This window comes from Halomonas sp. MCCC 1A11062 (genome assembly GCF_021404355.1).
Lineage (GTDB): Bacteria > Pseudomonadota > Gammaproteobacteria > Pseudomonadales > Halomonadaceae > Halomonas > Halomonas aerodenitrificans.
The window spans coordinates 1-114337 of record NZ_JABFTW010000011.1; the positions used below are offsets into that span (position 1 = coordinate 1).

106 protein-coding genes (1 of these 106 cut by a window edge) are annotated in these 114337 nt (G+C 64.8%); 83 read left to right on the forward strand and 23 right to left on the reverse strand.

The window, feature by feature from the left end; translation table 11 throughout:
- Positions 1 to 360 precede the first annotated feature (360 nt).
- Positions 361 to 1746, forward strand: coding sequence for an oxygen-independent coproporphyrinogen III oxidase (gene hemN, locus HOP58_RS13265; protein ID WP_234253292.1), 1386 nt, complete (start codon positions 361 to 363; stop codon positions 1744 to 1746).
- Positions 1747 to 1796: 50 nt separating this feature from the next.
- On the opposite strand, the gene ytfE is transcribed toward hemN, so the two are convergent.
- The gene (gene ytfE, locus HOP58_RS13270; RefSeq protein WP_234260546.1) at positions 1797 to 2453 is read right to left on the reverse strand and encodes an iron-sulfur cluster repair protein YtfE; all 657 of its coding nucleotides are present in this window, start codon (positions 2451 to 2453) and stop codon (positions 1797 to 1799) included.
- 152 nt (positions 2454 to 2605) lie between these two features.
- On the opposite strand from ytfE, the gene norR reads away from it, so the two are divergent.
- The 4 genes from norR (at position 2606) to HOP58_RS13290 (ending at position 7945) form a co-directional block, all read left to right on the forward strand.
- A complete protein-coding gene (norR, locus tag HOP58_RS13275) occupies positions 2606 to 4150 on the forward strand; it encodes a nitric oxide reductase transcriptional regulator NorR (RefSeq protein WP_234260547.1) in 1545 nt (514 codons plus the stop codon).
- A gap of 224 nt (positions 4151 to 4374) precedes the next feature.
- On the forward strand, positions 4375 to 4857 hold the full coding sequence (locus HOP58_RS13280; protein ID WP_010626214.1) for an SCP2 sterol-binding domain-containing protein: 483 nt from the start codon (positions 4375 to 4377) through the stop codon (positions 4855 to 4857).
- Between the two features lie 37 nt (positions 4858 to 4894).
- Entirely contained in the window at positions 4895 to 7006 is a 2112-nt protein-coding gene (locus HOP58_RS13285; RefSeq protein WP_026037837.1) for an adenosylcobalamin-dependent ribonucleoside-diphosphate reductase, read from the forward strand.
- A gap of 183 nt (positions 7007 to 7189) precedes the next feature.
- Positions 7190 to 7945, forward strand: coding sequence for a hypothetical protein (locus HOP58_RS13290; RefSeq protein WP_010626216.1), 756 nt, complete (start codon positions 7190 to 7192; stop codon positions 7943 to 7945).
- Between the two features lie 225 nt (positions 7946 to 8170).
- Here the strand turns inward: HOP58_RS13290 and HOP58_RS13295 are convergent, their stop codons facing one another.
- Positions 8171 to 8920 carry a DeoR/GlpR family DNA-binding transcription regulator gene (locus HOP58_RS13295; RefSeq protein WP_234260548.1) on the reverse strand — a complete coding sequence of 250 codons (750 nt, stop codon included), beginning with the start codon at positions 8918 to 8920 and terminating at the stop codon, positions 8171 to 8173.
- A 151-nt stretch (positions 8921 to 9071) separates the two neighbouring features.
- On the opposite strand from HOP58_RS13295, the gene HOP58_RS13300 reads away from it, so the two are divergent.
- The 20 genes from HOP58_RS13300 to cdd all read left to right on the forward strand — a co-directional run bounded on the left by HOP58_RS13300 (position 9072) and on the right by cdd (position 32772).
- Positions 9072 to 9509 carry a low molecular weight protein-tyrosine-phosphatase gene (locus HOP58_RS13300; RefSeq protein WP_234260549.1) on the forward strand — a complete coding sequence of 146 codons (438 nt, stop codon included), beginning with the start codon at positions 9072 to 9074 and terminating at the stop codon, positions 9507 to 9509.
- Positions 9510 to 10014: 505 nt separating this feature from the next.
- Positions 10015 to 11082, forward strand: a complete 1068-nt coding sequence (locus HOP58_RS13305; RefSeq protein WP_234260624.1) for a polysaccharide export protein — start codon at positions 10015 to 10017, stop codon at positions 11080 to 11082.
- A 42-nt stretch (positions 11083 to 11124) separates the two neighbouring features.
- Positions 11125 to 13380 carry a polysaccharide biosynthesis tyrosine autokinase gene (locus HOP58_RS13310; protein ID WP_234260550.1) on the forward strand — a complete coding sequence of 752 codons (2256 nt, stop codon included), beginning with the start codon at positions 11125 to 11127 and terminating at the stop codon, positions 13378 to 13380.
- Positions 13381 to 13386: 6 nt separating this feature from the next.
- Positions 13387 to 15189 carry an ABC transporter ATP-binding protein gene (locus HOP58_RS13315; RefSeq protein ID WP_234260551.1) on the forward strand — a complete coding sequence of 601 codons (1803 nt, stop codon included), beginning with the start codon at positions 13387 to 13389 and terminating at the stop codon, positions 15187 to 15189.
- 17 nt (positions 15190 to 15206) lie between these two features.
- On the forward strand, positions 15207 to 16379 hold the full coding sequence (locus tag HOP58_RS13320; protein ID WP_234260552.1) for a hypothetical protein: 1173 nt from the start codon (positions 15207 to 15209) through the stop codon (positions 16377 to 16379).
- Positions 16380 to 16409: 30 nt separating this feature from the next.
- Positions 16410 to 17489 carry a phytase gene (locus HOP58_RS13325; protein WP_234260553.1) on the forward strand — a complete coding sequence of 360 codons (1080 nt, stop codon included), beginning with the start codon at positions 16410 to 16412 and terminating at the stop codon, positions 17487 to 17489.
- 29 nt (positions 17490 to 17518) lie between these two features.
- Complete coding sequence (locus HOP58_RS13330) at positions 17519 to 19507, forward strand: nucleoside-diphosphate sugar epimerase/dehydratase (protein WP_234260554.1); 1989 nt, start codon at positions 17519 to 17521, stop codon at positions 19505 to 19507.
- 1 nt (position 19508) lies between these two features.
- Positions 19509 to 20492, forward strand: coding sequence for a hypothetical protein (locus tag HOP58_RS13335; protein ID WP_234260555.1), 984 nt, complete (start codon positions 19509 to 19511; stop codon positions 20490 to 20492).
- Complete coding sequence (locus HOP58_RS13340) at positions 20443 to 22347, forward strand: hypothetical protein (protein ID WP_234260556.1); 1905 nt, start codon at positions 20443 to 20445, stop codon at positions 22345 to 22347. The genes HOP58_RS13335 and HOP58_RS13340 overlap by 50 nt, the downstream gene beginning before the upstream one ends.
- Positions 22348 to 22426: 79 nt before the next feature.
- Entirely contained in the window at positions 22427 to 23128 is a 702-nt protein-coding gene (locus HOP58_RS13345) for a hypothetical protein (protein WP_234260557.1), read from the forward strand.
- Positions 23129 to 23169: 41 nt separating this feature from the next.
- Entirely contained in the window at positions 23170 to 24099 is a 930-nt protein-coding gene (locus HOP58_RS13350) for a hypothetical protein (protein ID WP_234260558.1), read from the forward strand.
- Position 24100: 1 nt separating this feature from the next.
- Complete coding sequence (locus HOP58_RS13355) at positions 24101 to 25009, forward strand: glycosyltransferase family 2 protein (RefSeq protein ID WP_234260559.1); 909 nt, start codon at positions 24101 to 24103, stop codon at positions 25007 to 25009.
- A 114-nt stretch (positions 25010 to 25123) separates the two neighbouring features.
- Entirely contained in the window at positions 25124 to 25585 is a 462-nt protein-coding gene (locus HOP58_RS13360) for an adenylyltransferase/cytidyltransferase family protein (RefSeq protein ID WP_346657461.1), read from the forward strand.
- 78 nt (positions 25586 to 25663) lie between these two features.
- On the forward strand, positions 25664 to 26623 hold the full coding sequence (locus HOP58_RS13365) for a hypothetical protein (protein ID WP_234260560.1): 960 nt from the start codon (positions 25664 to 25666) through the stop codon (positions 26621 to 26623).
- Positions 26624 to 26820: 197 nt separating this feature from the next.
- Positions 26821 to 28092, forward strand: a complete 1272-nt coding sequence (locus tag HOP58_RS13370) for a NupC/NupG family nucleoside CNT transporter (protein ID WP_234260561.1) — start codon at positions 26821 to 26823, stop codon at positions 28090 to 28092.
- Between the two features lie 39 nt (positions 28093 to 28131).
- Entirely contained in the window at positions 28132 to 28905 is a 774-nt protein-coding gene (gene deoC, locus HOP58_RS13375; RefSeq protein ID WP_234260562.1) for a deoxyribose-phosphate aldolase, read from the forward strand.
- Positions 28905 to 30302 carry a thymidine phosphorylase gene (gene deoA / locus HOP58_RS13380; RefSeq protein ID WP_234260563.1) on the forward strand — a complete coding sequence of 466 codons (1398 nt, stop codon included), beginning with the start codon at positions 28905 to 28907 and terminating at the stop codon, positions 30300 to 30302. Before deoC ends, deoA begins: the two co-directional genes overlap by 1 nt.
- Positions 30299 to 31618 carry a phosphopentomutase gene (locus HOP58_RS13385; protein ID WP_234260564.1) on the forward strand — a complete coding sequence of 440 codons (1320 nt, stop codon included), beginning with the start codon at positions 30299 to 30301 and terminating at the stop codon, positions 31616 to 31618. Before deoA ends, HOP58_RS13385 begins: the two co-directional genes overlap by 4 nt.
- Positions 31619 to 31627: 9 nt before the next feature.
- Positions 31628 to 32356: a purine-nucleoside phosphorylase gene (gene deoD / locus HOP58_RS13390; protein ID WP_234260565.1), complete on the forward strand. Its 729-nt coding sequence runs from the start codon at positions 31628 to 31630 to the stop codon at positions 32354 to 32356.
- Positions 32357 to 32364: 8 nt separating this feature from the next.
- The gene (gene cdd / locus HOP58_RS13395) at positions 32365 to 32772 is read left to right on the forward strand and encodes a cytidine deaminase (RefSeq protein WP_234260566.1); all 408 of its coding nucleotides are present in this window, start codon (positions 32365 to 32367) and stop codon (positions 32770 to 32772) included.
- A 3-nt stretch (positions 32773 to 32775) separates the two neighbouring features.
- Here cdd and HOP58_RS13400 read toward each other — a convergent pair whose 3' ends face one another.
- From HOP58_RS13400 to HOP58_RS13430, 7 genes are all read right to left on the reverse strand, one after another.
- Entirely contained in the window at positions 32776 to 33525 is a 750-nt protein-coding gene (locus HOP58_RS13400; RefSeq protein ID WP_234260567.1) for an anaerobic ribonucleoside-triphosphate reductase activating protein, read from the reverse strand.
- Between the two features lie 64 nt (positions 33526 to 33589).
- A complete protein-coding gene (gene nrdD, locus HOP58_RS13405) occupies positions 33590 to 33754 on the reverse strand; it encodes an anaerobic ribonucleoside-triphosphate reductase (RefSeq protein ID WP_066447604.1) in 165 nt (54 codons plus the stop codon).
- A 44-nt stretch (positions 33755 to 33798) separates the two neighbouring features.
- Positions 33799 to 35529 carry a ribonucleoside triphosphate reductase gene (locus HOP58_RS13410; RefSeq protein WP_234260568.1) on the reverse strand — a complete coding sequence of 577 codons (1731 nt, stop codon included), beginning with the start codon at positions 35527 to 35529 and terminating at the stop codon, positions 33799 to 33801.
- Positions 35530 to 35720: 191 nt separating this feature from the next.
- On the reverse strand, positions 35721 to 36635 hold the full coding sequence (locus HOP58_RS13415) for a U32 family peptidase (RefSeq protein WP_010626227.1): 915 nt from the start codon (positions 36633 to 36635) through the stop codon (positions 35721 to 35723).
- A 9-nt stretch (positions 36636 to 36644) separates the two neighbouring features.
- On the reverse strand, positions 36645 to 37640 hold the full coding sequence (locus tag HOP58_RS13420) for a peptidase U32 family protein (RefSeq protein WP_010626228.1): 996 nt from the start codon (positions 37638 to 37640) through the stop codon (positions 36645 to 36647).
- A gap of 109 nt (positions 37641 to 37749) precedes the next feature.
- Complete coding sequence (locus HOP58_RS13425; RefSeq protein ID WP_276574763.1) at positions 37750 to 38964, reverse strand: cytochrome D1 domain-containing protein; 1215 nt, start codon at positions 38962 to 38964, stop codon at positions 37750 to 37752.
- Between the two features lie 15 nt (positions 38965 to 38979).
- Positions 38980 to 39330, reverse strand: a complete 351-nt coding sequence (locus HOP58_RS13430) for a cytochrome c (RefSeq protein WP_010626230.1) — start codon at positions 39328 to 39330, stop codon at positions 38980 to 38982.
- A gap of 269 nt (positions 39331 to 39599) precedes the next feature.
- Between HOP58_RS13430 and HOP58_RS13435 the strand changes: the two genes are divergently transcribed.
- From HOP58_RS13435 to HOP58_RS13505, 15 genes are all read left to right on the forward strand, one after another.
- On the forward strand, positions 39600 to 40073 hold the full coding sequence (locus HOP58_RS13435; RefSeq protein WP_234260569.1) for an Lrp/AsnC family transcriptional regulator: 474 nt from the start codon (positions 39600 to 39602) through the stop codon (positions 40071 to 40073).
- Positions 40070 to 40609 carry an AsnC family protein gene (locus HOP58_RS13440; RefSeq protein WP_234260570.1) on the forward strand — a complete coding sequence of 180 codons (540 nt, stop codon included), beginning with the start codon at positions 40070 to 40072 and terminating at the stop codon, positions 40607 to 40609. Before HOP58_RS13435 ends, HOP58_RS13440 begins: the two co-directional genes overlap by 4 nt.
- Complete coding sequence (locus tag HOP58_RS13445; RefSeq protein WP_010626234.1) at positions 40606 to 41085, forward strand: AsnC family transcriptional regulator; 480 nt, start codon at positions 40606 to 40608, stop codon at positions 41083 to 41085. Before HOP58_RS13440 ends, HOP58_RS13445 begins: the two co-directional genes overlap by 4 nt.
- Entirely contained in the window at positions 41060 to 41608 is a 549-nt protein-coding gene (locus HOP58_RS13450) for an Lrp/AsnC family transcriptional regulator (RefSeq protein WP_234260571.1), read from the forward strand. The genes HOP58_RS13445 and HOP58_RS13450 overlap by 26 nt, the downstream gene beginning before the upstream one ends.
- Positions 41609 to 41636: 28 nt before the next feature.
- Complete coding sequence (nirJ, locus tag HOP58_RS13455) at positions 41637 to 42851, forward strand: heme d1 biosynthesis radical SAM protein NirJ (RefSeq protein ID WP_234260572.1); 1215 nt, start codon at positions 41637 to 41639, stop codon at positions 42849 to 42851.
- Positions 42852 to 42916: 65 nt separating this feature from the next.
- Complete coding sequence (gene cobA, locus HOP58_RS13460; RefSeq protein WP_010626237.1) at positions 42917 to 43771, forward strand: uroporphyrinogen-III C-methyltransferase; 855 nt, start codon at positions 42917 to 42919, stop codon at positions 43769 to 43771.
- Positions 43768 to 45294 (forward strand): nitrite reductase, encoded by a 1527-nt coding sequence (locus HOP58_RS13465; RefSeq protein WP_234260573.1) that lies wholly within the window; start codon positions 43768 to 43770, stop codon positions 45292 to 45294. The genes cobA and HOP58_RS13465 overlap by 4 nt, the downstream gene beginning before the upstream one ends.
- Before the next feature lie 115 nt (positions 45295 to 45409).
- Positions 45410 to 46612, forward strand: a complete 1203-nt coding sequence (locus tag HOP58_RS13470) for an NnrS family protein (RefSeq protein WP_234260574.1) — start codon at positions 45410 to 45412, stop codon at positions 46610 to 46612.
- A 58-nt stretch (positions 46613 to 46670) separates the two neighbouring features.
- Positions 46671 to 47063, forward strand: a complete 393-nt coding sequence (locus tag HOP58_RS13475; protein ID WP_010626240.1) for a SirB2 family protein — start codon at positions 46671 to 46673, stop codon at positions 47061 to 47063.
- Between the two features lie 76 nt (positions 47064 to 47139).
- On the forward strand, positions 47140 to 47457 hold the full coding sequence (locus HOP58_RS13480) for a carboxymuconolactone decarboxylase family protein (protein ID WP_234260575.1): 318 nt from the start codon (positions 47140 to 47142) through the stop codon (positions 47455 to 47457).
- Positions 47458 to 47694: 237 nt separating this feature from the next.
- Complete coding sequence (locus tag HOP58_RS13485; RefSeq protein WP_010626242.1) at positions 47695 to 48141, forward strand: cytochrome c; 447 nt, start codon at positions 47695 to 47697, stop codon at positions 48139 to 48141.
- Positions 48142 to 48171: 30 nt separating this feature from the next.
- Complete coding sequence (locus HOP58_RS13490; protein ID WP_234260576.1) at positions 48172 to 49524, forward strand: cbb3-type cytochrome c oxidase subunit I; 1353 nt, start codon at positions 48172 to 48174, stop codon at positions 49522 to 49524.
- Positions 49525 to 49592: 68 nt separating this feature from the next.
- Complete coding sequence (locus tag HOP58_RS13495; protein ID WP_234260577.1) at positions 49593 to 50411, forward strand: CbbQ/NirQ/NorQ/GpvN family protein; 819 nt, start codon at positions 49593 to 49595, stop codon at positions 50409 to 50411.
- Positions 50412 to 50573: 162 nt separating this feature from the next.
- Positions 50574 to 52514 carry a VWA domain-containing protein gene (locus tag HOP58_RS13500; RefSeq protein WP_234260578.1) on the forward strand — a complete coding sequence of 647 codons (1941 nt, stop codon included), beginning with the start codon at positions 50574 to 50576 and terminating at the stop codon, positions 52512 to 52514.
- Between the two features lie 12 nt (positions 52515 to 52526).
- On the forward strand, positions 52527 to 52733 hold the full coding sequence (locus tag HOP58_RS13505; protein WP_234260579.1) for a hypothetical protein: 207 nt from the start codon (positions 52527 to 52529) through the stop codon (positions 52731 to 52733).
- 60 nt (positions 52734 to 52793) lie between these two features.
- On the opposite strand, the gene HOP58_RS13510 is transcribed toward HOP58_RS13505, so the two are convergent.
- Genes HOP58_RS13510 through HOP58_RS13525 form a run of 4 tightly spaced genes read right to left on the reverse strand, consistent with a single transcriptional unit; the run spans position 52794 to position 54711 of the window.
- Entirely contained in the window at positions 52794 to 53090 is a 297-nt protein-coding gene (locus HOP58_RS13510) for a cytochrome C oxidase subunit IV family protein (protein ID WP_234260580.1), read from the reverse strand.
- 4 nt (positions 53091 to 53094) lie between these two features.
- On the reverse strand, positions 53095 to 53685 hold the full coding sequence (locus HOP58_RS13515) for a cytochrome c oxidase subunit 3 family protein (protein ID WP_234260581.1): 591 nt from the start codon (positions 53683 to 53685) through the stop codon (positions 53095 to 53097).
- Positions 53686 to 54249 carry a hypothetical protein gene (locus HOP58_RS13520; RefSeq protein WP_234260582.1) on the reverse strand — a complete coding sequence of 188 codons (564 nt, stop codon included), beginning with the start codon at positions 54247 to 54249 and terminating at the stop codon, positions 53686 to 53688.
- A gap of 15 nt (positions 54250 to 54264) precedes the next feature.
- Positions 54265 to 54711 carry a hypothetical protein gene (locus HOP58_RS13525; protein ID WP_234260583.1) on the reverse strand — a complete coding sequence of 149 codons (447 nt, stop codon included), beginning with the start codon at positions 54709 to 54711 and terminating at the stop codon, positions 54265 to 54267.
- A gap of 371 nt (positions 54712 to 55082) precedes the next feature.
- Here HOP58_RS13525 and HOP58_RS13530 point away from each other — a divergent pair, with 371 nt between their 5' ends.
- Positions 55083 to 55586, forward strand: coding sequence for an Hsp20/alpha crystallin family protein (locus HOP58_RS13530; RefSeq protein ID WP_010626251.1), 504 nt, complete (start codon positions 55083 to 55085; stop codon positions 55584 to 55586).
- A 69-nt stretch (positions 55587 to 55655) separates the two neighbouring features.
- Positions 55656 to 56096, forward strand: coding sequence for a host attachment protein (locus HOP58_RS13535; RefSeq protein ID WP_234260584.1), 441 nt, complete (start codon positions 55656 to 55658; stop codon positions 56094 to 56096).
- 44 nt (positions 56097 to 56140) lie between these two features.
- Here HOP58_RS13535 and fnr read toward each other — a convergent pair whose 3' ends face one another.
- The 6 genes from fnr to HOP58_RS13565 all read right to left on the reverse strand — a co-directional run bounded on the left by fnr (position 56141) and on the right by HOP58_RS13565 (position 63642).
- A complete protein-coding gene (fnr, locus tag HOP58_RS13540) occupies positions 56141 to 56911 on the reverse strand; it encodes a fumarate/nitrate reduction transcriptional regulator Fnr (protein WP_010626253.1) in 771 nt (256 codons plus the stop codon).
- Between the two features lie 162 nt (positions 56912 to 57073).
- On the reverse strand, positions 57074 to 58579 hold the full coding sequence (locus tag HOP58_RS13545; protein ID WP_234260585.1) for an MFS transporter: 1506 nt from the start codon (positions 58577 to 58579) through the stop codon (positions 57074 to 57076).
- A 54-nt stretch (positions 58580 to 58633) separates the two neighbouring features.
- Entirely contained in the window at positions 58634 to 59092 is a 459-nt protein-coding gene (locus HOP58_RS13550) for a universal stress protein (protein ID WP_234260586.1), read from the reverse strand.
- 68 nt (positions 59093 to 59160) lie between these two features.
- Positions 59161 to 60792, reverse strand: coding sequence for an antiporter (locus HOP58_RS13555; RefSeq protein WP_234260587.1), 1632 nt, complete (start codon positions 60790 to 60792; stop codon positions 59161 to 59163).
- A 286-nt stretch (positions 60793 to 61078) separates the two neighbouring features.
- Positions 61079 to 61744, reverse strand: a complete 666-nt coding sequence (narL, locus tag HOP58_RS13560) for a two-component system response regulator NarL (protein ID WP_010626257.1) — start codon at positions 61742 to 61744, stop codon at positions 61079 to 61081.
- A 5-nt stretch (positions 61745 to 61749) separates the two neighbouring features.
- Positions 61750 to 63642, reverse strand: a complete 1893-nt coding sequence (locus HOP58_RS13565) for a histidine kinase (RefSeq protein ID WP_234260588.1) — start codon at positions 63640 to 63642, stop codon at positions 61750 to 61752.
- A gap of 198 nt (positions 63643 to 63840) precedes the next feature.
- On the opposite strand from HOP58_RS13565, the gene HOP58_RS13570 reads away from it, so the two are divergent.
- From HOP58_RS13570 to HOP58_RS13640, 15 genes are all read left to right on the forward strand, one after another.
- Positions 63841 to 65124 (forward strand): MFS transporter, encoded by a 1284-nt coding sequence (locus tag HOP58_RS13570; RefSeq protein ID WP_234260589.1) that lies wholly within the window; start codon positions 63841 to 63843, stop codon positions 65122 to 65124.
- A 198-nt stretch (positions 65125 to 65322) separates the two neighbouring features.
- Positions 65323 to 69087, forward strand: coding sequence for a nitrate reductase subunit alpha (locus HOP58_RS13575; RefSeq protein WP_234260590.1), 3765 nt, complete (start codon positions 65323 to 65325; stop codon positions 69085 to 69087).
- Positions 69084 to 70646, forward strand: coding sequence for a nitrate reductase subunit beta (gene narH / locus HOP58_RS13580; RefSeq protein ID WP_234260591.1), 1563 nt, complete (start codon positions 69084 to 69086; stop codon positions 70644 to 70646). Before HOP58_RS13575 ends, narH begins: the two co-directional genes overlap by 4 nt.
- Positions 70639 to 71427 (forward strand): nitrate reductase molybdenum cofactor assembly chaperone, encoded by a 789-nt coding sequence (gene narJ / locus HOP58_RS13585; protein WP_010626262.1) that lies wholly within the window; start codon positions 70639 to 70641, stop codon positions 71425 to 71427. The genes narH and narJ overlap by 8 nt, the downstream gene beginning before the upstream one ends.
- A gap of 12 nt (positions 71428 to 71439) precedes the next feature.
- Positions 71440 to 72120 (forward strand): respiratory nitrate reductase subunit gamma, encoded by a 681-nt coding sequence (gene narI / locus HOP58_RS13590; protein WP_234260592.1) that lies wholly within the window; start codon positions 71440 to 71442, stop codon positions 72118 to 72120.
- A 294-nt stretch (positions 72121 to 72414) separates the two neighbouring features.
- Positions 72415 to 73236 (forward strand): peptidylprolyl isomerase, encoded by an 822-nt coding sequence (locus tag HOP58_RS13595; RefSeq protein ID WP_234260593.1) that lies wholly within the window; start codon positions 72415 to 72417, stop codon positions 73234 to 73236.
- A 9-nt stretch (positions 73237 to 73245) separates the two neighbouring features.
- The gene (gene moaB / locus HOP58_RS13600) at positions 73246 to 73830 is read left to right on the forward strand and encodes a molybdenum cofactor biosynthesis protein B (protein ID WP_234260594.1); all 585 of its coding nucleotides are present in this window, start codon (positions 73246 to 73248) and stop codon (positions 73828 to 73830) included.
- On the forward strand, positions 73827 to 75068 hold the full coding sequence (glp, locus tag HOP58_RS13605; protein ID WP_234260595.1) for a gephyrin-like molybdotransferase Glp: 1242 nt from the start codon (positions 73827 to 73829) through the stop codon (positions 75066 to 75068). Before moaB ends, glp begins: the two co-directional genes overlap by 4 nt.
- Complete coding sequence (locus HOP58_RS13610; RefSeq protein WP_010626267.1) at positions 75028 to 75771, forward strand: Crp/Fnr family transcriptional regulator; 744 nt, start codon at positions 75028 to 75030, stop codon at positions 75769 to 75771. Before glp ends, HOP58_RS13610 begins: the two co-directional genes overlap by 41 nt.
- Positions 75772 to 75814: 43 nt before the next feature.
- The gene (locus tag HOP58_RS13615) at positions 75815 to 76234 is read left to right on the forward strand and encodes a putative zinc-binding protein (protein WP_234260596.1); all 420 of its coding nucleotides are present in this window, start codon (positions 75815 to 75817) and stop codon (positions 76232 to 76234) included.
- A complete protein-coding gene (gene moaA / locus HOP58_RS13620) occupies positions 76231 to 77217 on the forward strand; it encodes a GTP 3',8-cyclase MoaA (protein ID WP_234260597.1) in 987 nt (328 codons plus the stop codon). Before HOP58_RS13615 ends, moaA begins: the two co-directional genes overlap by 4 nt.
- Positions 77218 to 77443: 226 nt before the next feature.
- Positions 77444 to 77755, forward strand: a complete 312-nt coding sequence (locus HOP58_RS13625) for a hypothetical protein (RefSeq protein WP_234260598.1) — start codon at positions 77444 to 77446, stop codon at positions 77753 to 77755.
- A 21-nt stretch (positions 77756 to 77776) separates the two neighbouring features.
- Positions 77777 to 78985, forward strand: coding sequence for a M24 family metallopeptidase (locus HOP58_RS13630; RefSeq protein WP_234260599.1), 1209 nt, complete (start codon positions 77777 to 77779; stop codon positions 78983 to 78985).
- A gap of 62 nt (positions 78986 to 79047) precedes the next feature.
- Entirely contained in the window at positions 79048 to 79806 is a 759-nt protein-coding gene (locus HOP58_RS13635; protein WP_234260600.1) for a creatininase, read from the forward strand.
- Positions 79807 to 79881: 75 nt separating this feature from the next.
- Positions 79882 to 81621: a BCCT family transporter gene (locus tag HOP58_RS13640; protein ID WP_234260601.1), complete on the forward strand. Its 1740-nt coding sequence runs from the start codon at positions 79882 to 79884 to the stop codon at positions 81619 to 81621.
- Positions 81622 to 81723: 102 nt separating this feature from the next.
- Here the strand turns inward: HOP58_RS13640 and HOP58_RS13645 are convergent, their stop codons facing one another.
- On the reverse strand, positions 81724 to 82626 hold the full coding sequence (locus tag HOP58_RS13645) for a LysR family transcriptional regulator (protein ID WP_234260602.1): 903 nt from the start codon (positions 82624 to 82626) through the stop codon (positions 81724 to 81726).
- Between the two features lie 229 nt (positions 82627 to 82855).
- On the opposite strand from HOP58_RS13645, the gene HOP58_RS13650 reads away from it, so the two are divergent.
- From HOP58_RS13650 to HOP58_RS13765, 24 genes are all read left to right on the forward strand, one after another.
- On the forward strand, positions 82856 to 84307 hold the full coding sequence (locus HOP58_RS13650) for a sodium:solute symporter family protein (RefSeq protein ID WP_234260603.1): 1452 nt from the start codon (positions 82856 to 82858) through the stop codon (positions 84305 to 84307).
- A gap of 60 nt (positions 84308 to 84367) precedes the next feature.
- On the forward strand, positions 84368 to 85261 hold the full coding sequence (locus tag HOP58_RS13655) for a hypothetical protein (RefSeq protein WP_234260604.1): 894 nt from the start codon (positions 84368 to 84370) through the stop codon (positions 85259 to 85261).
- 71 nt (positions 85262 to 85332) lie between these two features.
- Positions 85333 to 86370: a GlxA family transcriptional regulator gene (locus tag HOP58_RS13660; RefSeq protein WP_234253256.1), complete on the forward strand. Its 1038-nt coding sequence runs from the start codon at positions 85333 to 85335 to the stop codon at positions 86368 to 86370.
- A 268-nt stretch (positions 86371 to 86638) separates the two neighbouring features.
- Positions 86639 to 87937 (forward strand): serine hydroxymethyltransferase, encoded by a 1299-nt coding sequence (gene glyA, locus HOP58_RS13665; RefSeq protein WP_234260605.1) that lies wholly within the window; start codon positions 86639 to 86641, stop codon positions 87935 to 87937.
- 50 nt (positions 87938 to 87987) lie between these two features.
- Positions 87988 to 89238 carry a sarcosine oxidase subunit beta family protein gene (locus HOP58_RS13670; protein WP_086510496.1) on the forward strand — a complete coding sequence of 417 codons (1251 nt, stop codon included), beginning with the start codon at positions 87988 to 87990 and terminating at the stop codon, positions 89236 to 89238.
- A 165-nt stretch (positions 89239 to 89403) separates the two neighbouring features.
- A complete protein-coding gene (locus HOP58_RS13675; RefSeq protein WP_234260606.1) occupies positions 89404 to 89796 on the forward strand; it encodes a sarcosine oxidase subunit delta in 393 nt (130 codons plus the stop codon).
- The gene (locus tag HOP58_RS13680; protein ID WP_234260607.1) at positions 89793 to 92843 is read left to right on the forward strand and encodes a sarcosine oxidase subunit alpha family protein; all 3051 of its coding nucleotides are present in this window, start codon (positions 89793 to 89795) and stop codon (positions 92841 to 92843) included. The genes HOP58_RS13675 and HOP58_RS13680 overlap by 4 nt, the downstream gene beginning before the upstream one ends.
- Positions 92836 to 93486 carry a sarcosine oxidase subunit gamma family protein gene (soxG, locus tag HOP58_RS13685; RefSeq protein WP_234260608.1) on the forward strand — a complete coding sequence of 217 codons (651 nt, stop codon included), beginning with the start codon at positions 92836 to 92838 and terminating at the stop codon, positions 93484 to 93486. The genes HOP58_RS13680 and soxG overlap by 8 nt, the downstream gene beginning before the upstream one ends.
- Before the next feature lie 87 nt (positions 93487 to 93573).
- Positions 93574 to 94440, forward strand: coding sequence for a formyltetrahydrofolate deformylase (gene purU, locus HOP58_RS13690; RefSeq protein WP_234260609.1), 867 nt, complete (start codon positions 93574 to 93576; stop codon positions 94438 to 94440).
- A 213-nt stretch (positions 94441 to 94653) separates the two neighbouring features.
- The gene (locus HOP58_RS13695; protein WP_234260610.1) at positions 94654 to 96717 is read left to right on the forward strand and encodes a prolyl oligopeptidase family serine peptidase; all 2064 of its coding nucleotides are present in this window, start codon (positions 94654 to 94656) and stop codon (positions 96715 to 96717) included.
- A 267-nt stretch (positions 96718 to 96984) separates the two neighbouring features.
- Positions 96985 to 98364 carry an ABC transporter substrate-binding protein gene (locus HOP58_RS13700; RefSeq protein ID WP_234260611.1) on the forward strand — a complete coding sequence of 460 codons (1380 nt, stop codon included), beginning with the start codon at positions 96985 to 96987 and terminating at the stop codon, positions 98362 to 98364.
- Between the two features lie 447 nt (positions 98365 to 98811).
- Positions 98812 to 99735, forward strand: coding sequence for an ABC transporter permease (locus HOP58_RS13705; protein WP_010626280.1), 924 nt, complete (start codon positions 98812 to 98814; stop codon positions 99733 to 99735).
- On the forward strand, positions 99732 to 100598 hold the full coding sequence (locus HOP58_RS13710; RefSeq protein WP_010626281.1) for an ABC transporter ATP-binding protein: 867 nt from the start codon (positions 99732 to 99734) through the stop codon (positions 100596 to 100598). Before HOP58_RS13705 ends, HOP58_RS13710 begins: the two co-directional genes overlap by 4 nt.
- Before the next feature lie 65 nt (positions 100599 to 100663).
- A complete protein-coding gene (locus tag HOP58_RS13715; RefSeq protein WP_010626282.1) occupies positions 100664 to 101422 on the forward strand; it encodes a GntR family transcriptional regulator in 759 nt (252 codons plus the stop codon).
- Complete coding sequence (locus HOP58_RS13720; protein ID WP_010626283.1) at positions 101419 to 103155, forward strand: fumarate reductase/succinate dehydrogenase flavoprotein subunit; 1737 nt, start codon at positions 101419 to 101421, stop codon at positions 103153 to 103155. The genes HOP58_RS13715 and HOP58_RS13720 overlap by 4 nt, the downstream gene beginning before the upstream one ends.
- Positions 103156 to 103196: 41 nt before the next feature.
- On the forward strand, positions 103197 to 103430 hold the full coding sequence (locus tag HOP58_RS13725) for a ferredoxin family protein (RefSeq protein ID WP_010626284.1): 234 nt from the start codon (positions 103197 to 103199) through the stop codon (positions 103428 to 103430).
- A 10-nt stretch (positions 103431 to 103440) separates the two neighbouring features.
- Complete coding sequence (locus tag HOP58_RS13730; protein WP_010626285.1) at positions 103441 to 104400, forward strand: HEAT repeat domain-containing protein; 960 nt, start codon at positions 103441 to 103443, stop codon at positions 104398 to 104400.
- A 99-nt stretch (positions 104401 to 104499) separates the two neighbouring features.
- Complete coding sequence (gene fdxA / locus HOP58_RS13735; protein WP_010626286.1) at positions 104500 to 104823, forward strand: ferredoxin FdxA; 324 nt, start codon at positions 104500 to 104502, stop codon at positions 104821 to 104823.
- Positions 104824 to 104826: 3 nt separating this feature from the next.
- Complete coding sequence (locus tag HOP58_RS13740; RefSeq protein ID WP_158409631.1) at positions 104827 to 105003, forward strand: hypothetical protein; 177 nt, start codon at positions 104827 to 104829, stop codon at positions 105001 to 105003.
- A gap of 16 nt (positions 105004 to 105019) precedes the next feature.
- Positions 105020 to 105355, forward strand: a complete 336-nt coding sequence (locus HOP58_RS13745) for a DUF971 domain-containing protein (protein ID WP_010626287.1) — start codon at positions 105020 to 105022, stop codon at positions 105353 to 105355.
- Positions 105352 to 106362: a putative sulfate exporter family transporter gene (locus tag HOP58_RS13750; protein ID WP_051004588.1), complete on the forward strand. Its 1011-nt coding sequence runs from the start codon at positions 105352 to 105354 to the stop codon at positions 106360 to 106362. The genes HOP58_RS13745 and HOP58_RS13750 overlap by 4 nt, the downstream gene beginning before the upstream one ends.
- Positions 106363 to 106403: 41 nt before the next feature.
- A complete protein-coding gene (locus HOP58_RS13755; RefSeq protein ID WP_010626289.1) occupies positions 106404 to 107180 on the forward strand; it encodes a ferredoxin--NADP reductase in 777 nt (258 codons plus the stop codon).
- A 33-nt stretch (positions 107181 to 107213) separates the two neighbouring features.
- Positions 107214 to 108005: an electron transfer flavoprotein subunit beta/FixA family protein gene (locus tag HOP58_RS13760; protein ID WP_010626290.1), complete on the forward strand. Its 792-nt coding sequence runs from the start codon at positions 107214 to 107216 to the stop codon at positions 108003 to 108005.
- Entirely contained in the window at positions 108002 to 108958 is a 957-nt protein-coding gene (locus HOP58_RS13765; RefSeq protein WP_234260612.1) for an FAD-binding protein, read from the forward strand. Before HOP58_RS13760 ends, HOP58_RS13765 begins: the two co-directional genes overlap by 4 nt.
- A gap of 6 nt (positions 108959 to 108964) precedes the next feature.
- Here the strand turns inward: HOP58_RS13765 and HOP58_RS13770 are convergent, their stop codons facing one another.
- From HOP58_RS13770 to HOP58_RS13780, 3 genes are all read right to left on the reverse strand, one after another.
- Positions 108965 to 109630 carry a TetR/AcrR family transcriptional regulator gene (locus HOP58_RS13770; RefSeq protein ID WP_010626292.1) on the reverse strand — a complete coding sequence of 222 codons (666 nt, stop codon included), beginning with the start codon at positions 109628 to 109630 and terminating at the stop codon, positions 108965 to 108967.
- A gap of 16 nt (positions 109631 to 109646) precedes the next feature.
- Positions 109647 to 111692, reverse strand: a complete 2046-nt coding sequence (locus tag HOP58_RS13775) for an NADH:flavin oxidoreductase (RefSeq protein WP_234260613.1) — start codon at positions 111690 to 111692, stop codon at positions 109647 to 109649.
- Positions 111693 to 111773: 81 nt separating this feature from the next.
- On the reverse strand, positions 111774 to 112229 hold the full coding sequence (locus tag HOP58_RS13780) for a thioesterase family protein (RefSeq protein WP_234260614.1): 456 nt from the start codon (positions 112227 to 112229) through the stop codon (positions 111774 to 111776).
- 226 nt (positions 112230 to 112455) lie between these two features.
- Between HOP58_RS13780 and HOP58_RS13785 the strand changes: the two genes are divergently transcribed.
- On the forward strand, positions 112456 to 114036 hold the full coding sequence (locus tag HOP58_RS13785; protein WP_234260615.1) for an ABC transporter substrate-binding protein: 1581 nt from the start codon (positions 112456 to 112458) through the stop codon (positions 114034 to 114036).
- Between the two features lie 203 nt (positions 114037 to 114239).
- A protein-coding gene (locus HOP58_RS13790; protein ID WP_234260616.1) for an ABC transporter permease crosses the window boundary here: on the forward strand, positions 114240 to 114337 show its 5' portion. It continues 883 nt past the right edge of the window; only the first 98 of its 981 coding nucleotides appear in the window; its start codon is at positions 114240 to 114242; the stop codon falls past the right edge of the window.

The window sequence follows — 114337 nt, forward strand, 5'->3', positions numbered from 1 at the left end:
GCAGTATGTGTGCCATCCCCTTCAAACCTGTTTTTATACAGTGTGTTAGCGATTTCCTGGCCAATCATTGCTAAGCCTAATTAGGCAATAAGTTGCCCGGGTCGGGCAAGAAGTTGCCCGGTGGGCAACTTCTTGCTTGATTACACTTGTGGGGTGCGCCGGGCTGGGTTGGCTTGATGCGCTGGCAGGGAGAGCATCTGAAAGGCGTGTAGGCAGAAAGCGCTCGCTGAGCACAGCGGCAAACTTGACTCGGGACAAGAGAGGGGCGAGCTGCCGAGACGCTGGCGATAGCCGATGTCATACTCACGCCATCGGGTATGGCGCGCACCATGCCAGGGTTTCAAGAGGTCGAAGTCGATCATGCAAGACGAGCTGTTGTTCAATCGCCCCTTGGTGGAGAAGTACGACCGCCCCGGGCCCCGCTACACCTCCTATCCCACGGCGCCGCAGTTCCATGCGGCCTTCGCCGAGGACGACTACCGCGCCGCCGCCGAGCGCAGCAATCGGGTCGCCTCGCCCAAGCCGTTGTCGGTCTACGTGCACATCCCGTTCTGCAAGAGCCTGTGCTACTACTGCGCCTGCAACAAGATCATCACGCACAACACCGAGCGTGCGGCGGAGTATCTGGACTGGCTGAAGCAGGAGATCGGCGTGCAGGGGGCGTTGTTCGACGAAACCCGCCGCATGACCCAGTTGCACCTGGGCGGCGGCACGCCCACCTACCTGAGCAATGCCCAGCTCGGCGAGCTGATGGCGGCCCTCGACGAGGCGTTCCATTTCGCCCCGGTGGAGGAGCGCGAGTTCTCGCTGGAGGTGGATCCGCGAACGGTCACGCCGGCACAGATCCATGAGCTGCACGATCTCGGCTTCAACCGGCTGAGCTTCGGCGTGCAGGACTTCGACGCGGACGTGCAGAAGGCGGTCAACCGCCTGCAGAGCGAGGAGCAGGTGGTCGAGCTGGTGGCCGCCGCCCGCGAGGCCGGCTTCCAGTCGGTCAGCGTGGACCTGATCTACGGCCTGCCGCTGCAGACGGTGGCGAGCTTCGACACTACGCTGGACAAGATCATCGCCCTGCGCCCGGACCGCATCGCCAGCTACAGCTACGCCCACCTGCCCGAGCTGTTCAAGGCCCAGCGCCTGATCCGCCCCGAGGACATGCCGCCGCCGGAGCGCAAGCTGGAACTGCTCGAGCTCACCATTCGCCGCCTCACCGCCGCCGGCTACGTCTACATCGGCATGGACCACTTCGCTCTGCCCGACGACGAGCTGACCCTGGCCAGGGAGAACGGCACCCTGCAGCGCAACTTCCAGGGCTACTCCACCCATGCCGACTGCGACATGATCGGCCTGGGCATCACCTCCATCGGCAAGGTCGGCGACAGCTACAGCCAGAACGTCAAGGAGACCGCCCAGTATCAGGCGCGGCTCGAGGAGGGGCGGCTGCCGGTGATGCGCGGCTATCGCCTCAACGACGACGACCGCCTGCGCCGCGACGTGATCAACGCCCTGATGTGCCACGGGCGCATCGATTTCGCCAACATCGAGGCGTGCCACGACATCGCCTTCCGCGACTATTTTGCCGATGCCCTGGACCAGCTCGAGGAGATGCAGGCCGACGGCCTGCTGGCCATTAATGATGACGCCATCGAAGTGCTACCCGCCGGGCGCCTGATGATGCGCAACATGGCCATGGCCTTCGACGCCTACCTCAAACCCAACGAAGGGCGTTTCTCGCGCACCGTCTAAGACGCCCACCGAAACACAACGGCGCCCCGCGGGGCGCCGTTTGCGTTTCCTCAACCGGCCCGTTCGAACAGCAGGTTGTTCTCCAGATGGATGTGCTCCATCAGGTCCTCGCGGAATTCGCGCAGGCCGGTGTAGAGGGCGCGCCAGGTGGTGCAGGCGCCCTTGGGTGGGGTGATGTCGTTGGTGAGCAGCATCACCTGCTCCAGGTTCTCGCCGTGGTCGTCGTGCTCGTGGCGCATCACCGCGATCGGCCCCTGAGCCTGGGCGCCCATGCCGCTGCGCAGCATGGGGAACAGGATCTGCTCCTCCTTCTGCATGTGGCTCTCCATCTCCTGGTGAATGTCCATCAGCAGGTCGGCCAGCCCGTTGGGGCAGCTTTCGCGCTCGCCGTGGACCTGCTCCACTCGCCGCGCCATGCGGATCAGCTCGGGCAGCTGCTGACGATGCACGTCATGATAGCGGGTCAGGATGTGCTCGATGAGCTCGTCGTTGCTGGCCTCGCGCCAGTCGCGCTGCTCGCTGCTGGCTGCCGGCAGCGCCTCGAGTTCGGCCACGAGCCTGTCGACATGCAGGCCGGCACGCTCGGCGGCCTGGCGCAGGCTGATGCGCCCGCCGCAGCAGAAGTCGATGTTGTGGGTGTGGAAGATGCGGGTCGCACCGGGCAGCGACAGGGCGATACGGCCAACGGTTTGTTCGAGCAGGTCCATGTGTAGTTCCTCTGCAACGGGGATGTCATCCTGTACAGAGCAAGCGCCATGCCAGTTTTTTTACTGCTTTACTTTCAATGATATGAAGTGGTCATGGTTGAAATGACCTTGCCGTGATAGGGTTAAATTTACCCTGATAGGTATTATTAACCATGCTCGACGATTCCCTGCTGGCCGACCTGACGGCCGATCTGCCCAGCGCCGTGCGCCTGCAGCGCCTGGTGCGTACGCTGCGCGAAAGCTTTCGTTGCGGTGCGGTGTGCCTGCTACAGCTTCAGCAGGACGTCCTGGCGCCGGTGGCGGTGGAGGGGCTGGTACGTGAGGCGCTGGGGCGGCGCTTCGAGGTGGCGCGTCACCCGCGTCTGGCCGCCATCCTCACCAGCCGCCGTTCGACCCTGTTCCCGCCGGACTCCAGCCTGCCCGATCCCTACGACGGCCTGGTCGAGCAGCAGCCGGGGGAGCCGCTGCACGTGCATGACTGCATGGGCATCAGCCTGCACGTGGAGGGTGAGCCGTGGGGCGTGCTGACCCTGGACGCCCTGGTGGCGGGCACCTTCGACGAGGCCTCACGCACGGCGCTGGAACGCTACGCGCTGCTGGTGGAGGCCGCAGTGCGCGTCTCGCGTCTGGAGCAGGAGGTGCGCGCGCTGCGCATGGCGGGCCATGGCGGCATCGCCCATGTCGAGCCGGGCGAGGGCGGTGAGATTCTTGGCCACAGCGCCGAACTGCAGCGACTGCTGCACGAACTCGACGTGGTGGCGGAAGCGGACCTGCCGGTGCTGCTGATGGGCGAGACCGGGGTGGGCAAGGAGCTGTTCGCCCGACGCCTGCACCAGCGCTCACCGCGATGGGAGCAGCCGCTGGTGCAGGTCAACTGTGCGGCGCTACCCGAAACCCTGGCCGAGAGCGAGCTGTTCGGTCACGTCAAGGGAGCCTTCTCCGGCGCTACGGCGGATCGGGCGGGGCGCTTCGAGGCAGCCAATGGCGGCACCCTGTTTCTCGACGAGGTGGGCGAACTGCCGCTGCCGATCCAGGCCAAGCTGCTGCGCGCGCTGCAGAACGGCGAGGTGCAGCGCCTGGGCGAGGATACCCCGCGCCGGGTCGACGTGCGTATCATCGCCGCCACCAACCGTCAGCTGGCCGACGGCGTGCGCGACGGCCTGTTCCGCGCCGATCTCTACCATCGGCTGTCGGTCTACCCGGTGGCCATCCCACCGCTGCGCGAGCGTGGTAGCGACGTGCTGGTGCTGGCCGGGCACTTCCTCGAGATCAACCGTACCCGGCTCGGTGTGCGCAGCCTGCGCCTGGCGCCGAGGGCCGAGGCGGCGCTGCTGGGCTATCACTGGCCGGGCAACGTGCGCGAGCTGGAGCACGTGATCAGCCGGGCGGCGATCAAGGCGCTGGGCCACGGCGCCCGGCGCGACGACATCGTCACCCTGGAACCGGAGTGGCTCGACCTGCCTCACGGCAAAACGTCAAAGGACGAACCGTTGAAAGCCGATTCCCGCGCACCCGACATCCGGGAGTTGGCAACGCACGGCGTCGAACCGCTACGCCGTCAGGTCGAGGACGCCCAGCGACGGGCGATTCGCCAGGCCTTGACGGCGTGCGACGGGAGCTGGGCGAACGCCGCCCGCCGCCTCGCCGTGGACCCCAGCAACTTGCACAAGCTGGCCCGCCGCTTGGGGATCAAGTAGTTATCGGAAGGTCTAAAAGTCAAGAAGCAGCGTTAACGAAGGCCATATATATAGTGCTTGATCGGTAGTGGTTGTCTAGATATGGTAGCCAAGGCCCCGGTTGGGGGCAGTGTCACAGGCTTGACGCACATCAGTACGGGCAGGCGGCGTCGAGCTTAGGATGATCGGTTTCATGGCCACCTGGCCGCACCGAATCCATGGGTTCGCTCCACCGGAGAGTCGCTATGCTTCCTCTTTCTCTGTCGCGCTTGCCACGTCCGCCCGCCCCGACCCGCCTGATTCGCGCCATCGACCCCCGCGTGCCGCTTGTCCTGAAGCGCCAGCTGATCGAGCCGCTGCTCAACCGCACCTTCGCCGAGCCTTTGGCCGAGGGCGAGTTCGATGCGCTCGACGGGCGGCGCATCTCGCTGCACATCGAGGACCTGGGCGTAGCGTTGACGCTGACCCTCGAAGCGGAGCGCTTCCGGCTCAGCCCGGAGATGGGCGAGGCCACCATTCGCGGCGGCTGGCGCGAGTTTCTGTGCCTGGCTACCCGGCGCGAGGATCCCGACGCCCTGTTCTTCCAGCGCCGCCTGGTGATCGAGGGCGATACCGAGCTCGGCCTGATGGTCAAGAACCTGCTCGACAGCCGCGAGGAGGGGTTGGCCCAGGGCCGGCTCGGCGATTGGTTGGCGCGCTTCGAGCGCATGGCGCGCCAGGAACGTTGAACGATTCGAATTTTTGACCCTTACTGGAGATTCCTGCATGAGTACTTCCACCAAGGCCGTCAAGACATCCCAAGAGGTGCCTATGCAAGCGCCCTCACGCGATATCTGGGACTCCAAGTATCGACTCAAGGATCGTCATGGCCGCCCCGTCGACAAGGATGTGGCAGCGACCTGGGAGCGCGTCGCGCGCGCCCTCGCCGCGGTGGAAGGCGACAAGGCCGAGGAGTGGCTGCCCAAGTTCCGCTGGGCGCTGGAGAACGGTGCCATCCCCGCCGGGCGCATCATGTCCAACGCCGGTGCCGAGGACTACAAGCCGGCGGTGAGCCTGATCAACTGCACCGTCTCGCGCACCATCCGCGACTCCATGCATGACATCCTCTCCTCGGTGGTGGACGCCGGCATGACCCTCAAGGCGGGCTGCGGCATCGGCTACGAGTTCTCCACCCTGCGCCACAAGGGCGCCTTCGTGTTCGGCGCCGGCGCCGGCACCAACGGCCCGCTGGCGTTCATGGATATCTACGACAAGATGTGCTTCACCGTAGCCTCGGCGGGCGGCCGCCGCGGAGCCCAGATGGGCACCTTCGACGTCGGCCACCCCGACGTGCGTGCCTTCATCGAGGCCAAGCGCGAAGCCGGCCGGCTGCGTCAGTTCAACCTTTCGCTGCTGATCACCGACGAGTTCATGGAGGCGGTGAAGAACGACGCCGACTGGCCGCTGGCCTTCCCGCTGCACGCCGGCGAGAAGGAGGACGTCAAGTCCGAGGACCTGATCTACCGCGACTGGCCGGTGGTCGAAGAGGGCTACACGGTCGACGCCGAAGGCCGCGTGGCCTGCCGCATCGTCGAGGTAATCAAGGCGCGTGAGCTGTGGGACACCATCATGCGTTCCACCTACGACTTCGCCGAGCCGGGCTTCATCCTGATCGACCAGGTCAACCGCATGAACAACAACTGGTTCTGCGAGGAGATCCGTGCCACCAACCCCTGCGGCGAACAGCCCCTGCCGCCGGAAGGCGCCTGCCTGCTGGGCTCGGTCAACCTGACCCGTTTCGTCATCGACCCGTTCGGCAAGAAGCCGCGCTTCGACTGGGAGCGCTACCGCCAGGTGGTGGCGATCTTCACCCGCATGCTCGACAACGTGGTCGAGATCAGCGGCCTGCCGCTGCCCGGCCAGCGCCGCGAGATCGAGGCCAAGCGCCGTCACGGCATGGGTTTCCTCGGCCTCGGTTCGACCCTGACCATGCTCAAGATCCCCTACGGCTCCGCCGAGTCGCTGGCCTTCACCGAAGAGGTGAGCCGCAACCTGGCCATCGAGGGCTGGAAGCAGGCACTGGAACTCTCCCGCGAGAAGGGCATGGCGCCGATACTCGCCGAGGATTTCGAAATCACGCCGAAGATGATGCGCGAGCGTCCGGAGCTGGCGAAGGACGGCTACGAGATCGGCGACAAGGTGCCGGGGCGCATCCTGCACGCCCGCTACAGTCGCTACATGCAGAAGGTCGCCGAGGTGGAACCGGAGCTGGTCGCGGCACTCGCCGAGCACGGCGCGCGCTTCACCCACCACAGCTCCATCGCACCGACCGGCACCATCTCGCTGTCGCTGGGCAACAACGCCTCCAACGGCATCGAGCCATCGTTCTCGCACCGCTACTTCCGCAACGTGATCCAGTCCGGCAAGAAGACCAAGGAGCAGGTGGAAGTGGTCTCCTTCGAGCTGGCCGCCTACCGCCACTTCATCGCCAGCGACGCGGTGGAGAGCGACCTGCCCGACTACTTCATCACCGCCGATGCGGTCACCCCCAAGCAGCACGTGGCGGTGCAGGCGGCGGCTCAGGTGTGGGTCGACTCGGCGATCTCCAAGACGGTCAACGTGCCCACCGAGTTCCCCTTCGAGCAGTTCAAGGACCTCTACCTGGACGCCTACGAGAGCAAGCTCAAGGGTTGCACCACCTTCCGCTTCAACCCCGAGGCCTTCCAGGGCGTGCTGGTGCGCGAGGACGACCTCAAGAACACCACCTACGTGTTCGAGCTGGAGAACGGCGAGACGCTGGAGCTTTCTGGCGACGAGAAGGTGGTCTACGACGGCGAAGAGCACAACGCAGCGAACCTGTACGACGCGCTGAAGGAAGGCACCTATGGCAAGTGGTAAGCCTGTGCTCTCCCAACTGCCGGTAGCGAGGGGCGCCGGGGACAGGCCGAAGAGGAGGTTCTTCGCCATGGATGGCGAAGGTAGCGCCCAGGGATGGGTTTACAGCGCCTCCTCGCAGGCCTGTCGACGGATCAGCCCCGAGCCGCTGTGTGCCGTTCAACCTTTTTCCGCAGGAGCCCCGTGATGGCCGTCGAAATCAAGTCCAAGATCGTTTCCTACAGCGTCAAGAAGGCGGTGCAAGAGGCGCCGCTGGCCGACGAGAACCCGCTCACGGTACGCATTCCCTCGCGCCCGGAAGGGACGCTGGAGGCCGTTTCCGAGAAGATCTCCTACGTCGGCGCCGAAGGCCGCAAGAAGGTCTACCTGCTGGTCTCCTTCATGCCGGTGGAAGGCGTGCTCGACGGCAAGCGTGTGGTGATCGAGCGTCCGGTGGAGTTTTTCTTCCCCTCCGGCCAGCTCTCCAGCGAGCACCAGTGGATCACCGCCACCATGCGCAGCCTGTCGCTGGCCGCCCGCGGCGGCTACGTCACCCAGGCGGTGGCCGACCTGCGCAAGGTGGCCTGGGACAAGGGCCTGGTGCGCTGCGGCATGAACCGCTGGGGCAAGCCGATGTTCCACGACTCCGAAGTGGCCGCCATCGCCTGGTCGATCCAGCAGATCCTCTACCGCCGCGGCTTCCTCGACCAGGACGGCAACCAGGTGCCGGTGGAGGAGTTGGTGCGCCGCTACGCCCACCGTCTGACCCACGGCCACCCCTGGCAGCCGCCCACCCCCGAAGAGGAGGCGCAGGCCGAGAAGCAGGCCAAGGCGGCAGTCGCCGAAGAGAAGGGCGACGGCCCCACGGTGGTGGGCCACTGCCCGGAGTGCCGCGGCGAGCTGATCATGATGGATGGTTGCCCGACCTGCTATGCGGGCTGTGGCTGGTCCAAGTGCGGCTAAGAAAGCACTGTACAGCTGGCTGCGCGAGCGAATCGCTGCGTTGCGCGGTGCCGAAGCGTCGGACCGTCGGAATCCTCACCTATACCCCATAGGCTCCGGTTCCTGCGCTCCGTGCGCCTTGCGCTTCATCTCGCTCGCCAAGCTGACCAGCACTTTCTGAAACTGTCTGCACGGACATGCTATGCCCCCAGAAGCCGGACTTGTTCCGGCTTCGTCGTGTCCGGGTCAGGCGGCGACGATTCTGGGGCCGCCGTTGGCCGGCGGTAGCGCCATGTCGCCGTCGGTGATGACCACGTCGAAGTCGTCGAGGCGGGCGAAGTAGGCCGGGCGCACCTGGCCGATCTTGCTTTCGTCCACCACCAGCAGGCGCTGCTCGGCGCAAGCGATGGCGGCTTGCTTGGGGGCGACTTCGTGGAAGTGAAAGCAGCTCACGCCGCGCTCGGCGTGTACCCCGGCGGCCGAAATGAAGGCGCGATTGATGCCCAGGCGCTTGATTGCCGCGCTCATGTCGTCGCTGCCGAAGGAGTGCGAGGTGGTGTGATAGAGCCCACCCAGCAGTACCAGGCGTACGCCAGGCACCAGGCTCATGGCATTGGCGACGTTGAGCGCGTAGGTCACCACGGTGAGCTGGCGGCGCTCGGCGAGCATGCCCGCCAGGGGTAGCAGGGTGGTGCCGCAGTCGATGAACAGGGTGTCGCCATCTTCGATGAAGCGGGCAGCCTGTTCGCAGAGCCGTCGCTTGGCCAGTGTGTGGCTGTCCTGCTGCTGGTCGAGGTCGTAGACCGGCGCGTAGTGGTTGGCCATGACCAGGCGCCCACCGAGCAGAATCATGGCGCCGTCGCTTGCGGCCACGTCGCGGCGAATGGTCATCTCGGAAACGCCGCACATCTGGGCGGCCTCGCCGAGAGGGAGGGTGCCACCACCGGCCAGCGCCTGCTGCAGACGGGCCAGGCGCATGGCGCTGCGGTCTTTCATTCGCTGCTCTCCAACTTACCCTCCAGAACTTGGCTCGAAGATCGCTTTGGCTGGCCCTATGCTGAGCTAGGCAACGAGTATTTTCCACTCCCGACGTAGCGAGACGCTATAGTCCTGGCATGTTCCCCATTCGTTCACATGCGGTGCCGGCATGATTCGCTCCATCCTGGTGGTGTGTCGCGGCAACGTCTGCCGTAGCCCCGTGGCAGCCGCCATGCTGCAGCGGCGACTACCCCACTGCCGTGTGGCGTCGGCGGGATTGACCGCGCTGGTCGACGAAGGCGTTGCGCTAGAGGCGCTGGTGCTTGCCGAAGCTGACGGGTTCGACGTCACGCGACACCGTGCCCGTCAGCTCAATGCTCAACAGCTGGCCGAGGCCGATCTGGTGCTGGTCATGAGCGAGGCCCAGCGGCGCTTGCTCTCCGAGCGCTGGCCGCAGGCGATGGGCAAGGTCATGCGCCTGGGGCACTGGTTGAGTCAAGGGCAGGGACTCGACATTCCCGATCCGTATCGCCGCTCAGCGGCATTTTTCGAGCAGGTGCATCGGTTGCTGGCCGAAGCCAGCGACTCCTGGGCGCCACGACTTTGAGCGGCTGGCAGCCCCCGTAGTGCAAGATTTTCCAAGCCTATGATTTTCCTTTCATCTCTTTCTCACAGCAGTTGGGTCTAACGCTGCTGCATGGCTTTTCTCATCCGCTTCATCCTCGCGTCTTAGTTTTCCTCTGAGCTTTTTTTTACCGCCAATTTTCAGCATCTGGCTGATGTAAAAACCATCTGGCCACACCTAAACGCCCATGTAACCTAAATGTATCTTCGTCATCATCTTGTTGTCATGTTCTTGTGATCCACAATGTAACGAAATGTATATTATGCATCAGGATGTGACGAGTCGATAAGAAAGGAAAATGATTGGGCTTCGGATGGCTGCCTTGAAATCCGGGGCGGTAGCGTGTCACAGGGATCCTGAGGGGGATCGAACCATGACTACGATCATTGGGGGAAGTACATCAATATGCGCTTCCGGCGGGTCGGATAGTCGCACCACATGTACTACAGCGGCAAGGCTTGTCTTGCCCCTTTTCTTGTTGATTCTGATGCTCTCGTTGGCGGGATGTGCCCTTGCTCCGGGGGGGCATATCAATCACAACCGACTCGAAGAGTCGTTAGATTCTCGCGTCGACATACAGCCGATAACCCCTGAGCTGGTCATGGGGATGCAGCTGGTCGAGCCTGCCTCGCGTCCCCTTCCAGCCGAGCTGCAGCGGGAGCTTCAGGGCTACGAGTACCGTATCGGTCCGGGAGACGTGATCAGCGTCATCGTTTACGACCACCCCGAGCTCACCATTCCCGCCGGCAGCGAGCGTACGGCATCGGAAACCGGTAACCGGGTGCGGCCGGATGGCACCATGTTCTATCCCTACGTGGGGCGCGTGCAGGTAGCAGGCATGACGCTCGAGGAGCTGCGCGGCTTGATCAGCCGGCGACTCTCCCAAGTCATTACCGAGCCCCAGGTGGAAGTAGGCATTGCGGCATTCAGGTCGCAGAAGGTCTACATCAGTGGGGCGGTGGAACGCCCCGGCGCGCAGCCACTCACCATCGTGCCGCTGACGGTGCTGGATGCCATCAGCGAGGCCGGTGGCGCACGCAACGACGCCGACTGGCACAACGTGCTGCTCAATCGCGACGGACGTGAGGAGCGTATCTCTCTGTTCGCCATGCTGCGCCAGGGTGATTTGACTCAGAACCGCCTGCTTCGCGACGGCGATCTTCTACACGTTCCCACCTCCGAGAATCAGAACGTGGTCGTGCTCGGCCAGGTATTGAGGCCAGGCGCCATTCCTTTGGGCAACGAGCGCCTGTCATTGACCGATGCCTTGGCTCGCGCGGGTGGGGTGAACGAGAGCCGTGCTCAACCCTCGGGAATTTTCGTGGTACGCGGTAATCCGCCGGAAAGTGAAAAATTGGCCACGGTCTATCAGCTCGATATCAGCGATGCAACTCGCTTGATGCTGGGTACGAGATTTCCGTTGAATCCTCAGGATGTGGTCTACGTGACTTCCGCACCGCTGGCACGCTGGAATAACGTCATATCCCTGTTGATCCCTTCGGTAACTCTCCCGGGTGACGTGGCAAGGTCCATAGACAATGTCGGTGATATTTGAACCCCGTATCATCGCTGGCACAGTCAATGAGAGGCACCACCCATGACGATTTTCCCAAGCCCACCTGCATCACCCCAGTCGCCGGCAGAGAGTGGCGATATCAGCCTGAGGAAGCTGATCGACGCTTTGATTGATAGGAAAAAGATCATTTTCCTCAGCGTTTTCGTCTTCATGTTGGCGGGTTATTTTCATGCAAGCTCGCAGCCTCGTATTTACCAGTCCGATGCCCTCATTCAGGTGGAGAACCGCGCAGCGATTCTGGGTCTGCTGCAGTCCCTGGCAGGCGGGGAGCAGATGGGCAATCCGACGGCAGCCGAGCTGGAGATACTACAGTCGCGCATGGTCATGGGGGAGACCGTCGACCGGCTCGATTTGACTCTGATCATCGAGCCGCGTCGCATGCCGTGGGTAGGCGACTTCCTGGTAAATCACGGGGTCCGGCACGCCTGGGTCGAGCGCCTCACCCCGGCCTTCATTCGCGAGCGGTTGCCAAGTGCGCTTGCCTCGTCGGGCTCGCCCTATGTGTGGGCGGGGGAGTCCCTGGGGATTTCCCGCTTCGAGCTTCCGGCTCAGGGGGAAGGGCTCCGGCACACCTTGAGAGTGACAGGAGCCGACACATACGAGCTACTGCTGGATGGCACCAGACTGCTGCGGGGGCGCACCGGCGAGACCGCCAGGAACGACGAAGGCTATCGACTCTTCGTCAGCCAGATGGTGGCCCACCCGGGAGCCGAGTTCGAGGTACGTCGCGTCTCCCGCCTCAGTGCGATCGGTCAGCTGCAGCGCAACTTCATGATCGTGCCACGGGGCAAGGACTCAGGGGTCTATCAGGTATTTCTCAGCGGGCCGGATCGTAGCCTGACACAGCAGACGCTGGACACCATTACCGGGGTCTTTCTGACGCAGAACGTGCAGCGGCAATCGGAGGAGGCCGAGAAGCAGATCGCCTTCCTGGACGAGCAGATTCCCCAGGTCAATGCACAGTTGACGGAAGCGGAAAATCAGCTGAACAGCTACCGAGCTCAGCGCGACTCCGTCGACCTGACGTTCGAGACCCAGAACCTGCTCAACAGGATGGTGGCGGTCGAAAATCAGTTGACCGAACTCGCCCTGGCCGAGGCGGATCTGGCCGAGCGTTTCCGGCCGACCCATCCCAACTATCAGGCCTTGCTGCGACAGCGCTCGCAGCTGCAGGCCGAACGCGAGCGGTTGAACGCGCTGGTGGGTGAGCTGCCCGAGACCCAGCAGGAGGTGCTGCGTTTGACCCGCGACACCCAGGTCAACCAGCAGGTCTATGTACAGTTGCTCAATCAGCGTCAGGAGATGCGCCTGCTGAAGGCGGGCACCGTGGGCAACGTGCGGATTCTCGACAATGCCGAGATGCGGCCGGGGGCCATTTCGCCACGGGTTTCACTCACCACTCTGGTCAGCGCCATGATCGGTGCCGTGCTGGCCTGCATGGGCGTCATCCTGCGACTGCTGTTGAGCCAGGCGATCAAGAGTCCCGACCAGCTCGATGAGATCGGTCTGCCGGTGTATGCCACCTTGCCTGCTTCTCAGGAGCAGACCCGGCTCACACGGCACATTCGGCCGTCAGGATCGAAGCAGCAGCAGGACGTCTTCCGGGGGCTGCTGGCGGTTGAAGAACCCGCCGAGCTGGCCGTCGAGGCGCTGCGCAGCCTGCGTACCAGCCTCTACTTCGCCATGCTCGAGGCGGGCAACAACCGCTTGATGATTGCCGGAGCGGGGCCGGGGGCGGGCAAGAGCTTCGTGGCTGCCAATCTGGCCACCGTCTGCGCCCAGGCCGGGCAGCGGGTGCTGCTGATCGATGCCGACATGCGTCGCGGCCGCCTGCATCATGCCTTCCATGCCAAGGGGATGCCGGGGCTGTCAGAGCTGCTGGCCCAGCGCATCGAGCTCAGCGAAGCGATTCGGACCACCGAGGTGGAGGGGCTGGACTACGTGGCTCGCGGCACGGTACCGCCCAACCCCTCCGAGCTGCTGATGCAGCGCAGCTTTCACGACTTCCTGCAGGTGATGAGCGAGGCCTATGACCTGGTGGTGATCGACACACCGCCGGTGTTGGCCGTCACGGATGCGGCCATCGTCGGCAAGCTGGCCGGTACCAGCCTGCTGGTGGTGCGCTTCGGCGTGAGTCCGCCGGCGGAGATCAAGGCGGCCAAGCGCAGGTTGGAGAGCGCCGGGGTACGGCTCAAGGGGGCGATCCTCAACGGTCTCGAGAAGCCGACCAGCAGCCGCTACGGCCACTACGGCAACTACATCTATGCCTATCGGTGACAGGGAATGTTGAGCCAACTACGTGAGCTGTACACGCTGCTGACCTCGGACCAGCGCCGTAGGCTGCTGCGGCTGCAGGGCCTGATCATCATCATGGCCTTTGCCGAGATCGCCAGCGTGATCGCCATCGGTCCCTTCATGGCCGTGGTGGGCGACATGAGCCGACTGCAGGGCGAGGGCTGGCTGGCCCAGGCCTATCGCTGGAGCGGGGTGGAGAGCCCCGAGCGGTTCCTCACTCTGCTGGGCGTCTGTGTGCTGGTGGTCTTGCTGGTGGCGGCGCTGTTCTCCATGTACACCACCTGGCGGCTGTCTCTCTACGGCGCACGGGTCGGCGCCGAGCTTTCCAGCCGGCTGTATCGCTACTATCTGCATCAGCCCTGGCTCTTCCATGCCGGCGGCAGTAGCAGCCGCTTGATCAACCGCGCCTCTCAGGAGGTCCAGCGGGTCACCAACCGGGTGGTCAATCCGTTCATGCAGCTCAATGCCAAGCTGGTGATGGTCACCTGCATGTCGATCACCATCTTCATCTACAACCCGAAGGTAGCCGCGACCGGCATCGTGATCTTCATCATCTCCTATCTGCTGCTGTACAAGACGGTGCGCCGCTTTCTGGTATCCAACGGTAGGCGTGTGTCGCGTTTTCAGGCCAAGCGTTTCAGGCTGATGACGGAGGGCTTCGGCGGCATCAAGGATCTGCTGTTATTGCGTCGTCAGGCCACCTTCACGCATCAGTTCGATAAAGCCAGCCAGCGGGTGGCGCGCGGCCAGGGGGTATCGCAGGGTTTGAGCGAGGCACCACGCTATGCCATCGAGATGGTCGCCTTCGGCTCGGTAATCCTGCTGGTGCTCTATCTGCTGAATGCCCACCAGGGCAACCTGGGTACCATTCTGCCAGCGCTGTCGATCTATGCGCTGGCTGGGTTCAAGATGCTGCCCGCCTATCAGAAGATCTATGCCTCCATCTCCCATATCCGCAGCAACCTGGCGGCCTACGAGACGATTCGCGACGACTTGGTGGCCAGCCGTTCCCATGCCGAGGCTGACAGTTTAGGAAGCGACAGGTCATTGCCGCCGCTGGTAGCGCAAACGAACATTCGCCTCGACGACGTGCACTTTCACTACCCGGGCAAACGCCTGCCGGCGCTGAATGGGCTGAGCCTGGAGATTCCGGTTGGCGCTCGGGTCGGGCTGGTAGGGGAGTCCGGCTCCGGCAAGTCCACCGCCGTGGATCTGCTGCTGGGGCTGATTCAGCCCCAGCAGGGGCGGATCCTGGTGGATGGCGTGGCGCTGACCGAGGCGACCCTGCCGCGCTGGCAGGCCGGTATCGGTTTCGTGCCTCAGCACATCTTCCTGGCGGATGCCACCGTGCTGGAGAACGTGGCGTTCGGCGTGCCTCGTGAAGAGATCGATGTGGCGCGGGTGCAAGAGGCGGTGCGCATGGCTCAGCTCGAGCCGCTGCTGGCCACGCTGCCCGAAGGGCTCGAGACTCACGTCGGCGAGCGCGGCGTGCAGCTCTCGGGGGGGCAGCGTCAGCGTATCGGCATTGCCCGGGCGCTGTATCGCGATGCGCAGGTACTGGTACTCGATGAGGCCACCAGCGCACTCGACGGCATCACCGAGCAGCGGGTCATGGGCGACATCGATGCCATTGCCGGCGGCAAGACGCTGGTGATGATCGCCCACCGTCTCACCACGGTGAAGGAGTGCGACATGATCTACATGCTCGACAAGGGGCGCGTCATCGATAGTGGCACCTACGACGAACTGGTCGCACACAATCACACCTTCCGCATGATGGCCAATCTCTAATTCCGCGAGGCACGCTCATGCATCTGCTAGCTGCCATTCTGCTGTTCCTCGGGCTGAGCCTGGCGAGCCTGTATGTATTTCCCAGCGGTCAGCCGCAACCCGCCGATTTCCTGCTGCTCGGCTTTGCCGTGTTGATGTCCTTGCTGGCGCTCACCGATCGCGGCAGGGTGTTGTCGTCCTTCGTCATCTGCTGGGCGTTGATGGTGCTCTGGGTTCTGCTGGTCAGCCTGGGCTGGGCACTGGTCATGGAACGTACCTCCTTCTTCATCTATCCCGCCTTTTTCTTCTTCAACTTCCTGGTGGGCATGGCGCTGCTGCGTTTTCTCGGCGTTTCGGGCGAGACGGGGTGCAGCCTGATCCGTAACGCCATTTCCATCGCCTTGCTGATTGCCGCCAGCCAGGTGCTGCTGCAACTGGGGGCCGGGGCGAACCGCACTACCGGAAGCTTCAACAACCCCAATCAGCTGGCCTACTTCTCGCTGTGCGGGATCGTGATACTGATGCTGCTGGACGATTTCCGGCCGCCGCTGCGTCCGCTGATGCTGGCCGGATTGGTGGCGGCCGTGGTCAGCATTCTCGCGGCTTCATCCCTGGGAGCCATGGGCGGTGCGGTGCTGGTCGGCTTGGGTTGGGTGGTGGCCAATCTGGATCGACTGCGCCGCTTCGCCAGGCTGTTGCTGGTAGCGCCACTGATCCTGGTGGTGGTGGTGATGGTGAACCTGAGCTCGGATGGCCAGGTGCAGAGCAATCTGCAGTCGCGCATGGATCGCGCCCCGGACAAGGTGGAGAACGCCTACGAGGAGCGCAAGTACGACCGGCTGGCCAACTTTCCGGAATACGCCATTCTGGGGGCGGCGGAGGGTGAACGGCGACGCTTCTATCCCTACCACAGCAGCGAGATCCACTCTTCCTACGGCAACATGCTGTTCGCCTATGGCATCCCCGGGTTCGGGCTGTTCCTGACCGTCATCTTCCTCGCACTGCATAGAGCGCCGCTCTACGTCTGGATGGGCGTGGCGGGGCCGCTGATCTATTCGATAACCCACAACGGGCTTCGCTCGACCCTGTTCTGGATGATGCTGGCGATCTGCTGGCACCTCTATCGACAGGGCTGGCGGGAGTACCGGACGCCTGCCTTTGCTCCCCCTGCCGTGCCGGAGTCGGAACGCTATACGCGCAGTTCATCATGACGCGCAGTTCATCATGACGTGGAGTCCATCATGAATCTACGGAACCTCATCTGTTGGCGATCGTTCAAGTATCTCCTCGGCCTGGCACTCCTGGCCGCAGTGGGCTGGGTGCTGGTGTGGCCTGGGACGACTACCCCACCGGCTGCTGCACAATCCCTGGCCATCGTCAGCGCCGTGGGCGAGACGGTGCCGGTGGAGAGCAGTGGCGATGCTGCCGACGATCCGGCCATCTGGTACAACGCCCAGGCGCCCGAGCGCAGCCTGATACTGGGAACCGACAAGAGGCGCGGCCTGGAGGTCTACGACCTGGCGGGGGAACGGGTGCAGTCGCTGCCGGTGGGCAGGCTCAACAACGTGGATCTGCGTCAGGACGTGCTGCTCGATGGGCGCCGCAGGGACATCGCCGTGGCGACCCATCGTGATACCGACAGCCTGGCGGTCTTCGAGATCGATGCAGCCGGTGAAGTGAGCCTGCTCGGCAAGGTGGCGACCGGTTTGAAAGAGATCTACGGCGTGTGCCTCTACCGCCACGAAGAAGAGCTGCATGTGTTCACCAATGGCAAGGATGGCAGCTATCTCCAGCATCGCCTCGAGATCGTGCAGGGGGCTCCGCAGGTCGAGCTGCTGCGTTTCTTCCGACTCGACTCCCAGCCCGAGGCCTGTGTGGCGGACGATGCGCGCTCGATGCTGTTCGTCGGTGAGGAGTCGTTTGGCGTCTGGGTCATGCGGGCGGCGCCGGACGCGGGTACCAGTCGTGAGCTGGTGGTCGAGGCGCAATCCCCCCTGGAGCCCGACATCGAAGGCCTGGCCCTGTACGGCGACCGATACCTGATCGTCTCGAGCCAGGGCAATCACCGCTTCGTCGTGCTCGAAGCCAGCCCACCCTATCGGCTCGTGGGGGTCTTCAGGGTCGATGAGGACAGCGAGAGCGGCATCGGCAGCGTACGTGAGACGGACGGCATCGAAGTCAGCGCTCACAGTTTCGGCGAGCGTTATCCCATGGGGCTGATGGTGGTGCAGAGCGGCAGAAACGCCTCGACGAACCAGAACTACAAGTATCTCGACTGGGCGCAGATAGCCGAGGCCCTGGAGCTTCCCGGTCTCCAGTGAGCGGTCATGCAAATCTGAGGGAATTGCCAATGCTGATCCCCTTACAGCCGCTGCTGCGGCTTCCCCGCTGTATCAAGCGGCGCGTGCTGGTCGCGGTCGATGCTCTCATCATCATGGCCAGCGTGCACCTGGCGGTCGCTCTCCATCAGGAGAGTCTGGCCGCCTTCATCGACCAGCAGCTCTGGTCGACGAGCCTCGTCGTGGCTCTGATCAGCCTGGTGCTGTACCGTTGGCTGGGTCTGTATCGGGTGGTGATTCGCTACATGAATCACACCACGGTACTGAGAGCGGCGCTGGCCGTCACGGTATCGGCCTGTGTGTTGCTGCTGGTGACGCGATTGAAGCATCCCGAGCTGGTGATGCCCATCATCGTCACCTATGCCTTGCTGGCGCTGCTCGGCATAGGCGGTGTGCGCTTCGTGCTGCGTGAACTCTATCTCCAGCACCAGCGTAGCAAGTGTCGTCCGGTCATCATCTATGGTGCGGGGGCGGCTGGCTGCGAGCTGGCGGTGGCCCTGCGGCATGGCATCGAGTTCGAACCGGTGGCCTTCGTCGACGACTGGCGCGGTCTCGATGGCGCTCTGGTAGAGGGCCTGCGCGTTTATCAGCCGGTAGCCCTGGCGGCGTTGATCGCAGAGCACAAGGCGGCGATGGTGCTGCTGGCCATCCCCAGCGCGCCGCGCTGCCGGCGTCGGGAGATCCTGCAGCGGCTCTCGGCTCTCTCCGTTCCTGTCAAGACCATTCCCGGCAGTGCCGATGTGATCGCCGGCCGTGCGAGCCTGTCGGAAGTGCGTGACGTGGCCCTGGAAGACCTGCTGGGCCGGGAGCCGGTGCCACCCTTCCCCGAGCTGCTGGATGCCGACATTCGCGGCAAGACGGTCATGGTGACTGGCGCCGGCGGGTCGATCGGCAGCGAGCTGTGCCGGCAGATACTGGAGCAGCAGCCCGCTCGCCTGCTGCTGCTCGATAAATGCGAATTCGCCCTCTACGCCATCGAGCAGGAACTGCTGCGGCACCCGGCCATGCGGGCAGGTGTCGAGCTAAAGCCGCTGCTGGCATCGGTGCAGCACCGCGCTGCGCTGGCGACGATCTTCGCCACCTTCGAGGTGGATACCGTCTATCATGCCGCGGCCTACAAGCATGTGCCGCTGGTGGAGTACAACCTGATCGAGGGCCTGCGCAACAATGTGTTCGGCACCCTCGAACTGGTTCGGGCGGCGGTACAGGGTCAGGTGGCCACCTTCGTCATGGTTTCCACCGACAAGGCGGTTCGGCCCACCAACGTCATGGGGGCCTCCAAGCGCCTGGCGGAGCTGATCTGTCAGGCCTTCGCTCGGGCGGGAAACCGCACCCGCTTCTGTATGGTGCGCTTCGGCAACGTGCTGGGCTCGAGCGGCTCGGTGGTACCGCGCTTCCGCCAGCAGATCGAGCAGGGGGGGCCGGTCGAGGTCACGCACCCCGACATCACACGCTACTTCATGACCATTCCCGAGGCGGCTCAGCTCGTCATTCAGGCCGGCGCCATGGGCAGCGGGGGAGAGGTCTTCGTGCTCGATATGGGAGAGCCGGTGCGCATTCGCGATCTGGCGGTGAACATGATCCGGCTCTCCGGCTTCTCGGTGAGGGACGACCGCCACCCGGCGGGCGATATCGAAATCGTCTATACCGGGCTGCGACCGGGTGAAAAGCTCTACGAGGAGCTGCTGATAGGCGGTGCCGCGACGCGTACTTGCCATGACCGCATCATGACCAGCTCCGAGCGCTACTGGGAGTGGCCGATGCTCGATGCCTTCCTGCGCCGGCTCGAGATGGCGCTGGCCGGTACCGATCACGCCCTGATTCGCCAGTTGCTGCAGGCGGCACCGCTGGACTACCGGCCGACGGACGAGCTGGCCGACCTGGTCTGGGAGGCCCGTCAGGCGCGCATGACTGCGCCCACTGTCCGTCCTGTCCAGGCGAGCCTGCCGTCGGGCGTCACGCTTGCGGCCATGCTGGGCCCGATGGCCAAGGGGGGGTGATATGCGAATCGAGCCGCTACTGATCAAGCATTGGCTGATTCGCAAGGGGGAGAAGTGCGGCTTTCACCTGCTGTCGATGAAGCGTTTCCGTCCCGTGGATGCACGCAGCTACGAGGGCAACCCGCTGAGCCTCAGCTATCGCCACCCAGGGCGCCGCCTGCTGCTGGACGCCCCTGTGGCCTGGGGCTTCGGCCTGTTCAATTTCCCGTTCGACCGTCCGCGACCGCTTGCCGGCGTGATACCGCGTGCCCTGGCCACTCCCGGCAGGGAACGAGCGCTGATCCGGGAGGCGTTAATGGCGTTTTATCAAACTTGGCAGCCCCGCTCGGCGGCCGAGTTTTTCGGTCTGGACAGGAGCGAGAGCGAAGCGTTGGATGCGCTGCCGAGCTGGCTTTCGCCATGGCCCTGGGACCCCCTAACGCTGGAGCAGAAGCGCATCCAGCGACGTCGCGCTGAAGAGCGAGAAAACGCCAGGGTGCTGGGAAAGGTGCTTGGCCTTGAGGCTGGCTGGAAGTTCTGCGGGCCGGTGAGCGAGCTCAAGCTGCACGTCGAGGTGGAGCGCCTGGCACGGCTGGTGGAGTCGATACGCCGCCATGGCATGCGCCGCCATGACGGTACCGATGGCGACATTCGCGCCCTTGTGCTGAGCCATTCCGACGGCCGCTGGCGCTGGCAGGTGCTCGTGGGACAGCATCGCTATGCCGTGATGAGTGCCTTGGGCCAGGAGCGCATCCCCATCCGCGTCGAGCAGTTCGTTCGTCGTCAGGAAGTGATGCTATGGCCGGGAGTGGCTTCCGGACTCTTCACGCCCTCCACTGCGCTCAAGGTGTTCGACGACTGTTTCATCGAGCACGACCGTTTCATCGAGAAATCGCAGCCTGAAGCCGTCACGACGGATCGAGAGCCGCCACAACAGAGTCAAGGGGAATCCCATGATGAGCTGGAAGCGAGTTCGGAGCAGGTTGGCCCGGGGGCCCCGCGGTAAGCGCCGCGCCCCCCGGCACTATTACGTTGCCGGGCAGGTGGGATTCGAACGGCTTGCCGTGGCGTTGGCGGAGCGCGGCGTCGACCACCTTTTCCTGCACTGGCCAGGTGCGGAGGTGGCCTGGCCCAGCGGTGAGGAGGTGGTGCTGCTGGTGGCCGACGAGGCCTTGCCTCAGGCAGTCGCGCTGCTCGGCACCAGCGCGCGGCCGGGCGATCTGCGCTGTACCCTCTACAGCGTGGGCGGGCTGCCGGGCAGCGATCGCAACAAGGTGGCCTACCTGCCGGTGCGGCGGGCACGTGAACTGCTTGCCGCGGCACGCGAGCAGCCCGCCCCTCGCCTGGCCAGCGAGGCGCAGCGGTTGATGGCGCTGAGCGTGGAGGCGGTCTACCACCTCGGTTTGGCCAGCGGCCTGAGCAGCGAGACCGCCATCGGCGATGGCTACAAGGCATCGCCCCACGCCAGTGCCATCGAGGCGCTGAATGCCCGCTGCGGCCAGTGGCCGCCATCCGTCCGGCTCGACCTCGAGTCGCTGGATGGCTGGCTCAGCGAGGCGGGCTGGGCGCCGCTTTCGGATACCGTGCTCAAGCTGTCCGCTGTCAATCCCTGGCTGAAGTTGCGCCAGCAGGTCTCGACCCATGACGTCGAACCGGGATTGGCGGTCTACCTGATTCGTGAGCGTGGGTTGGAAAAGCTCGATGGACTGCGTGAGGTGCTCGCCCGCAATGGTTTCGACGTGCTCCATGAAGCCCCCATCGTCGATGAGCATCGTGACGAGGTGGCCGATTTGATCCGCGGAGGCAACTGGGGACGGGGGCCGTACCCAACCAGCGGGGGGCTGCCCGCCTACCTCCTGGTGACTCACGACGTCTATCCGGACCTCTCGCCCTCGAAGGCGTCGGGCGCTTCCGAGCTGGTGGACAATGCCCGCGTCTTCACGGTGAAGGAGCAGATGCGCCGTCTGGTCAACCGGGGGCAACCCGCCTCGCAGCACTGCAACCCCGTTCACTCCTCCGACAACGCCATGCAGGCAGTGGAGTACCTCAGCGTGGTAGCGCCCGAGAGGGTGGATGAAATCGTCGCCTGTGCTCGGCAGCGCAATGCCGACTTCGTCACGCCATACCCGGTGCTGGCCGACTTGAGCAAGCATGCCCGCCGGGCCAAGGTGGAGCTGATCGATTTCCATGGGCGGTGGGCCATCTGCAAGACCTTTCGGCCGGGCCGTGAGCGCTTCCTCGAGCGTGAGGTCAAGGCGCGTGAGTTGGGCAGTTCGCTGCCGGAGGTCTCACGAATCATGGAAATCGGCCCCCACTACCTGGTGTTCGAGTGGTACGAAAACAGCCTGCCGAGCATTCTTTCGCCCAAGCCGCTGTTCTACCCGCATGGGCTGCTGCCGATATGGGCGATCGAGCGGCTGCGAGCGATCATCCTGCACTATCGACAGCTGGGCTATGAGTGCATCGATTTCAATCCCCACAACGTGATCTACGACCCCTGCAAGGGGCTCAAGGTGATCGACTTCGAGTTCCTTCAGCCAGGGTATCAAGAGCAGGGCACGTTGAAGGGCAACTATGCCTGGTATCCGGTACCGGCGTCTTTTCCCGGTGACATTCCGCCCACGACCCAGCGTCGCCCCTACCTGCGTCGCTGGCTGACGTATACCGGCCTGCCGCGCTTCATGTGCCTTTATTCCTTTCCGCGCCCCGTGCTGATCGTGGTGCGGCGCATCACACTGGTGGCCATCACCTTGGCAGGCGTGCGTCGTCTGGGCTGGCGCAAGCTACGGCGCATGACCGGAAAGGGTGTGCCGCGGGCCAAACCGGTGCAAGGGGGCGGTCGGCCTGGGCCGGTAGCCTGATAACGTCGCAGTAGCACTCATGAAAGCCAGCACCGCGCGCCGGGCATGCGCGAGTAAGTCGATGCAGGGGGGAGGGAACATGCTGCTGAAGAAGATCAAGCGCTATGCCAGGCAGCGCTATGCCAGCCAACTGGGACGACCGGTGACTCACCGGCGCTACATCGATGGCCGGGTGGGCATGGTGGGCTTTCTCGATGCGCTCAAGAAGAGGGAGGTCGATTACGTCGTGCTGCGCTGGTTCGACTCTCTGCCTGTCATCGAACCGGGCGAGGACGTCGACATTCTCGTTGCCGACGAGGATGTCGGAAAGCTCAGCGAGTGCGTGAGCGTCAATCGTCGCAAGCGTGATATCGCCTGCGACCTCTACAGCGTCAGCGGCCTGCCAGGCACGAGCCATCACCAAGGGAGCTATTACCCTGCGGCGAAGGCTCGTCAAATCCTTGCCAACGCTATCTGGATGAAGGAGCTCGTTCGCGTTCCCGCGGTCGATGATCACTTCCTGTCACTGAGCTACCACGCGATCTACCACAAGGGATACCTGTCGGGTATCCCGTCGGAGTTCAGAGAGCGCAATGCCAAGGTCAAGCCGCCCAAGGATCACGACTACCTGGGCATTCTCGAGACGCTGCACGGTCAGTCGAGCTATGCCGTCCAGGAGCTTGGCATTACGCTCGAACGGCTCGATGCCTTTCTTTCAGGACTGGGGTGGCGGCCCGATCGGGACACCCTGAGGCGGCTGGCAAAGCGCAACCAGTGGATCGGTGACAACTTCTTTGGCTGATCCCATCCCACACGCAGCCCACGCGGAGTGGAGAAGATGCCATGAAAGCATCATACGCAGGCCTGAATTTTCCTTCAGATGCCATGTCGCGTAGCGCGGCCCTCGAAGCGCTGGAACGGAACAGTTCCCGCTGGCAGCTTGCCATCAAGCCACGGGGGCGCTGCGGGAGGGAAAAGTTGCCATGCCCCGTGGCCGAGGTTGGCTATCGTGAGCGTGTGCGGCTCACACCGCGTGCCAGAGCGAACCTGGAAGCGCTGGTGGGTATCATCCTGCCGGGGCGAGAAACCGCGCTGGAGCTGCTGGTATATCGTCCCTTGCCTCTAGCCAACGGCGACAGTCATGCGCAGCGGGACGGCTGGCTGATCCTGGCCGGTGAGGAGGCGGCCCAGGTGGCGTGCTGGCTGCTCGACGACTGTGCCGGTCATTTCCTGCGCCATGCGCGCCTGGGGCGTTACACCGTCACCGCGGCCAGACTCTCCTATTTCCGTTCGTTTCTCGCCAACAATCGCTTTCACCACGACGAAGTGCTGCTGGATGCCAGTCTGGTGCTCGAGCTGTATGGCCTACACAAGGCCGAATGCATTGACTACCTGGCGCTCGCAGCCGAGACGACGCATCGACCGTGCATGAGGCGCAACGACGACGACTGTCGGCATCACGGGCTCTCGCTGCAGGAAATGCTGACCACCCCAGGCTGCCATTTTCGTCTGGGCGAGCTCCGCTGTGTCTCGTTCGAGCAAATCATTCGCTTCAAGCGTTCGCGCGGCACCTTTGCGGACCGTCGTGACCTGAGCATGATGCAGGCCTTGGTGACAGGAAATCGCCTGGCCATGCTGTGGCACCGCGCGCTCTATGAGCTCGATCTGGGGCGTCGGTTTATCGCTGAATGGTTGATTCATCGGGTACGGCCCGCAGCTAACGGGCAAACCCTTGCTTTCTCTCATCCTTGGCGTCGCCGTCGGAGCCACTGACATGGCATTTTTCTCGGTCGTGATACCTGTCCTCAATCAGGTAGCGACGCTGACGGACTCGCTCGCCAGCCTATATCAGCAAACCTTTCGCGATTTCGAAGTCATTGCGATAGATAGTGGCTCGACTGACGGCTCCTACCAGCTGCTCGAGCAGCATGCGAGCAAGGGCCGGCTGCGCCTGTTTCGGCAGGAGGAGTGTGGCGCCCAGGCGGCAAGAAACTTCGGTGCGGAGCAGGCCAGGGCTACCTGGCTGGTGTTCTTCGATGCCGACAGCATCCTGCTCTTCGATCACCTGTCGCGTTTCGCCGAGGCCATCGGCAGGCATGCCGACATCGAGCTGTTCGTCAATGCCTATCAGCAGATGGAAGGGCACCGAAGGTTGCCACGAACCGCCAGCCTGCCCAGCGGGGTGACCACTCGCCGAGCGGCGTTGGCAGCCATTGCCCAGCATGACTTCATTCACACCGGTGCCGCCTGCATACGTCGTGGGCGCTTTCTGGCGCTGGGCGGCTTTCCGCTGGATTCCTGGCACGACGATAGCGATACCCATTTTTGGCTCAAAGTGCTGTGTGAGCTGGAGACGATCCACTACGACGATACCGTGACCTGCCTGTGGCTCAGGTACACGAGTGACGCTAGTCAAGATGTCAGCGAGGCGGACCACTCCCGCGCTGATGCCGAGCTGCTCGGCGAATTTTCGGGTCGGCTGGCTTGGGGGGAGGCCCACCATCTTCGTGCAACTCTCAATCGCAGGGTGCTTGCCCGGGCGGTTGAAAAGAAGCGGCGAGGGCTTCCGGTGCGGGCGGATCTCGCCGCGCTGATGCTGGGGGGCATGCGCCTGCAGCACTTGCTGCAAGTCTTGCTGCTGTTGTTGCCGCTGTCCTGGTTCAAACGCCTACGAAACCAATAGCAGTGACAGCACGGCACAGGAGAGGAGCTATGGCTCACTGGCATGGGAAGCAGCCGAGATAGCCCTGTTCATGATGCTGGGCGAACAGCGTGTGATTCCTTGAGGAGCGATACCATGAGTGGCACCGTGATCACCTATGGCACCTTCGACATGTTCCATATCGGCCATCTTAACCTGCTGCGCCGACTGGCGGAGATGGGGAGCCGCCTGATCGTGGCGGTCTCGACCGATGAGTTCAACGCCGGCAAAGGTAAACGTACCCTGATCCCCTTCGAGCAGCGCGCCGAGATCGTGCGCTCCATTCGCTATGTGGATAGCGTCATTCCCGAGACCTGCTGGGAGCAGAAGGTCGACGACGTCCAACGCTACGACGTGCACACCTTCGCCATCGGCGAGGACTGGCGCGGTCATTTCGACTACCTGTCACGCTATTGCGAGGTCGTCTACCTGCCTCGTACCGATGGGGTATCGACCACCGACCTCAAACGTTCGCTCAACCGCTTCAGCAGCGTTTCCCGTGAAGACCTGCTGCGTGCCTTCGACGTGCTCGAGGCGCTGCGCAAGGACTTCGGCTGAAGCGCTCAGGCCATGGTTTCGGCAGTCACCGGCTGGCGTCGCCTCGGCTTTTCCAGCGAGACCAGAAGGAGATTGACCATGACAACGATAATGTCCATCTCACGCAAGAGCTATCGGCGGTTGGCAAGGTTCCCTCGCAGGTTCTGGCACCGATTTGCGCCTAGGCAATACCCTATCCAGGACCTCAGTCAGGACTCGATAGGTCCCCTGGAGGCGCTATACGCTTATCCTGACGTTCCTTGCCTGATCCGCTGTCGGTTGGCCGACTGCCGCTGGTACGGCTCGACGGGCATCGCCTACGGCCCGGGCTCGCGCCATCCTTATGTACAGAGCTTGCAGCAGTACGTAACGGGCGAGTGTCGGGACTACCGAGGCAGCTGTCTGGAAGCCTACTGGCAACGCTGGCAGCCGACGACATTGGCTGCGTCGCTGGGCCTGAGCGAAGATGTCGCGCACCCTTGGCTGAGCGTGGCGCCCCCATTGAGGGACTTCCTGCCCTGGAGCGGGCTGGCCCGGTGGGAAGCGCTGCGTGCCTATGCCGATTCAGAGCCGGTCAGGCGTGAAATGCCCGTTTCGAGAAAGGACGCAACCGCCATACGCCAGGTAGGGCCCAAGCCAACCTGGTTCGGCGAGCGTCGAATCGCTCAGCTGGTTGCCCTGTACGAAACCATCGTTCGGGAAGGGTACCGTCGATGGGCCTCCCAGCGGCTGGACTACTTCCGGCAGCATATCGTGGTCGATACGCTCGAGCGCGATGGCGAGGTGCGTTTCGTGGTGGCCAACGGCCAGCATCGCGCCTCGGTGCTTTCGGTGCTCGGTCATGAGTACGTACCCGTGCTGGCACACGTGCCGCATCGACGGGGGCCTTCATTGGTTCGGCGAGAAGACTTCCGCCGTTGGCCGCTGGTTGAGCGCGGCATATTCTTGCCCAGCCAAGCCCTGGAAGTCTTCGACCGGATCTTCGAGGGTCGCCAGCCGGACGAACTGCCTCGCCTGCCGATCGCTGACAGTACTCGGCGTCATGCCGCCATGTCCTGATCCCCTTGCATGAGCAATGAAGACGAAGCCGTCATGCGTCGCATGGCGGCTTCATCGTTTCTGAGAGATGGATGTTGGAACTGTCACAGCGAATGTTATATTTTTCACATTCGTGCAGTCTTCCCCTGCGCTGATATCACGACAACCAGATGCGGCGGGTCCTGGCACATCGCCGCCGGCACCAAAGGATGGATTCCATGACTGCCATCATGAGCCTGGTCGGCATGGCGACGCTGATCGCCATCGCTCTGATTTTTTCCACCAGCCGTCGCGACATCCGCCTGCGAACCGTGGGTGGCGCCTTCGCCATTCAGGCCGGCATCGGCGCCTTCGTGCTCTACGTACCGTTCGGTCAGGCGGTGCTGCAGACCATCTCCGCCGGCGTGAGCCAGGTAGTGCTCTACGCCAACGACGGCATCGACTTCCTCTTCGGCGGCCTGGCGGATACCGACAACATCGGCTTCGTCTTCGCCATCAAGGTGCTGCCGGTGATCATCTTCTTCTCCTCGCTGATCGCCGTGCTCTACTACATCGGCATCATGCAGTGGGTGATCCGCATCCTCGGCGGGGCGCTGCAGAAGGCGCTGGGCACCTCGCGTACCGAGTCGCTCTCGGCCACCGCCAACATCTTCGTCGGCCAGACCGAGGCGCCGCTGGTGGTGCGCCCCTTCATCGCCCGCATGACCCCCTCGCAGCTGTTCGCGGTGATGTGCGGCGGGCTGGCCTCGGTGGCCGGCTCGGTGCTGGCGGGCTATGCGGCGCTGGGCATTCCCATGGAGTACCTGGTGGCGGCCTCGTTCATGGCCGCGCCGGGCGGCCTGTTGTTCGCCAAGCTGATCATGCCCGAGACCGAGAAGCCGGTAGACGACGTGGAGGAGGCCAGCGAGGTGATCGAGGCCGAGGATAGGCCGGTCAACGTGCTCGACGCGGCGGCGGCAGGGGCCTCGTCCGGGCTGCGCCTGGCCGCCAACGTCGGCGCCATGCTGCTCGCCTTCATCGGTCTGATCGCACTGGTCAACGGCATGCTCGGCGGCGTCGGCGGCTGGGTCGGCTTCGAGCAGCTGAGCCTGGAGCTGATCCTCGGCTGGCTGTTCGCGCCGCTGGCCTTCGTGCTCGGCGTGCCCTGGGCGGAGGCCACCCTGGCCGGCTCCTTCATCGGCCAGAAGCTGGTGGTCAACGAGTTCGTCGCCTACATCAACCTGGCGCCCTACATCGACGGCGACGCGATGGTGGCCAATACCGGCCAGGCCATGAGCGGCCACACCATCGCCATTCTCTCCTTTGCCCTGTGCGGCTTCGCCAACCTCTCGTCGATCGCCATCCTGCTCGGCGGCCTGGGGAGTATCGCTCCCAGCCGGCGTCACGACATTGCCCGCTTCGGGGTCAAGGCGGTGCTGGCCGGCACCCTCTCCAACCTGATGTCGGCGGCCATTGCCGGGTTCTTCCTCTCCATCGGGGGAGTGATCTGATGGTCACCGCAAATCCATTTCGTATCGACAGGTAACGTCATGACCGAACTGCAGCAGGCCGCGCGCCAGGCCCTGGCGCTGATGGACCTCACCAGCCTCAACGACGACGACAGCGATACCGTCATTCGCGAGCTGTGCGCCCGCGCCAACACCCCCGTGGGCCATCCGGCGGCGGTGTGCGTCTTTCCCGCCTTCGTGGCAACCGCGCGTCAGGCGCTGGCCGAGCAGGGCCTGGCCGGCAAGGTGAAGGTGGCCACGGTGACCAATTTTCCCCACGGGGAGGCGGACATCGAGCGCGCCGCAGAGGAGACCCGGGCGGCCATCGCCGCCGGCGCCGACGAGGTCGACGTAGTGTTTCCCTACCGTGCGCTGATGGCGGGCGACGCCGAGGTCGGCCGTAAGCTGGTCGAGGCGTGCAAGCGCGAGTGCGGCGACGCCGTGCTCAAGGTGATCTTGGAAACCGGCGAACTCAAGGACGCCGGGCTGATCGACCGCGCCGGCATGCTGGCCATCGACGGCGGCGCCGACTTCCTCAAGACCTCCACCGGCAAGGTGGCGGTCAACGCCACCCTGAACGCCGCCAAGATCCTGCTCACCGCAATCAAGGCGAGCGGCCGCGACGTGGGCTTCAAGGCCGCCGGCGGGGTGCGCACCGCCGAGGATGCCGCCGCCTACCTGCAGCTCGCCGAGCGGGTGATGAGGGCCGAGTGGATCACGCCGGCGCACTTCCGCTTCGGCGCCTCGGGGCTGCTCGGCAGCCTGCTCGAGACCCTGGGCGTCGAGCAGGACAAGGGCTCGACGGGAGGCTACTGATGGCTTTCCGTGCGCTTCCCCAGGAGCTGATCCGCGCCAAGCGCGACGGCCAGGCGCTCGCCCCCGAGGAGATAGGCGAGCTGGTGACCGGCGTCAGTGACGGCAGCCTCTCCGACGCCCAGGTCGGTGCGCTTGCCATGGCGATCTACCTCAACGGCATGAATGCCGCCGAGACGGTGGCACTGACCGAGGCGGTGCGCGACTCCGGCGAGGTGCTGGTGTGGCGCGGCCTGGGCCAGGGGCTCGACCTGCCGGGGCCGGTGCTCGACAAGCACTCTACCGGCGGAGTGGGCGATCTCGTCTCGCTGGTGCTGGGGCCGTGGATCGCCGCCTGCGGCGGCTACGTGCCGATGGTGTCCGGTCGCGGCCTGGGCCACACCGGCGGCACCCTGGACAAGCTCGAGGCAATTCCTGGCTACGACATTGCCCCCACGCGGGAGCGCTTTCGTCGCCTGGTACGCGAAGCGGGCGTGGCCATCGTCGGCCAGACCGCCGAGCTGGCCCCGGCCGACCGGCGGCTCTACGCCATTCGCGACGTCACCGCCACGGTGGAGTCGCTGCCGCTGATCGTCAGCTCGATCCTCGGCAAGAAGCTGGCCTGCGGCCTCGATGCCCTGGTGATGGACGTCAAGACCGGCAGCGGCGCCTTTATGCCTACTCATGAGGCGTCGTTCGAGCTGGCCAGCACCATCGCCGAGGTGGCCAGCCGCGCCGGCACGCCGACCACTGCGCTGCTCACCGACATGAGCCAGCCGCTGGCGCCCTGCGCCGGCAATGCCGTCGAGGTGCGCGAGGCGATTGCGCTGCTGACTGGTGAAAAGACGGGCGACAAGAGCGGTGATGAGAGCGGTGATAAGAGCGGAGGGCGTCTGCTGGAGGTGACCCGCACGCTTGCCGCCGAGCTGCTGCTGGCCGGCAGGCTGGCCAGGGACCATGAAGGCGCCCTGGCCCTGCTCGACGAGCGGCTCGCCTCGGGGGCTGCCGCCGAGCGCTTCGCGCGCATGGTGGCGGGCCTGGGCGGCCCCGCCGACCTGCTCGAACGACACGACCGCCACCTGCCCGGGGCGGCGGTGGTGCGCCCCGTATACGCCGAGCGCAGCGGGCGGGTCACGCGCATGGATACCCGCGCCCTGGGTCTCGCCGTGGTGACGCTGGGCGGCGGACGTCGTGCGCCGAGCGATGGTATCGATCATTCGGTTGGCCTGAGCGGCATTGCCGCCCTCGGAGAGCCGGTCGATGGCGAACGCCCGCTGGCCTGGGTGCACGCCGGCAGCGAGGCCGATGCCGAGCGCGCCGCCAGCCAGCTGCGCGCGGCCATCGAAGTGAACGACGTCGCACCCGGAGACGTCGTACTGCCTACACTCATTCAAGACGTGATCCGTCGGGAGGCGCCATGACTCGTGCCATCGTGCTGGTACTCGACTCCTTCGGCATCGGCGCGGCCCCCGATGCCGAGCGCTTCGGCGACGCCGGGGCCGACACCCTGGGTCATATCGCCGCTGCCTGCGCCCGTGGACAGTGCGACGGCTCTTTACAGGGCCCCGAAGCCGGCCCACGACTACAGGGCTCCGAAACCGGGCCGACGAATCGGAGAGGACCGCTGGCATTGCCCAACCTGGGCCGGCTGGGGCTGTTCCACGCCCACCGCGAGAGCACCGGCGCCTGGGCCGAGGGCGTCGAGGTGCCGGCCGAGGTGATCGGCGCCTACGGCCACGCCGGGGAGATATCCTCGGGCAAGGACACCCCCTCGGGCCATTGGGAGATCGCCGGGGTGCCGGTGCGCTTCGACTGGGGCTACTTCCTCGAGCGCGAAGAGAGCTTTCCGCCCGAGCTGCTGGCAGCGTTGATCCGCGAGGGCGAGCTGCCCGGCGTACTGGGCAACTGCCACGCCTCGGGCACCGAGATCATCGCCCGGCTGGGCGAGGAGCACGTGGCCAGCGGCAAGCCCATCGTCTACACCTCGGCGGACTCGGTGCTGCAGATCGCCGCCCACGAGGAGAGCTTCGGTCTGGCGCGGCTCCACGCCCTGTGCGAAACCGCCCGACGTCTGCTCGAGCCCTACAACATCGGCCGGGTGATCGCGCGGCCCTTCGTCGGCCGGAACGCGGCGGACTTCACCCGCAGCGCCAACCGCCGCGACTACAGCGTCGAGCCGCCCGCGCCCACGGTGCTGCAGAAGCTGTGCGACGACGGCGGCGAGGTGTTCGCCATCGGCAAGATCGCCGACATCTACGCCCACTGCGGGGTGACGCGCACGCTCAAGGCCAGCGGCCACGATGCGCTGATGGACGCCACCCTGGCCGCCCTGGACGAGGCCGGCGAGCGTTCGCTGGTGATGACCAACTTCGTCGACTTCGACACCCTCTACGGTCACCGGCGCGACGTGGCCGGCTATGCCGCCGCGCTGGAGGCCTTCGATGCGCGGCTGCCCGAACTGCTGGCCAAACTGCGCGACGACGACCTGCTGGTGATCACCGCCGACCACGGCTGCGATCCCACCTGGCACGGCACCGATCACACCCGCGAGCGGGTGCCGGTGCTGGCGCTGGGGGCCGGGCTCGCTCCCGGCTCGCTGGGGGCGCGCGACACTTTCGCTGATATCGGCCAGAGCCTGGCGGTGCACCTGAGCCTGGCGCCCATGGCCGACGGCACAAGCTTTATTGCCTCTCCACCTCAGCCCAAGCCACCCCATACCGACCCTCTCGCTGCATAGGAGCCTGACATGGCGACTCCCCATATTCAGGGTGAACGCGGCATCTTCGCCGACACCGTGCTGATGCCCGGCGACCCGCTGCGCGCCAAGCACATCGCCGAGACCTTCCTCGAGGACGCCCGCGAGGTGAATAGCGTGCGCAACATGCTCGGCTTCACCGGCCGCTATCGCGGCCGCGAGATCTCGGTGATGGGCCACGGCATGGGCATCCCCTCGGTCTCCATCTACGCCAAGGAACTGATCACCGACTATGGCGTGCAGCGCCTGATCCGGGTCGGCTCCTGCGGCGCGGTGCGCGACGACGTGGCGGTGCGCGACGTGGTGATCGGCCTCGGTGCGAGCACCGACTCGGCGGTCAACCGAACCCGCTTCATGGGTCACGACTTCGCCGCCATCGCCGACTTCGATCTGACCCGCCACGCGGTGGACGCCGCCGCGGCCCAGGGCGTGCCGGTGAAGGTGGGCAACCTGTTCTCGGCGGACCTGTTCTACAACCCCCAGGGCGAGCTGTTCGAGCTGATGAAGCGCTACGGCATCGTCGGCGTGGAGATGGAGGCGGCGGGGCTCTACGGCGTGGCGGCGGAGTTCGGCGGCCGGGCGATGACCATCTGCACCGTGTCGGATCACATCCTCAAGGGTGAATCGCTGCCCAGCGAGGCCCGCGAGCGCAGCTTCAACGAGATGGTCGAGGTGGCGCTGGAAGCGGTACTGCGCGACGACACGGCGGGGGCGGCATGAGCCTTGGCATGAGCGACGCCGTCGACCCGGCCATCGTCGGCGCATTGATCGCGGTACGCGGTAACGCCTATGCGCCGTACTCGCAGCATCCGGTGGGCGCCATGGTGGAGAGCGAGAGCGGCGCGCGCTACTTCGGCGCCAACGTCGAGGTGGCCCACTACAAGGGCTTGTGCGCCGAGGCCTCGGCTATCGCCGCCATGGTCAGCGCCGGCGAGCGGCGCCTGCGCCACGTCTACGTGATCGGCCCCGGCGAGCATCTGTGCACCCCATGCGGCGACTGCCGCCAGCGCATCCGCGAATTCGCCGACGCCGAGACCCGTATCCACGTGGTCGACGCCGAGGGCAGGCTGCTCAAGCGCTATACCATGGAGCAGCTCCTGCCCGATGCCTTTGGGCCGGAGAATCTGGGGCTTTGAACGTTAGTCTCTGAGCTCGATGCGCTCGAAATGCGGCGCTAAACGTTTCACCAGCCCGGCGAGCATTGCCCGTGGCGGGGCGTTCTCCACCGGCTGGCAGTAGGCCGGGTCGAGGCACTGGCGGGTGCGGGCCACCTGGATGGCGTAGCGGCGCACGCCGCAGTCGGCCAGGGTCAGCGCCAGGCGCTCCACCTCGGCCAACGAGAAGTCGCGCCAGTGCACGGTGGTGCGACATTCGAAGTCGATGCCACCGTCGAGCAGTGCCATCAGGCTCTGGCTGTTGCGCTGCCAGATGCCGGGACGCCCGCAGATGCGGTCGAAGTCGCCCCCGCGTCCCTTCACGTCGAGCCCCACCCAGTCGAGCCACGGCAGCAGCCGCGAGAGCCGCGCCGGGTAGGGGCCGGCGGTATGCAAGCCGACCTTGAAGCCCATTTCCTTGACCTCGCGTACCGCCGCCGGCAGGGCGTTGTGCAGCGTCGGTTCGCCACCGCTGAACACCACCGCCTCGAGCAGGCCCCGGCGGCTCTCCAGGAACTCACGCACCGCCTGCCACTCGCTCTCGTCACCGCGACGCGGCGCCATCATATGGCCGTTGTGGCAGTAGCCGCAGCGCAGCGGGCAGCCCTGCAGGAACACCACACAGGCCAAATGATCGGGATAGTCCAGGGTGGTCATCTGGGTCATGCCGGCGACGGGCAGGCGAATGCCGTCGAGAGACGCGAAGGGGGGCGGGTCGAGGTCGGTGGCGATCATGGGAGCTTCTCGGCGTGAGACGTGAATGCCGGGCACAGGGCCCGGCAGGTCCGGCGGTCGAATGTCAGGGCGTCAGGGCGGCGGCCCGCTCGGTGAAGTGACGGCGCTCGCGGTGCTCGGAACGCTTGCCGACGTTGAACTGGCTGACCGGGCGGTGGTAGCCCATCACGCGGGTCCAGACCTCGCAGCGCTGGCGTTGTTCGGTGGGCAGGGTGTCGATGTTCGTCATGGCTTGGCTCCTTCCAAAGGGTTGATGACAGCGGTTTAAAACGCTCAGGCCGGTATGGCCGCGGCGCGTCTTGCCAGCAGTGCTTCGTCGCACTTGGGGCAGAACTCGTGTTCGCCGGCCAGGTAGCCGTGCACCGGGCAGATCGAGAAGGTCGGCGTCACGGTGATGTAGGGCAGGCGGAAGCGCGACAGCGCGGTGTGCACCAGCTTGCGGCAGGCAGTGGCGCTGGAGAGCCGCTCGCGCATGTAGAGGTGCAGCACGGTACCGCCGGTGTAGCGGGTCTGCAGCGGGTCCTGGTGAATCAGAGCCTCGAAGGGGTCGTCGGTGTGCCCCACCGGCAGCTGGCTGGAGTTGGTGTAGTAGGGCGCCTCCGGCGTGCCGGCCTGCAAAATGTCCGGGAAGCGCTCGGCGTCGGCGCGGGCGAAGCGGTAGGTGGTGCCCTCCGCCGGGGTTGCTTCCAGGTTGTAGAGGTGGCCGGTCTCGGCCTGGAATTCCTGCATCCTGGCGCGCACGTGATCGAGCACTTCCAGGGCGAGCTGTCGCCCCTCGGGGGCGGTAATGTCGTAGCGGTCTTCCGAGAAGTTGCGCACCATCTCGTTGAGCCCGTTCACGCCCAGGGTGGAGAAGTGGTTGCGCAGGGTGCCCAGGTAGCGCTGGGTATAGGGGTAGAGCCCCTCGTCCATCCACTGCAGGATACGTTCGCGCTTGAGCTCCAGGCTGTCGCGGCCCAGTGCCAGCAGGCGGTCGAGTTCGCGGTACAGGCCCGCCCGGTCGCCGGCGAAGCGATAGCCCAGCCGTGCGCAGTTGAGCGTCACCACCCCCAGCGAGCCGGTCTGCTCGGCGCTGCCGAACAGGCCGTTGCCGCGCTTGAGCAGTTCGGTGAGATCGAGCTGCAGGCGGCAGCACATGGAGCGCACCATGTGCGGCTCCAGATCCGAGTTGAGGAAGTTCTGGAAGTAGGGCAGGCCGTACTTGGCGGTTAGTGCGAACAGCCGCTCGGCGTTGTCGCTCTCCCAGTCGAAATCGGGGGTGATGTTGTAGGTGGGGATGGGGAAGGTGAACACCCGACCCTGGCGGTCGCCGGCCTCCATCACCTCCAGGTAGGCGCGGTTGAGCAGGTCCATCTCCGTCTGCAGCTCGCCGTAGGTGAAGAGCTGCTCCTGGCCGCCGATGATCGGCACCTGGTCGCGCAGGTCCGCCGGACATACCCAGTCGAAGGTGAGGTTGGTGAAGGGCGTCTGGCTGCCCCAGCGCGACGGCACGTTGAGGTTGTAGATGAACTCCTGGATCGCCTGCTTGACGGCCGGATAGTCGAGGCCGTCCCTGCGCACGTAGGGGGCGAGGTAGGTATCGAAGGAGCTGAAGGCCTGGGCGCCGGCCCACTCGTTCTGCAGCGTGCCGAGGAAGTTGACCATCTGCCCCAGGGCGCTGGAGAGGTGGCGTGGCGGGCCGCTCTCGGCGCGACCGGGCACGCCGTTGAAGCCTTCGATCAGCAACTGGCGTAGCGACCAGCCGGCGCAGTAGCCGCACAGCATGTCGAGATCGTGGATGTGCAGGTCGCCTTCGCGGTGGGCGGCGCCGACCTCGGCCGGGTAGACCTCGTCGAGCCAGTAGTTGGCGATCAGCTTGCCCGAGACGTTGAGGATCAGCCCGCCCAGGGAGTAGCCCTGGTTGGCGTTGGCGTGCACGCGCCAGTCGGCGCGTTCGAGGTATTCGTTGACGGTCGAGGCGACGTCGATGCGGCGCGGGCCGGCCTGGCGGATGGGGGCGTTCACCGTAATCTCCCTATATGTGCTGCCATTTGATATTTCTAACCACAATATATGGTGTGTGAAGGCTAATGCCTTCGGCAGCGAGAGAAAATGATCCAGGTCAGAAAAAGGCCAGTCGAAACGTCGAGGAACGACGAACCCCGCCGGTTGGCGGGGTTCGAACACGACCGCAAAGGCGCTCATCGCGGGGCGGTTCAGCTGGCGGTCAGCCGGGTGTTATCCATGCCCGGGCGACCGTGCCAGTAGCCGTCGCACACCTCGGCCTCGACCAGGCTGAGCGGGTCGGCGGCGGGCAACGCGCCGCGGCGAGCGGCGTCGAAGGCGGCGACCACCTCGGCCATGCCCTCGGCGCGGGGGCTCAACCGCGCCACGGCCACACCCATCGAGGCCATGTCGCCGACCTCGTGGCGCAGGTCCTGGCAGGCACCGGAAAGCGTCTGGATGCCGTTGAGGGTGAACACCTCCTTGGATTCCTGGGAGCGCAGCGCCAGGCCTTCCGGGTACTTCTGGCACACGAACTGGCAGCGGTCCTTGGGCTTCTGGTGGCGCCGCGCGGTGAAACAGCGCGACGACCAGGCCAGCGGCAGATGGCCGTAGGCGAACACCTCGCAGGACTGTTCGAGCCCCTCGGTGGCGCAGTCGGCCAGCAGGCGGGCGAGATCGTCGCGGGACATCTCCACCGGGGCCTGCCAGCGCTGCATGCCGGCCCGGGCCATCACGCCGATGGCGGCCGTGTTGTAGAGGTTGAGCGCGGCGCCGGCGACGAAGGGCAGGCCGGCGGCGGCCAGGCGCTGCAGGGCGCTCTGGTCATTGGCCTCGACCATGAACTCGCCGTTGTCGCACAGCTTGCGCAGGTCGCGCAGATCGGCCTCGGACTCGATCAGGGTCTGGCTCGCCAGCACCACCTGCTTGCCGCTCTGGGCCAGCTCGCGGCCGATGCCGAGCCAGTCGTCGAGCTTCATGTCGCGGCGACGCGAGCAGACGGACTCGCCCAGGGTGACGATTTCCACCGGCCAGTCGGCGGCCTCACGGTAGAAGTCGGCGTAGCGCTCGCGGGTCCAGTAGAACAGCACCGGGCCCAGGGCGAGCTGCAGGGAATCGGATGACATGAAAAGCTCCTATTTCCAGCGGCGTTCGTAGGCGCCCAGGGTGGTGGTGGCGCCCTCGGAGACCTCGCCGAGGCCGGCCATCCAGGCGGGATCGGGGTGGAAGCGCTCCGGCGTTCGCTCGAGGCGATCCAGTGCCTGGCGCCAGATACCGGCGACCTTCGACACGTAGGCCGGGCTGCGCTGGCGGCCCTCGATCTTCACCGCGCTGATGCCCAGCTCGCGCAGCTCCGGCAGCAGCTCCAGGGTGTTGAGGCTGGTGGGCTCCTCGATGGCGTGGTAGGTCTCGCCGCCGACCTCGAAGCGCCCCTTGCACAGGGTGGGGTAGCCGGCCCGCTCGCCCTCGCCATATCTGTCGATCAACACGCCGTTCAGGCGCGACTCGAGCCCCTGGGGTGTCTCCTCCCAGCGCACGTGGGCCGCCGGCGAACAGACCCCGCGAGTGTTGGGCGACTCGCCGGTGAGATAGGACGAGAGATAGCAGCGCCCTTCGGCCATGATGCACAGGCTGCCGAAGGCGAATACCTCCAGCTCGACGGGGCTCTGCTTGGCTAGGTCGCGCACCTGGGTGATGGAGAGCACCCGCGGCAGCACGGCGCGCTTGATGCCGAACTGGTCGTGGTAGAAGCGCAGCGCCTCGTGGCTGGTGGCCGAGCCCTGCACCGAGAGGTGGCGGGCGAGGTCCGGGTAGCGCCGGGCGGCATAGTCGAGCAAGCCCATGTCGGCCATGATCAGGGCGTCGACGCCGAGCTCGGCGGCCTGATCCACGGCGCGGGTCCACTGGGCCCAGCCGTCGGGCTGTGGATAGGTGTTGATGGCGCAGAACACCTTCTTGCCGCGGGCATGGGCGTAGTCGATGCCTTCGCGGGCACGCTTGTCGGTGAAATTGAGGCCGGCGAACTGCCGGGCATTGGTGGCGTTCTGGAAGCCGAAGTAGACGGCATCGGCGCCTTCATCCACCGCCCGCTTCAGGGCCGGCAGGTTGCCGGCCGGGCAGACGAGCTCCATGTCGCTCTCCTCGCAGTCTGGTAAACCCGACCATGCTAGTCGACTACGGCAGAGCGGCTTTTGATGAGGGTCATGGCGAGACGGGATAGTCCTGTCTCATAGCCCTGGCTCACAGCCCTATCCTGTGCGCCCGATGGGTGAAGAATATCCCGCTGGGCGATTCGGCCGGCAGCCTGGCCAGCTCCTCGAAGGTGCGGGTGTCGTAGACCACCACCTGGTTGCTGTCGCGAGCCGAGATCCAGATGTGCTCGCCGCGGGGAGTGAACTCCTTGTGCAGGATCGATTCGCCGGGCTCCAGGGTCTGGATCACCTCGTGGGTCTGGGTGTCGATGACTTGCACCTTGTCGTTGAGCGGGTGGGCGAAGGTGACCCACACCTGACGCTCGTCGGGGCGGCTCATGACGAAGATCGGCTGGCCGTGCACTTCGATGCGGTTGGTGAGCGACCAATCGCGGCTGTCGGCCACCAGCACCTCGTTGCGGCCCACGGCGGGGAAGAAGGCCTGGTCGCCGGCCATGGCCCAGCCTTCCAGGTGGGGCATCTTGTACACCGGCAGGCGCTGCTCGCCTTGACCGTAATCTGGCAGGATACGCTGCACGCCATTCTCCGGGTGCCACAGGTCGAGCAGGGCCATGCCGTCCTCGCCGAACAGGCCGGCAATGTAGTAGCGGCCGTTGGCGGTGATCAGGGCGTCGTAAGGCATGCTGCCCACGTCGCGGTACTGGGTCAGCTCGGGCTCGTCCTGGGACATGTCCAGGGTCCAGATCTCGCCGGCCTCGAACAGGCTGAAGACGAAGATATTGCCCGGTACGTCCACCACCCCTACCACCTTGGCCTGGGCCGTGCTTCCGTCCGGCCGTTGATAGGTGGCCGGCACGTCGATGACCAGCTCCATGGTCTCGGTGTCGAACACCTTCACCCCGCCCGGCTCGTAGTTGCCGACCGCCACGAAGCGGCCGTCCTGGGAGATGGCGCCGCCGATGCTGTTGCCACCTTGAATGATGCGCCCGTCGATCTCGCCGGTGAGCAGGTCGAGCCGGGTCAGGCCGCCGTCGCGGCCGAAGACGAAGGCGTAACGCGCATCGCGGGTGAACTTCACCGAGGCGTGGGAGAGATCGCCGAAGCCCTCGACATGCCGCAGCACCTCGCGGCGGGTGGTGTCGACCAGCGCCACGCTGCCGGTGGCGCGCTCGATGACCACGCCGAGGTCGCCGGTACCGCGCAGCTCCCCGTTCAGCGGCGTCTCGGCCAGCGCTTGGCCGGCGGTCAGCAGAGTGAGCGCGCCGCCGGCAAGCAGTGTCTTCAGCGGGTGTGGAATAGCCATGGCCAGTCTCCGGAATCAGTCCTGTTGTAGCGTTTTCAGGCGGTTGTCGGTGCGCAGATGCTCCGCCAGCCAGCGCGCCTCGGCGTCACTCAGCAGGGCCTTCCAGCCCGGCATGGCGCTGCCGGGAATGCCGTGCTGGATGATGTGGGCGAGCGCCTCGGGGCTGAAGCCCTGCATGCGGTCGCGGGGCAGTGCCGGGCCGAGTCCGCCGCGCAGGGTCATGCCGTGGCACGAGCCGCAGTCCTGATAGAGCAGGGTTTCCAGTTCGGCCTGGCGCTGCGGGTCGACGCCATCCGCATGGGGCTCCGCCATGGCGATGCCCGGAAGCATGAGAGCGAGGAATAACGGCAGGGCCGGAAGGTGCATGGGGAGCCTCACGATGCAGCGAAAGTCAGCGTTTGCCGCACCCGCAGCGGGGCGCAGCGTTCACGCAGTGTTGCGCTCCGATCACGCCATTGTTTTGACGAACGTCAATGCCGCGGCAAGTAGCGGCTTCGAGCGCGTGAAAAAGATACTTTGAAAATACCTCTTTTGACCTGTGTCAACGGCAGCGTCGATGGCCGCTTTCAGGGCTGATGTCGCATGTAAGATACCGCTTAAGATCATGCTTCCTTCGGCCTGCCGGGACACTGCCCATGGCTGCACTCGACTCACTCGACCGACGCCTCATCGATGCCTATCAGCGCGACCTGCCGCTCTGCGAGCGGCCTTTCTCGGCCATGGCCGAGCGCCTGGGAGCGAGCGAGGCCGAAGTGATCGAGCGGCTTCAGCGGCTGCAGCATGACCAGGTGCTGAGCCGGGTCGGTCCGGTGTTCGACCATTCCCGCGCCGGCGCCAGCCTGCTGGCAGCGGTGGCGGTGCCCGAGGTCGAGCGCGACCGGGTGGCGGCGGCGATCAACCGCTCACCGGGGGTCAATCACAACTATTTGCGCGAGCATGATTTCAACCTCTGGTTCGTGATGACGGCGGCCGACGAGCTGCAGCTCGAGGCGCGCCTGGAAGCCTTGGAAGAGGAGTTGGGGTATGCGGTGCTGCGTCTGCCGATGGTCGAGGCCTACCACATCGACCTCGGCTTTCCGATTCCCTGGGACGAGCTGGAGACGCCATGAACGGCCTGATTTCGACCGCCACAGCCACATTTAACGCCACCGCTTTTCGCGCGAGCGCATGCCCTGAGCGGCTGCGTTCGCTGCTGGAACGTGGCCTGCCGCTGACCGAACGCCCCTGGCGGGCGCTGGCCGAGCAGTGTGGCATGAGTGAGAGCGAGGTGTTGGTCTGGGTCGAGCGCTGGCAGCGCGAAGGCCTGATCAAGCGCCTGGGGCTGGTGGTGAGGCATCACGCCCTGGGCATGCGCGCCAACGCCATGGTGGTGTGGGACCTGCCCGATGCCGCCGTGGCAGAGGTGGGGAAGCAACTGGCCGCGGAGCCCGCCGTGACGCTCTGTTATCGCCGCCCGCGGCGCCTGCCCGTCTGGCCCTACAACCTGTTCTGTATGATCCACGGCGCCCGCCGCGAGCGGGTGCTGGCAGCGCTCGACGGCATCGTCGAGCGTCATGGCCTGCAGGATGTTCCCCACCGCGTGCTGTTCAGCCTCAAGGCCTACAAGCAGTGCGGCGGGCGCTACGCCCGGGAGAAGCAGCCATGAGTACCCACCGTCACCGGCCCGAGCCGGCCGAACTCGACGCGGCCGACCGGGGCATCGTCAACCGCCTGCAGGACGGCCTGCCGCTGGTCGAGCGCCCCTACGCCGCGGTGGCCGCCGAACTCGGCCTCTCCGAAGGCGAGCTGCTCTATCGCCTGGAGCGGCTGTTGGAGGATGGCGTGCTGAGCCGCTTCGGCCCGATGTACCACGCCGAGCGCCTGGGCGGCGGCCTGACCCTGGCGGCGCTGGAAGTGCCGGAAGCCGACTTCGAGCGGGTCACTACGGCGGTCAACGCCTTTCCCGAGGTGGCCCACAACTACCGCCGCGAGCACCGCCTCAACATGTGGTTCGTGCTGGCCACCGAAACCCCCGAGCGTATCGGCGAGACCATCGCGGCGATCGAGGCCACCACCGGCCTGGCGGTGTTCAACATGCCCAAGCAGGAGGAATTCCATGTCCGTCTCCACCTGCCCGTCTGAGCCGCTGGCCGAAGCCGCCGGCGCACACGGCCTCGACGCCATCGACCGCGCCATCGTGCTGGCCACCCAAGCCGGCCTGCCGCTGGTGCCGGATCCCTGGAGCGCGGTGGGTGGGCCGCTCGGTCTCGCCGGCGAAGAGGTTCGCGCGCGCATGCAGCGCATGCAGCAGAGCGGTGTGATCCGCCGCATCGCCGCGGTACCCAACCACTATCGGCTGGGCTACGTGGCCAACGGCATGACCGTATGGGACGTGGACGATGCCCACATCGAGCGCCTGGGGCGCGAAGTGGCCGCCATCCGCGGCGTGAGCCACTGCTATCGTCGCCCACGCCACCTGCCCGAGTGGCCCTACAACCTGTTCGTGATGCTGCACGGCAAGAGCCAGGCCGAGGTCGAGCGCCAGGCCGAGGCGCTGCGCGAGATGCTAGGCGAGGCCTGCCGCGACCACCGCATCCTGTACAGCTCCCGCATTCTCAAGAAGACCGGCCTGCGGCTCGCCCGCCGGCCCGGTCCGCCGCGCTGAGGCCTGCGCCGCGCCAGAGGAGGTTTCCATGTTCCGTGTCACTCGCTACGTCAAATCGCTGTTCGAGCCCTCGCCCCAAGGGAGGGAAACCGGCACCGCGCCGCCCAAGCCCCCCGGCCCGGTGGTGATCTGGAACCTGATCCGCCGCTGCAACCTGACCTGCAAGCACTGCTACACCGTCTCGGCGGACGTCGACTTCAAGGGCGAACTCTCAACCGAGGAGGTCTTCAGCGTCCTCGACGACCTCAAGCGCTTTCGCGTGCCGGCGCTGATCCTCTCTGGCGGCGAGCCGCTGATGCGGCCCGACATCTTCGAGATTTCTCGGCGCGCCAAGGAGCTCGGCATCTATACCGGGCTCTCCACCAACGGCACCCTGATCGACGAGAGCAATATTGCGCAGATCGCCGAGTGTGGCTACGACTACGTGGGCATCAGCATCGACGGCCTTGAGGCCACCCACGACGAGTTCCGTCGGCGCAAGGGGGCGTTCCGCGAGTCGATGCATGCGGTCAAGCTGTGCAAGCAGCACGGCATCAAGGTGGGGCTGCGCTTCACCCTGACCCAGCAGAACTACGAGCAGCTCGACGCCATCCTGGCGCTGATCGACGAGCACGACGTCGACAAGTTCTACCTCTCGCACCTCAACTACGGCGGGCGTGGCCACCGTCATCGCAAGCAGGACGCCTGGTACCAGATGACCCGCGACGCCATGACCCGGCTGTTCGACCACTGCCGGGCCGAGCTCGAACGCGGTGTCGAGCGCGAGTACGTCACCGGCAACAACGACGCCGACGGCCCCTTCCTGCTGATGTGGGCTCGCGAGCACTTTCCCGACCGGGTCGAGGCGCTGGAGCGGCGCCTGACCCACTGGGGCGGCAACGCCTCGGGGGAGTACATCGCCAACATCGACAACCTGGGCATCGTGCACCCGGACACCTTCTGGTGGGACCACGCCATCGGCAACGTGCGCCAGCGGCCGTTCTCGGAGATCTGGCGCGACAGCCAGGACGAGCTGATGCAGGGCTTCCGTCAGCGTCCGCGGCCGCTCAAGGGGCGCTGCGCCGAGTGCCGCTTTCTTGCCATCTGCAACGGCAACACTCGGGTGCGGGCGTGGAAGGTGACCGGCGACCCCTGGGAGGAGGATCCCGGCTGCTACCTCAGCAACGAGGAGATCGGAGTGGAAGAAGAGCGCCAGCGGCGCGTGGCCGCCCCCTTCGACACGATTCAGGCCGTCGAGCTGTAGGCCTCGGAACACCCATATCGGAACACGAAAAAAAGACCGTTTGACGCTTCGGGGAGAGGCCGATCATGACAACACACCGCCAATCGAGACATCCGGGTTTCGAGCTCGACGAGGCACCGCTGGCGCCCGGCGAGGTCGCCATCGTCGGCGCCGGCCCCGGCGACCCGGGCCTGCTCACCCTGCGCGCCCTGTCACTGCTGCAGCAGGCCGACTGCCTGGTGTTCGACCGGCTGGTGTCCGAGGAGGTGCTGGCGCTGGCCCGCCCCGAGGCGCAGCGCTACTACGTGGGCAAGGCCTCGAGCCACCATTCGCTGCCCCAGGAGGAGACCAACGCCCTGCTGGTCGAGCTGGCTCGTGCGGGCAAGCGGGTGCTGCGGCTCAAGGGCGGCGACCCCTACATCTTCGGCCGCGGCGGCGAGGAGGCCGAGTATCTGGTCGAGTGCGGCGTCAGCTTTCGTGTGGTGCCCGGCATCACCTCGGCCTCGGGCTGCTCCAGCTACGCCGGTTTCCCGCTCACCCACCGCGACCACGCCCAGAGCGTGACCTTCGTCACCGGCCACGCCAAGGCCGACGGCGAGCTGGCGCTGGACTGGGCTGCGCTGGCGGTTCCCCATCACACCGCGGTGTTCTACATGGGCCTGGCCAACGCCAGGCTGATCAGCACCGAGCTGCAGCGTCACGGCCTGCCGGCGGAGCACCCGGTGGCGCTGGTGGAACGTGGCACCACTCCCCAGCAGCGCAACGTCTTCGCCACCTTGGGCGATCTGGTGGAAACGATCGAGCGCGAGGGGCTCAAGCCGCCCACGCTGATCGTGGTGGGCGAGGTGGTGCGCCTGGCCGACGTCCTGGCCCTCGGCATGACCCGGCTGACCCGCAGCGATATCGACTCGACCCTGGCCGTGGGAGGGCTGGCACTGTGAAACTCTCCAGGCTATTCATTGGGGGCCTGCTGGGCCTGACCGTTCCCGCCGTCCCGGCGCTGGCCGACGAGCCCGACGCCAACGTGCTCTACAATCACCACTGCGCCATCTGCCACGGCGTGAGCCGCCTCGGCGGCATCGGCCCGGCGCTGCTACCCGACAACCTCTCGCGGCTCAAGCACGCCGAGGCGGTCGAGGTGATCCGCGATGGCCGCGCCGCCACCCAAATGCCCGCCTACGGTGAGCTGCTCGGCGAGGCCGAGATCGCCGCCCTGGCGGAGTGGATCTACGAGCCGCCGGAGGTCGAGCCGAGCTGGAGCGATGCGGACATCCTGGCCAGCCACGTGGTCAGCCACGCCTATGGCACGCTGCCCGACGAACCGGTGTTCGAGGTCGAGGATCTCAAGAACCTGTTCATCGTGGTGGAGATCGGCGATCACCACGTCAGTCTGCTCGACGGCGACCGCTTCGAGCGCATCACCCGCTTCCCTAGTCGTTATGCGCTGCATGGCGGGCCCAAGTACACCCCGGACGGCCGCTACGTGTTCTTCGGCTCCCGCGACGGCTGGGTGACCAAGTACGACATCTACAACCTCGAGGTCACCGCCGAGGTGCGTGCCGGCATCAACATGCGCAACATCGCGGTATCCGCCGACGGCAACTACGTGCTGGCTGGCAACTACCTGCCGCATACCCTGGTGCTGCTGGATGCGCGCAACCTGGAGCTGATCGCCTCCATCCCGGTGGAAGGCCTCAACGGCGAGACCTCACGGGTCAGCGCCGTCTATACCGCACCGCCGCGCAACAGCTTCGTCGCCGCCCTGCGCGACATCCCCGAGGTGTGGGAGATCCGCTGGCCCGAGGAGCGGGCCGAAGGGGACGAGGCACTGGTCGGCGACTTCGCCCTGCACCGCATGGAGGCGCCGGACTACCTCGACGACTTCTTCTTCGACATGGAGTACCGCTACCTGGTCGGCGCCGCTCGCGGCGGCAAGGGCGGCCAGGTGTTCGACATGGACGAGGAGGTCAAGGTCGCCGACCTGCCGCTGGAGGGCATGCCGCACCTGGGCGCCGGCATCACCTGGGAACTCGATGGGCGCCGGGTGATGGCGATGCCGCACATCGACAAGGGGCAGGTCTCGGTGTTCGACATGACCGACTGGTCGCTGATCACCCATATCGAGACCGATGGTCCCGGCTTCTTCATGCGCAGCCACGAGAACTCGCCCTACGCCTGGGTCGACGTCTTCTTCGGTCCCAACCACGACCGCATCCACGTGATCGACAAGCAGAGCCTGGAGATCGTCGAGACGCTGATCCCCGAACCGGGCAAGACCGCTGCCCACGTCGAGTTCGACCGACGCGGCGAGACCCTGCTGCTGAGTATCTGGGACGACGACGGCTACCTGCTGTGGCTCGACGCCAACACCCTGGAGGAGCTGGGGCGCATGCCGATGAAGCGGCCATCGGGCAAGTACAATGTGTGGAATAAGACCCAATACGAAGAAGGCACCAGCCATTAGTAATCATTGGCTGCGCGGGCGATTAAAAAGAAGCATTCTTGATACTCGTCATGAAGCCGCCCGACGCGAATCGCCATAATGGATTCATCCAAGCATTCAAGTCGGGTATGCCGCCATGAACACTGCTTCCCCTGCTCCCAACCAGCCGCGCCTGCCCCTGGCGCGGCTGGCGTTTCGTCCCTTCTTCCTGCTGGCGTCGCTGTTCAGCGTGCTGGCCATGGTGGTGTGGTTCGCCTTCTGGCACGGCGACATCCTGCTGCGCCCCCACGGCGGGCTGATGTGGTGGCACCAGCACGAGATGATCTTCGGCTTCGGTGCCGCCGTGGTAGTGGGCTTCCTGCTCACTGCGGTGCAGAACTGGACCGGCCGGCCGAGCCTGAGCGGCGCGCCTCTACTAGGCTTGGTGGCGCTGTGGCTAGCGGCCCGCATCACCCTGGCGTTTCCCATGGGGCTGCCGGTATGGCTGCTGATCGTGCTCGACGTGGCCTTCCTGCCGCTGGCGGCGCTGGTCATGGGGCGCCTGGTGGTAGCGGTGAAACTGTGGCGCAACCTGATGTTCGTTCCGGTACTGCTGCTGCTGGCCGGGGCTAATCTGGCCATGCACCTGGGCGTGGCCCAGGGCAAGTTCACGCTGATTCGCGAAGGGGGCTATCTCGGCGTACTACTGATCGCGGTGCTGATGGTGTTACTCGGTGGACGGGTGATCCCCTTCTTCACTTCTCGCAAGCTGGGGCGGCCGCAGCCGGCGGCGATCCCGGCACTGGAGCGGCTGACTCTGGGCTCGATGCTGGCGATCGTGCTGCTGCAACTTGCAGCGCTGCTCGGTGCCGTCGTGCCGCCTGTGCTGATGGCCAGCGTGATGCTGGTGGCGGCGGCAGCCAGTCTGATACGTCTGGTGCGCTGGGAAGGGCATCGCACCCTGCGTGAGCCGCTGCTGTGGGGCCTGCACCTGAGCTACGCCTTCGTGCCGCTCGGTCTGACGATGTGGGCCATGGCGCTGATGGGTGCCTTCCGCGTCGAGCTAGCCGTGCATGCCCTGGCCATCGGCGGCATTGCGACGATGATGCTGGCGATGATGGCGCGGGTCTCGCTCGGGCACACCGGGCGCGAGATTCGCACCCTGCCGGGCATCGGCGTGGGCCTGGCGCTGATGTTCGCCGGGGCTCTGCTGCGCTCGCCGATCCTCGCCATGTTCCCGCAGATCACCCACTGGACCTACAATCTGAGCATCATCTTCTGGTGTATCGCCTACCTCATCTTCCTGTTTCACTATACGCTGCCACTCATGAGTGCCCGCGTAGACGGTCAAAGGGGATAGACGGTCAGCGGGGATAGAGGCCGAGGCAATAACAGGCCGGCAAGGACGGAGCCAGTCGATGATCGAGTACTATTCACTGATCAAGCACCTGCACATGACCACCGCGGTGCTCAGTATCACCTTCTTCATCGTGCGCGCCTGGTGGTCGGTGCGCGAGACTTCCCTGCTGCAGCGGCGTTGGGTGAGGGTCCTGCCCCACATCAACGACACCCTGCTGCTGCTGCTGGGGCTCACCTTGATGACGATGCTTTCCATGTGGCCGCAGCACCATCCATGGCTGGCCGCCAAGCTGCTGGGCCTGCTCGGCTACATCCTGCTCGGCACCGTGGCGATCAAGCGCGGGCGCACGCCGATGTCGCGGGGGCTAGCCGCGCTGGCCGCCATCGTGGTGTTCGTTTACATCATGGGCACGGCCATGACCAAGGACCCCTGGTTCTTCCTGCCCCTTTGAGACGGCTTTCTACGACGCTGCAGGCTTCTATACTGAAGCCTGCCGAGACATTCACGACAAGACGAGGAAAAACCACATGGCCAATCAAGATCTTCCTTCCGGTGCCGGCAAGGTGGCCGACGACTATCCCGAGGTGTGGCGCGCCTATGCTGCGCTGGGCAAGGCGTGCGCCGAAGCGGGGCCGCTGGATGACCGCACGCGGCGTCTGGTCAAGCTGGCGCTGGCGGTGGGCGGCGGCTCGGAGGGGGCCGTGCATTCCCATATGCGCCGCGCCATGGACGAAGGCATCGAACCGGAGGCCTTGAAGCAGGTGGCCATGCTGGCGATTCCTACCCTGGGGCTGCCGGCGGGGGTGGCGGCACTGACCTGGATCGAGGACATCACCAACGCATGAAGACGAACGACTGACGGGCGGGCCCCAGCGGCCCGCCGTGCGACATTCCACCGCTCTCTGAAAGCCCCGCTCTCTCTCTGCTCCCGCCTTTCATCACCGCCGATTTGACGAAGGTCAATGCTACCCCTCAGCCATGGTTGTACTCTTAAGATGCATTATAGATGCTTGTTTAAGGGGTGGGGCTCGCCGACTTCGGTCGCAGGTCCCTGAAGTGTCACCAGCGAGGGGGAAAGGCCCATGACCGAAGGCCTCACCAAGGCGGCGGCCCGTAATATCTTTTACGGCGGCTCGCTCTTCTTTTTCCTGCTGTTTGCCGCACTTACGGCTCACAGCCATTTCTACATCGTCAATACCTCGACCCAGCCCATGTCGGACTCCGTGCGCCTGGGCAAGCACGTGTGGGAAGAGCACAACTGTATCAACTGTCACACCATCCTCGGCGAAGGCTCCTACTTCGCGCCTGAGGTCGGCAACGTCTGGACCCGCTTCGGCGGACGCGACAACCCCGAGGCTGCCCGCATGGCGCTGACGGCGTGGATGAACGCCCAGCCCACCGGTGCCCCCGGCCGTCGCCAGATGCCGGCTCACGACATCAACGACGAAGAGATGCGGGCGCTGATCGACTTCCTGGAGTGGACCGATTCCATCGACACCCAGGGCTGGCCGCCGCACCCGGCGGGCTGATCCCCCTTCCAGGAACCAAGGAGTCGAACGATGAAATACGAAACGCAGAAGGTGGCCTTGCCGTTCTTCATGCTGGCAATGGCACTATTTGCTCTACAGATCATCTTCGGACTGGCGGCGGCGGCAGCCTACGTGTGGCCGCACTTCATGTCCGAGGCGATGCCCTTCAACATCACCCGTACCAGCCATACCAACCTCTTGATCGTGTGGCTTCTGATCGGCTTCATGGGTAGCACCTACTACCTGATGCCGGAAGAGGCGGAGAACGAGATCTACAGTCCCAAGCTGGCCTACTTCCAGCTGCTGCTGTTCGCCATTGCCGGCGCCGGCGCGCTGATCAGCTACCAGTTCGGCATTCACGAGGGGCGTCACTACCTCGAGCAGCCGCTGTGGGCGAAGCTGATGATCACCGTCTCGTTCCTGATGTTCCTGTTCAACACCAGCCTGACCATGCTCAAGGGCCGCAAGACCGCCATCAACATGGTGCTGATGCTGGGCCTGTGGCTGGCCGCGGTGTTCTGGCTGTTCGCCTTCTACAACCCCGACAACCTGGCGCTCGACAAGCTGTGGTGGTGGTGGATCGTGCACATCTGGGTCGAGGGCGTGTGGGAACTGATCATGGCCTCGCTGCTCGGCTATCTGCTGATCAAGATGACCGGCGTCGACCGTGAGATCATCGAGAAGTGGCTCTACGTGATCGTCGGCCTGGCGCTGTTCTCCGGCCTGCTGGGTACCGGCCACCACTACTACTGGATCGGCACCCCCGGCTACTGGCAGCCGATCGGCAGCATCTTCTCCACCCTGGAGGTGATTCCGTTCTTCGCCATGGTGGTGTTCGCCTTCTACATGTTCTGGAAGGGCAGCCGTAACCACCCCAACAAGGCCGCCATGCTGTGGACCCTGGGCTGTGCCGCCGTGGCTTTCTTCGGCGCCGGCGTGTGGGGCTTCATGCACACCCTGTCGTGGATCAACTACTACACCCACGGCACTCAGATCACCGCCGCCCATGGCCACCTGGCCTTCTACGGCGCCTACGTGATGCTGATCATGGGCATCATTACCTACGCCATGCCGCAGCTGCGCCGCGTGCAGCCCTACAACCAGGTGCTCAACATGTGGGCGTTCTGGATCATGACCTCGGCCATGTGGTTCATGACCTTCACCCTGACCTTCGCCGGTGTGGTGCAGACCCACCTGCAGCGGGTACTGGGCATGAACTTCATGCAGGTGCAGGCACAGCTCGAGCTGTTCTACGTGATGCGCTTCGGCACCGGCATCTTCGTTGCCCTCGCCGCCGCCATGTTCTTCTACGCGGTGTTCGGGCCGGCCCGTGAGCAGGTAGGCGCTCACGTCAGGCAGCCCTCCATCGTCGCCACCGAGTGAGCCAGGGACGGGGCGGCATGCCGCCCCGTCCTCTTCTCTCCCGGCTCTTCTTTCTTGGAGGTTTCGCCATGTATACCGCTAGCGCCACCAACGCTGCTTCCGCCTTTGCGCGCGAGCTGCCCTACTACGAGCCGGTCGGCAACGAGTGCGCGCTGTTCGAGCAGGCGTACCGGCAGCGCCTGCCGCTGCTGCTCAAGGGGCCGACCGGCTGCGGCAAGACCCGCTTCGTCAGTCACATGGCGGCCAAGCTGGGGCGCCCGCTGTTCACCGTTTCCTGCCACGATGACCTCACCGCCGCCGACCTCACCGGCCGCTACCTGCTGCAGGGCGGCGAGACCCGCTGGGTCGACGGCCCGCTGACCCGCGCCGTGCGCGAGGGCGGCATCTGCTACCTCGACGAGGTGGTGGAAGCCCGCAAGGACGTCACCGTGGTGCTGCACCCGCTTACCGACGACCGCCGCATGCTGCCGCTGGAAAGAACCGGCGAGCTGCTCGAGGCGCCGGACGATTTCATGCTGGTGGTCTCCTACAACCCCGGCTATCAGCACATTCTCAAGTCGCTCAAGCCGAGCACCCGCCAGCGCTTCGTGGCGATGTCGTTCGACTTCCCGCCGCCGCGGGTGGAGTGCGACATCGTCGCCCGCGAGAGCGGCCTTTCCCATGAGCGCTGCGCCGCGCTGGTCAACCTGGCCGGGCGCCTGCGCGAACTCAAGGGCCAGGACCTGGAAGAGGGGGTCTCCACCCGCCTGCTGGTTTACTGCGCCACCCTGATCAATGCCGGCATGCCGATCCTCGAGGCCACCCGTGCCACTCTGGTCGAGCCGCTCTCGGACGATCTGGACGTGCAGGAAGGGTTGATGGAGTCGATTCGCGCCACTTTCGGCTGAGGAAGCACTGACACATTACTGCGCTCGATATCCTGACCGCCGGCGGTGCTCGGAATCCTCATGTAGCAGGCTACACTCCGGTTCCTGCGCTCCGGCGGCGCCCAGCCTATCTTCGCTCGTGACATGTCTCAGCGCTCCCTTAATAGGAGTAGGAGAACCGCCATGCTGCAATTTCTCGAGCTCGAAGAGTTCGTCGGTCGTCACTGGCATCGCTGGGCCTCCAGTGCGGCCAGCTACCAGCGCTATCCGGAAGCGGCCGTTTCCATGGAGCGGATGCGCCACGTGCTCGGCGTGTTCTTCCGCGCCAGCGGCGGCGAGGCGGGCGTTGAAGTCGCCGCCATCATCGCGCGCAGCTCCAATCACCGCCTGTCGCTGCGTCAGCGGCTCGGCTTCGACGACGAGGCCATCGACCAGGCCCGGCGCGACGAGGAGAACCTGCTGCTGCCGCCCCGCATCGATCTGTTCCCCGACGCCGAGCTGAACCGCGATCTCTACTTCTGGCTGGTGGCCTACTTGGCGGTGGCGCGCCAGCCCGAGCCGCAGCGCGACCCGCTGCGTGCCGACCTGGCTCGCCTGCGCGAGGCGGTGCGCGCCCGTGACGCTGCGCTCGAACGCTTCCCTGGGCTGGCCGAGCGCTATCGACGACTGTGCCAGGCGCTGCTGCTGGTGCGCCCGGCCCGCAAGCGCCTGCCGACCATGGAGCTGGCGCTGGAACAGACCCTGCGCGTGCTGCTCGGCGAAGAGCGGGAGCTGGAAGGCTGGGCGGCGGCCATGCATCACGCCGTGACGCGGCCCGAGCTATCGCTCGACGGTATCGGCGCGCCGCGCGGCTATCGTCCGCCGCTGCCGGTGCCGCTGTGGGGTCAGGTGGTGGCCCTGGGCACCGGGGCCGGTCGCGACGAGAGCCGGGAAGACCCGGAAGAGGGCGAGACCAATAGCGCCCAGACGGTGAGCGACGGCAAGCGCAAGGCCGAGCGCAAGCGCCAGGACCAGACCGAGCGCGACGACCCGCTGATAGCCAACCGTTTCGAGAAGATGCTCTCCTGGACCGAGATGGTGAACCTCAACCGCCTGGTCGAGGACAACGAGGACGAGGAAGCCAAGCGCGCCGCCGAGCAGATGGAGGAGATCATCCTCAGCCCGCACAAGCAGCGGGCGGCGACGCGCATTAAGGTCGACCTCGACCTGCCGCCGGACGAGGCGCTGGGCGAGCGCCTGCGCGGCAAGCACACCTATCCCGAGTGGAACTACCGCAAGCAGATCTACCTGCCCGAACACTGCCTGGTGCACACCGAGCTGGCCAGCGAGGAAGGCGAGCAGTGGCAGCCCGATGACGCCACCCAGCGGCGCATCCGTCGCGTGCGGCGCGAGTTCGAGGCGCTGCGCCCGCGTCGCGAGACCCTGCGTGGCCAGTACGACGGCACCGAGCTCGACATGGACGCGGTGATCCGCTCACGCTGCGACCTGGCCGCCACCGGCGAGTCCAGCGATCGGCTCTACCAGGCCACCCGCCAGCAGGCCCGAGACCTCGCGGTATCGATTCTGGTCGACGTCTCGCTCTCCACCGATGCCTGGCTCGAAGACCGCCGGGTGCTCGACGTGGCCAAGGAGGCGCTGCTGGTGCTGGGCCACGGTCTGGCCGGCTGCGGTGACGACTACAGCATTCACTGCTTTACCTCGCACCGGCGTCAGAAGGTGTGGGTCAATACCCTGAAGACCTTCGACGAGGCCATGAGCGAACGGGTGGCAAGGCGCATCTCAGCGCTCAAGCCCGGCCACTACACCCGCATGGGGCCGGCGATCCGCCACGTGACCAAGGAGCTCTCCGAACGTCCCAACCGGCATCGGCTGCTGCTGCTGCTCACCGACGGCAAGCCCAACGACACCGACTACTACGAAGGCCGTTACGGCATCGAGGACACCCGCCGGGCGGTGCTCGAGGCGCGCCAGCACGAGGTGCGGGTGTTCGGCGTGACCATCGACAGCGAGGCGCACCAGTACGTGTCGCACCTGTTCGGCCGCGGCAGCTACGCCATCGTCAACCGGCCGGAGCATCTTTCTCTCGCACTGCCGGGAATTTACCGTCAAATCATAGGTAACTAGGGGGGAGTGAAGATGACAGTAAACCGTCCCGCTATAGCACTCACCCTCGGCCTGCTGGCCGCCTTCGCCGTGATTACCCCGCTGGCCTGGGTGATCAACACCCAGGACTGGGGCATCCTGATGATGTTCGTTGCCCCCTTCGCCGTCTACGGCCTGATCCGCCTGGGCCGGAGGCTGGCGGAGTGGGCCGGTGTCGGGCCGCCGCCACCCTCCTACTGAACCCGTGCCACAGCAAACGGCGCCGCTACCCTCGATAGCGGCGCCGTTTTTGTTGAGTCCTTAATAGAACCGGGCGATGAGATAGCCCGATCCCACCAGCACCAGGGTAGCCAGTGTCAGGCCAACGAAGGCGCCGCGCCAGGCCGGCGAGGCGTCGCTGAGGCCGAGGTAGACCATCAGCACCCGGTGGGCCTTGAAGAAGGTGGTGGCCAGCAACAGCCCCGCCGACCACAGCGGCAGGGCGGCCAGGCGGGCATCGCCGCCCAGCTGGGCGGAGAGCATGGTAACCAGCGTCAGCCCCATCAGCACTGCCCAGGTGATCAGCAGCCGGCGGGTGGCGTTCGGCGTGTCGGTCATGGGCTCACCTCAGCAGGTAGAGGATCGGGTAGAGCAGGATCCAGATCAGATCGACCATGTGCCAGAAGGCCGCGGCGGTCTCCACGTTGTCGTGGGAGATGCGCCAGGCCACCAGGGCGATCAGCCCCAGGCCGAACAGCACGTGGGCGAAGTGGAAGCCGGTCAGCAGATAGTAGAAGGTGAAGAAGGTGTTGGTCTCGGGCGCGAGCCCCTGGCCGAGCTTATCGGCATACTCCATTATCTTGACCACGCAGAACACCACGCCCAGGGCGAAGGCCGCTCCCAGCCACTGGCGGCAGCGCCGTATCCTGCCCTGGGTGATGGCCTGTACCGCCAGGGCGGCGAACAGCCCGCTGGTCAGCAGCACCATGGTGTTGATGCCGCCGGTCACCGGATCGAGCAACTGCTGGGAGGCGTCGAAGACCTCGCGCTCGCCGGCCCGCAGCCAGGCGAACAGGCCGAAGAAGGCGGCAAACACCACCATCTCGCTGAGGATCAGCACCCACATCAACGGATTGCCGGGCAGCGCCGCCAGCGGTCCCCAGCCCGGATTGGGCAGCGGCCGCGGCTGAGACAGCTCGTGACGGTTCGCCACTCAGCGCTCCGGGGCGACGGGCGTGTGCTCGAATTCGGCGCGAACCGCCGGCGTGGTCAGCTTCCAGCCGGCCCAGGCGAACAGCACCACCAGCACGGTGGCCACCATGATCAACACCGAAAGGGCGCCGATCAGGCCCGCCACCGACTCCTCGTAGCGGGCCATTTCGCCGGCCGCATCGGCCATGAAGCCGAAGGTCAGCGGGGTCAGGGCGGCGCCGCCCAGCACGCCGACGAAGCCGGCCGCCATCAGGCCGAGAAAAGCCGGCCGCGCCCAGCGCCGACGCTGCAGCAGCGCCACGGAGAGCGCCAGGGTCACGGCGGCGCCCACCATCAGTAGGCCGGCCACGGTATTGCTGCGCTCGATCAGCCAGGCCACCCCGCCGGTGAGCCCACCGCTGCCGGTTTCGACGCCCAGCGAGGCGACCAGCGCCTCGCCGGGCAGTAGCGGCAGGGTGAGCAGTGCCGCGGTCAGCGTGGAGAAGGCGATGAAGCCCCAGGCCAGTCCACTGACGGCAGCGGAGCGTGTCGGTGGCAATTGCAGGGTCGAGGTGGCGGTAGTCATTGGTGAGCTCCCCAGTCAGTCTCCCAGCGACACCTTGGCGCCGCCGAACAACAGGCTGCGCGGGTCATCGATGGCGCGGTCGTTCAGCAGGCGGTTGATCCCCACGCCGCTGCGGCCGATGGTCCAGGCCAGGCAGGCGGTGAAGAAACCGTAGCCCAGCACCCAGGAAGCCCAGGAGGGTGCGCCGATCAGGCCCAGCAGGTACCAGGCGGCCAGCACCGCCCCACCGGCCAGGGCACCCAGCCAGAAAGTACGGATCTGGAACAGCAGGTGGCTTTCCACCCATTCCGCATTGCGGCGACGGCGAAGGTGGGCGATCAGCACGCCGATGGGTGCGGTGACCACCGCCATGATGCTGCCCAGATAGAGCACGTAGACGACCGCGGCCAGGCTGCGGCCTCGCGTATCGAGCGGCGCTGCGGCCGTATCGGTTGATGTATTGGCGTACGAGATGGTGGACATCGCTCCCTCCCGTGGGTGTGTCGACGTGAGTGCGTCGGAAGTTAAAAGAGTATTTTGAATGCCTGTTATTGGTACTATGCCTTGCGAGGTGCTGGCTGTCCTTGCCTTGGGTCAATGCGGCGTCGTTTCGGTATGGGATTCGGCGAGGTGGGGTGTCGCGCCACCGCTCTGCTGTGGCCTGCTTGATCCTGACTTGCCTGGCTCGGAACAGATTCGCTCCTCTTGGCTACAGGCGAGAAAGTGATAGTGGTCGCTGACTTGATTTGCATCAACTTGCTTGGGCCGGATCCGTCCTAGCTTTCTCAATGGCAAGCATGCACATGAGTCCGACCGCCGCACTGCGTTTGGATTCGCCAACAGGAGCCAGTGCCATGTCCAAGAAGAGCGTTAAGGAAATCAGACCCAACGTTAGTGAAGTGCCGTCAGCGACGCCGCCGCAGGAAGCGAGCCCGTTCCGTGAGCTTGACCGCATGTTCGATCGTTTTCTCGAACGAGGATGGGGGCATCCGCTGCGCTGGGACCTGCCGGTTTTCGAGCGGCTGGCCGCCGGGAGCCGAATGCCCAAGGTCGATGTCGTCAACCGGGATGCGGAGGTTGTGATACGTGCCGAGCTTCCCGGTATGGCGCGTGAGGATCTGGATGTCTCGGTCACCGACAGCACCGTGACGATCAAGGGAGAGCGCCACAAGGAGTCCAAGGAAGAAAGCGGCGAGTACTATCGCTGTGAAATCTCCCATGGCCGTGTGGAACGCACGGTTGCCCTGCCTTGCGAAGTCGATGCTGATAAGGCCGAGGCCAAATTCAACAACGGGCTGCTGGAACTGACGCTGCCGAAGGTCAAAGAGGTACCTCGGCGCAAGCTCGATATCAAGTGATTTTCCAGATGATGACGAGACGGCGGGCCGAGATGCTCGGCTCGCCTATTGACTACACGGGAGGTGGGCATGAAAGCGACTTGGGTGGTGGTGGCCGATCAGGCACGTGCGCGATTCTTCACCGCGCCCGAAGCAACGGCCGCCCTGGAGGAAGTGGACACACTGGTCAACCCTGAAGGCAAACTGCACGAGCGAGACATCAACGCCGATCGTCCCGGCCGGACGTTCGATTCCATGGGTGTCGGTCGGCATGCCATGGGCAAGCACCACTCGCCCAAGGAACAGGAAGCGATCCGCTTTGCCACTGCGATCGGCGAACGGCTTGGCGCCGAGTATGGCAGGGGGGCGCTTGGTCATGTGGTGCTCTGCGCGCCGCCCCGCTTTCTCGGGTTCTTGAAGGAGGCCTTGCCGGAGCAGGTCATGAAGTGCGTTTCCCATACCCTGGACAAGGAACTAGCCAGCCTGAGTCCCGAGGAGATTCGCGCGCATCTGCCCGGGCGGCCTGTATGAGCAAAAACCGATCGGGGAGGAGTGCGGCGCATTGGCAGATTGCCTCAACGCTGCTTTCTGCTGTGGAACGGTGCGCTCATACCGTCGGTGAGTTCCTGTAGTGCGCTCGGGTCCAGCAGTTCGACTTCCTTGCCGGTAACCTTGAGCAAGCCCTGATCGATGAAGCGCCGAAACGCTCGGCTCGTCGTTTCCGGGGCGAGCCCGAGATAGTTGCCCAAGTCGAGGCGGGACATGGGCAAACGGAATCGCGTTCGCGACAGGCCGCGTCGACCGAAACGCTGACCCAGATTGATCAGCATGATGGCCAGGCGCTGCTCGGCAGTTCGCCGCGACACCACCTGCAGTAGCTCATGCTCATCAAATATCTCCTTGCTCATCACTCTCAGTAACTGGTGCTGCAGCCCGGGGATTTTGCGTGAAAGGGCTTCCAATTGGGAGAAGGGAATCTTGCACACACTGGTGGTTTCCAGCGCCTCGATGGTAGTGGGGTGGCTCCCGCTGCCGATGGCATCAAGCCCGACCAGCTCGCTCGGCAGGTGGAAAGCAATGACCTGGCTATCGCCTCTGTGCCCCAACAGGCTGCTTTTCAGACTGCCGCTCAGTACGGCATAGATGGCGCTGAATGGCTGGCCCGGACGGCACAGCTTCTCACCTTTCCTCAGGGGACGGCGATGCTCGACGATACGATCCAGCTCGTCGGTATCCTTGCGGTCCAGCGCAACAGGCAAACAGAGTTCGCGCAGGCTGCAGGAGCTGCAAGCCTTACGAATTTCATGAAGTCGAATCAATTGACTAGCGTTGCTGCTTTCCCCCATGGCAACACCTCGTCCTGTATCGCTCTCTTCTAAGAATAATCAATCCAGATGACGGTGAAGGGTTGGGATAGGCATATACGACGCTTTACTTAGTGTTGTCCCAATAAATGCGGCGACCGAAGTCGCCGCCTTGGTGAGCCTTAGGGTCGATTCAACCCACCCTCATGACTTGCCTTGCGCCTGTGCCGCGGCCAGTTCCTGCTCTTCGATCATGCGGTCCACCGAGGAGACGTAGTACTCCTCGTCGAACGCGCCTTCCGGCTCCTTCAGCCAGATCAGACAGATCAGCCAGCTGAGGAAGGCGCCGCCGGCGATGATGTAGAAGAACTGGGTCGGGGTGACGAAGGTGAAGATGGTCAGGTAGACCACCGCTCCCACGTTGCCGTAGGCGCCGGCCATGCCCGAGATCTGGCCGGTGATGCGGCGCTTGATCGAGGGGATGATGCCGAAGGTGGCGCCCTCCGCCCCCTGCACGAAGAAGGAGGTGAAGATGGTGATGGCGATGGCGATGATCAGCGGCCAGTTGGAGTTGAGCAGGGCCATCAGCACGAAGCCGATACCGATGCCGAACATGTAGCTGAGCATGACGAAGCGGCGGTTGCCCATGCGGTCGGACACCAGGCCGCCCATGGGGCGCGCCACCAGGTTCACGAAGGCGAACGAGGCGGCGATCATGCCCGCCGCGGCGGCGGTCAGCCCCCAGGTCTCTTCGAAGAACATCGGCAGCATGGAAACCACCGCCAGCTCGGCGCCGAAGTTGGCGAAGTAGGTGCTGTTGAGTGCCGCCACGCTGCCGAAGGAGTACTTGTCGTCCTCCGGTACGCCCTTCTTGAGGATCGGGATGTTGACCCGCAGGATCTGCACGATCTGATAGACCACCACGGCAGCGATCACCGCGTAGCAGATCAGCGCACCGGTGCTGGAGAGGTAGCCCATGCCCTCGATGCGCCATACCAGGATGGCCAGACAGCCCACCAGCGGAATGGTCCACAGGATCAGCAGGATCATGTCGCGCCAGGAGCTCACTTCCATGGCCAGCGCCTTGCGCGGCTTGCGATGCGCCTTGGCGTCGGGGCCGTCGGTGATGGCGAACCAGTAGAACACGCCGTAGGCGGCCATCACAATGGCGCTCATGCCGATGGCGTAGCGCCAGCCGTCGGCACCGCCGAACATGGTCAGGGCGATGGTGGGCAACGTCATGGCGGCCACGGCGGAGCCGAAGTTGCCCCAGCCGGCGTAGAAGCCTTCGGCGAAGCCGATGTCCTTGGGCTTGAACCACAGTGCGGTCATGTGGATGCCGACCACGAAGCTGGCGCCGATGGAGCTGAGCACCAGGCGCGAGATCAGCAGCTGCGACATGGTGTTGCCGAAGGCGAACACCAGCGCCGGAACGGCCATGGAGACCATCAGCACCGAGAACACCCGGCGCGGGCCGAAGCGGTCCAGCGCCATGCCGACGATGATGCGTGCCGGGATGGTCAGCGCCACGTTGACGATGGCGAACAGGCGGATGTCGTCGCGGGTCAGCCAGTCGACGCTCTTGAGCATGCTCGATGCCAAGGGCGCCATGTTGAACCAGACGTAGAAGGTGATGAAGAAGGCGATCCAGGTCAGGTGAAGGGCTCTGATCTCCGGACTGCGAAACTTGAAGATGGAAGACACTTTCATGGTCGTATCATCCTGAAGTGAAAGCGAAATTAGCCACGTATGACGGGATCGCCGTCACGGGCTTGGCAGAATCAAGAGCGGGCATTCGACGCGCCGGGCGAGAAACGAGCTGACCTTGCCGAAGGTCATGTAATCGAGTTCGTCGACGAAGTAGCTCAGCGACTGGGCGATGATGCCGCCGTCGGGCTTGCTGCTGTGGCGGGCGATGACCAGCATGTCGGGGGTATGCTTCTTGGTGGCTTGCAGCAGCATCTTGCGGGCGTCGCCTTCGGCCAGTACCCAGTCGACCTCGAAGCCCTCTTGATGGGCGAAGTCGGCGCCCTCCCTGAGAGCGGCCTTGAGTTCCTCGTACTCCTGCTGGAACAGCTCTTCGTTGGCGTCGGTGGCGTCGCCGGGATTTTCCGCCACGCCGACCAGGATCAGGGTGGGGGCGTTGCAGCGAAACAGGCTGACGGTTTGTGCCAGGGCCAGCTTGGCGTTGCGTGAGCCGTCATAAGCGATCATGACTTTCATGACATCCCTCCGAAGAAGGCAAGGTAGTGGGGTGTGCTCCGGCGTGCAGCCGGAGCACGGACGGCATTTCAGGGATTCTTGATCTCGGCGCCGGGGCGCAGGTAGAACCACCAGTTGATCAGCAGGCACACCGCGTAGAAGATCGCGAAGCCGTACATGGCGAGCTCGGGGGTGCCGGCACGGATCTGGCCACCCATCACCACCGGGGCGATGAAGGCGCCGTAGGCGGCCACGGCGGAGGTCCAGCCCAGTACCGGGCCCTTCTGCTGGGCGTTGAAGATCACGCCGATGCTGCGGAAGGTGGAGCCGTTGCCGATGCCGCTGGCGGCGAACAGGATCACGAACAGCAGCATGAACAGGGCGAAGTAGCTGTTGGGATCGGTGGAGTTGTAGGCCAGCATCATCACGTAGCCGGTCACCGCCGAGGCCACCACCATGACCACCGAGATCACCTGGGTGACGATGGAGCCGCCCACCTTGTCGGAGACCCAGCCGCCGAAGGGGCGGATCAGGGCGCCGACGAAGGGTCCGATCCAGGCCCAGGTCAGGGCGCTGGGGCCGTTGGGGTTGACCACGCGGGTGACGCTGCCGTCGGCGGCCACTTCCATCATGTTGCCGAAGATGACGTTGATGGAGAGCGGCAGCGCCGCGGAGAAGCCGATGAACGAGCCGAAGGTCAGGATGTAGAGCACCGTCATCGACCAGGTGTGCTTGTTCGAGAAAATGGCGAACTGCTTCTGGATGTTGGGCTTGATCTCACCGGGGATCAGGCGCATCAGGCCCAGGGTCAGCAGGATGGTGACCGGCAGGGCGACCCACATGCCGAGCCACTGCAGGGTGACGATGCCCACCACGGTGGCGACGACGCCCACTCCGTAGAGGCCGAGTATCTTGCCGAAGGCCTGCATCGGCGTGCCCGGGTTGGGCGTGATGGGGCGCAGGTTGTTCATGCCGAACCAGCCGAGGAAGGCCAGCGGTACCAGGAATACCAGCCAGATGAAGCCGGCGTTCTGGATCCAGGTCGGCGTGCCCGCCTCGATGCGGCCGATCAGCGTGCCGCTGGCGCTCTGCAGCTCCATGGAGCCGCCGGCGATGGCGCCGAAGATGCCCACGGTCATCACCAGCGGGATCAGGATCTGCATGGTGGTGACGCCGAAGTTACCCAGGCCGGCGTTCATGCCCAGGGCGTAGCCCTGCTTCTTCTTGGGGAAGAAGGTCGAGATGTTGCTCATCGAGGCGGCGAAGTTGCCGCCGCCGATGCCCGAGAGCAGCGCCAGGACCTGGAACACCCAGAACGGCGTGTCGGGGTTCATCAGCGCGGCGCCGGTGCCGAAGGCGGGGATCATCAGCAGCGCGGTGGTGAAGAACACGGCATTGCGCCCGCCGGCGATGCGGATCATGAACGAGGCGGGAATGCGCAGAGTGGCCCCGGAGAGGCCGGCGATGGCGGTCAGCATGAAGAGCTGATCGACGGCGAAGGGGAAGCCCAGGTTCTGCATCTGGGTGGTGATCATGCCCCACATCATCCACACCGCGAAGCCCATCAGCAGGCTGGGAATGGAGATCCACAGGTTGCGGGAGGCGACTCGCTTGCCCTCCTGCTCCCAGAACTGTTCGTTTTCGATATCCCAGTTCTCGATGTCGGCATTTTTCGGTCTGCCGGCACCGAGCTTGCCGATATCGGCGCTCGTTTTAGCCATGACGTTTTCCCCTTGAGTTTCCACTGATCCCGCCTTGCGACATCCGTCCTGACCGGGATCAATTCAGGTTCGGTTGAGGCAAAGATACGCCCGGGAAAAGGGCGGCGAAACCGGCCGAAAATGCCGGAAAATCAGGGAAATACCTCTTGAGAGGTAGCAGGGGTATTTGGCTAAGTCGTTGTTTTTTTAACGAAGAGAAAAGCGCCGAGGCAAGAAAAAGGCGCCTTGTCGGCGCCTGGGAGTCTTTGGAGGTATCCACACAGAGCCGGGGATATCCCCCGGCTTTCTACCTATCGATTCCCTCTTGCACGGCCCACACCGCCGCTTCTACCCGCGAGCGCAGATTGAGCTTCTTCAGCAGGTGCTTCACGTGGACCTTGACCGTGCCTTCGGAGATATCGAGCTTGCGCGCAATGAGCTTGTTCGAGAGCCCGCCGGCCAGCTCGCGCAGGATCTCGCGCTCGCGCTGGGTCAGGCTGTGGATGTCCGGTGTGGCCGGGGCCGAGCGCTGGTTGCGCAGCGCCTCGGCCAGCAGGGCGGTAAGGCTCTCGCTCACCACCATGCGACCCAGCGCCGCCTGACGCAGTTGGCGCACCATCTCCTCGGGCTCCATGTCCTTCAGCAGGTAGCCGTCGGCGCCGCCGCGCAGGGCCGCCACCAGGTCCTCCTCGTGATCGGAGACGGTGAACATGACGATGCGTCCGGCATAGCCCGAGTCGCGCAGCGCCTTCAGCGTCTGGATGCCGTCCATGCCCGGCATGTTGAGATCGAGCAGGATCATGTCGGGGTCGAGCTCGGCGGCCATGCGTACGCCCTGCTGCGGTTCGCCGGCGTCGCCGACCAGTTCGAGGTCTTCTTCAAGCTCCAGCAGCTGAGCCACGCCGCGACGCAGCAGCGGATGGTCGTCGATGATCAGGATACTGGCGGGGGTCTCGTTGACTGACTGGCCCATGGGTCTCAGTTTCCTTGGTCGTGAAGGGTGGGTTCGATGGCTTGCTGGCGGGTGATCAGTCGCGCCGTCTGGGGCGTGAAGACCACTTCCACGCAGGTGCCGCCCTCGGTGCGATTGGAGAGCTTGAGCTCCCCGCTCAGGGTGTGGGCGCGGTCGCGCATGATGATCAGCCCGTAGTGCATGGGCGGCGAGTCGTCGTTCTCGAGGCCCACGCCGTCGTCCTCGATGCGCAGCAGGATACGCGCTTCATGGAATTTCACCGTGACGGCGGCCCAGTGCGCCTGGGCGTGCTTGTGCGTGTTGCTCAGCGCCTCGCGGGCGATCTGCAGCAGGTGAATTTCTTCATTGGGGTTGAGCAAATGCGGCGGCACGTCGAAGTGCAGCTCCACCGGGGCGCCCATGCGCTCGGCGAACTCTTCGGTGGTTTGCTGCAGCGCCGACTGCAGGCCGGGCCCCTCCAGCTTGAGGCGGAAGGTGGTGAGCAGCTCTCGCAACTGACGATAGGCGCTGTTGAGGCCGGTGCGCAGCTCGTCGAACACCGCCGCCTGCATCTCCTTGGGGGCCTCCTTGGCCTGCATGCGCTCCAGTCGCGCCACCTGCATCTTGAGGTAGGAGAGCGACTGGGCCAGGGAGTCGTGCAGCTCGCGGGCGATGATGGTGCGCTCGCTCATCAGCGAGACCTGCTGCTCCTCTTCGATACGCCGCTGCAGATACACCGCCGTGGCCAGCTGGTCGGCCAGGGCGTTGAGCAGTCGCCGCACGCCGTCGGAGAGGCGCTCGCCCTTGGGGTGCCAGACTTCCAGGGTGCCGAGCATCTCGTCGCCCACGCTCACCGGCAGCAGCACGCAGTCGCCCTCTTCGGTATCGGATAGACGCATAGGGTGCGGGGAGATCAGGCAGGCGTGGCAGTCGTGGTCGCGGCAGAAGTCCGGACGTCGCGCGGCGTGTGTGGCAAGAACGGGAATCTGGCGGTCGTCGTGGGGGTCGTTGAGCGACAGCCGGATGGGGCCGATGTCGAGCAGCTCCGCCACCCGGCGCAGCATGGGCGCAGCGCTGGTACACAGGTCGTTGCCGCCGCCGTAGAGCGAGCGGCTGCCGTCGTGGAGCACCTGCATCACCTGGCTGCTGCGCTCGAGTTCATGGGTCTTACGTTTGACCCTGTCCTCGAGTTCGGCATAGCTGGTGCCCAGCTCCTCGGACATGGTGTCGAAGGTCTTGCCGAGCATGGCCAGTTCATCGCTGCCCTTGAGCTGGGTACGCAGTGAAAAGTTGCGCCGCGCGGCCTCGCGGGCCAGCACCATCAGCTGGCGCAGCGGCGCCACCAGGTTGTGGCGAATGTCGTAGAGCGCGATGGCCACCACCACCGCCGTCAGGCCCAGGAACAGGATCTGCAGCGCACTGAGCAGGCGAATCTTGGCCTCGGTGTTCTGCTCGAGCTGCTTGACCATGGTGTCGATGTCGCCCACCAGGCCGTCCAGGGTGCGGTTGAGCGGTTCGATGCGCACGTACTGACTGGCCACAGCCTCGCTCACCTGGGGGGCGAGCTCGTTATGCCAGCGGCCAAGTATCAGACGGTATTGGCGGCGCAGCTCATGGGCTTCGGAAACCGGAATCGCCCCGGTCAGCTCGTCGCTGGCCAGGCGCTCCTCGAAGCGTCGCTTGAGTACGTGCACCTCGGCCCGATGCTCCAGCGAGGGAACGCGTTCGTAACGCTGCAGCGCGGCCACGATCTGGTAGGTGTTCATGCGCAGCGAGCCGGCGACGTTGATCGCCGCGGCATCGCCCCGGCTGCCACCGGCCACGGCCATGGTCACCACGATGCTGATAAGGGCCATGGCGCTGATCGCCAGCAGCGAAGCGACGATACGGGCCACGAGGGAACGTTGCAGCAGTTTCATTGACGGCGGGCGACTCCACAAAGGCGCGGGGCATGTCGACACTATAACCCCTCAGCGACATTAAACCCCAAGAGCTGGCGGCGCATCCTACCTGTCGATGCGGCGGACTGCCACCAAAGAGGTACCTCGCTTGCCCTTTTGACCTGGCGGGGAGCGGAAACGAGAATCTCTTCGACCACCCCATGAGACAAACCGTTCATGCAGCCTGCCGTAAAAGCCCCGCCGCTGGGCGCGCAGGTCGACTACCGTTCGCTGGTGGTCGTGCTGTTGTCGCCGCTGGCCTTCGCGCTGGTGTTCGCCAGTTGGACCATCTTCGCCGTGCTGGGCGTCGAGCTGAAGCGCGTGCTGCACTTCGGAGAAGTGCAGTTCGCCCTGCTGCTGGCCATGCCGATGTTCACCGGTGCGCTGGCGGCGCTGCCCATGGCGGTGCTGGCGCATCGCCTCGGCGGGCGGCGGGTGATGATCGGCTGTCTGCTGCTGATCTGTCCCTTCCTGTGGGCGATTGCCTATTCCGACGCTTACCTGGAGTTTCTGCTGGCCGGTGCCGGGCTGGGGCTGGGGGCCGGCTCGCTGGCTGCCGGGCTGGTCTACGTGGCGGCGCTGTGCCCGCGGCGTCATGCCGGCCTGGCGCTAGGGCTCTACGGCGCCGGCATGCTGGGGGCGGGGCTGACCTATTTCCTGCTGCCCCTGATCAGCCAGGCCTACGGCTGGCCCATGGCGCCCAAGCTCTATCTGCTGCCGGTGCTGCTGGTGGCGCTGCTGCTGTGGGTGTTCGCCGAGGATGCGCCGAGGAGGGTCTCCCTGTCGGTCGAAACACTCGATGATCTCGAGCCGCCGCCCGAGCACGTTCGGGTGCGCCGGCGCTGGCTGCCGCCGCCAGCGGTGTGCCGCCTGGCGCTCTACTACAGCTTCTTCTACGGCGCCTTCGTGGCGCTGGCGCTGTGGCTGCCGGGTTATCTGGCGGCGCAGTATCAGCTTTCGCTCAAGCTGGCCGCGCTGTGGGCGCTGGCCTTCACCCTGCCGGGTGGGGTAGGTCAGATCGTCGGTGGCGCCTTGGCCGACCGGCGCGATTTCCGCGACCTGCGCTGGTGGGTCAGCGCCTGCGTCATGGTGTGCCTGTTCCTGCTCTCCTATCCCGACTTCACCATGCAGATCCACGGTGTGCATGGCGACCTCACGCTCGTTTTCTCCATGCCGCTTTACGGCTTCACTGCGCTGCTGGCGGTGATGGGGCTGGCCATGGGCATCGGCAAGGGCAGCCTGATGTGCCTGCTGCACCGCGAATACGGTGATGACATGGTGCGCTCGGGCGGGCTGGCGCTGGCCCTGGGCGGGCTGTTCGCCGCCGTGCTGCCGCTGATGTTCGTGCTTGGCAACGAGTGGATCGGCGTGCGCACCGCCGGCTTCATGTTCCTCTACGCCGCGCTGGCAGTGTGCATGCTGCTGATGCTGTGGGAGGGAGTGCGTGCCCAGGCGGACTAACCCCCTTTCACCGAGCGGTCTATCACCTTGTGGGTAGAGGGAGTGTATATGGAGGTAACCTGGCAGTAATCCGCTTTTCGATGCTCCAGACTTCGCTTCAAGAACCTGCCCCGGCGGTCGTGTGGATCACGTCGCACGACACGGCAGGCAGGGTGGCCCGGGTGCCACGCAACACTTCAAGAAGCCTGGAGATCGACCATGAGTCACTTCTTAGATCGGCTGAATTTCTTCCGTAAGGCCCGCGAGCCCTTCGCCAACGAGCATGGCGAGACCCGCGAGGAGTCCCGTGGCTGGGAGGACGGCTATCGTCAGCGCTGGCAGCACGACAAGGTCGTGCGTTCCACCCACGGCGTGAACTGCACCGGCTCCTGCAGCTGGAAGATCTACGTCAAGAACGGCCTGGTCACTTGGGAAACCCAGCAGACCGACTACCCGCGTACCCGCCCGGACCTGCCCAACCATGAGCCGCGGGGCTGCCCGCGTGGCGCCAGCTACTCCTGGTACATGTACAGCGCCAACCGCCTCAAGTACCCGCTGATCCGCAAGCCGCTGCTCAAGCTGTGGCGCGAGGCCAAGCAGCAGCACGGCGACCCGGTAGATGCCTGGGCTTCCATCGTCTCCGACCCGGCCAAGACCAAGCAGTACAAGCGCGCCCGCGGCATGGGCGGCTTCGTGCGTGCCAACTGGGATGAGCTCAACGAGCTGATCGCCGCCTCCAACGTCTACACCGCCAAGCAGTTCGGCCCCGACCGCATCATCGGCTTCTCGCCGATCCCCGCCATGTCGATGGTCAGCTACGCCGCGGGTAGCCGCTACCTGTCGCTGATCGGCGGCGTGTGCATGAGCTTCTACGACTGGTACTGCGACCTGCCGCCAGCCAGCCCGCAGACCTGGGGCGAGCAGACCGACGTGCCGGAATCGGCCGACTGGTACAACTCCGGCTACATCATTGCCTGGGGTTCCAACGTGCCCCAGACCCGTACCCCGGACGCCCACTTCTTCACCGAAGTGCGCTACAAGGGCACCAAGACCGTCTCCATCACCCCGGACTACGCGGAGGTCTCCAAGCTCACCGACGAGTGGCTGTCGGTCAAGCAGGGCACCGACGCCGCCCTCGGCATGGCCATGGGCCACGTTATCCTCAAGGAGTTCCACCTCGACAAGCCCAGCGCCTACTTCACCGAGTACGTGCGCAAGTACTCCGACATGCCTTTCCTGGTCGAGCTGGAAGCGCGTGAAGACGGCAGCTTCGTGCCCGGCAAGCAGCTGCGTACCAGCGACTTCGACGGCAACATGGGGCAGGACAACAACCCCGAGTGGAAGACCGTGGCGTGGGACGAGCTGTCCGATAGCCTCGTCGTGCCCAACGGCTCCATCGGTTTCCGCTGGGGTGAGAGCGAAGAGAACCAGGGCAAGTGGAACCTCGAGGAGCGCAGCGCCGACGGCGCCGAGATCAAGCCGCTGCTGACCCTGGCCGAGAGCCATGACGACGTGGCCAGGGTGGCGTTCCCCTACTTCGGCGGCATCGCCCACGAGCATTTCGATCATGTGGCCGGCAACGAGCTGCTGTTCCACAGCCTGCCCGCCAAGCGCCTGAAGAAGGCCGACGGCACGGAAATTCTCGCCGTCACCGTGTTCGACCTGATGTGCGCCAACTACGGCATCGACCGCGGCTTCGGCAAGGAAGGCGAGGACGACGGCGCCACCTCCTACGACCAGATCCGCCCCTACACGCCGGCCTGGCAGGAGAAGATCACCGGCGTGCCCGCCGAGCAGGTCGCCCGTATCGCCCGTGAGTTCGCCGACAACGCCGACAAGACCCAGGGTCGCTCCATGGTCATCGTGGGTGCCGCGATGAACCACTGGTACCACATGGACATGAACTACCGCGGCCTGATCAACATGCTGGTCATGTGCGGCTGTATCGGCCAGAGCGGCGGCGGCTGGGCCCACTACGTGGGCCAGGAGAAGCTGCGTCCGCAGACCGGCTGGACCCCGCTGGCCTTCGGCCTCGACTGGCAGCGTCCGCCGCGCCACATGAACTCCACCTCGTTCTTCTACAACCACTCCTCCCAGTGGCGCTACGAGAAGCTCGAGATCAAGGAGATCCTGTCGCCGCTGGCCGATGCCAGCAAGTACACAGGCAGTCTGATCGACTTCAACGTGCGCTCCGAGCGCATGGGCTGGCTGCCCTCCGCGCCGCAGCTCGGCACCAACCCGCTGCGCCTGGCCAAGCCGGCTGCCGAAGCGGGCATGTCGACCAAGGACTACGCCGTACAGCAGCTCAAGAGCGGCGAGCTGGCGTTCGCCGCCGAGGATCCGGACAGCCCGCAGAACTTCCCGCGTAACCTGTTCGTGTGGCGCTCCAATCTGCTGGGCAGCTCGGGCAAGGGCCACGAGTACATGCTCAAGTACCTGCTGGGTACCCGTAACGGTATTCAAGGCAAGGACCTGGGCGAGATGGGCGGCCAGAAGCCGGAAGAGGTGAAGTGGCACGACGAGGCGCCGGAAGGCAAGCTCGACCTGGTGGTCACGCTGGACTTCCGCATGTCCTCCACCTGTCTCTACTCCGACGTGGTGCTGCCGACGGCCACCTGGTACGAGAAGAACGACCTCAACACCTCGGACATGCACCCGTTCATCCACCCGCTGACCGCGGCCACCGACCCGGCGTGGGAGTCGCGCAGCGACTGGGACATCTACAAGGGCATCGCCAAGGCGTTCTCCGAGGTGTGCGTCGGCCATCTCGGCGAGGAGACCGACCTGGTCACCCTGCCGCACCAGCACGACTCCCCGGCGGAGCTGGCCCAGCCCGAAGTGAAGGACTGGAAGAAGGGCGAGTGTGAGCCGATCCCCGGTAAGACCATGCCAGCGCTGATCGAGGTCAAGCGCAACTACCCCGAGACCTACGAGCGCTTCACCTCCGTCGGTCCGCTGCTCGAGACCATCGGCAACGGCGGCAAGGGCATCGCCTGGAACACCGAATCCGAGGTCGAGCTGCTCGGCAAGCTGAACTACCGCAAGACCGAAGGCCCGCACAAGGGCCGGCCGAAGATCGAGACCGCGATCGATGCCGCCGAGATGATCCTGACCCTGGCGCCGGAAACCAACGGTGCGGTGGCGGTCAAGGCGTGGGGCGCGCTGTCCAAGATCACCGGACGCGACCACACCCACCTGGCCACGCCCAAGCACGAGGAGAAGATCCGCTTCCGCGACATCGTCGCCCAGCCGCGCAAGATCATCTCTAGCCCGACCTGGTCGGGCCTGGAAGACGAGCACGTCTCCTACAACGCCGGCTACACCAACGTGCACGAGCTGATTCCGTGGCGCACCGTGAGCGGCCGCCAGCAGTTCTACCAGGATCACCCCTGGATGCGCGCCTTCGGTGAGAGCCTGCTGACCTACCGTCCGCCGATCAACACCAAGACCATCACCGGTTTCCAGATGCCGGAGGACAACGGCAACCCGACCAAGGCGCTGAACTGGATCACCCCGCACCAGAAGTGGGGCATCCACTCCACCTACAGCGACAACCTGCTGATGCTGACGCTCAACCGCGGCGGTCCGGTGGTGTGGATGTCGGAGAACGACGCCCAGGAGATCGGCATAGAGGACAACGACTGGATCGAGCTGTTCAACGCCAACGGCGCCATCACCGCTCGGGCCATCGTCAGTCAGCGGGTCAAGGACGGCATGGTGATGATGTACCACGCCCAGGAGCGTCAGGTGAACGTGCCGGGCTCCGAAGTCACCAAGACCCGCGGCGGCATGCACAACTCCGTGACCCGGGTGTGCCCGAAGCCGACCCACATGATCGGCGGCTACGCGCAGCTCTCTTACAGCTTCAACTACTACGGCACCGTTGGTTCCAACCGCGATGAATTCGTCCTCATCCGCAAGATGAACCGAATCGACTGGCTGGATGGCGAAGGCAACGACAGCGTGCAGGAGACCGTGAAATGAAGATTCGTTCCCAGGTAGGCATGGTCCTCAACCTCGACAAGTGCATCGGCTGTCACACCTGCTCGGTCACCTGCAAGAACGTCTGGACCAGCCGTGAAGGCCTTGAATACGCCTGGTTCAACAACGTCGAGACCAAGCCCGGTATCGGCTATCCCAAGGAGTGGGAGAACCAGGACAAGTGGAAGGGCGGCTGGATGCGCCGCAAGGACGGCAAGATCGAGCCGCGCATCGGCGGCAAGTGGCGGGTGCTGGCGAACATCTTCGCCAACCCCGACCTGCCCGAGATCGACGAATACTACGAGCCGTTCGATTTCGACTACCAGCACCTGCATACCGCCAAGCAGGGCGACCACCAGCCGGTGGCGCGCCCCCGCTCGCTGATCTCCGGCGAGCGCATGAAGAAGATCGAATGGGGTCCCAACTGGGAGGAGATCCTCGGCACCGAGTTCGCCAAGCGCCGCAAGGACAAGAACTTCGAGCAGGTGCAGGCCGACATCTACGGCCAGTTCGAGAACACCTTCATGATGTACCTGCCGCGCCTGTGCGAGCACTGCTTGAACCCGGCGTGCGTGGCCTCGTGCCCGAGCGGCGCGATCTACAAGCGCGAGGAGGACGGCATCGTCCTGATCGACCAGGACAAGTGCCGCGGCTGGCGGATGTGTATCTCCGGCTGCCCGTACAAGAAGATCTACTACAACTGGAAGACCGGCAAATCCGAGAAGTGCATCTTCTGCTACCCGCGTATCGAGTCGGGCATGCCGACGATCTGCTCCGAGACCTGCGTGGGTCGCATCCGCTACCTCGGGGTGCTGCTGTATGACGCCGACCGCATCGAGGAAGTGGCCAGCTCGCCGGACGTGCGCGACCTCTACCATCGCCAGTGCGAGATCTTCCTCGATCCCAACGATCCCGAGGTGATCGCCCAGGCCAAGAAGGACGGCATCACCGACAACGTGATCAAGGCCGCTCAGGAGAGCCCGGTCTACAAGATGGCCATGGACTGGGGGCTGGCGCTGCCGTTGCACCCCGAGTACCGCACCCTGCCGATGGTCTGGTACGTGCCGCCGCTGTCGCCGATCCAGTCGGCCGCCGAGGCCGGCAAGGTCGAGTACGACGGCGTACTGCCCAAGATCGAGTCGCTGCGCATTCCGGTGCGCTACCTGGCCAACATGCTCACCGCCGGTGAGGAAGAGCCCGTGGTGCTGGCGCTCAAGCGGCTGATGGCGATGCGCGTCTTCATGCGCAACAAGCATGTCGAAGGCAAGCACGACACCGAGGTGCTCGACGCCGTCGGTCTCAGCGAGGCTCAGGTGGAAGAGATGTACCGCTATCTGGCCATCGCCAACTACGAGGATCGCTTCGTGATCCCCACCAGCCACCGCGAAATGGCCACCGAAGCATTCCCCGAGCGCGGCGGCTGCGGCTTCAGCTTCGGCGATGGCTGTCACGGTGAGAGCAAGCCGAGTCTGTTCAACGGCCGCAAGCAGACCAGCGCGCTGGTCAAGCCGGTGGACGTGTTCGACCCGAAAACTGGCGCCAAGGAGACTCACCATGGCTGATGCAGCACTCCAGATGCCCCACGAGGCGATGATCCAGCCGGAGTTCGGCATGCGCAGCCTGCGCGTGCTGGCCCGCCTGCTGGACTACCCCACCGAGGCGCTGCAGGGCGCGGTGGATGAACTGATCGAGGCGCTCTACGTCGAGCGCCGCCTCTCGGCGGCGCTCAAGGCCGACCTGATGAGCTGGTGCCAGCGCATCGCAGACGGCGACCTGCTCGAGCTGCAGTCCGAGTACGTGGCGCTGTTCGACAAGGGCCGCGCCCACTCGCTGCTGCTGTTCGAACACGTGCACGGCGAGTCCCGCGATCGCGGCCAGGCCATGGTCGACCTGATCGACGAGTACAAGGCCGCCGGTTTCGAACTCGACGCCCGCGAACTGCCCGACTACCTGCCGCTGTTCCTGGAGTACCTCTCCACCCGCAGCGACGAGGAGATCGGCCGCTGGCTGGGCGAGATCCGCCACATCCTGGCGCTGCTCACCGCACGCCTCGAGGAGCGCGGCGCCGACCAGGCCCTGGTAACCCGCGCACTGCTGGCGCTGATCGATGCCGAAGAGGACATCGAGGCGCAGCGTCAGGCGGTGGTCAGCGAGAAGCGCGACGACACCCCCGAAGCGCTGGACGCGGTGTGGGAGGAGGAGGCGGTGCGTTTCTCCGCCAAGTCCGACGAGGATTGCGCGCTGCAGTCCGCCGAAGGGCGCCGCCTGGCCGAGCGCAAGCGGCAGGTACAGGGCGAGGCGATTCGCATCCTCGACCCCGTCGATGCCGCCAAGAAACACTAACGGAGACCTGTCATGAGCAACTACATCGATACCCTGCTGTTCGGGCTCTACCCCTACCTCGCTGGCAGCGTCTTCCTCATCGGCAGCCTGCTGCGCTACGACCAGGGGCAGTTCACCTGGAAGACCGGCTCCAGCCAGATGCTGTCGTCGAAGAACATGCGCATGGCCAGCAACCTGTTCCACATCGGCATCATCGTGATCTTCTTCGGCCACCTGGCCGGCCTGCTCACGCCGCACTGGGTCTACAGCCCCTTCATCAGTGCCGGCGCCAAGCAGGTGATTGCCGTGGTGGTAGGCGGTATCGCCGGCGTGATGTGTCTGGTGGGCGGCGCCATGCTGTTCCATCGTCGCCTCACCAATCCGCGGGTGCGTGCCTCTTCCAGCGCCATGGACACCGTGATCATCGGGCTGCTGGTGCTTCAGGTAGCGCTCGGCCTGCTCACCATCCTGCCCACCCTGGGCCACCTGGACGGTAGCAAGATGCTGCAGTTCTCCGGCTGGGCGCAGTCCATCGTGTTCTTCCAGGGCGGTGCTGCCGCTTATCTGGAGGGGGTGAGCTGGATCTACAAGCTGCACATCCTGGTGGGCCTGACCATCATCCTGGTCTTCCCCTTCACCCGTCTGGTTCACGTGTGGAGCGCGCCGATGGGCTATGTGACGCGGCGCTATCAAATCGTCCGTCGCCGGGCTTAGGGGGTCAAAGCTGGCTGCGCTCGGCCAGACGTTGTTGGAGATCCCCCCTTCTTCGTCGATCTCCGCCTAGTCTGGCCATCGCTCGCTCAGCTTCGCATGCCTCGGAGCAACAAAGTTTTGGGACGCCGGAGGCAGGGCTGGGGGCGCCGGGGGCAGGCCGAAGAGGAGGTCTTTTGCCATGGATGGCAAAAGTAGCGCCCAGGGATGGGTTCACAGCGCCTCCTCGCAGGCCTGTCGACGGAACAGCCCCGGGCATCGACAGCCGCTTATGTCATGTATTAGAGGATCAGCACCATGCAAATGATCGAGATCGCACAGTTGCCGGGCCGCTACGCCCCGCCGCCCGTCAAGGTCGGGGACAAGGCGATCGACGAAGAGAGCATCGCCCGCGAGATGCAGTACCACCCGGCGGCCACCGCCGACGAGGCGAAGCTTGCGGCCGCCCGCGCCCTGGTGGTTCGCGAACTGCTGCGACAGCGCGCCGTCGAGCTCGGTCTGCTGAGCGCAGATTCCCGTGACGAAGGCGAGCACGATGCCGCCATCGCCACCCTGCTCGAACAGGAACTGGATGTCCCGGAGCCCGAAGAGGCGGCCTGCCGCCGTTTCTTCGACGCCGAGCCCGAGCGCTTCAGCGCACCGACTCGCATCGCCGTTCGCCACATACTGCTGGCCGCCGCGCCCGACGACGCCGAGGCGCGCGATGCCCAGTACCGTCTGGGCGAAACGCTGCTCGAAGAGCTCGCCGCAATTCCCGAGCGCTTCACCGAATTCGCCATGCGCCACTCCGCCTGCCCCTCGAAGAGCGAAGGCGGCGAGCTGGGCTGGCTGGCGCAAGGGCAGACCGTGGCCGAGCTCGACCGCGCCCTGCAGCACCTGCCCGAAGGGCTACACGACCGTCCGCTGGCCTCGCGCTACGGCTGGCACCTGGTGAGCATCGACGCGCGTGAAGGCGGTCAGCGCCCGCCCTTCGAGCAGGTCGCCGAGCGCGTGCGCCACACCCTGCGCGAACAGGCCACTCGCCGTGCCTTGCGCCACTACCTGCTGGCGCTGGAAGAGGAGATCGGCGTCGAAGGCGTCGAGTTGGATGACGATGCCGCCGGCAGCCTGATGCAATAGGAGGAGTTCATGTCCCACGTCCATGCCAACGCTCGCTTCGTGCCGCTCGGTATCGCCGTGCTGACCGTGTCCGATACCCGCGGCTTCGACCGCGACGGCAGCGGCGACCTGCTCAGCGAACGCCTCTCCGAGGCCGGCCATGCCCTGGTCGACCGGCGCATCGTGCCCGATGACATCTACCGGATTCGCGCGGTGGTCTCCAAGTGGGTGGTGCGCGACGACGTGCAGGTCATCCTGGTCAACGGCGGTACCGGCTTTACCGTGCGCGACACCACGCCCGAGGCTCTCGCGCCGCTGTTCGACCGCGCCATCGACGGCTACGGTGAGCTGTTCCGCCAGCTCTCGTTCGACAGCATCGGCCCCTCCACCGTGCAGTCGCGGGCGGTGGGCGGCGTGGCCAACCGCACCCTGATCTTCGCCATGCCCGGCTCGCCCAAGGCCTGCGCCACGGCGTGGGACGGCATTCTGGCCAGCCAGCTCGATGCTCGCACCCGACCGTGCAACTTCGTCGCCATGGTGCTGCCCGAGCAGCACTGCTGCGAGTCACGCAGCGTCGAATCGGTACCTAACCACGGTCAAGGTGTGCGCGCATGAGCTGTGCCACGCTTGCCAAAGGATTACTCGACCTGGAGGTGGCGCGAGCGCGGATGATCGCCGCGGCCGAGCCGGTGCGGGGCGAGGAGCTCGTGGCGCTGGAGCGTGCCGCCGGGCGCGTGCTGGCCCGCGACCTGACGGCACGGCTCGACATGCCCGGCGTCGACAACAGCGCGATGGACGGCTATGTCCTGCGCCTGGCGGAACTCAGCGACGCCGGCCTGCCGGTGGTCATGCGGGTGCCGGCGGGTGCGGCCATCGAGCCGCTGCCCGCAGGCGGCTGCGCGCGTATCTTCACCGGCGCGCCGGTGCCCGAGGGAGCCGACTGCGTGGTGCCCCAGGAGCGGGTATGCCTGGACGAAGCGGGGCGCATGCACGTGGTCGGCGAAGCGAAGCCAGGGGCCAACATTCGCCGCCGCGGGGAGGAGTACCGTAAGGGCAACACGCTGCTGACGGCAGGCTGGACGCTGAACGCTGCGGCACTGGCGCTGCTGGCCAGCCAAGGCATCGCCGAGGTGCCGGTACTGCCGCGCCTCAAGGTGGCGCTGATATCCACCGGCGACGAACTGATCGAGCCGGGCACGGCATTCGCTCCCGGGCTGGTCTACAACAGCAACCGGGTGATGCTGAAGGCGCTGCTCGAGCAGGCCGACTGCGAGGTGCTGGATCTCGGCATCATCGCCGACGATCCCGACGCCCTGCGCGAGGCGTTCGCCATCGCCCGCGACGGCGCTAATCTGGTGGTATGCACCGGCGGCGTGTCGGTGGGTGAGGAAGACCACGTCAGGCCCGTGCTCGACGAGCTCGGTGGGCTCTGGTTCCATGGCGTGGCGATGAAGCCGGGCAAGCCGTTCGCCTTCGGCTACCTGGACGACGGTTCGCCCGAGGGCGTGCCGCTGCTGGGCCTGCCGGGCAATCCGGTGGCCTCCCTGGTGGGCTGGCATCTGCTGGCGAGACCTTTCGTTCAGGGCTGCCAGGGCCGCACCGTCGGGCCACTACAACACTATCGTGTGCGTGCCGGCTTCTCGCGGCGGGGCAGTCCAGGGCGGCGCGAGTTGCTGCGTGTGACGCTCGACTGGCAGGGCGACCATCCGGTAGCCTTGCTCGCCGGCGGGCAGGGCTCCCACATGCTGCATGCCGCCAGCCAGGCGCACGGCTATCTGATGATGGCCGCCGATACCGACGTGGAGGAAGGTCGTGAATATCCCTATTTACCCGCCGGACAGTTCGTCGACTGACCTGCTGTTCAAGCCCAAGCAGCTGCGCGAGCTGGTCAACGGCGTGCCCTGGTTGAGCGAGCTCGACGAAGAAGAGGTAACGGCGCTGTTGCAGGACTCCGAGCTGCAGTCGCTGAAGACCCGCGAATGGCTGTTTCGTCAGGACGCGCCGGCGCACTGGCTCTACATTGTCATCAACGGTGCGGTGCGCCTGGCGCGCAGCGCGGGCGACGGCCGCCTGGCCACCATTCGCTGCGTCGAGCGCGGCGGCACCCTGGGCGAGCTGAGCATGGTCTCCAGTGCGGGGGTCTATCTCTACTCCGCCGAGGCGCTGCGCCGCACCCACGTGCTGGCCATTCCCGCTCAGCACTGTCGCGAGATCATGGACCGCCAGCCCGCCTGCCGCGCCGAGTTCATGAGCCGGCTGGCGCTGGAGCTGACCGAGCGTCTCGAGGATCTGGCCCTGCTGACCCAGGCCGATGCCATGTCGCGGCTGGTCAGCTACATCCTGCGTCAGCTGCCGGCGGGGCGCAGCAAGAGCCCGCGGGTGGTGCGCCTGTCGATTCCCAAGCGCTGGCTCGCCGCCCAACTGGCGATGACACCGGAGACCCTGTCGCGGCTGTTGGCCAAGCTGCGCGACGGCGGCGTGATTGGCATCGACCGCCAACGCCTGACGGTGCTCGACGAGCAGAAACTGCGCGACGCCATGCTGGCCGACGACTGAGGTCGTCGGCGCGGGGTCGCGCGTGGCAAAAAGGGAGGGCTGCATGTCCCGAACCGCGAACAAACCTCGCACCCTGGTCTACTCCTGCTCCGGCTGCTCCGACGTGGCACAGCTGGCCAACGACGTGGCCGTGCGGCTCGACCACACCGGCGTGGCCGAGATGTCGTGCATTTCCGGCGTCGGCGGCGGTGTGCCGGGCCTGGTGCGCATCGCCCGCTCGGGGCGGCCCATCGTCGCCATCGACGGCTGCCAGATGCACTGCGTCACTCACTGTCTGGCCCGGGCCGGGGCGAGCGCCACCGAACACGTCAAGCTCTACGAGCAGGGCTTTCGCAAGCGCCGTGGCCAGAGCTACGACGACGAAACCGTCAACGAAGTAGCCGAGCAGGTCGGTGAGCTGATCGCCCGCCTGCCGATGGATGCCGTATCTCACGTAGAAGTCAACGCCGAGGAGAACGCATGAGCCTGATCGACGGCTTCGGCCGAACCGTGCGCTACGTCCGCCTCTCCGTCACCGACCGCTGCGACTTCCGCTGCGTTTATTGTATGGCCGAGGAGATGACCTTCCTGCCTCGGGCCAGGCTGTTGACCCTGGAAGAGATCGCCACCCTGTCGCGAGCCTTCGTCGAGCTGGGCGTGGAGAAGATCCGCCTCACCGGCGGCGAGCCCCTGGTGCGTCGCGGCATCGAGGAGCTGGTGGCCGAACTCGGCGCGCTGCCGGGGCTGCGCGACTTCGGCATGACCACCAACGGCGCCGGGCTGGTCAAGCACGCCCGTGTGCTCTATCAAGGCGGGCTCAAGCGGCTCAACGTCAGCCTCGACTCGCTCGATCCCCAGCGCTTCCGCGCCCTGACCCGTACCGGCGACCTGGCCAGGGTGATCGACGGCATTCGCGCCGCTCGCGAAGCCGGATTCGACCGCATCAAGCTCAACGCGGTGATTCTCAAGGGGCGCAACGACGACGAGGTGCTCGACCTGGTGGAGTTCGCCAGAAAGGAAGAGGTGGACATCAGCTTTATCGAGGAGATGCCGCTGGGCCAGAACATGAGCCACGATCGCGGCGAGACCTTCTGTTCCAGCGACGACGTGCGTGCCGCCATCGAGGCGCGACACACGCTGCTGCCCACCACCGAAACCACCCTGGGGCCGTCGCGCTACTACCGCATGGCCGACAGCGACTCGCGCATCGGCTTCATCTCGCCCCACAGCCACAACTTTTGCGCCGCCTGCAACCGCGTGCGGGTCACCGCCGAGGGCCGCCTGCTGCTGTGCCTGGGCAACGAACACTCCGTCGACCTGCGCGCGGTGATGCGCCGCCACCCCGGCGATCTGGAACGGCTCAAGGCCGCCATCGTTGCCGCCATGCAGAAGAAGCCCGAACGTCACCACTTCACCACCGACGGCGACGTGCAGGTGGTGCGCTTCATGAACATGACCGGGGGCTGACCCCCAACCTCGTACTATCCCGTCGTTCGCCGTTGACCCGGCAGCCGCCAGGCTGCCGCTGCGGTCTGTTTGCCTTCCCACGCCCTGTTTTCACTCGCTCCGCGCTGCGGCAATGCCGCGGCCTCGCTGTCGGCATTGCTGTCGTCAATGGCCCTATTTGCACTAGTCATTGGTGTTGCCGAGCCGCGCTGGCCATAGTCATTTCAGACGGCTGGAGAACGCGGAAATGAAACATTGGCGACTGGTACTGAGAGTGGCTTCCGACTCGATGGTGTTACAGGACGCCGGTGAATTGAGGCGCAACGCCAGCGCGTTTCTGCGCGTGAATAAAACCTACGAAGTGGCCTGCCTCGGTATCAACATGTTCGGCATCGACTTCCAGGCCGAAGATGATGAGTTCAATCACATCATGTGTCTGGTGAAGATCCTGGAAACCAGATACCGACTTTCCATCATGCAGTTCAGCAAGCTTGACGTTGCCAATGAGCCTGGCGTGACAGTAAAGGTCGGTTCCCAACCTGCGACATATGTCGCGTGAAAAGACGAAGGAGACAACAAGATGCAACTTCCATCGCTGATCGAAATTTCCAATGGTGACAAGGTGACGCCGACGTTTTCCGATGCAGAAATGCAGGGGCGTCTGAAGCGACTTCGAGACTACATGGCGGCCAATGGCGTCGACGCCGTCGTGCTGACCTCTTATCACAATATCAACTACTTCAGTGACTTCGTTTACTGCAAGTTCGGGCGCGATTATGGCCTGGTCGTCACCCAGGATCGCTTTACCACTATCACTGCCAATATCGATGGGGGCCAGCCCTATCGGCGCAATCGCCTGGGCGACAACGTCGTCTACACCGACTGGCAGAAGGACAATTTCTTCAAGGCGGTCAAGCAGCTCTGCGAAGGCAAGCGGCGCGTCGGTGTCGAGTTCGACCACCTCACGCTGCAGAACCAGCAGAAGCTGCTTTCCGCACTCGGCGAGGTGGAGCTCACCGATATCGGCGTGCCAACCATGCAGATGCGCATGATCAAGTCGGCCGAAGAGATCGCCCTGATCCGCCAGGGCGCGCGCATTGCCGACGTAGGCGGCGTTGCCGTGCGCGATGCCATCAAGGCAGGCGTGCCGGAATACGAGGTGGCGCTGGCCGGCCAAGCCGCAATGGTGCGCGAGATCGCCAAGACCTACCCGAACAGCGAACTGATGGACACCTGGGTCTGGTTCCAGTCGGGGATCAACACCGATGGTGCCCACAATCCGGTGACCAGTCGCCGCGTGCAGTCCGGAGACATCCTGAGCCTGAACACCTTCCCGATGATCTCGGGCTATTACACGGCGCTGGAGCGCACTCTGTTCTGCGAGCACGCCTCCGACGAGCACCTGCGCCTGTGGGAGGTCAACTGCGAAGTGCATCGCCGCGGCCAGGAGCTGATCAAGCCCGGCGTACGCTGCTGCGACATCGCCAACGAGCTCAACGAGATCTTTGCCAAGCACGATCTGCTGCAGTATCGCACCTTCGGCTACGGCCACTCCTTCGGCACCCTGAGCCACTACTACGGCCGTGAGGCGGGCCTCGAGCTGCGTGAGGACATCGAGACCGTGCTCGAGCCCAACATGGTGGTCTCCATGGAGCCGATGATCATGGTGCCGGAAGGTCGACCGGGCGCCGGAGGCTATCGCGAGCACGATATTCTAGTGGTCAATGAACACGGGGCCGAGAACATCACCGGCTTCCCGTATGGGCCGGAGCACAACATCGTCAAGTGAGAAAGCAAAGGGGAGCCAGGCTCCCCTTTTCCGACAAAGAAACAGGCATCTGGGGAATTGAGATGAAGAACGTAAAGATCGAGAACCTGGACTGGGTATCCTACCGGGAGCTCACCGAGAAGGGCCGATGCAAGATAATTCTTCCCGTAGGCGCCATCGAGCAGCATGGCCCCCACATGTCGCTCAATCCCGATGTGCTGATACCCAGCCATATTGCCGTCAAGGTGGCAGAAAGATCCGACGATATACTGGTGGCTCCCGCTATCAGTTATGGCTACAAGTCGCAGGTCAAGTCCGGAGGCGGTAACTTCTTCCCCGGAACGACCTGCGTATCCGCCAGCTCTCTGGAAAACTATGTCTTCGATGTGTTGCAAGCCTACGTAAATCACGGAAACCGAGAGTTCATCCTGATCAATGGGCACTTCGAGAACTCCATGTGCCTGTGTGAGGCAGCCGACAAGCTGGTCAACAAATGCAGAGCAGAGGGTGTTAGCGTAAAGGTCTACCTGCTTTCCTATTGGGATTTCATCAGTGAAGAAACGATAGAGAAGGTTTTTCCGGAGGGCTTTACCGGCTGGGCCGTCGAGCATGGCGGGGTTCTGGAAACCTCGATCATGTTGAAGATACATCCGGAGCTCGTCGACATGTCCAAGGCAGTTGACGTGGAGCCGGCCACCTTTCCCCCTTACGACGTCTTTCCCCCTGACCCTTCCTGGGTAGCGGCCTCAGGAACGCTTTCATCCCCACTGCCGGCAACCGCCGAGAAAGGCGAGATCATTCTCGATGAGTGCATCTCGGGAATTGCCAGCCGTTTTGGATGAACTTGTCCACAGGCCCTTTGCGGAAAACGTGCTTTGCAAGTACCGGCAATTACAATAACAGTGAGGTAGAGAACCGTGTCAAACAGCAACCCCCCACACAGGAATCCTGGCGACAGCAAGGACTTCCCCGAACCCGTTGCGATACCCCGTTTCACCGGGCGAGACCTGCCCCCGATCGGGCGGCTGTTCATTCAGTTCACCCCCCCGCTGGCGATCGCAGCGCTCATCCTCATGGTGCTCAGCAGGCCTGACAGTGTGGCAGCCGTCATCTACGATCTTCGCACCTTCGTCACCGGCAGCTTTACCTGGCTCTTCATTCTCTATTCGTTGTTTGCCGTGGCGGTATGCGCCTGGCTCGTTTTCAGCAAGATCGGCAAGCGGGTGCGACTGGGCGGCCCGAATGCCAAGCCGGAGTACAGCAATTTTGCCTGGTACTCGATGCTTTTCGCCTGCGGCCAGGGCATCGGACTGATTTTCTGGTCGGTGGCACAACCCATCATGCTGCGTGACGAAAGCCCGGTCATCCAGGGATTGGCGGGTAACGAAGCGGGGGGTGGGCTCGTCTGGGCCTATTTCCACTGGGGCTTCACGGCGTGGGCCATGTACTGTGTGGTGGCGGTGTGCCTGGCCTATTCGCATCATAATCTGGGCAAGACACTGACGTTTCGTGAAGCGACCGTCGATATCCTGCCCCAGTGGGCTCGCGGCGGTGCCGGCGTGGTGGTGGAGCTGCTGGCTATCATGGCAACGATCCTCGGCCTTTCCACCTCCTTTGCCTTTGCGGCGATGCAGTTCACTTCTGGCCTCACGTCCTTTACCGGAGTGACCTCGAGCCCTGGGGTCTGGCTGTTCGTCATCGTCGGGTTGGGCACCGCTGCGGCAATCTCGGCCTTCTTCGGTATCAGCCGGGGGATGCGTATGATCAGCGAAACGAACTCGGTGCTCAGCGTCGTGCTGGTGGTTGCCGCCTTCGTATTTGGCCCTACGCTGTTCATCATTTCCAACGTCACCCAGACGTTCGGCTCCTACTTCACCAATTTCATTCCGATGAGCTTCTGGACGGATGCGCCCAACACTGCCGAGCCCCTGGCCTCGTGGCAGCAGAGCTGGAACGGCTGGTGGACCGTCTTCATCTGGTGCTGGGTCATCGCCTTCTCACCCTTCGTTGCCGGCTTCATTGCACGGATCTCCCGCGGAAGAACGCTGCGCGAGTTCGTGATCGGCGTCACTATCGTCCCCTCCCTGATCGTCATGGTGTGGATCGGCGTGCTCGGCTCCGCTGCCATCTATTACGACGACTTGACGGGGCGCGGGCTTTCGGCGGCGGTGAACGAGAACGTTGCCAGCGGATTGTTCGTCATGCTGGAGTCGATCCCGGTCGTTGGTGGTCTGCTGGTGGTGGTGGCGACGGTGCTGGTGGCGACCTATTACGTCACCTCGCTGGATGCCGGCACCTATGCGCTGGCGGATTTCGTCTCGGCGCCGAAAAGGGCCGGTGCCTGGTTCCGGGTGGTCCTGGTCATCAGCATCGGCGCCGTGGCGACCGTGCTGTTGACCCTGGGTGGCAGCGGCGTTGTCGATACGGTACAGACCGGCACCATCATTGGCGCCTTTCCCTTCTCCATCGTCATTCTGCTGATGATCGTCAATACGATAAGACGACTGCTCAGTCGGGACAGGGCGATCAAGGAGCTGGAAAAGATGGTAAACGACCCAGATCCCAGCGTGGAGTTCGAGATCGAAGGAGACGGTGAATTCAAAGCCAAGGTCAATGAGGAAACCGGCTCGATCGGCTACCGTTCGCGGCTAACCTGAGCGTACCGTGGAGGCGGGGTCTGATAGCCGTGTCACCTGGCTATCAGACCCAATTCGGCGCTTTCGCCGGACATGCGGTAGGGCTGAGTGGCGACACTCCTTTCATATGTTGGCAATACCGGAGCGAAGGAAGTCGAGCACATGGCGCGAAGCCACGTTCAGCTCGCGCTCCTTGTAGTAAAGGCCGATACATACCTGGCCCAGCTCGGGAAGGCTCTTCGAACTCGAGGCATGCTTCAAGTGTTCTGGGATGACCGACCTTGCCATCGCCGTGATTCCCAGCCCCTCTTCCACGGCAGAAAAGATCCCTAACAAGCTGGTGCTGGTGTACATGAAGCGGAAAGGGTGGCGTTGACTCTGAAGCGACTCTTCCATGATGGCGCGATAGACACAGCCCTGCGGATAGGCGATCAGCGGAATAGGGTCGTCATAGCCATTGATGAGTCGACTGTCCTTGTAAACCCACTCCAGCGTCTCGAGCCGATAATCCCGGGAGTCCCGGTCTTCGTTCTCCTTGGCATGTTCCATGGCCAGGGCAATGTCGTAATGTCCTTTCTGATAGCGCTGGAGTATTACCTTGCTGATTTCACAGTCGACTTCCACGATGATATTGGGGTAGACGCGTGAAAGATTTCTCAGTGCCTTGGGCAGAAAAACCAGCTCGAAATCGTTGGGAATGCCAAGCCTGACCTTTCCAGAAACATTCTCTCCTCTGACCTTGGCAATGATCTGGTCGTTGATTTCCAGCATCTGGCGCGCGGCTTCGTAGAGGTATTCGCCATCCTCGGTCAGCTCCAGGCTCGCCCCTCGCAGAAATATCTTGGTGTTCAGTATTTCTTCCAGCTTCTTGATCTGCAGGCTGATTGCGGGCTGGGAGCGGCCAAGAAACTCGCCCGCGCTGGTGAAGCCACCCAGATCCTTGATGGTGACGAAGGTGCGCAGAAGGTCGGTGGGTATGTTGGTCATTGCGTTGCCATTTTGATCTTTTATGAGCGCATTGTGCATTCAAATTGGTCGCTTTTCAGCGAGTAAAATAACTTGTTGGTGGCGGGTGCGGCAACATACGTGGCCGCGTCGTGAGCCAAACCAAGAACAATGAGGTGTGAAAAATGAATTCCTGGGTATTGAGCACCTTCCTGGTGCTGACCTGCTATATGCTTATACATGCAGGTGCGGTTTATCTCCGAAGAGAACTCAAGCGAAATTCAAGCAGTAGCTCATTGAGGAGATAGCCATGGATTCTTACAAGTTGTTCAACTGGGGCCTGCTTTTTCTGACCTTCGGACTGCTGATCTACCTGGGCTACCTCTCATCGCGCTACATGAATAAGAGCGATGAAGGCGGCTTCTTGGTAGCGGGCCGCTCGCTGGGTGCCTTCGTAGCGGCAGGGACCATCGTCGCAACCGGCTTCAGCGGTTGGGGCTTCATGGGCTCACCCGGCGTAACTTATCAGTTCGGGGCCATCGAGGTGTTGGGAAACTTCTTTTTCGCCCCGGCGATGATGATAGCAGTGCTTTACTTCGCTAGCTTCCTGCAACGACGTGCCATCGAAATGGGCAGCAATACTATCCCTGAGTATATCGCCCAGCGCCACGGTGGCGGTTTGATGGGACGGGTGCTGCAGGGTGTGGCTGCTTTCATTACCATCCTGCTGCTACTCGTCTTCTTGACCAGTCAAATCAAGGCGGTAGGACTGCTGGGGGCCAGCTGGCTGGGGATTGAGCTCAACCAGAGCGCTTTCTTGATGGTGTCGGTGATCATCATCTACACCATGCTTGGCGGCTTGGCAGCCGTCGCCTGGACCGATACCGTCATGGTCTGCGGCATGGCGCTGGCCGCCGTCATCATCCTCGTACAGATTCTGACCTCTGTGGATCTTGGCACTTGGGAAGCTTCGCTGAACGCCATCGACCCCGAGTTGCTCAATCCTACGACGGGTGCGCACTATGGCGACTCCATCGCAACCGTTTTCCTGGTGCTGCCGTACGCTTTCCTGTTTGCCGCCGTCCTGCCCTACATGGCGATCCGCTTCATGGCCATGAGGCCTGACGTCAAACTACACAAGGTGGGTGTCTACGTCGCCATTCTCGGAGCGTTGCTAAGCCTGATTCCCATCGTCGGGCTCTACGTGCGCATGCACGTGCCGGATCTGGCCGACCCAGACATGGCCATGCCGGTCTATCTGGAGCAGTTCATGCATCCAGCCATTCAAGGCATCATTACGCTTTTCATCATCTTTGCCATGAAATCCACGGCTAACTCCCTTCTCCACACCGTGGCTTCTGCGACCTCACATGACTTGCGTCTCTCGCTATTTGGGCCGGTTCCCAACGAGCGGCTGGCCTTGGCGATCAACCGGGCCGCAGTGGTGGCTCTTGGGGTGCTTGCTCTGCTGATGATGCTTTACGCCCCACCGTTCATGCTCTCCTGGTTGGGCATTCTGGGCTCCGGCACCCTCTTGGCCAGCATGATCGGGCCGGTATTCATTTCCACTTTCTGGCAAGGCAGCGCGTGGGGAGCTCTCATCGCCATGCTGGTGGGGTTCTTTACCAGCGGCTACATGATGCTGTTCGCTGATGTAGGTTGGCTGATTGGGCCGCTGACAGGGTGTGTGATCTCGTCGGTTTGTTATGTCGGCGTCTCTCTCATGGCGCGGCAGTTTTCCTTCAGCCAGCGACTCTCCTGAAACTGCCAACGTCTCCGGACCATTACCGGAGACGTTGGGCCGGGCCTGTGGTACTGCCCCTTGTCAGCCACGCAAAATCCGATAGAGTCGAGGCGAAGGGCTTGGTTCGTCCGCAAGGTGAATGAAATGTCAACTACAACTACCCTGTCTCACCCCCTTTATGCCGATGTCGTCGACCTCGATCGCTACCCCATCCATGAGCTTGGCAGCGAGCGCGGCAGAGCGCTGATCGATAGCTGTCGCCAGGAACTGGCCAAGGATGGCTGCTGCACGCTGGAAGGCTTCATCAAGCCCGAGGCGGTGGCCAGGATGGTGGCGCTGGCCAACCAGCTGGAAAGCAAGGCCTGGGTCAGCGACAGGCCGCACAACGTCTATTTCGAGCCCTTCGATGAGACGGTCGAGCCGGATCACCCCCTGGCGTTCCAGGTGCGTTCGGCCAAGCACGGCATCGCCTATGACTATATTCCCGAGGATGCCCCTCTGCGTCGCTTGTACGAATCGGATGACTTGACGAGATTCATTGGGGCGGTGCTGGAGAAGCCGGTGCTGTATCGCAGCGCCGACCCGCTCGATGCGTTCCAGATTACCCTGTTCAAGCCGGGTGAGGAGCTTGGTTGGCATTACGACCGCAGCGAATTCTCGGTCACGGTCATGTATCAGAAAGCCGAGAAAGGCGGCGACTTCGAGTACGTGCCTGCCCTGAGGACCAAGCAGGACGAGTGCTATGATGAGGTCAGGAAGGTGCTGCACGGCGACCGCTCCCGAATCAAGGTCCAGTCCGGTGAGCCTGGGACGCTCGCCTTCTTCCATGGCAACTGTGCCATGCATCGTGTTACACCGGTTGAAGGAGAGACACCAAGGATCAACTCGGTTCTGACATATGGCGAACATGAGGATATGCGCCTTAACGATTTGACTTCGGAGTTGTTTTACGGTCGAACTTCTCCTCGTTAACATTTGATTTTCTATCCAAGGCCTTGGAGAGTGTCCCTATAGGGCACTGAGCCCTGTCCTAAGGCGTCGACATGTATCCCTCTGCTTCCAGCGAGCCCCTCTCGGTCGGCTTCGTCCTGTTGAACCGCTTCACCCTGCTGCCGTTTGCGGCCTTCGTCGACTGCCTGCGCCTGGCGGCCGACGAGGGGGACCGCAGCCGCCAGCTGCGCTGCCACTGGACCTTCATGACCAGTACGGGGGAGCAGGCCACTTCCAGCTGCGGGGCGGCCATCTCGCCCTGCGAGCCCTTCCGCGATCCGGCGAGCTTCGATTACATCGTGGTGATCGGCGGGGTGCAGGACGAGCGCGACCGGGTGGACTCCACGGCGCTGGCCTATCTGCGTCGCTCGGCGGATGTCGGGGTGCCGCTGGTCGGGCTGTGCACCGGGGTCTTTGCGCTGATTCAGGCGGGGCTGATGAAGGGGCGCCGCTGCTGCGTGAGCTGGTACCACCACCGCGACATGATCCAGCGCTTTCCTGCCATCGAGCCCGTCGCCGATCGCCTGTTCATCGACGACGGCGACCGTCTCACCTGCGCCGGCGGCGCGGCGGGAGCGGACCTGGCCGCCTATCTCATCGAGCGTCACCTGGGCAAGGCATGGGCGATGAAGAGCCTGCACATCATGCTGCTCGACGAGGCGCGAACGGGAGTTCACCCCCAGCCCCAGCCGGTGGTGTTCGGCAAGATCGAGGACCGCCTGGTGCGCAAGGCCATTGCCCTGCTCGAGCAGCACCTGGGGGAGATGATCTCCATGGAGGTGCTCGCCGAGCGGGTCGGTACCTCACGGCGCAATCTGGAGCGCCGCTTCAAGGAGACGCTCGGCGTCAGCCCGCAGAAGTTCTCCCGCGACCTGCGCCTGCGCTACGGTGTGTGGCTGCTGCATTACACCGGCAAGAGCATCACCGAAATCGGCGAGCGCTGCGGCTTTGCCGATACGGCCCACTTCTCGCGCCACTTTCGTAGCGCCTTCGGCATGACGCCGTCGGAAATGCGCAAGAGCGTCAGCGAGCCGGGAGGCGCTCGGGTCGATCCCTTCTTCCTGCATGTCGAGGGCCGTCCGGCGCTCTGAGCCGGCCTGCTCCACCCGTCCGCCCCATGCGGCTTTGAGCTCGCTTCCCTGGCGCGTGCTTCATCAGCTCGAATCAATATGCCAGGGCTGCCGGCTCGACTCGGACATTCAGCAAGCCTGTCGCATTCGTTCAATCTTTCCTGCTCCCGGTTGCCTTTAATCCAAGCATAAGGATTTCAAATTTTTCACCTGGGCAGGTAGCCGATAGATTCGAGGCAACCCCTGCCGATACTAGACAGCAGATACCAGACAACAACAGGAGTCAGTCATGAACCAGGTTGGTCTCGCCGCATTCGATTCTCAGGTTGCCGCCGCCATTGCCGATGAAGTGGCCCGTCAGGAGGCCCACGTCGAGCTGATCGCCTCCGAAAACTACGCCAGCCGGGCCGTGATGGAGGCCCAGGGCACCCAGTTGACCAACAAGTACGCCGAAGGCTACCCGGGCAAGCGCTACTACGGTGGCTGCGAGCACGTCGACGTGGTCGAGAAGCTCGCCATCGAGCGTGCCTGCGACCTGTTCGGCGCCGACTATGCCAACGTGCAGCCCCACTCCGGCGCCCAGGCCAACGCCGCCGTCTTCATGGCGCTGGTCAGCCCCGGCGACACCGTGCTCGGCATGAGCCTGGCCCACGGCGGCCACCTGACCCACGGTGCGGCGCCCAACTTCTCCGGCAAGCACTACCACGCCGTGCAGTACGGCCTGAACCCCGAGACCGGCGAGATCGACTACGAAGAGGTCGAGCGGCTGGCGCGCAGCCACAAGCCCAAGATGATCATTGCCGGCTTCTCCGCCTACTCCCGTGTGGTCGACTGGCGGCGTTTCCGCAACATCGCCGATGAAGTCGGCGCCTGGCTGATGGTGGACATGGCCCACGTGGCGGGCCTGGTCGCTGCCGGCCTCTACCCGAGCCCGGTGCCCCACGCCCACGTGGTCACCACCACTACCCACAAGACCCTGCGCGGCCCGCGCGGCGGCCTGATCATCTCCGCCCATGGCGATGCGGAGCTGTACAAGAAGCTCAACGGCGCGGTGTTCCCCGGCCAGCAGGGCGGTCCGCTGATGCACGTCATCGCGGCCAAGGCAGTGGCCTTCAAGGAAGCCATGAGCCAGGCCTTCGTGCAGTACCAGCAGCGCGTGATCGACAACGCCCAGGCCATGGCCAAGGTCTTCGTCGAGCGCGGCTACGACGTGGTCTCCGGCGGCACCGATGACCACCTCTTCCTGGTTTCGCTGATTCGTCAGGGCGTTACCGGCAAGGACGCCGATGCGGCGCTGGGCCGGGCCCACATCACCGTCAACAAGAACGCCGTGCCCAACGACCCGCAGAGCCCATTCGTGACGTCCGGCCTGCGCATCGGCACCCCGGCGGTAACCTCGCGCGGCTTCGACGTGGCCGACTGCGAGGCCCTGGCCGGCTGGATCTGCGACATCCTCGACGTGCTGGCCGAGCAGGGCAATACCGATGCCGTGGAGGCCGAGGTGCGCGCCAAGGTCGCCGAGCTGTGTGAGCGGCACCCGGTCTATGGCGCCGCTCCGGCCGCGGTAGAAGAAACCGCCACCGCCTGAACCCGTATGGGACCGGCCCCGCTCGGCAGGGCCGGTCGAGGAGAGACGAGATGCAACGCTATTCAGGATTCGGGCTGGCCAAGCACGCCCTCAGTCACCACGAGAACTGGGAGCGCCAGTGGCGCAACCCCACCCCCAAGAAGCAGTACGACGTGATCATCGTCGGCGGCGGCGGCCACGGCCTGGCCACCGCCTACTACCTGGCCAAGGAACACGGCATCAAGAACGTGGCGGTGGTCGAGAAGGGCTGGCTGGGCGGCGGCAACACCGCGCGCAACACCACCATCGTGCGCTCCAACTATCTGTGGGACGAGGCCGCGGCGCTCTACGAGCACGCCATGAAGCTGTGGGAGGGACTCTCCCAGGACCTCAACTACAACGTGATGTTCTCCCAGCGTGGGGTCATGAACCTGGGCCACACCCTGCAGGACATGCGTGACATCCAGCGCCGGGTCAACGCCAACCGCCTGAACGGCATCGACGGTGAAGTGCTCACTCCCGAGCAGATCCAGGAGATCGTGCCGATCATGGACTGCTCGAAGAACGCCCGTTATCCGATCCTCGGCGCCTCCTGGCAGCCGCGCGCCGGCGTGGCGCGCCACGATGCCGTGGCCTGGGGCTTTGCCCGCGCCGCCGACGCACTGGGCGTCGACCTGCTGCAGAACACCGAGGTCACCGGCTTCAAGATTCGCGATGGCCGTGTCTACGGCGTGCACACCAACCGCGGCGACATCGAAGCCAAGACCGTCGGCTGCGTGGCGGCGGGCAACTCGGGCGTGCTGGCGAAGATGGCCGGTTTCCGCCTGCCGCTGGAGTCGCATCCGCTGCAGGCGCTGGTTTCCGAACCGCTCAAGCCGGTGCTCGACACAGTGGTGATGTCCAACCACGTGCACGGTTACATCAGCCAGACCGACAAGGGCGACCTGGTCATCGGTGCGGGCATCGACGGCTACAACGGTTACGGCCAGCGCGGCAGCTACCCCACCATCGAGCACACCCTGCAGGCCATCGTCGAGATGTTCCCGATCTTCTCGCGGGTGCGCATGAACCGCCAGTGGGGCGGCATCGTCGACACCTGCCCAGACGCCTGCCCGATTCTCTCGGCCACGCCGGTGAAGGGCCTGTTCTTCAACTGTGGCTGGGGTACCGGTGGCTTCAAGGCCACTCCGGGCTCGGGTCATGTGTTCGCCTGGACCCTGGCCAAGAACCAGGCTCACCCGCTTGCGGCCCCGTTCTCCATCGACCGTTTCCATACCGGTGCCTTGGTCGACGAGCATGGTGCGGCCGGCGTTGCTCACTGACTTCTGCGAGCTGCGCCACGCGATGGCTGCGTTGTCCGATTCATCGGAGTCCTCATGTACCTACCCCGTACACTGCGGCTCCTCTTTATCGGACGCCTTGCCCTCACGCGGCTCGCTGGCGCAGAAGCTCACAGTCCTTATCCCGACTTACGGGGGGAATAAAAAATGTTTCTGATCTACTGCCCCTACTGCGAGGAGCATCGCGAGGAAGAGGAGTTCCGGCCCAAGGGCCAGGCCCATATCCTGCGCCCCAAGGACCCCGAAGCCTGCAGCGACGAGGAGTGGGGCGACTACCTGTTCTTTCGTGACAATCCGCGCGGCATCCACCACGAGCTGTGGGTGCACGCCGTCGGCTGTCGCAAGTTCTTCAACGTCACGCGCAATACCGTGATCTACGAGATTCTCGAAACCTACAAGATGGGCGAGCGGCCCCGCATCACCGCCGAGAGCCTGGCGGGTGGCGAAATCCAGGGCAACGTGCAGGTCGCCAGCGGCGGACAACAGACCGTGGGCGCCAGCAACGCCGCAGTGGCATCGGTCAAGGGGGAGCAGGCATGAGCAAGTCCGTGACACAGCCGAATCGTCTCGCAGAGGGCGGGCGTATCGATCGCTCGCGCAAGCTCGGCTTCACCTTCAACGGCCAGCACTATCAGGGCCATGCCGGTGACACCCTGGCCTCGGCGCTGCTGGCCAACGGCGTGGATATCGTCAACCGCAGCTTCAAGTACTCGCGCCCGCGGGGCATCGTCGCCGCTGGTACCGAGGAGCCCAACGCGCTGGTCCAGCTGGGTAGCACCGAAGCCGCCCAGGTGCCCAACGTGCGTGCCACCCAGCAGGCGCTGTTCGACGGCCTCGTGGCGCGCAGCACCAACGGCTGGCCGAACGTGCAGCGCGACGTCATGAGTCTGGTGGGCAAGCTGGGCGGGCGCTTCATGCCGCCGGGCTTCTACTACAAGACCTTCATGGCGCCGGCCTCCATGTGGATGACCTATGAGAAGTACATCCGCAAGGGCGCAGGTTTGGGCCGCAGCCCCATGGAAGCCGATCCGGACAGCTACGATCACCTCAACCAGCACTGCAACCTGCTGGTGATCGGTGCCGGCCCCGCCGGCCTGGCGGCGGCGCTGACCGCGGCTCGCAGCGGCGCCCGGGTGATCCTGGCCGATGAGCAGGAAGAGATGGGCGGTTCGCTGCTCGACAGCCGTGAACTGCTCGATCAGCAGCCGGCCGCCAAGTGGGCGGAGCGCGTGCTGGAGGAACTCGCCGGGCTGGACAACGTCACGTTGCTGCCCCGCACCACCGCCAACGGTTACCACGACCACCATTTTGTCACGCTGCACGAGCGGCGCACGGAGCACCTGGGCGAGACGGCACCGCTGGTCGACGGCCATCGCGGCGTGCGTTCGCGCATGCACCGAGTGCGCGCCGGTCAGGTGCTGCTGGCCACTGGCGCCCATGAGCGGCCGCTGGTCTACGCCAACAACGACGTGCCGGGCAACCTGCTGGCCGGTGCGGTATCCACCTACATCCGCCGCTACGGCGTGGTGCCGGGCAACAAGCTGGTGCTCTCCACCAGCAACGATCACGCCTATCGTGCCGCGCTCGACTGGGTCGAAGCGGGTCGTGAGGTGGTGGCCATCGTCGACGCCCGTGCCAATCCGCAGGGCGACTGGATCGACGCCGCCAAGGCCAAGGGCATTCGTATCATCACCGGCAGCGCGGTGATCGAGGCCAAGGGCGAGAAGCGCGTCAGCGCGGCCCGCGTGGCCAAGATCGACCTCGCTGCCTTCAAGGTCACCGGCCAGGCCGAGACCCTGGCCTGCGACACCATCGCCAGCTCCGGCGGCTACAGCCCGGTGATCCACCTGGCCTCGCACACCGGCGCGCGGCCGACCTGGAACGAAGAGATCCTCGGGTTCGTGCCCAGCCTGGTGAAAGGCGTGCACGCTGCCGGCAGCGCCCGCGGCATCCACGACCTGGGTGCAGGCATGGCCGATGGCGTGGCCATGGCTTCCCAGGCACTGGAAGCACTGGGGCATTCGGCCAAGGCGGTCGAGCTGCCGCAGGTCGACGCCCGCCGCGAGGGAGCGGCCTGTGCGCTGTATCAGGTGCCTCACGAGAAGCCGACCCTGCGCGCGCCCAAGCAGTTCGTCGATCTGCAGAACGACGTCACCGCCGGGGGCATCGAACTGGCGACGCGTGAGGGCTTCGAGTCTATCGAGCACGTCAAGCGCTACACCGCCATGGGCTTCGGTACCGACCAGGGCAAGCTCGGCAACATCAACGGCATGGCCATTGCCGCGCGCTGTCTGGGCAAGACGATTCCCGAGGTGGGCACCACCGTGTTCCGCCCCAACTACACGCCGGTCACCTTCGGTGCCATCGCCGGTCGCCACTGCCGCGACCTGTTCGACCCCGAGCGCTACACCGCACTGCACCAGTGGCACGTGGAGAGTGGCGCCGAGTCCGAGGACGTCGGCCAGTGGAAGCGCCCCTGGTACTTCCCCCAGGTCGTCAACGGCAAGAAGGAGACCATGCACGAGGCGGTAGCCCGCGAGTGCCGGGCGGTGCGCGAGAAAGTCGGCATCCTCGATGCCTCGACCCTGGGCAAGATCGACATCCAGGGCCCCGACGCTCGCGAGTTCCTGGGGCGCGTCTACACCAACAAGTGGGAAAAGCTGGCCGTCGGCAAGTGCCGCTACGGACTGATGTGCAAGGACGACGGCATGGTCACCGATGACGGTGTGACCAGCTGTCTGGCCGAGAACCACTTCCTGATGACCACCACCACCGGCGGTGCCGCCGCAGTGCTGGAGTGGCTGGAACTGTGGCATCAGACCGAATGGCCCGAGCTCAACGTGACCTTCACCTCGGTGACCGATCACTGGGCGACTATGACGATCACCGGCCCCGAGGCGCGCAACCTGCTGGCCGAGATCACCGACATCGATCTCGACCGCGACACGTTCAAGTTCATGGACTGGCGGGCTGGCAAGGTCGCCGGGGTACCGGCGCGGGTGTTCCGCATCTCCTTCACCGGCGAGCTGACCTACGAGATCAACGTCCAGGCCAACTACGCCATGCACGTGTGGAAGACGCTGTTCGAGCACGGCGAGAAGTACGGCCTGACCCCCTACGGCACCGAGACCATGCACGTGCTGCGCGCGGAGAAGGGCTTCATCATCGTCGGCCAGGACACCGACGGCTCGGTGACGCCGGAAGACCTGGGCATGCAGTGGTGCGTGGGCTACGACAAGCCGTACTCGTGGATCGGCAAGCGCGCGCTGACGCGCAGCGACACCCGTCGCACGGACCGCAAGCAGTTGGTCGGTCTCAAGCCCAAGGACCCGAAGGTGGTGCTGGAGGAGGGCGCGCAGATCGTCTTCGACCCGAAGCACGCCATTCCCATGCCGATGGCGGGCCACGTGACCTCGAGCTACTACAGCCCGACCCTGGACTCAGGCTTCGCCCTGGCCGTGGTCAAGGGCGGTCAGCAGAAGATGGGTGAGACCGTCTACCTGCCCATGGCCGACGGCCAGGTCCATGAGGCCGAAATCGTCAGCCCGATCTTCGTCGACCCCAAGGGAGAGCGCCAGAATGTCTAACCCTGTCGTTGCCAAGGCCCGTACCTTCGATACCCGCACCGAGGCCAACATCCCGGTGGAATCGCCGCTGGCCTACTCCTACCAGCGTTCGGGGGCTCCGGCCCCCAGCGCCAAGAGCCGGGTGGTACTGCGCGAGCGGCCCTTCCTCGGTCATCTGGTGCTGCGCGGCGGTGCCATCGTGCTCGACGAGGCCGTGCGCGCGGTGCTGGGCTTCGGCCTGCCGGCACGGCCCAACACCCTCAGCCATAGCGAAGATGGCGAACGTTCGATCCAGTGGCTCTCGCCCGATGAGTGGCTGCTGATCGTACCCGGTGGCGAAGAGTTCGAGCTGGAGGGTGCACTGCGTAACGCCCTGGGCGATGCCCACTATGCCATCGTCAACGTCAGCGGCGGCCAGACGCTGCTCGAGCTGTCGGGCGAGAAGGCGCGTGAGCTGCTGATGAAGTCGACGCCCAGCGACGTGCACCCCGAGGCCTTCCCGGTGGGCAAGGGCGTGACCGCGGTGTTCGCCAAGGCCAACCTGATACTGCGCCGTCCCACGGATACCCGTTGGGAGCTGGTGCTGCGCCGCAGCTTCTCCGACTACTGCTATCGCTGGCTGCTGGACGCCGGCGCGGAGTACGCCATCGGCGTGGAACGGTAACGAGACATCGCGTTTGCCAGGCGCGTTTGGCCGGGGGGTTCCCCCGGCCCTTTTTCCACTCGCCGCCGAAGCGCCGGAGGGAGCAGCATGAAGCGACACGACGACATCTGGATCATGGCCGCGCAGTGCCCCAGCCGCCTGGGTACCGTGGACGTGGTGACCCGCTTCCTCAAGGAGCGGCGCTGCTACATCACCGAGCAGCAATCCTTCGACGACCGCTTGAGCGGCCAATTCTTCATTCGCACCGAATTCCGCCCCGAAGAGGCCGGCTTCGACGCCGACACCTTCCAGGCGGGCTTCGCCGAGCGGGCCGCCGAGTTCGAGATGCGCTTCGAGCTGACGCCGCCGGGGCGGCTGATGCCGGTGGTGATCATGGTCTCCAAGGCCGACCACTGCCTCAACGACCTGCTCTATCGCTACCGTACCGGGCAACTGCCCATCGATATCCGCGCCATCGTCTCCAACCATCCCGACCTGGCGTCGCTGGCGGAGTGGCACGGCATCCCCTATCACCACTTCCCGATCACCGCCGAGACCAAGCCCGAGCAGGAGGCCCAGGTGTGGCGGGTGGTGGAGGAGAGCGGCGCTGAGCTGGTGATCCTGGCGCGCTACATGCAGGTACTGTCGAGCGAGATGAGCGCCAGGCTCTCGGGCCGGGCGATCAACATCCACCACTCGCTGCTGCCCGGCTTCAAGGGCGCGCGCCCCTACCACCAGGCCTATGACAAGGGCGTCAAGCTGGTCGGTGCCACGGCCCACTACATCAACGACGACCTCGACGAGGGGCCGATCATCACCCAGGGCGTCGAGCCGGTCAGTCATGCCGACTACCCGGAGGACCTGGTCGCCAAGGGCCGCGACATCGAATGTCTGACCCTGGCCCGGGCGGTAGCGCTGCACGTGGAGCGGCGCGTGTTTCTGAACAGGAACCGTACCGTGGTATTCCAGCGCTAGGCTATGCCCGAAAACTGGCTGCGCTTGGCCATACAGCGTTAAAAATCAGCTTAAAGTACTCATTTACACTCCGTAAACTCCGTCTTTTCGCTGATTTTTGCCTTGTCTGGCCTTCGCTCGCCGACTTTTCAGACAAAGCCTCGGACACATTGAGTCCGCGACCGGGGCAGGCTAGCTTGGTGGGCAAAATGACTGCCCACCAGGAGATCCCGCATGACTGCCCCCTTCGACGAGCACGACCCTTACCTGTGGCTGGAAGAGGTCGAGGGCGAGCGCGCCCTGACCTGGGTCGAGCAGCGCAATGCAGAGAGCCAGGCCAGGCTCGCCGATGCGCCGGGCTTCAGCGCGCTGCGCGACGACCTGCAGGCGATCCTCGAGGCCGACGACCGCATCCCCTTCGTGGTCAAGCGCGGTGAGCACTTCTACAACTTCTGGCAGGACCGCGACCATCCCCGTGGGCTGTGGCGGCGTACCACGCTCGAGGAGTACCGCAAGGCGCGGCCCAAGTGGGAGGTGCTGATCGACCTCGACGCGCTCAACGCCGAGGAAGGCGAGAACTGGGTCTGGCACGGCGCCCACTGCCTGCGGCCTGAATCGCCCGACCAACCCTGGCGTCACTGCCTGATCTCGCTCTCCCGCGGCGGCGCCGACGCCGACGTCACCCGTGAGTTCGACCTGGTGGAGAAGCGCTGGGTCGAGCAGGGCTTCTACCGCCCCGAGGCCAAGGGAGGCCTGGGCTGGATCGACCGCGACACGGTCTACGTTCAGACCGACTTCGGCGCAGGCTCGATGACCAGCTCCGGTTACCCGCGCATCGTCAAGCAGTGGCGACGCGGCACGCCGATGGCCGATGCCGAGACGGTGTTCGAAGCCGAGCCCGACGACATGGCCGTAGGTGCCGCGCACGACTCCACCCCTGGCTTCGAGCGCGACTTCGTCAGCCGCGCCCGGGCCTTCTACGACAATGAGCTCTACCTGCGCCAGGCCGACGGCAGCCTCACCCGCATCGAGGTGCCCAATTCGGCCCACAAGCAGGTGCACCGCGAGTGGCTGTTGGTGGAGCTGCGCGAGCCCTGGGAGGTGGCGGGTACCACTCATCCCGCCGGCGCGCTGCTGATCGCCGACTTCGACGCCTACATGAACGGTGAGCGCGAGCTGCGTGTGCTGTTCACCCCCACCGAGCGCACCTCGCTCTCCGACGCTACCTGGACCCGCCGCCACCTGATTCTCAACGTGCTCGACGACGTCAAGCACCGGCTCTACGTGCTCACGCCGAGCGCAGGCCAGTGGCAGCCCGAGCCCCTGGAGGGCGTGCCGACGCTGGGCAGCGTCAGCGTGAGCGCGGTGGACGATGAGGAGAGCGACGAGGTGTTCGTCATCGTCAGCGACTACCTCACGCCGACCACGCTGCTGCACGGTCGGGTCGGCGAGGAGCTCGAGACGCTCAAGCAGGCCCCGGCGCTGTTCGACGCCGAAGGGCTCGAGGTGACCCAGCACTTCGCCACCAGCCGCGATGGCACGCCGATTCCCTATTTCCAGGTGGCGCGGCGTGACCTCGAGCCAAGCGGCGAGCATCCGACCCTGCTCTACGGCTACGGCGGCTTCGAGGTGCCGCTGCTGCCCGGCTACAGCCCCGGGGTGGGGCGCGCCTGGCTCAGCCAGGGGGGCGTCTACGTGGTGGCCAACATCCGAGGCGGCGGCGAGTACGGCCCGCGCTGGCACCAGGCGGCGCTGCGCGAGAAGCGCCACAAGGCCTTCGAGGACTTCGCCGCCGTGGCCGAACATCTGATCGAACGCGGCGTCACCTCAGCGCGGCGGCTGGGCATTCAGGGCGGCTCCAACGGCGGCCTGCTGGTGGGCAACATGCTCACCCGCTACCCGCAACTGCTCGGCGCCGTGGTGTGCCAGGTGCCGCTGCTCGACATGCGCCGCTACCACTTGCTGTTGGCTGGCGCCTCGTGGATGGCCGAGTACGGCGACCCCGAGAGCGACGACTGGCAGTTCCTGCGCGATGTCTCGCCCTATCACAACCTCAAGCCCGGGGCGCAGTATCCGCCCATGCTGCTGATGACCAGCACCCGCGACGACCGCGTCCACCCCGGCCACGCGCGCAAGATGATGGCGCGCATGAGCGAGCAGGGGCATGCAGCGCTCTACTACGAGAACATCGAAGGCGGCCACGGCGGCGCCGCCGACAACCGTCAGCGCGCCCATATGCAGGCGCTGGCGTTCACGTTCCTGAGTCAGACGTTAATCGATGAGATTTCGGATACTTAGCTTGTAACCGATTTGTTCTAGTTGTCCTGTTCGGCATCCCAATGGCTGCGCCATGATGATGCCGAAAGCCACTCATTGCGCACTATGCGTGCGCAATGAGGCGGCTGACGGTCGAGGATCGCTTCCTGTCGGGTTGACCTTTCCCTTATTCGAATCATGCAGATGGGCGGCAAGTCGCGCCGAATGGCACGCGCACTGCAAATCAATGGGTGAAGGTAATGACCGGATAGTACAAGTACAACCCACCCTGACCGGAGGTGACTGGACATGATGAACTGGAAACGACTCATCGGCTGCAGTTCGTTGGGAATACTCTTTCTGCTAAGTAACCCTGCCTTGGCGGAGCGCATCACCATTGGTATCGGCCACCAGAGCATGGTGACCAATACCGTGGCCGGCGGTATCGTGCTGGAGAAACTTGGCCTCATCGAAAAATATCTTCCTACGGATGGGGATTACGCCGATGCCGAGTACGAAATCATCTTTCGCGACTATGATTCAGGCCCGCCCATCACCAACCAGATGATGGCGGGCAACCTCGAGTTCGGCGTGATGGGCGACTATCCGCTGATCGTCAATGGGGCCAACTTCCAGGCCACCGGCCGACATGAAACCCGCTTCATTACCGTGACCGGGTACAACCGCCAGGGAACCGGCAACGGTATCGTGGTGCCGGTGGCCTCCGACGTGCACTCCCTCGAAGAGCTGGCAGGCAAGCGCATTTCCACGCCGGTGGGCAGTGCCGCCTGGGGCATGACGCTCAAGGCCCTGCGCGATGCAGGACTCGATGGGCAGATCGCCATCGTCGACCAGAGCCCGCCGGTGGGGGTGGCCAACATCGCCGGCAACCGTATCGATGCCCATGCCGACTTCGGCCCCTGGTCGGAGGTGATGGAGTTCCGCGGTACCGGGCGCAAGATCTTCGACGGCAGCGAAGCCGGTGTGCCGACCTTCCACGGCATCGTGGTGCGCAAGGCATTTGCCGATCGCTACCCGGAGGTGGTTGAGGCCGTGCTGCAGGCAACCCTCGAGGCGCAGCAGTGGATCAGAGAGGATCCGATGCGTGCCGCCACGCAGCTCAGCGAGTGGACCGGTGTGGCCAAGGAGGTGCTCTACCTCTACCTCAGCGAGGGGGGAATCAGCACCCTGGATGCCACCATCAAGCCCGAGTGGGTCGAGGCGCTGCAGTACGATCACGCCCTGCTGCAGGAGGAGCGCAACATCCCTGACCTCGATTTCGACGCCTGGGTCGACGACAGCTACATCCGTAGCGCCTATGCGGCGTCCGGGCTGGACTATGCCGCCGACCTGGAGCGCATGGTCACGCCCATGGCGCAGAACCCGGATCTCAGCCCGGCCCAGATATGGTTCGCCGACGAGGGTATCGTCGAGTACGAAAGTGTTGCCGACATGGTGGCGGCCTACCGTACGGCGGACAGCGAAGGGCGAGAGGTCTACTCCACCTATGTCTACGATCACCACAGCGGGATCAAGATGTTCGGCAAGGCCGCCTTTCTTGCCGAAATGCCGGATGGTGAAGTGGTGGCCTTCATGAAGAGGGACGACTCGCTGGCATACGTCGCCGATAACGGTGGAGAAATGATTGCCTTGGCCGCTTCAGGTGACGAGTCACTCGCCATGAAATAAATGAAGTGAACCTCAGTCGGATTTCTTCCTTTTTTAAAGTATGAGAAAGGCGGGCGCGGAATTCTCCGCGCCCTTTTTATTGTCGGGCGATATGAGGGTTTTTCGCCTTTCTGGCGTTATGAGTTGTTCTACTTGTATTGGATTAAGAGGGCGGGACTCAGAATAAATGCATCAGTCTGATGCTTGTCAATTCCGATATGCACCACGCGGGCGCGCAGGTCAATTACTGAGGAGCCGTATCTTCGATTGGGTTAAAAATAAAAACTCCTTTTGGATTAAATCCTTGGCATCGATATGCAGAGTGTTGGCACGGCTGATGCAGCTTACTGAGTAAACGATATGACCTGATAGTACAAGCTTCGCCCCCGGCAACAACGACACAACAAGCGCCGGTTTCACTACCCACAGCGTTGCGCAGACAGCGCTCCCGTGACGAGAGGTGACCTCATGAGCTTGAACCCCAGTCCTCGCCCACCACTGCCCGAGGCCGTTGCATCAGGCCCGTTCGAGAGCGTAGAGCGCTCTGCCGCCAAACCGGCGCCAGCCGAGGCGCAGCCGGCCGTCGATGGCGCGGTTGGCTACCGGCGCCTTTTGCCCGTGGACTGGGACCGCTACCTGGTCCGCATCGGAGCCCTGCTGGTGGCAGCGCTGGGCTGGCATCTCGCCTCGACCTACGGCTTCGACTTCTTCGTTCGCTTCGACAACGTACCGGGGCCGCTGGTAGTGGGAGCGGAGTTTTTGGCTCAGGCCTCGAGTCAGGAGTTCTACGTACATATTTTCCATAGCATGCAGCGTATCGCCATGGCGTACGGACTGGCCGTGGTGCTCGGAGTGACGCTGGGGGTTCTCATGGGCCGCTCGCGCTTCGCCGAGGACCTGATCCTGCCCTACATCGAGATCCTGCGGCCGATCCCGGCGGTAGCCTGGATTCCGCTGGCGATCCTGATGATGCCTACCGAGCAGGCGAGCATCGTCTTCATCACCTTCCTCGGCGCGCTGTTTCCCATCGTGATCAACACCGTGCACGGCGTCGAGCAGACCCCCAAGGTGCTGGTGCGTGCCGCCCGCAGCCTGGGGGCGAGCAACGCCGCGATTCTCTGGCACGTGGTGCTGCCCGGCGCGCTGCCGAGCATCGTCGCGGGGCTCGCCATCGGTATGGGGGTGGCGTGGTTCTCGCTGCTGGCGGGCGAGATCATCAGCGGTCAGTACGGGATCGGCTACTTCACCTGGTCGGCCTACACCCTGGTGGAGTACCCCAAGATCATCATCGGGATGCTGGTCATCGGCGGGCTGGGCTCGCTGTGCACCCTGCTGGTCCGCAAGGCCTGCTCGCCGCTGCTGCGCTGGCAGACCGAGGGGGCCAAGTCATGATGCCGAGCAAGCTCAACCGTGCCGCCGTGGTCGAGCATCCCCACAGCTTCCGCCCGCGCAGCGCAGGCGGCAAGGGACGGATCAGCGTGCGCGACCTCGATATCGTCTTCGCCACCGGCAGCGGTCCTCAGCGTGCCGTGGCCTCCGCCAGCCTCGAAATTCAGCCGGGCGAGTTCGTCTCGCTGCTGGGCCCCTCCGGCTGCGGCAAGTCGACCCTGATGAACAGCGTGGCCGGCTTCGTCAAGCCGACCCGGGGCGAGGTGCTGCTCGACGGCCACAGCATCGTCAAGCCTGGCCCCGACCGCGGCATGGTGTTCCAGCAGCATTCGCTGTTTCCGTGGAAGACGGTGAAACAGAACGTCGCCTTCGGCCCGCTGATGGCCGGCGCGGGGGCGCGCGAGGCCGAGAGCGTGGCCAATACCTTTCTCGCGCTGGTGGGGCTGTCGCGCTACGCCAACGCCTTTCCCACCACGCTCTCCGGCGGCATGCAGCAGCGTGTGGGTATCGCCCGGGCGCTGGCCAACTACCCCAGCGTGCTGCTGATGGACGAGCCCTTTGGCGCCCTGGATGCCCAGACCCGCAGCATGATGCAGGAGAACCTGCTGGAGATCTGGGGCGAGTTCAAGAACACGGTGCTGTTCGTCACCCACGACATCGACGAGGCGGTGTTCCTCTCCGACCGCATCGTGGTCATGAGCGCGAGCCCCGGCCGCATCATCGCCGACATCCCCGTGCGGCTGCCGCGCCCGCGCACCCAGGAGCTGCTCACCACGCCCGACTTCATGGCGATCAAGCGCGAGTGTCTCGCCCTGATTCGCGAGCAGACGCTGCGTGCCTTCGAACAGCAGAACCAGGCGAGTTGAGCCGGGATGGCAGGCACATTCGGCGCTCGAGTCGACATGACATGTCATGACAAGAGGCAACGACCATGAAGAGCCAGGAACTCAAGCTGCAGCCGGGCGACTCGCCGCAGCCGCTCTACGTGCAGATCCGCGACACCCTGCGGCGCAACATCCTCGATGGCAGCTACTCGCCCCACGAGCGGCTGCCGTCGGAGAACACGCTGATGAAGAGCTTCGGCGTGAGCCGTATCACCATTCGCCAGGCCCTGCGTGACCTGCACAACGAGGGGCTGGTGTTCAGCGCCCAGGGCAAAGGGACATTCGTCAGCAAGCCCAAGGCGGTGCAGAACGTGCAGCGTCTGCAGGGCTTCGGCGAGGCCATGGCGGCACAGGGGTACGAGGCCACTGCGCGGTTGCTGTCGATCCAGGAGTGCAAGCCGAGCAAGGCGGTGGCAGCCGCGCTCGGGCTGCGATCGGGCGATGCCGTGGTGGAGGTCAAGCGGGTGCGCTACCTCAATCGCGAGCCGGTCTCGCTGGAGAGCAGCTACTTCCCCATGGACATCGGCCGACGGCTGTTCGGCCAGGAACTCTCCGGCGACATCTTTCCCATGCTGGAGAACCGCTTCGGTATACCGCTGGGCGCGGCGGACATCGCCATCGACTCCACCCTCTGCGACGAGGAAACCCGGCACCACCTCAACCTCGGGATGGGCGAGCCCATCTTGCGGGTCGAGCGGTTGACTTTCGATCGGTCGGGGCGGCCGGTCGATTTCGAGTACCTCTGCTTCCGCGGGGACGCCTTCAAATACCAATTCCGAGTGGATCGGAAAACGGAGGAATCATGAACGCAAGCGACATTCCCGTCATCGACGTCGACGTGCTGGTCATTGGCGGCGGCACCGCCGGCCCCATGGCGGCCGTGACCGCCAAGGAGCAGGACCCGAATCTTAAGGTGATGCTGTTGGAAAAGGCCAACGTCAAGCGCTCCGGCGCCATCTCCATGGGCATGGATGGGCTCAACAACGCCATCGTTCCCGGCCACTCGACGCCCGAGCAGTACGTCAAGGAGATCACCATCGCCAACGACGGCATCGTCCACCAGCCGGCGCTGATGGCCTATGCCCAGCGCTCCTTCCCGATGATCGAGAAGCTCGACTCCTGGGGCGTGCACTTCCAGAAGGACGAGACCGGCGACTACGACATGAAGAAGGTCCACCACCTCGGCACCTACGTGCTGCCGATGCCGGAGGGCCACAACGTCAAGAAGATCCTCTATCGCCGCCTGCGTCGCCACCGGGTGCAGATCGAGAACCGCTACCAGGCCACCCGCCTGCTCAAGGATGGCGACGGCAGGATTGCCGGAATGATCGGGGTCAATACGCGAACCGCCGAGCCGATCATCATCCGCGCCAAGGCGGTGATCATGGCCACCGGGGCCGCCGGACGCATCGGCCTGCCGACGTCGGGCTATCTGTTCGGCACCTACGAGAACCCGTCCAACAACGGCGACGGCCATGCCATGGCCTATCACGTCGGGGCCGACCTGGCGAACCTCGAGTGCTTCCAGATCAACCCGCTGCTCAAGGACTACAACGGCCCGGCCTGCGCCTACGTTACCGGCCCGCTCGGTGGCTTCACCGCCAACTCCCAGGGCGAGCGCTTCATCGAGTGCGACTACTGGTCGGGCCAGATGATGCTGGAGTTCTTCAAGGAACTGGAAGGCGGCAACGGCCCGGTGTTCCTCAAGCTCGATCACCTGGCCGAAGAGACCATCCAGGAGATCGAGACCGTCCTGCACACCAACGAGCGTCCCTCGCGCGGGCGTTTCCACGACGGACGCGAGACCGACTATCGCCAGCACATGGTCGAGATGCACATCTCCGAGGTCGGCTTCTGCTCGGGCCACTCCGCCTCGGGTGTGTGGGTCGACGAGACCGGCGCCACCACCGTGCCGGGCCTATATGGCGCCGGTGACATGGCCTCGGTGGCTCACTCCTACATGCTCGGCGCCTTCGTCTACGGCCAGATCTGCGGCGAGAGCGCGGCCGCTTTCGCCAAGGCGCGCAGCGAGATGCCCGCCCTCGACGAGGCCTTCATCGCCGCCGAGCTGGAGCGCATCCAGGCGCCGCTCAAGGTGACCGACGGCATTCCGCCGTCGCAGATGGAGTACAAGGTGCGCCGCCTGGTCAACGACTACCTGCAGCCGCCCAAGGTGACCAAGAAGATGGAGATCGGCCTGCAGCGCATCCTCGCGGTGCGCGAGGACCTGCCCCGCTTGCAGGCCACCGACCCCCACGAGCTGCTGCGCGCGATGGAGGTGCAATCGATCATCGACTGCGCCGAGATGGCTGCCCGCGCCTCGCTCTATCGCACCGAGTCGCGCTGGGGGCTCTACCACTATCGCGTCGATTGTCCCGAACAGAACGACGCCGAGTGGTTCTGCCATACCCGGCTGTACAAGGACGACAACGGCAACATGGCCCACGGCAAGCGCCCGGTGGCGCCCTATCTCGTCGAGCTCGGCGAGGAGAAGGACGCCTACCAGAAGCTGCGCGTGCAGAAGGCTGCCAACGCCTGAGTCCCAGGCCAAAGCACGGACAAATGAAGAGGAGAGAAACCATGCCGACTGCAACGCAACGCACCAGCGTTCCGGTGATCATCGACGAGGACAAGTGCATCGCCGACAAGGGCTGCACCGTATGCATCGACGTCTGCCCGCTCGACGTGCTGTGGATCAACCCGGCCACCGGCAAGGCGCACATGCGCTACGACGAGTGCTGGTACTGCATGCCCTGCGAGGCCGACTGCCCGACCGATGCCGTCAAGGTCGAAATTCCCTATTTGCTGCGCTGAGGTGTGCCCGATGAAACAGTACGACGATCCTGAGCTGCAGGAGATTGCCGAGAAGCTCACTGACCCGGACCCCGGCATTCGCCGCGTGGCGGTACTGGCGCTGGTCGACTCGGGCGAGCCCGAGGCCGCCGAACTGCTGATCCAGGCGCTCAAGGACGAAGACCCCGCGGTGCGCCAGGAGGCGGCCAAGGTGGTCGATGAGTTCGATGCCGAGGATATCGCCGATTCTCTGCTGGCGGCGCTGAGCGACGGCGATGAGGTGGTGCGCAACGCCGCCGCCCACGCCCTGGCCGATCTCAAGGACCCCAGTGTCGCGCCGCCGCTGCTCGCCGCACTGGAGCGCAGCACCGACCCCTTCGTGGTGGCCGGCATCCTGCGCGCGCTCAAGCCGCTGCGTGTGGCCGCGGCACAGACTCCGGCGCTGCACCGCTTGAGCGATGACGATGCCCGCGTGCGGCGTGAGGCGGTGGGCGTACTCGGTTGGCTCAAGGCCGTGGAGAACCTGCCGGCGCTGATCGATCGCGCCAGGAGCGATGCCGACCCCGAGGTGCGGCGTGCCGCCGCCGGCGCCCTGGTCTACGCCTCTGCGGAGCGGGTGGGTCCGCCGCTGGTGGCGATTCTCGCAGACCCGCACTGGCAGGTGCGCTGCGAGGCCGCCCTAGGCATCGGCAAGCTCGACTATCAGGCCGGGCTCGAAGCGCTGATCACCGCCAGCCGCGATGGGACCTGGCAGGTACGCGAGAAGGCTGCCGAAGCGCTGGGCAAGCTGGGCGGAGTGGCCGCCGTACCGGCGCTCGGCGAGTGCGCCCGGGATGCGATGAGCAACCTGCGCAAGGCGGCCATCGGCGCCCTTGGCACCATCGCCGAGCCGGAGTGCCGGCCGTACATCGAGCGGGCTCTCGACGACCCCGATCCGGACGTGCGTAAGCTGGCGCGCTGGGCGCAGTCGCAGCTCGACAACGCCGCCTAGAAGTCGGTCTACAAGCGACTGTGCGTCGGCGATGCCGCGTTGGAAGCACGCTCGCTTGTAGAGCGGTTCAGCTCGAACCCTTTAGAGGCAAAAACGACCATGACATACGTCGTCACTGAAAACTGCATCCGCTGCAAGTACACCGACTGCGTGGAAGTGTGCCCGGTGGACTGCTTCCACGAGGGCCCCAACTTCCTCGTCATCGATCCGGTGGAGTGCATCGACTGTTCGCTATGCGCTCCCGAGTGTCCGGCGGATGCCATCTACGCCGCTGACCAGCTGCCGCCCGACCAGGCGCACTTCCTCGAGATCAACGCCGAACTCGCCGAGGTGTGGCCGGTCATCACCGAAACCCGCCTGCCGCTGGGTGAGGCCGATGTTTGGGTCGACCGGGGGGAGAAGCTGCAGTACCTGGAGCGCTGAAGCATGCGCCAACTTGTCATGACGAGTTGCCGGGCACGCTTCGCACTGCTGGCCATCGTGCTGGGTGCCAGCGTCAACGACAGCGCCCGGCCGATGGTCGAGGCGGCCGTACCCGCGCCGCCTGCGGAGGTGCCGCTGCTGTGCCTGCGGGACCGGCAGCCCAACGACTCACGAACCTGATCGCCAGGAGGTTGCCATGAGCGCCATTGCCCATACACCGGAACATCTGCGCCATACCATTGCCCCGCCCGACGGGGTGCACCTCAATCGCCGCACCCGGGAGGTGGAGATCCGCTGGCCGGATGGCCGCACGGACACGCTCTCCTGCCTGGCGCTGCGGGCCGCCTGTGCCTGCTCGAGCTGTCTGCACGCCAAGCGTAGCGGCCGCCTGGCGTTGTACGACGCCGATATCACCGTGGTCGACGCCAAGCCCTTCGGCGTCAGCGGCTTGCAGCTGTTCTTCTCCGATGGCCACAGCCGGGGCGTGTTTCCCTGGGGCTATCTGCGCGAACTGGGCGAGACGGCGCGATGAACGCTCCCATGCCGCTCGCCGTGGCGCCGTCCTGGGCCGCGCTCAAGCGCCTCTATCCCGGGGTCTCGCTGTGCCTCGTACTGGCCCTGGCCGGCAGCTTCCTGGCCGAGCACTACGGTGCCCCGGCGCTGCTGCTCGCGCTGCTGCTGGGCTTCGGATTCGCCAGTCAGGCCGGTGAGGCGCGTCTGCAGGCCGGCGTCGGCTTCTGTGCCCGGCGGGTGCTGCGAATCGGCGTGGCCCTGCTCGGCGCGCGCATCGCTCTGACCCAGTTGCAGGAAGTGGGCTGGCTGCCGCTCGCGGTGGTGCTGGCCAGCGTGCCGCTGATCCTCGTCTCGGCGCTGGGGCTGGGGCGCTGGCTGGCTCTGCCAACGTCGCACAGTCTGGTGGCCGGCGCAGCGGTGGCGATTTGCGGTGTGTCGGCGGCAGTGGCAGTGGCCGCCGTGCTTCCCGCTGGCCGCCTCGAGGAGCGCCGTCTGCTGGGCGTGGTGGTGTGCGTCACCGCGCTGGGCACGCTTGCCATGCTCGGCCTGCCACCGCTCACCGCGCTGCTCGGCTACGGCGACATCGTCAGCGGGCTGTTCCTCGGTGCCACCATCCATGACGTGGCCCAGGCCGCCGGGGCGGGGTATCTCGTCTCCGACGCTGCCGGCGACGTGGCCACGCTGACCAAGCTGCTGCGCGTGGCGTTGCTGGTACCGCTGGTGCTGGCAATCGGCCTGCTGCTGCGTCGCGGCCAGAGCGGCAGCGGCGAATTTCCCTGGTTCCTGCTCGGCTTCGTCGTGCTGTTCGTTGCCAACAGCCTGGGGCTGCTGTCCCCGGGTCTGCGGGAACTGCTCATCAGCGCCTCGCAGTGGTGCCTGCTGGTGACCATGGCGGCGCTGGGCATGCGCACTTCGGTGCGCGACCTGCTGGCTCAGGGCTGGCGTCCGCTGTCGCTGCTCTGCGCGTTGAGTGCAGCGCTGGTACTGACCGTGATGGGACTGCTGGCACTGCTGCCGGTGGCCTGAACCGCATCGCTCGCGATGCAAGACGACTGGAGGAATTCCTCATGGCTGCTATCGGAACCGCCGACGTACTGAGCGTCCACCACTGGAACGACACCCTGTTCAGCTTCCGCACCACCCGCGACCAGGCGCTGCGCTTCGAGAACGGTCACTTCGTGATGATCGGGCTCGAAGTGGGTGGCAAGCCGCTGATGCGTGCCTACAGCATCGTCAGTGCCAATCATGACGACTATCTCGAGTTCCTCAGCATCAAGGTACCCGACGGACCGCTCACTTCGCGCCTGCAGCACCTCGAGGTGGGCGATCAGATCATGGTCAGCCGCAAGCCGGTGGGTACCCTGGTCATCCACGACCTGACCCCGGCCCGGCATCTCTACCTGCTGAGTACCGGCACGGGGCTGGCGCCGTTCATGAGCATCATCAAGGACCCGGAGGTCTACGAGCGCTTCGAGAAAGTCGTGCTGGTGCACTGCGTGCGCTACGTCAGCGAGCTGGCCTACCACGACCACATCACCCGGGAGCTGCCCGAGCATGAGTTCCTTGGCGAGGAGATTCGCGACAAGCTGATCTACTACCCCACCGTGACCCGCGAGCCGTTCCGCAACCAGGGCCGTATCACCACGCTGATCGAGAGCGGCAAGCTTTGCGACGACATCGGCCTGCCGCCGCTCAACCCCGAGACCGACCGGGTGATGCTGTGCGGCAGCCCCGCCATGCTCTCGGACCTTACCGCCATGCTCGACGACATGGGCTTCGAGGCCAGCCCACAGCAGGGCGAGCCGGGTGACTACGTCATCGAACGTGCCTTCGTCGAGAAGTGAGCGAGGGCCAGGGAATAGAGCCAGGAGAGTGCCATGAAGATCCTCGTCGCGGTCAAACGCGTCATCGACTACAACGTCAAGATCCGGGTCAAGGCGGATCACTCCGACGTCGACCTCACCAACGTCAAGATGGCCATGAACCCCTTCTGCGAGATCGCCGTGGAAGAGGCGGTGCGGCTGAAGGAAAAAGGCGTGGCCACCGAAGTGGTCGCCGTGACCATCGGCCCCAAGGCCGCCCAGGAGCAGCTGCGCACCGCGCTGGCGCTGGGCGCCGACCGGGCCATTCATATCGACACGTCAGCCGAGACCGAAGAGCGCGTCGAGTCGCTGGCCGCGGCCAAGCTGCTGGCCAAGGTGGTGGAAGAGGAGCAGCCGGTGCTGGTCATTCTCGGCAAGCAGGCCATCGACACCGACAACAACCAGACCGGCCAGATGCTGGCCGCATTGGCTGGCCTGCCCCAGGGCACCTTCGCCTCCGAGGTGAAAATCAGCGGTGACGGGGGCGATAAAAAGCTCCAGGTGACCCGCGAGATCGACGGTGGCCTGCAGACCGTCGAGCTGACCCTGCCGGCCATCGTCACCACCGACCTGCGCTTGAACGAGCCGCGCTACGCCAAGCTGCCCGACATCATGAAGGCCAAGAAGAAGCCGCTCGACGTCAAGAGCCCGGCCGACCTCGGCGTCGAGGTGGCCAGCAGGCTCACGCTGCTCAAGGTCGAATCGCCAGCCGAGCGCAAGGGCGGCATCAAGGTGGGCTCCGTCGACGAGCTCGTGGACAAGTTGAAGAGCGAAGCCAAAGTTTTTTCACAGGAGCCGATTTCATGAGCGTGCTCGTCCTTGCCGAACATCACGACGGCATCCTGGTTGGCGCCACCGCCCACGTGGTCGCCGCGGCCCTGAAGTTGAAAGCGTCCATCGGTGGCGACATCGACGTGCTGGTCGCCGGTGAGAACGTCGGCGCCGTGGCCGAGGCCGCTGCCAAGCTCGACGGCGTGAGCAAGGTCCGCGTGGCCGACAACGCCGTCTACGCCCACCAGTTGGCCGAGCCCCTGTCGGCGCTGCTGGTCGAGCTGGCCGATGGCTACAGTCACGTGCTGGCCGCCGCCTCCACCACCGGCAAGAACGTGCTGCCGCGGGTTGCCGCGCTGAAGGACGTCAGCCAGCTCTCCGAGATCGTCGAAGTGGTCGATGCCGACACCTTCAAGCGTCCGATCTACGCCGGCAACGCCATCGCCACGGTGAAAAGCGCCGACACCCTCAAGGTGATCACCGTACGCAGCACCGGCTTCGATGCCTGCCCTGATAGAGGGAGCGAAGGCGGTAGCGCTGCCGTCGAGAATGTCGATATCGTTGCCGACAATAGCCAGTCCACCTTCGTCAAGCAGGAGCTGGCCCAGAGCGACCGTCCCGAACTGGCGGCAGCCAAGGTGGTCATCTCCGGCGGTCGTGGCATGGGTAGCGGCGAGAACTTCAAGCTGCTCGACGGCATCGCCGACAAGCTGGGCGCCGCCATCGGTGCCTCTCGCGCCGCGGTGGACGCCGGCTTCGTGCCCAACGACATGCAGGTGGGGCAGACCGGCAAGATCGTCGCGCCGGAGCTCTACATTGCCGTAGGCATCAGCGGTGCCATCCAGCACCTGGCCGGCATGAAGGACTCCAAGGTGATCGTGGCGATCAACAAGGACGAAGAGGCACCGATCTTCCAGGTCGCCGATTATGGTTTAGTGGGCGACCTGTTCGAGATCCTACCGGCATTCGAGGAGCGACTGGACCAATGATCGGTATCAGTGACCGGCAGCGCCTGATACCGCTTGGGCGCCTTCCATAGCATGACCATGCCGGGCCTGGAAGCGCTGCAGCTCGCGGGGCTGCGGCGCCTGTCCGGTGAAGATCTCGACGTAGGCGGGAATGCGCTGCATGCGCACCTCCAGCGCTTCTTGGGTCTTCATCGAGATGTAGCCGATCTGGGTCAGGTAGATGGTCCGGCCGCGCACGTTGGCCGCCAGCGGCTCATAGCCGAAGCGCTCGAACATGCGAGTCAGTGCCTCGATGCGCGCCTCGTCGGCGGCATCGATCTCCCGGGCCACCGCTTCCGACTGCAGCGCCCAGCTGCGCATGGCGAACTCCAGCGGGGAGTCGAACAGCTTGGGGTCCAGCCAGCAGTCGAAGACGTTGAGGATCGCCTCGGTAATGCTCTCGGCGTAGGCTTCGGTCTGGCGTACCAGGCCCTGGGTGTTCTTCTCCCGCCAGCGTTCGATCAGGGCATCGAGCAGCGCCTCGCGATCCTTGAAGAACCAGTAGAAGCTGGTGCGCGACACCTTGAGCCGCTTGGCCAGCGGCAGGATGCGCACGCTCTCCACGCCGGAGTCGAGCAGCAGCTCGAAGGCGGCATCGAGCCAGGCCTCGCGGGAGCCTTTCCATTTGGTATCGCTATCGGCGCCTCTCGGCATCAGCGGTTGTCTCCGTTTAGATATCCTTCACCAGCCGCAAGGCATCGTAGATTGCCGCATGAGTATTGCGCGACTCGACGGCATCGCCGATGCGGAACAGCTGGAAGCGGCCTTCCGGGTTGCGCACGACCGCCTGGGGCCGGCCGGCGATCAGGTCGTCGTAGTCTACCTCGCCGCCGTTGCGGGAGTGTGGCTTCAGCTCGAAGTAGACGTCCGCCATGGGCGTGATGCCGTAGTTGACCACCACCTGGTCGATACGTCGCTCCTGGTCCGCTTGTCCACTGGTGGCATAGTCGCTGGTAATACGGGCAAGCAGCTCGCCGCCGTCGCGCTGCACCGACCTCAGCCGATAGGTAGGGGTGAAGGTGACGTTGGGCCGCTGCAGGGCGCGCATGTAGGGCACCAGGTTCATGGCCATGATCTCCGCCGAGAAGGTGCGGTCCGCAGTCATGATCTCGAGCTCGGCGCCGCTGGCGGCGATGATCTCCGCCGCCAGCATGGCGGCGTGATCGCCAGCATCGTCGAACAGCAGCACCCGTTTGCCCGGCGCCACGTGGCCGGAGAGGATGTCCCAGGTGTTGACCACCAGGTCGTGGCCGACCGCGGGCTGGTCGTCCATGGGATAGCCGCCGGTGGCCACGATCACCACGTCCGGCTGCTCGGCGAGCACGTCCTCGACCTCGGCCCAGACGTTGTAGCGAATCTCGACGCCGAGCGCCTCGCAGCGCGCCAGACGCCAGTCGATGATGCCCATCATCTCGCGGCGGTGCTCGCTCTGGGCGGTGAGGCGCACCTGGCCGCCGGCATCGCTGGCGGCTTCCAGCACCACCACCTCATGGCCCCGTTCACCGGCGACGCGTGCGGCCTCCAGCCCCGCGGGGCCGGCGCCGACGATCACCACCCGGCGCTTCCGCGCTGCCTTGGGGATGCTATGAGGCATGCTGGTTTCGCGCCCGGTGGCGGCGTTGTGGATGCAGTAGGCCGCACCGCCCTGGTAGATGCGATCGAGGCAGTAGTTGGCGCCGACACAGGGGCGGATCTCTTCTTCTCGGCCTTCGACGATCTTGCGCACGATGTGCGGGTCGGCCATGTGGGCGCGGGTCATACCGATCACGTCGACCTTGCCCGAGGCGATGGCGTAGCGCGCCGTTGCCACGTCCTGGATCTTGGCGCCGTGGAAGGTGGGGAAATCGACCTGGCGCTTGATCTCGCCGGCGAAGTCGAGGTGCGGGGCGCTGGGCATGCCCTGTATGGGGATTACGTCGGTGAGGCCCGCGTCGGTGTCGATGTGACCGCGCACCACGTTGAGGAAGTCGATCAGGCCGCTCTCCTTCAGGCGCCTCGATATCTCCATGCCGTCGCTGGCCGTCAGCCCACCTTCCAGCATCTCGTCGCCGGTATAGCGCACGCCGACGATGAACTCGTCACCGACCCGCTGGCGAATGGCCCGCAGCACGTCGAAGGTGAAGCGCAGCCGGTTGTCCAACTCGCCGCCGTAGGGCCCCTCGAGAGTGTTGGTCAGCGGTGACCAGAACTGATCCATCAGGTGGCCGTAGGCCTGCAGCTCGATGCCGTCGAGGCCGGCGGCGTGCATGCGCTCGGCGGCATCGGCGTAGTCGCGGATCAGGCGCTCGATGTCCCACTCCTCGACCTGCTTGGGGAAGGCGCGGTGGGCCGGTTCGCGGCGGTGGCAGGCCGACAGCGCCGGCAGCCAGTCGCCCTTGTCCCAGCGGGTGCGCCGGCCCAGGTGAGTGAGCTGGATCATCACCGCGGTACCGTGCTCATGGCAGGCGTCGGCGAGCTCACGCATCCACGGCACCACCTCGTCCTTGTAGGCCAGGATGTTGTTGAACACCGGCGGGCTGTCCTTGGCCACTGCCGCGGAGCCGGCGGTCATGGTAAGGCCCAGGCCGGCCCTGGCGCGCTCGACGTGATAGGCGCGGTAGAGCGCCTTGGGCATGCCGTCCTCGGGATAGGCAGGCTCATGGGAGGTCATCATGAGCCGGTTCTGGAGGGTCAGGTGTTTGAGCTGAAAGGGCTGCAGCAGCGGATCGTTGGCCATGCCCGGGCCTCCATCTTGTTGTCTGTCCGACAACAGTAGATGGCTATGTACACTAGTGTCAATTAAGTGTCCATGAGTGTCTTATCTCGGAATGCCGATACGCCTCCCGGCCGCCGTCGGCCAGTCGCCGGGCTCGGCCTGCGGCAGCGCATCGATGGCTTCTAGCACGTCAGGCGGGAAGGGCGCGGGGCGGTGGCTGGCCGTGTCGATGCCCATCAGCATCTGCTCGCTGGTGGCCAGCGTCTCGCCGGCTTCGTCGCTCATGGTGAAGAAGATATGCAGGCGCTTGGCGTCGCGGTCGAGCAGCAGCGCCTCGACGGCCAGCGCCTGCTCCTGGTGGGCCTCGCGCCGGTAGCAGAGGTGGGTTTCCAGGGTGAAGAGGGTATAGGCGAGGCGCTCGCGCCCCTCGTCATCCAGGCCGATGCGCTCCATCAGGGTGTCCACCGCCAGCGAGAAGACGCGGGCGTATTCGGCATCGTTCATATGGCCGTTGTAGTCGACCCACTCCGGGGCGACCCGGGTCGTCAGCAGTGTCATGGGTATCTTTCCCTTGATGCGGTATTTGCGTCTATTGGCGACGAAGCGAAACCGGCCGAGCGGTTTGCCAGGAATTGCTCGCAATACCGGAAATGTAACTGTCTACAGTCGAAATAGCGCTGAAAAGCAATCCTAAGGTAATTCTGGCTTTCTTGGCTAAGGTATGGGAGAAACCTCTCCAGGGCATCAGCCCATCAAACGCTTGCTTGATTGAGGACATAACAAGATGCTACCCAAGAAGACCCTTCTGGCCACCGCCGTGATCGGCGCCATGCTGGCCACCTCAGCGAATGCCGAAACCCTGCGCTGGACCCGCTCCGCGGACAGCCTGACCATGGACCCCCACTCCCAGAACGAGGGGCCGACCCACTCGGTCAACCATCAGATCTTCGATACGCTGATCTATCAGGACATGGACGTGGCCTACCAGCCAGGCCTGGCCACCGAGTGGTACGTGAAGGAAGACGAACCCACCGTCTGGGTGTTCAAGATCCGCGAGGGCGTGACCTTCCACGAGGGCCAGTCGCTGACCGCCGATGACGTGGCCTTCTCCATCGACCGGGCGCGCCGCGAGCCTGCCGACATGCGCGGTCTGCTCACTTCGATCTCCGAAGTGCGCGCCGTGGATGACTACACCGTCGAGGTGGAGACCCACGAGCCCAACCCGCTGCTGCCCAACAACTTCACCAACCTGTTCATCATGAGCCGCGAGTGGGCGGAAGAGCATGGAGTGGAAGAGGCGCAGAACTACGCCGCCGGTGAAGAGACCTATGCCGTGCGCAACGCCAACGGCACCGGTCCGTTCCGCGTCGAGAGCCGTGAGCCCGACGTGCGCACCGTGTTCGTGCGCAACGACGATTACTGGGGCATCGACCACTACCCGATGGAGATCACCCGTCTGGTGTTCACGCCCATCGAGTCGGCTTCCACCCGCGTGGCGGCGCTGCTCTCCGGTGAGGTCGATTTCCTGCAGGAGACCCCGGTGCAGGACATCGAGCGTCTGGCCAACGCCGACGGCATCAAGAACGAGCAGGGCGCCGAGAACCGCACCATCTTCCTCGGCATGGACATGGGCTCGGCCCAACTGCGCACCGCCGATACCGATGACAACCCCTTCGCCGACCGTCGCGTGCGCGAGGCGATCAACCTGGCGGTGGACGCCACCACCATCCAGCGGGCCGTCATGCGCGGCAACTCTGAGCCGGCCGGCATGATCGCGCCGCCCTTCGTCAACGGCTACAGCGAGGAGATGGACGAAGTTCTCGAGGCGGATACCGCCCGTGCCCAGGAGCTGATGGAAGAGGCCGGCTACGGCGACGGCTTCCGCGTCACTCTGCACTGCCCCAACGACCGCTACGTCAACGATGAGCAGATCTGCCAGGCTGTGGTCAGCATGCTGGCGCGCATCGGCATCACCGTGGATCTGGTGGCCCAGACCCGCTCGCTGCACTTCGCCGAGCTGGCGCGTGGGGAGTACGACTTCTACCTGCTGGGCTGGGGCGTGCCCACCATGGATTCGGAGTACGTCTTCAACTATCTCTACCACACCAAGGAAGACGCTCTCGGCACCTGGAACTTCACCGGTTTCTCCGACGAGCGGGTGGACGAGTTGACCGTGGCCATGGGCCAGGAGGTCGACGAGGAGGCGCGCAACGAGATGATCGCGGAAGCGTGGCAGATCGTTCACGACGAGATCGTCTACATCCCGATCCACCACCAGATGCTGACCTGGTCGATGCGTGACGATATCGACTTCAAGGTGCAGAGCGAGAATACACCGCACTTTAAGTATCTGCGTTTCAACTAAGGAGACGCTGATTTATTGCTGCGCTCGCAATCCTGGCCGCCGGCGGTGCTCGGAATCCTCATGTAGCAGGCTACATTCCGGTTCCTGTGCTCCGGCGGCGACCAGCCTAGCGTCGCTCGCGACATAAATCCGCGCCCCCTTGAAATTTATGTGCGCTCCCTCTTGCCATAAGCAGGTGGGAGCCTCGTTGCAGTGGTAATCCCATGCTAGCGTTTCTGATCCAGCGCGTACTGCAGGCCATCTTCGTGATGTTCGTGGTCGCGCTTATCTCGTTCTCGCTGTTCCACTACGTCGGCGACCC

Bases quoted from the DNA above. Each gene is read 5' to 3' on its own strand.
- HOP58_RS13555 (WP_234260587.1), bottom strand. From the start codon at position 60,792: ATGGCTAAAACGAGCGCCGATATCGGCAAGCTCGGTGCCGGCAGACCG.
- ytfE (WP_234260546.1), bottom strand. From the start codon at position 2,453: ATGGACCTGCTCGAACAAACCGTTGGCCGTATCGCCCTGTCGCTGCCC.
- narH (WP_234260591.1), top strand. From the start codon at position 69,084: ATGAAGATTCGTTCCCAGGTAGGCATGGTCCTCAACCTCGACAAGTGC.
- HOP58_RS13425 (WP_276574763.1), bottom strand. From the start codon at position 38,964: ATGGCTATTCCACACCCGCTGAAGACACTGCTTGCCGGCGGCGCGCTC.
- HOP58_RS13670 (WP_086510496.1), top strand. From the start codon at position 87,988: ATGCAACGCTATTCAGGATTCGGGCTGGCCAAGCACGCCCTCAGTCAC.
- HOP58_RS13535 (WP_234260584.1), top strand. From the start codon at position 55,656: ATGAAAGCGACTTGGGTGGTGGTGGCCGATCAGGCACGTGCGCGATTC.
- HOP58_RS13440 (WP_234260570.1), top strand. From the start codon at position 40,070: ATGAACGGCCTGATTTCGACCGCCACAGCCACATTTAACGCCACCGCT.
- HOP58_RS13710 (WP_010626281.1), top strand. From the start codon at position 99,732: ATGATGCCGAGCAAGCTCAACCGTGCCGCCGTGGTCGAGCATCCCCAC.
- HOP58_RS13700 (WP_234260611.1), top strand. From the start codon at position 96,985: ATGATGAACTGGAAACGACTCATCGGCTGCAGTTCGTTGGGAATACTC.
- HOP58_RS13400 (WP_234260567.1), bottom strand. From the start codon at position 33,525: ATGATCGCCACCGACCTCGACCCGCCCCCCTTCGCGTCTCTCGACGGC.
- HOP58_RS13490 (WP_234260576.1), top strand. From the start codon at position 48,172: ATGAAATACGAAACGCAGAAGGTGGCCTTGCCGTTCTTCATGCTGGCA.
- HOP58_RS13505 (WP_234260579.1), top strand. From the start codon at position 52,527: ATGACAGTAAACCGTCCCGCTATAGCACTCACCCTCGGCCTGCTGGCC.
- HOP58_RS13615 (WP_234260596.1), top strand. From the start codon at position 75,815: ATGTCCCGAACCGCGAACAAACCTCGCACCCTGGTCTACTCCTGCTCC.
- HOP58_RS13420 (WP_010626228.1), bottom strand. From the start codon at position 37,640: ATGGAGCTCGTCTGCCCGGCCGGCAACCTGCCGGCCCTGAAGCGGGCG.
- HOP58_RS13720 (WP_010626283.1), top strand. From the start codon at position 101,419: ATGAACGCAAGCGACATTCCCGTCATCGACGTCGACGTGCTGGTCATT.
- HOP58_RS13760 (WP_010626290.1), top strand. From the start codon at position 107,214: ATGAAGATCCTCGTCGCGGTCAAACGCGTCATCGACTACAACGTCAAG.
- HOP58_RS13680 (WP_234260607.1), top strand. From the start codon at position 89,793: ATGAGCAAGTCCGTGACACAGCCGAATCGTCTCGCAGAGGGCGGGCGT.
- HOP58_RS13510 (WP_234260580.1), bottom strand. From the start codon at position 53,090: ATGACCGACACGCCGAACGCCACCCGCCGGCTGCTGATCACCTGGGCA.
- HOP58_RS13520 (WP_234260582.1), bottom strand. From the start codon at position 54,249: ATGACTACCGCCACCTCGACCCTGCAATTGCCACCGACACGCTCCGCT.
- HOP58_RS13370 (WP_234260561.1), top strand. From the start codon at position 26,821: ATGACTGCCATCATGAGCCTGGTCGGCATGGCGACGCTGATCGCCATC.
- fdxA (WP_010626286.1), top strand. From the start codon at position 104,500: ATGACATACGTCGTCACTGAAAACTGCATCCGCTGCAAGTACACCGAC.
- HOP58_RS13770 (WP_010626292.1), bottom strand. From the start codon at position 109,630: ATGCCGAGAGGCGCCGATAGCGATACCAAATGGAAAGGCTCCCGCGAG.
- HOP58_RS13345 (WP_234260557.1), top strand. From the start codon at position 22,427: ATGCTGCTGAAGAAGATCAAGCGCTATGCCAGGCAGCGCTATGCCAGC.
- HOP58_RS13565 (WP_234260588.1), bottom strand. From the start codon at position 63,642: ATGAAACTGCTGCAACGTTCCCTCGTGGCCCGTATCGTCGCTTCGCTG.
- HOP58_RS13340 (WP_234260556.1), top strand. From the start codon at position 20,443: ATGAGCTGGAAGCGAGTTCGGAGCAGGTTGGCCCGGGGGCCCCGCGGT.
- HOP58_RS13365 (WP_234260560.1), top strand. From the start codon at position 25,664: ATGACAACGATAATGTCCATCTCACGCAAGAGCTATCGGCGGTTGGCA.
- HOP58_RS13715 (WP_010626282.1), top strand. From the start codon at position 100,664: ATGAAGAGCCAGGAACTCAAGCTGCAGCCGGGCGACTCGCCGCAGCCG.
- HOP58_RS13360 (WP_346657461.1), top strand. From the start codon at position 25,124: ATGAGTGGCACCGTGATCACCTATGGCACCTTCGACATGTTCCATATC.
- HOP58_RS13430 (WP_010626230.1), bottom strand. From the start codon at position 39,330: ATGCACCTTCCGGCCCTGCCGTTATTCCTCGCTCTCATGCTTCCGGGC.
- HOP58_RS13750 (WP_051004588.1), top strand. From the start codon at position 105,352: ATGAACGCTCCCATGCCGCTCGCCGTGGCGCCGTCCTGGGCCGCGCTC.
- nrdD (WP_066447604.1), bottom strand. From the start codon at position 33,754: ATGACGAACATCGACACCCTGCCCACCGAACAACGCCAGCGCTGCGAG.
- HOP58_RS13300 (WP_234260549.1), top strand. From the start codon at position 9,072: ATGATTCGCTCCATCCTGGTGGTGTGTCGCGGCAACGTCTGCCGTAGC.
- HOP58_RS13495 (WP_234260577.1), top strand. From the start codon at position 49,593: ATGTATACCGCTAGCGCCACCAACGCTGCTTCCGCCTTTGCGCGCGAG.
- HOP58_RS13705 (WP_010626280.1), top strand. From the start codon at position 98,812: ATGAGCTTGAACCCCAGTCCTCGCCCACCACTGCCCGAGGCCGTTGCA.
- HOP58_RS13550 (WP_234260586.1), bottom strand. From the start codon at position 59,092: ATGAAAGTCATGATCGCTTATGACGGCTCACGCAACGCCAAGCTGGCC.
- HOP58_RS13740 (WP_158409631.1), top strand. From the start codon at position 104,827: ATGCGCCAACTTGTCATGACGAGTTGCCGGGCACGCTTCGCACTGCTG.
- HOP58_RS13675 (WP_234260606.1), top strand. From the start codon at position 89,404: ATGTTTCTGATCTACTGCCCCTACTGCGAGGAGCATCGCGAGGAAGAG.
- HOP58_RS13500 (WP_234260578.1), top strand. From the start codon at position 50,574: ATGCTGCAATTTCTCGAGCTCGAAGAGTTCGTCGGTCGTCACTGGCAT.
- moaA (WP_234260597.1), top strand. From the start codon at position 76,231: ATGAGCCTGATCGACGGCTTCGGCCGAACCGTGCGCTACGTCCGCCTC.
- HOP58_RS13525 (WP_234260583.1), bottom strand. From the start codon at position 54,711: ATGTCCACCATCTCGTACGCCAATACATCAACCGATACGGCCGCAGCG.
- HOP58_RS13385 (WP_234260564.1), top strand. From the start codon at position 30,299: ATGACTCGTGCCATCGTGCTGGTACTCGACTCCTTCGGCATCGGCGCG.
- HOP58_RS13775 (WP_234260613.1), bottom strand. From the start codon at position 111,692: ATGGCCAACGATCCGCTGCTGCAGCCCTTTCAGCTCAAACACCTGACC.
- HOP58_RS13315 (WP_234260551.1), top strand. From the start codon at position 13,387: ATGTTGAGCCAACTACGTGAGCTGTACACGCTGCTGACCTCGGACCAG.
- glyA (WP_234260605.1), top strand. From the start codon at position 86,639: ATGAACCAGGTTGGTCTCGCCGCATTCGATTCTCAGGTTGCCGCCGCC.
- HOP58_RS13625 (WP_234260598.1), top strand. From the start codon at position 77,444: ATGAAACATTGGCGACTGGTACTGAGAGTGGCTTCCGACTCGATGGTG.
- HOP58_RS13660 (WP_234253256.1), top strand. From the start codon at position 85,333: ATGTATCCCTCTGCTTCCAGCGAGCCCCTCTCGGTCGGCTTCGTCCTG.
- HOP58_RS13650 (WP_234260603.1), top strand. From the start codon at position 82,856: ATGGATTCTTACAAGTTGTTCAACTGGGGCCTGCTTTTTCTGACCTTC.
- HOP58_RS13445 (WP_010626234.1), top strand. From the start codon at position 40,606: ATGAGTACCCACCGTCACCGGCCCGAGCCGGCCGAACTCGACGCGGCC.
- HOP58_RS13630 (WP_234260599.1), top strand. From the start codon at position 77,777: ATGCAACTTCCATCGCTGATCGAAATTTCCAATGGTGACAAGGTGACG.
- glp (WP_234260595.1), top strand. From the start codon at position 73,827: ATGAGCTGTGCCACGCTTGCCAAAGGATTACTCGACCTGGAGGTGGCG.
- deoC (WP_234260562.1), top strand. From the start codon at position 28,132: ATGACCGAACTGCAGCAGGCCGCGCGCCAGGCCCTGGCGCTGATGGAC.
- cobA (WP_010626237.1), top strand. From the start codon at position 42,917: ATGACAACACACCGCCAATCGAGACATCCGGGTTTCGAGCTCGACGAG.
- HOP58_RS13285 (WP_026037837.1), top strand. From the start codon at position 4,895: ATGAGTACTTCCACCAAGGCCGTCAAGACATCCCAAGAGGTGCCTATG.
- HOP58_RS13545 (WP_234260585.1), bottom strand. From the start codon at position 58,579: ATGAAAGTGTCTTCCATCTTCAAGTTTCGCAGTCCGGAGATCAGAGCC.
- deoD (WP_234260565.1), top strand. From the start codon at position 31,628: ATGGCGACTCCCCATATTCAGGGTGAACGCGGCATCTTCGCCGACACC.
- HOP58_RS13325 (WP_234260553.1), top strand. From the start codon at position 16,410: ATGAATCTACGGAACCTCATCTGTTGGCGATCGTTCAAGTATCTCCTC.
- HOP58_RS13635 (WP_234260600.1), top strand. From the start codon at position 79,048: ATGAAGAACGTAAAGATCGAGAACCTGGACTGGGTATCCTACCGGGAG.
- narI (WP_234260592.1), top strand. From the start codon at position 71,440: ATGAGCAACTACATCGATACCCTGCTGTTCGGGCTCTACCCCTACCTC.
- HOP58_RS13645 (WP_234260602.1), bottom strand. From the start codon at position 82,626: ATGCACAATGCGCTCATAAAAGATCAAAATGGCAACGCAATGACCAAC.
- HOP58_RS13415 (WP_010626227.1), bottom strand. From the start codon at position 36,635: ATGTCATCCGATTCCCTGCAGCTCGCCCTGGGCCCGGTGCTGTTCTAC.
- HOP58_RS13785 (WP_234260615.1), top strand. From the start codon at position 112,456: ATGCTACCCAAGAAGACCCTTCTGGCCACCGCCGTGATCGGCGCCATG.
- HOP58_RS13725 (WP_010626284.1), top strand. From the start codon at position 103,197: ATGCCGACTGCAACGCAACGCACCAGCGTTCCGGTGATCATCGACGAG.
- HOP58_RS13695 (WP_234260610.1), top strand. From the start codon at position 94,654: ATGACTGCCCCCTTCGACGAGCACGACCCTTACCTGTGGCTGGAAGAG.
- norR (WP_234260547.1), top strand. From the start codon at position 2,606: ATGCTCGACGATTCCCTGCTGGCCGACCTGACGGCCGATCTGCCCAGC.
- HOP58_RS13355 (WP_234260559.1), top strand. From the start codon at position 24,101: ATGGCATTTTTCTCGGTCGTGATACCTGTCCTCAATCAGGTAGCGACG.
- HOP58_RS13530 (WP_010626251.1), top strand. From the start codon at position 55,083: ATGTCCAAGAAGAGCGTTAAGGAAATCAGACCCAACGTTAGTGAAGTG.
- cdd (WP_234260566.1), top strand. From the start codon at position 32,365: ATGAGCGACGCCGTCGACCCGGCCATCGTCGGCGCATTGATCGCGGTA.
- HOP58_RS13305 (WP_234260624.1), top strand. From the start codon at position 10,015: ATGCTCTCGTTGGCGGGATGTGCCCTTGCTCCGGGGGGGCATATCAAT.
- purU (WP_234260609.1), top strand. From the start codon at position 93,574: ATGAAGCGACACGACGACATCTGGATCATGGCCGCGCAGTGCCCCAGC.
- HOP58_RS13280 (WP_010626214.1), top strand. From the start codon at position 4,375: ATGCTTCCTCTTTCTCTGTCGCGCTTGCCACGTCCGCCCGCCCCGACC.
- HOP58_RS13755 (WP_010626289.1), top strand. From the start codon at position 106,404: ATGGCTGCTATCGGAACCGCCGACGTACTGAGCGTCCACCACTGGAAC.
- HOP58_RS13335 (WP_234260555.1), top strand. From the start codon at position 19,509: ATGCGAATCGAGCCGCTACTGATCAAGCATTGGCTGATTCGCAAGGGG.
- HOP58_RS13310 (WP_234260550.1), top strand. From the start codon at position 11,125: ATGACGATTTTCCCAAGCCCACCTGCATCACCCCAGTCGCCGGCAGAG.
- HOP58_RS13570 (WP_234260589.1), top strand. From the start codon at position 63,841: ATGCAGCCTGCCGTAAAAGCCCCGCCGCTGGGCGCGCAGGTCGACTAC.
- moaB (WP_234260594.1), top strand. From the start codon at position 73,246: ATGTCCCACGTCCATGCCAACGCTCGCTTCGTGCCGCTCGGTATCGCC.
- HOP58_RS13295 (WP_234260548.1), bottom strand. From the start codon at position 8,920: ATGAAAGACCGCAGCGCCATGCGCCTGGCCCGTCTGCAGCAGGCGCTG.
- nirJ (WP_234260572.1), top strand. From the start codon at position 41,637: ATGTTCCGTGTCACTCGCTACGTCAAATCGCTGTTCGAGCCCTCGCCC.
- HOP58_RS13320 (WP_234260552.1), top strand. From the start codon at position 15,207: ATGCATCTGCTAGCTGCCATTCTGCTGTTCCTCGGGCTGAGCCTGGCG.
- HOP58_RS13470 (WP_234260574.1), top strand. From the start codon at position 45,410: ATGAACACTGCTTCCCCTGCTCCCAACCAGCCGCGCCTGCCCCTGGCG.
- narJ (WP_010626262.1), top strand. From the start codon at position 70,639: ATGGCTGATGCAGCACTCCAGATGCCCCACGAGGCGATGATCCAGCCG.
- HOP58_RS13575 (WP_234260590.1), top strand. From the start codon at position 65,323: ATGAGTCACTTCTTAGATCGGCTGAATTTCTTCCGTAAGGCCCGCGAG.
- HOP58_RS13595 (WP_234260593.1), top strand. From the start codon at position 72,415: ATGCAAATGATCGAGATCGCACAGTTGCCGGGCCGCTACGCCCCGCCG.
- soxG (WP_234260608.1), top strand. From the start codon at position 92,836: ATGTCTAACCCTGTCGTTGCCAAGGCCCGTACCTTCGATACCCGCACC.
- hemN (WP_234253292.1), top strand. From the start codon at position 361: ATGCAAGACGAGCTGTTGTTCAATCGCCCCTTGGTGGAGAAGTACGAC.
- HOP58_RS13475 (WP_010626240.1), top strand. From the start codon at position 46,671: ATGATCGAGTACTATTCACTGATCAAGCACCTGCACATGACCACCGCG.
- HOP58_RS13480 (WP_234260575.1), top strand. From the start codon at position 47,140: ATGGCCAATCAAGATCTTCCTTCCGGTGCCGGCAAGGTGGCCGACGAC.
- HOP58_RS13485 (WP_010626242.1), top strand. From the start codon at position 47,695: ATGACCGAAGGCCTCACCAAGGCGGCGGCCCGTAATATCTTTTACGGC.
- deoA (WP_234260563.1), top strand. From the start codon at position 28,905: ATGGCTTTCCGTGCGCTTCCCCAGGAGCTGATCCGCGCCAAGCGCGAC.
- HOP58_RS13765 (WP_234260612.1), top strand. From the start codon at position 108,002: ATGAGCGTGCTCGTCCTTGCCGAACATCACGACGGCATCCTGGTTGGC.
- HOP58_RS13435 (WP_234260569.1), top strand. From the start codon at position 39,600: ATGGCTGCACTCGACTCACTCGACCGACGCCTCATCGATGCCTATCAG.
- HOP58_RS13350 (WP_234260558.1), top strand. From the start codon at position 23,170: ATGAAAGCATCATACGCAGGCCTGAATTTTCCTTCAGATGCCATGTCG.
- fnr (WP_010626253.1), bottom strand. From the start codon at position 56,911: ATGGGGGAAAGCAGCAACGCTAGTCAATTGATTCGACTTCATGAAATT.
- HOP58_RS13730 (WP_010626285.1), top strand. From the start codon at position 103,441: ATGAAACAGTACGACGATCCTGAGCTGCAGGAGATTGCCGAGAAGCTC.
- HOP58_RS13745 (WP_010626287.1), top strand. From the start codon at position 105,020: ATGAGCGCCATTGCCCATACACCGGAACATCTGCGCCATACCATTGCC.
- HOP58_RS13780 (WP_234260614.1), bottom strand. From the start codon at position 112,229: ATGACACTGCTGACGACCCGGGTCGCCCCGGAGTGGGTCGACTACAAC.
- HOP58_RS13290 (WP_010626216.1), top strand. From the start codon at position 7,190: ATGGCCGTCGAAATCAAGTCCAAGATCGTTTCCTACAGCGTCAAGAAG.
- narL (WP_010626257.1), bottom strand. From the start codon at position 61,744: ATGGGCCAGTCAGTCAACGAGACCCCCGCCAGTATCCTGATCATCGAC.
- HOP58_RS13450 (WP_234260571.1), top strand. From the start codon at position 41,060: ATGTCCGTCTCCACCTGCCCGTCTGAGCCGCTGGCCGAAGCCGCCGGC.
- HOP58_RS13330 (WP_234260554.1), top strand. From the start codon at position 17,519: ATGCTGATCCCCTTACAGCCGCTGCTGCGGCTTCCCCGCTGTATCAAG.